The organism is Sphingomicrobium nitratireducens, from assembly GCF_026157035.1.
Classification (GTDB): domain Bacteria; phylum Pseudomonadota; class Alphaproteobacteria; order Sphingomonadales; family Sphingomonadaceae; genus Sphingomicrobium; species Sphingomicrobium nitratireducens.
The window spans coordinates 57,672-160,000 of sequence record NZ_JANJZA010000001.1 but is presented as its reverse complement, the minus strand read 5'-3'; the positions used below and the strand labels follow the sequence as shown (position 1 = coordinate 160,000).

The 102,329-nt window shown below is 67.2% G+C and carries 100 protein-coding genes, 2 tRNA genes and 2 rRNA genes (2 of these 104 cut by a window edge); 45 read left to right on the top strand and 59 right to left on the bottom strand.

Annotation, left to right across the window (positions count from 1 at the left end):
- The 6 genes from NNY25_RS00765 to katG form a co-directional block, all read left to right on the top strand.
- Positions 1 to 1,263: ribosomal RNA gene (locus NNY25_RS00765) — 23S ribosomal RNA — on the top strand; it begins 1,528 nt to the left of the window's first position.
- A gap of 102 nt (positions 1,264 to 1,365) precedes the next feature.
- Positions 1,366 to 1,480: ribosomal RNA gene (gene rrf / locus NNY25_RS00760) — 5S ribosomal RNA — on the top strand.
- A gap of 180 nt (positions 1,481 to 1,660) precedes the next feature.
- Positions 1,661 to 1,737 (top strand) — tRNA-Met (locus NNY25_RS00755).
- 480 nt (positions 1,738 to 2,217) lie between these two features.
- Positions 2,218 to 10,506, top strand: coding sequence for an Ig-like domain-containing protein (locus NNY25_RS00750; RefSeq protein ID WP_265569453.1), 8,289 nt, complete (start codon positions 2,218 to 2,220; stop codon positions 10,504 to 10,506).
- 75 nt (positions 10,507 to 10,581) lie between these two features.
- Complete coding sequence (locus tag NNY25_RS00745) at positions 10,582 to 11,010, top strand: VOC family protein (RefSeq protein WP_265569452.1); 429 nt, start codon at positions 10,582 to 10,584, stop codon at positions 11,008 to 11,010.
- Between the two features lie 140 nt (positions 11,011 to 11,150).
- Positions 11,151 to 13,343 carry a catalase/peroxidase HPI gene (gene katG, locus NNY25_RS00740; protein WP_265569451.1) on the top strand — a complete coding sequence of 731 codons (2,193 nt, stop codon included), beginning with the start codon at positions 11,151 to 11,153 and terminating at the stop codon, positions 13,341 to 13,343.
- 56 nt (positions 13,344 to 13,399) lie between these two features.
- On the opposite strand, the gene NNY25_RS00735 is transcribed toward katG, so the two are convergent.
- Genes NNY25_RS00735 through ccoN form a run of 11 tightly spaced genes read right to left on the bottom strand, consistent with a single transcriptional unit; the run spans position 13,400 to position 23,394 of the window.
- Positions 13,400 to 14,083 carry a Crp/Fnr family transcriptional regulator gene (locus NNY25_RS00735; protein ID WP_265569450.1) on the bottom strand — a complete coding sequence of 228 codons (684 nt, stop codon included), beginning with the start codon at positions 14,081 to 14,083 and terminating at the stop codon, positions 13,400 to 13,402.
- A gap of 15 nt (positions 14,084 to 14,098) precedes the next feature.
- Complete coding sequence (locus NNY25_RS00730) at positions 14,099 to 14,344, bottom strand: hypothetical protein (RefSeq protein WP_265569449.1); 246 nt, start codon at positions 14,342 to 14,344, stop codon at positions 14,099 to 14,101.
- A complete protein-coding gene (hemN, locus tag NNY25_RS00725; protein ID WP_265569448.1) occupies positions 14,334 to 15,653 on the bottom strand; it encodes an oxygen-independent coproporphyrinogen III oxidase in 1,320 nt (439 codons plus the stop codon). Before hemN ends, NNY25_RS00730 begins: the two co-directional genes overlap by 11 nt.
- Before the next feature lie 44 nt (positions 15,654 to 15,697).
- Complete coding sequence (ccoS, locus tag NNY25_RS00720) at positions 15,698 to 15,859, bottom strand: cbb3-type cytochrome oxidase assembly protein CcoS (protein ID WP_265569447.1); 162 nt, start codon at positions 15,857 to 15,859, stop codon at positions 15,698 to 15,700.
- A complete protein-coding gene (locus NNY25_RS00715) occupies positions 15,856 to 17,979 on the bottom strand; it encodes a heavy metal translocating P-type ATPase (protein ID WP_265569446.1) in 2,124 nt (707 codons plus the stop codon). Before NNY25_RS00715 ends, ccoS begins: the two co-directional genes overlap by 4 nt.
- The gene (locus tag NNY25_RS00710) at positions 17,976 to 18,425 is read right to left on the bottom strand and encodes a FixH family protein (RefSeq protein WP_265569445.1); all 450 of its coding nucleotides are present in this window, start codon (positions 18,423 to 18,425) and stop codon (positions 17,976 to 17,978) included. The genes NNY25_RS00715 and NNY25_RS00710 overlap by 4 nt, the downstream gene beginning before the upstream one ends.
- Entirely contained in the window at positions 18,422 to 19,903 is a 1,482-nt protein-coding gene (ccoG, locus tag NNY25_RS00705; RefSeq protein WP_265569444.1) for a cytochrome c oxidase accessory protein CcoG, read from the bottom strand. The genes NNY25_RS00710 and ccoG overlap by 4 nt, the downstream gene beginning before the upstream one ends.
- Positions 19,887 to 20,843 carry a cytochrome-c oxidase, cbb3-type subunit III gene (gene ccoP, locus NNY25_RS00700; protein WP_265569443.1) on the bottom strand — a complete coding sequence of 319 codons (957 nt, stop codon included), beginning with the start codon at positions 20,841 to 20,843 and terminating at the stop codon, positions 19,887 to 19,889. Before ccoP ends, ccoG begins: the two co-directional genes overlap by 17 nt.
- Positions 20,836 to 21,006 carry a cbb3-type cytochrome c oxidase subunit 3 gene (locus NNY25_RS00695; RefSeq protein WP_265569442.1) on the bottom strand — a complete coding sequence of 57 codons (171 nt, stop codon included), beginning with the start codon at positions 21,004 to 21,006 and terminating at the stop codon, positions 20,836 to 20,838. Before NNY25_RS00695 ends, ccoP begins: the two co-directional genes overlap by 8 nt.
- Entirely contained in the window at positions 21,003 to 21,740 is a 738-nt protein-coding gene (gene ccoO, locus NNY25_RS00690; RefSeq protein WP_265569441.1) for a cytochrome-c oxidase, cbb3-type subunit II, read from the bottom strand. The genes NNY25_RS00695 and ccoO overlap by 4 nt, the downstream gene beginning before the upstream one ends.
- 10 nt (positions 21,741 to 21,750) lie before the next feature.
- Complete coding sequence (gene ccoN / locus NNY25_RS00685) at positions 21,751 to 23,394, bottom strand: cytochrome-c oxidase, cbb3-type subunit I (RefSeq protein ID WP_265569440.1); 1,644 nt, start codon at positions 23,392 to 23,394, stop codon at positions 21,751 to 21,753.
- 205 nt (positions 23,395 to 23,599) lie between these two features.
- Between ccoN and NNY25_RS00680 the strand changes: the two genes are divergently transcribed.
- The 3 genes from NNY25_RS00680 to NNY25_RS00670 are packed head-to-tail and all read left to right on the top strand — an operon-like array spanning position 23,600 to position 25,683.
- Positions 23,600 to 23,848, top strand: coding sequence for a hypothetical protein (locus NNY25_RS00680; protein WP_265569439.1), 249 nt, complete (start codon positions 23,600 to 23,602; stop codon positions 23,846 to 23,848).
- Between the two features lie 6 nt (positions 23,849 to 23,854).
- On the top strand, positions 23,855 to 24,982 hold the full coding sequence (locus tag NNY25_RS00675; RefSeq protein ID WP_265569438.1) for a YcaO-like family protein: 1,128 nt from the start codon (positions 23,855 to 23,857) through the stop codon (positions 24,980 to 24,982).
- Entirely contained in the window at positions 24,979 to 25,683 is a 705-nt protein-coding gene (locus NNY25_RS00670) for a TfuA-like protein (RefSeq protein ID WP_265569437.1), read from the top strand. Before NNY25_RS00675 ends, NNY25_RS00670 begins: the two co-directional genes overlap by 4 nt.
- On the opposite strand, the gene NNY25_RS00665 is transcribed toward NNY25_RS00670, so the two are convergent.
- Complete coding sequence (locus NNY25_RS00665; protein WP_265569436.1) at positions 25,667 to 27,229, bottom strand: winged helix-turn-helix domain-containing protein; 1,563 nt, start codon at positions 27,227 to 27,229, stop codon at positions 25,667 to 25,669. The two genes, NNY25_RS00670 and NNY25_RS00665, sit on opposite strands and share 17 nt — an antisense overlap.
- Before the next feature lie 397 nt (positions 27,230 to 27,626).
- Here NNY25_RS00665 and NNY25_RS00660 point away from each other — a divergent pair, with 397 nt between their 5' ends.
- Positions 27,627 to 28,232 (top strand): GNAT family N-acetyltransferase, encoded by a 606-nt coding sequence (locus NNY25_RS00660; RefSeq protein WP_265569435.1) that lies wholly within the window; start codon positions 27,627 to 27,629, stop codon positions 28,230 to 28,232.
- Positions 28,233 to 28,416: 184 nt separating this feature from the next.
- Here the strand turns inward: NNY25_RS00660 and acs are convergent, their stop codons facing one another.
- Positions 28,417 to 30,306 (bottom strand): acetate--CoA ligase, encoded by a 1,890-nt coding sequence (gene acs, locus NNY25_RS00655; protein WP_265569434.1) that lies wholly within the window; start codon positions 30,304 to 30,306, stop codon positions 28,417 to 28,419.
- Between the two features lie 140 nt (positions 30,307 to 30,446).
- On the opposite strand from acs, the gene NNY25_RS00650 reads away from it, so the two are divergent.
- Positions 30,447 to 31,946: an alanine/glycine:cation symporter family protein gene (locus NNY25_RS00650; protein WP_265569433.1), complete on the top strand. Its 1,500-nt coding sequence runs from the start codon at positions 30,447 to 30,449 to the stop codon at positions 31,944 to 31,946.
- A 64-nt stretch (positions 31,947 to 32,010) separates the two neighbouring features.
- On the opposite strand, the gene NNY25_RS00645 is transcribed toward NNY25_RS00650, so the two are convergent.
- Positions 32,011 to 32,889 (bottom strand): arginase family protein, encoded by an 879-nt coding sequence (locus NNY25_RS00645; RefSeq protein WP_265569432.1) that lies wholly within the window; start codon positions 32,887 to 32,889, stop codon positions 32,011 to 32,013.
- Positions 32,890 to 32,930: 41 nt separating this feature from the next.
- Here NNY25_RS00645 and hutI point away from each other — a divergent pair, with 41 nt between their 5' ends.
- Genes hutI through hutH form a run of 3 tightly spaced genes read left to right on the top strand, consistent with a single transcriptional unit; the run spans position 32,931 to position 37,317 of the window.
- Complete coding sequence (hutI, locus tag NNY25_RS00640) at positions 32,931 to 34,136, top strand: imidazolonepropionase (RefSeq protein WP_265569431.1); 1,206 nt, start codon at positions 32,931 to 32,933, stop codon at positions 34,134 to 34,136.
- 23 nt (positions 34,137 to 34,159) lie between these two features.
- Positions 34,160 to 35,824: a urocanate hydratase gene (gene hutU, locus NNY25_RS00635; protein ID WP_265569430.1), complete on the top strand. Its 1,665-nt coding sequence runs from the start codon at positions 34,160 to 34,162 to the stop codon at positions 35,822 to 35,824.
- A 2-nt stretch (positions 35,825 to 35,826) separates the two neighbouring features.
- Positions 35,827 to 37,317, top strand: coding sequence for a histidine ammonia-lyase (gene hutH, locus NNY25_RS00630; protein WP_265569429.1), 1,491 nt, complete (start codon positions 35,827 to 35,829; stop codon positions 37,315 to 37,317).
- Positions 37,318 to 37,336: 19 nt separating this feature from the next.
- Here hutH and NNY25_RS00625 read toward each other — a convergent pair whose 3' ends face one another.
- The 7 genes from NNY25_RS00625 to serS all read right to left on the bottom strand — a co-directional run bounded on the left by NNY25_RS00625 (position 37,337) and on the right by serS (position 46,335).
- Positions 37,337 to 37,741, bottom strand: coding sequence for a hypothetical protein (locus NNY25_RS00625; RefSeq protein WP_265569428.1), 405 nt, complete (start codon positions 37,739 to 37,741; stop codon positions 37,337 to 37,339).
- Positions 37,742 to 37,869: 128 nt separating this feature from the next.
- Positions 37,870 to 38,274, bottom strand: coding sequence for a DUF2147 domain-containing protein (locus NNY25_RS00620; RefSeq protein WP_265569427.1), 405 nt, complete (start codon positions 38,272 to 38,274; stop codon positions 37,870 to 37,872).
- A gap of 60 nt (positions 38,275 to 38,334) precedes the next feature.
- On the bottom strand, positions 38,335 to 41,727 hold the full coding sequence (locus NNY25_RS00615) for an error-prone DNA polymerase (RefSeq protein ID WP_265569426.1): 3,393 nt from the start codon (positions 41,725 to 41,727) through the stop codon (positions 38,335 to 38,337).
- A gap of 4 nt (positions 41,728 to 41,731) precedes the next feature.
- The gene (locus tag NNY25_RS00610; protein ID WP_265569425.1) at positions 41,732 to 43,336 is read right to left on the bottom strand and encodes a DUF6504 family protein; all 1,605 of its coding nucleotides are present in this window, start codon (positions 43,334 to 43,336) and stop codon (positions 41,732 to 41,734) included.
- On the bottom strand, positions 43,248 to 44,045 hold the full coding sequence (locus tag NNY25_RS00605) for an ImuA family protein (protein WP_265569424.1): 798 nt from the start codon (positions 44,043 to 44,045) through the stop codon (positions 43,248 to 43,250). The genes NNY25_RS00610 and NNY25_RS00605 overlap by 89 nt, the downstream gene beginning before the upstream one ends.
- A gap of 109 nt (positions 44,046 to 44,154) precedes the next feature.
- Positions 44,155 to 44,946: an esterase/lipase family protein gene (locus tag NNY25_RS00600; protein ID WP_265569423.1), complete on the bottom strand. Its 792-nt coding sequence runs from the start codon at positions 44,944 to 44,946 to the stop codon at positions 44,155 to 44,157.
- A 129-nt stretch (positions 44,947 to 45,075) separates the two neighbouring features.
- Positions 45,076 to 46,335, bottom strand: a complete 1,260-nt coding sequence (gene serS, locus NNY25_RS00595) for a serine--tRNA ligase (protein ID WP_265569422.1) — start codon at positions 46,333 to 46,335, stop codon at positions 45,076 to 45,078.
- Here serS and NNY25_RS00590 point away from each other — a divergent pair.
- The 5 genes from NNY25_RS00590 (at position 46,316) to crcB (ending at position 49,690) form a co-directional block, all read left to right on the top strand.
- Positions 46,316 to 46,846, top strand: a complete 531-nt coding sequence (locus NNY25_RS00590) for a hypothetical protein (protein ID WP_265569421.1) — start codon at positions 46,316 to 46,318, stop codon at positions 46,844 to 46,846. The genes serS and NNY25_RS00590 overlap by 20 nt on opposite strands.
- A 3-nt stretch (positions 46,847 to 46,849) precedes the next feature.
- Entirely contained in the window at positions 46,850 to 47,302 is a 453-nt protein-coding gene (locus tag NNY25_RS00585) for a hypothetical protein (protein WP_265569420.1), read from the top strand.
- 187 nt (positions 47,303 to 47,489) lie between these two features.
- A complete protein-coding gene (locus NNY25_RS00580; RefSeq protein ID WP_265569419.1) occupies positions 47,490 to 48,320 on the top strand; it encodes an alpha/beta hydrolase family protein in 831 nt (276 codons plus the stop codon).
- A 66-nt stretch (positions 48,321 to 48,386) separates the two neighbouring features.
- Positions 48,387 to 49,331 (top strand): DUF808 domain-containing protein, encoded by a 945-nt coding sequence (locus NNY25_RS00575; protein WP_265569418.1) that lies wholly within the window; start codon positions 48,387 to 48,389, stop codon positions 49,329 to 49,331.
- The gene (gene crcB / locus NNY25_RS00570) at positions 49,328 to 49,690 is read left to right on the top strand and encodes a fluoride efflux transporter CrcB (protein ID WP_265569417.1); all 363 of its coding nucleotides are present in this window, start codon (positions 49,328 to 49,330) and stop codon (positions 49,688 to 49,690) included. The genes NNY25_RS00575 and crcB overlap by 4 nt, the downstream gene beginning before the upstream one ends.
- Here the strand turns inward: crcB and NNY25_RS00565 are convergent.
- The 3 genes from NNY25_RS00565 to NNY25_RS00555 all read right to left on the bottom strand — a co-directional run bounded on the left by NNY25_RS00565 (position 49,687) and on the right by NNY25_RS00555 (position 51,485).
- Positions 49,687 to 50,193, bottom strand: a complete 507-nt coding sequence (locus NNY25_RS00565) for a flavin reductase family protein (protein ID WP_265569416.1) — start codon at positions 50,191 to 50,193, stop codon at positions 49,687 to 49,689. The two genes, crcB and NNY25_RS00565, sit on opposite strands and share 4 nt — an antisense overlap.
- Before the next feature lie 26 nt (positions 50,194 to 50,219).
- Positions 50,220 to 50,993 (bottom strand): phenylalanine 4-monooxygenase, encoded by a 774-nt coding sequence (locus NNY25_RS00560; RefSeq protein ID WP_265569415.1) that lies wholly within the window; start codon positions 50,991 to 50,993, stop codon positions 50,220 to 50,222.
- 243 nt (positions 50,994 to 51,236) lie between these two features.
- Positions 51,237 to 51,485: a 4a-hydroxytetrahydrobiopterin dehydratase gene (locus NNY25_RS00555; RefSeq protein WP_265569414.1), complete on the bottom strand. Its 249-nt coding sequence runs from the start codon at positions 51,483 to 51,485 to the stop codon at positions 51,237 to 51,239.
- A 92-nt stretch (positions 51,486 to 51,577) separates the two neighbouring features.
- Here NNY25_RS00555 and pcaF point away from each other — a divergent pair, with 92 nt between their 5' ends.
- Both pcaF and paaD read left to right on the top strand, forming a co-directional pair.
- Positions 51,578 to 52,780 (top strand): 3-oxoadipyl-CoA thiolase, encoded by a 1,203-nt coding sequence (pcaF, locus tag NNY25_RS00550; protein WP_265569412.1) that lies wholly within the window; start codon positions 51,578 to 51,580, stop codon positions 52,778 to 52,780.
- Positions 52,780 to 53,217, top strand: a complete 438-nt coding sequence (gene paaD / locus NNY25_RS00545; protein ID WP_265569411.1) for a 1,2-phenylacetyl-CoA epoxidase subunit PaaD — start codon at positions 52,780 to 52,782, stop codon at positions 53,215 to 53,217. Before pcaF ends, paaD begins: the two co-directional genes overlap by 1 nt.
- Here paaD and NNY25_RS00540 read toward each other — a convergent pair.
- The 5 genes from NNY25_RS00540 to NNY25_RS00520 are packed head-to-tail and all read right to left on the bottom strand — an operon-like array spanning position 53,211 to position 58,501.
- Complete coding sequence (locus tag NNY25_RS00540) at positions 53,211 to 53,666, bottom strand: hypothetical protein (protein WP_265569410.1); 456 nt, start codon at positions 53,664 to 53,666, stop codon at positions 53,211 to 53,213. The genes paaD and NNY25_RS00540 overlap by 7 nt on opposite strands.
- Before the next feature lies 1 nt (position 53,667).
- Positions 53,668 to 54,669: a chorismate synthase gene (locus tag NNY25_RS00535; protein ID WP_265569409.1), complete on the bottom strand. Its 1,002-nt coding sequence runs from the start codon at positions 54,667 to 54,669 to the stop codon at positions 53,668 to 53,670.
- Positions 54,666 to 55,970, bottom strand: a complete 1,305-nt coding sequence (gene aroA / locus NNY25_RS00530) for a 3-phosphoshikimate 1-carboxyvinyltransferase (protein ID WP_265569408.1) — start codon at positions 55,968 to 55,970, stop codon at positions 54,666 to 54,668. The genes NNY25_RS00535 and aroA overlap by 4 nt, the downstream gene beginning before the upstream one ends.
- Positions 55,967 to 57,163, bottom strand: a complete 1,197-nt coding sequence (locus NNY25_RS00525; protein ID WP_265569407.1) for a 3-deoxy-7-phosphoheptulonate synthase — start codon at positions 57,161 to 57,163, stop codon at positions 55,967 to 55,969. The genes aroA and NNY25_RS00525 overlap by 4 nt, the downstream gene beginning before the upstream one ends.
- Before the next feature lie 39 nt (positions 57,164 to 57,202).
- Positions 57,203 to 58,501, bottom strand: a complete 1,299-nt coding sequence (locus tag NNY25_RS00520) for a sugar MFS transporter (protein ID WP_265569406.1) — start codon at positions 58,499 to 58,501, stop codon at positions 57,203 to 57,205.
- A gap of 95 nt (positions 58,502 to 58,596) precedes the next feature.
- Between NNY25_RS00520 and NNY25_RS00515 the strand changes: the two genes are divergently transcribed.
- Entirely contained in the window at positions 58,597 to 59,502 is a 906-nt protein-coding gene (locus tag NNY25_RS00515) for a haloalkane dehalogenase (protein ID WP_265569405.1), read from the top strand.
- Here NNY25_RS00515 and NNY25_RS00510 read toward each other — a convergent pair.
- The 3 genes from NNY25_RS00510 to NNY25_RS00500 form a co-directional block, all read right to left on the bottom strand.
- Positions 59,499 to 59,981, bottom strand: coding sequence for an anthrone oxygenase family protein (locus NNY25_RS00510; protein ID WP_265569404.1), 483 nt, complete (start codon positions 59,979 to 59,981; stop codon positions 59,499 to 59,501). The two genes, NNY25_RS00515 and NNY25_RS00510, sit on opposite strands and share 4 nt — an antisense overlap.
- A gap of 94 nt (positions 59,982 to 60,075) precedes the next feature.
- Entirely contained in the window at positions 60,076 to 60,600 is a 525-nt protein-coding gene (locus NNY25_RS00505; RefSeq protein ID WP_265569403.1) for a DUF2721 domain-containing protein, read from the bottom strand.
- 47 nt (positions 60,601 to 60,647) lie between these two features.
- Positions 60,648 to 62,609: a winged helix-turn-helix domain-containing protein gene (locus tag NNY25_RS00500; protein WP_265569402.1), complete on the bottom strand. Its 1,962-nt coding sequence runs from the start codon at positions 62,607 to 62,609 to the stop codon at positions 60,648 to 60,650.
- 132 nt (positions 62,610 to 62,741) lie between these two features.
- On the opposite strand from NNY25_RS00500, the gene NNY25_RS00495 reads away from it, so the two are divergent.
- The 3 genes from NNY25_RS00495 (at position 62,742) to NNY25_RS00485 (ending at position 67,997) form a co-directional block, all read left to right on the top strand.
- Positions 62,742 to 63,884 carry a hypothetical protein gene (locus NNY25_RS00495; protein ID WP_265569401.1) on the top strand — a complete coding sequence of 381 codons (1,143 nt, stop codon included), beginning with the start codon at positions 62,742 to 62,744 and terminating at the stop codon, positions 63,882 to 63,884.
- A 120-nt stretch (positions 63,885 to 64,004) separates the two neighbouring features.
- Positions 64,005 to 66,923 carry a TolB-like translocation protein gene (locus NNY25_RS00490; RefSeq protein ID WP_265569400.1) on the top strand — a complete coding sequence of 973 codons (2,919 nt, stop codon included), beginning with the start codon at positions 64,005 to 64,007 and terminating at the stop codon, positions 66,921 to 66,923.
- A 27-nt stretch (positions 66,924 to 66,950) separates the two neighbouring features.
- The gene (locus tag NNY25_RS00485) at positions 66,951 to 67,997 is read left to right on the top strand and encodes a PrsW family glutamic-type intramembrane protease (protein WP_265569399.1); all 1,047 of its coding nucleotides are present in this window, start codon (positions 66,951 to 66,953) and stop codon (positions 67,995 to 67,997) included.
- 101 nt (positions 67,998 to 68,098) lie between these two features.
- On the opposite strand, the gene NNY25_RS00480 is transcribed toward NNY25_RS00485, so the two are convergent.
- Positions 68,099 to 68,821 (bottom strand): IS6 family transposase, encoded by a 723-nt coding sequence (locus NNY25_RS00480; RefSeq protein ID WP_265569398.1) that lies wholly within the window; start codon positions 68,819 to 68,821, stop codon positions 68,099 to 68,101.
- Between the two features lie 408 nt (positions 68,822 to 69,229).
- Here NNY25_RS00480 and NNY25_RS00475 point away from each other — a divergent pair, with 408 nt between their 5' ends.
- On the top strand, positions 69,230 to 69,481 hold the full coding sequence (locus NNY25_RS00475) for a hypothetical protein (protein WP_265569397.1): 252 nt from the start codon (positions 69,230 to 69,232) through the stop codon (positions 69,479 to 69,481).
- On the opposite strand, the gene NNY25_RS00470 is transcribed toward NNY25_RS00475, so the two are convergent.
- Both NNY25_RS00470 and NNY25_RS00465 read right to left on the bottom strand, forming a co-directional pair.
- Positions 69,478 to 69,714 (bottom strand): hypothetical protein, encoded by a 237-nt coding sequence (locus NNY25_RS00470; protein ID WP_265569396.1) that lies wholly within the window; start codon positions 69,712 to 69,714, stop codon positions 69,478 to 69,480. The two genes, NNY25_RS00475 and NNY25_RS00470, sit on opposite strands and share 4 nt — an antisense overlap.
- Positions 69,715 to 69,753: 39 nt before the next feature.
- Positions 69,754 to 70,182, bottom strand: a complete 429-nt coding sequence (locus NNY25_RS00465) for a PA2169 family four-helix-bundle protein (RefSeq protein ID WP_265569395.1) — start codon at positions 70,180 to 70,182, stop codon at positions 69,754 to 69,756.
- A 260-nt stretch (positions 70,183 to 70,442) separates the two neighbouring features.
- Between NNY25_RS00465 and NNY25_RS00460 the strand changes: the two genes are divergently transcribed.
- Positions 70,443 to 70,916, top strand: a complete 474-nt coding sequence (locus tag NNY25_RS00460) for an Hsp20 family protein (protein ID WP_265569394.1) — start codon at positions 70,443 to 70,445, stop codon at positions 70,914 to 70,916.
- 47 nt (positions 70,917 to 70,963) lie between these two features.
- On the opposite strand, the gene NNY25_RS00455 is transcribed toward NNY25_RS00460, so the two are convergent.
- The 5 genes from NNY25_RS00455 to NNY25_RS00435 form a co-directional block, all read right to left on the bottom strand.
- Positions 70,964 to 71,155 carry a hypothetical protein gene (locus tag NNY25_RS00455; RefSeq protein WP_265569393.1) on the bottom strand — a complete coding sequence of 64 codons (192 nt, stop codon included), beginning with the start codon at positions 71,153 to 71,155 and terminating at the stop codon, positions 70,964 to 70,966.
- A gap of 165 nt (positions 71,156 to 71,320) precedes the next feature.
- Positions 71,321 to 71,551 carry a hypothetical protein gene (locus tag NNY25_RS00450; protein WP_265569392.1) on the bottom strand — a complete coding sequence of 77 codons (231 nt, stop codon included), beginning with the start codon at positions 71,549 to 71,551 and terminating at the stop codon, positions 71,321 to 71,323.
- Positions 71,548 to 72,165, bottom strand: a complete 618-nt coding sequence (locus NNY25_RS00445; protein ID WP_265569391.1) for a hypothetical protein — start codon at positions 72,163 to 72,165, stop codon at positions 71,548 to 71,550. Before NNY25_RS00445 ends, NNY25_RS00450 begins: the two co-directional genes overlap by 4 nt.
- A 139-nt stretch (positions 72,166 to 72,304) precedes the next feature.
- Positions 72,305 to 72,395: transfer RNA gene (locus NNY25_RS00440), tRNA-Ser, on the bottom strand.
- A 15-nt stretch (positions 72,396 to 72,410) separates the two neighbouring features.
- Positions 72,411 to 73,337 (bottom strand): alpha/beta fold hydrolase, encoded by a 927-nt coding sequence (locus NNY25_RS00435; protein WP_265569390.1) that lies wholly within the window; start codon positions 73,335 to 73,337, stop codon positions 72,411 to 72,413.
- Positions 73,338 to 73,424: 87 nt separating this feature from the next.
- Between NNY25_RS00435 and NNY25_RS00430 the strand changes: the two genes are divergently transcribed.
- From NNY25_RS00430 to NNY25_RS00420, 3 genes are read left to right on the top strand one after another with little or no spacing between them, the layout of a single operon-like run.
- Positions 73,425 to 73,826, top strand: coding sequence for a metallopeptidase family protein (locus tag NNY25_RS00430; protein WP_265569389.1), 402 nt, complete (start codon positions 73,425 to 73,427; stop codon positions 73,824 to 73,826).
- Positions 73,823 to 74,383: a heme ABC exporter ATP-binding protein CcmA gene (gene ccmA, locus NNY25_RS00425; RefSeq protein ID WP_265569388.1), complete on the top strand. Its 561-nt coding sequence runs from the start codon at positions 73,823 to 73,825 to the stop codon at positions 74,381 to 74,383. The genes NNY25_RS00430 and ccmA overlap by 4 nt, the downstream gene beginning before the upstream one ends.
- Complete coding sequence (locus NNY25_RS00420) at positions 74,380 to 75,018, top strand: heme exporter protein CcmB (protein WP_265569387.1); 639 nt, start codon at positions 74,380 to 74,382, stop codon at positions 75,016 to 75,018. The genes ccmA and NNY25_RS00420 overlap by 4 nt, the downstream gene beginning before the upstream one ends.
- Here the strand turns inward: NNY25_RS00420 and NNY25_RS00415 are convergent.
- The 7 genes from NNY25_RS00415 to NNY25_RS00385 are packed head-to-tail and all read right to left on the bottom strand — an operon-like array spanning position 75,015 to position 79,310.
- Positions 75,015 to 75,887: a class I SAM-dependent rRNA methyltransferase gene (locus NNY25_RS00415; RefSeq protein WP_265569386.1), complete on the bottom strand. Its 873-nt coding sequence runs from the start codon at positions 75,885 to 75,887 to the stop codon at positions 75,015 to 75,017. The two genes, NNY25_RS00420 and NNY25_RS00415, sit on opposite strands and share 4 nt — an antisense overlap.
- Entirely contained in the window at positions 75,884 to 76,459 is a 576-nt protein-coding gene (locus tag NNY25_RS00410; protein WP_265569385.1) for an SURF1 family protein, read from the bottom strand. Before NNY25_RS00410 ends, NNY25_RS00415 begins: the two co-directional genes overlap by 4 nt.
- The gene (locus tag NNY25_RS00405; RefSeq protein ID WP_265569384.1) at positions 76,456 to 76,842 is read right to left on the bottom strand and encodes a DUF983 domain-containing protein; all 387 of its coding nucleotides are present in this window, start codon (positions 76,840 to 76,842) and stop codon (positions 76,456 to 76,458) included. The genes NNY25_RS00410 and NNY25_RS00405 overlap by 4 nt, the downstream gene beginning before the upstream one ends.
- Before the next feature lie 7 nt (positions 76,843 to 76,849).
- Positions 76,850 to 77,680 carry a cytochrome c oxidase subunit 3 gene (locus tag NNY25_RS00400; RefSeq protein ID WP_265569383.1) on the bottom strand — a complete coding sequence of 277 codons (831 nt, stop codon included), beginning with the start codon at positions 77,678 to 77,680 and terminating at the stop codon, positions 76,850 to 76,852.
- A 48-nt stretch (positions 77,681 to 77,728) separates the two neighbouring features.
- Positions 77,729 to 78,262, bottom strand: a complete 534-nt coding sequence (locus NNY25_RS00395; protein WP_265569382.1) for a cytochrome c oxidase assembly protein — start codon at positions 78,260 to 78,262, stop codon at positions 77,729 to 77,731.
- Entirely contained in the window at positions 78,259 to 78,390 is a 132-nt protein-coding gene (locus NNY25_RS00390) for a hypothetical protein (protein WP_265569381.1), read from the bottom strand. Before NNY25_RS00390 ends, NNY25_RS00395 begins: the two co-directional genes overlap by 4 nt.
- Entirely contained in the window at positions 78,387 to 79,310 is a 924-nt protein-coding gene (locus NNY25_RS00385) for a heme o synthase (protein WP_420854296.1), read from the bottom strand. Before NNY25_RS00385 ends, NNY25_RS00390 begins: the two co-directional genes overlap by 4 nt.
- An 80-nt stretch (positions 79,311 to 79,390) precedes the next feature.
- On the opposite strand from NNY25_RS00385, the gene NNY25_RS00380 reads away from it, so the two are divergent.
- Positions 79,391 to 80,008, top strand: coding sequence for a peptidylprolyl isomerase (locus tag NNY25_RS00380; protein WP_265569380.1), 618 nt, complete (start codon positions 79,391 to 79,393; stop codon positions 80,006 to 80,008).
- 14 nt (positions 80,009 to 80,022) lie between these two features.
- Here the strand turns inward: NNY25_RS00380 and NNY25_RS00375 are convergent, their stop codons facing one another.
- From NNY25_RS00375 to coxB, 3 genes are all read right to left on the bottom strand, one after another.
- The gene (locus NNY25_RS00375) at positions 80,023 to 80,562 is read right to left on the bottom strand and encodes a hypothetical protein (protein WP_265569379.1); all 540 of its coding nucleotides are present in this window, start codon (positions 80,560 to 80,562) and stop codon (positions 80,023 to 80,025) included.
- 177 nt (positions 80,563 to 80,739) lie between these two features.
- Positions 80,740 to 82,416 carry a cytochrome c oxidase subunit I gene (gene ctaD, locus NNY25_RS00370; protein ID WP_265569378.1) on the bottom strand — a complete coding sequence of 559 codons (1,677 nt, stop codon included), beginning with the start codon at positions 82,414 to 82,416 and terminating at the stop codon, positions 80,740 to 80,742.
- Positions 82,417 to 82,436: 20 nt separating this feature from the next.
- Complete coding sequence (gene coxB / locus NNY25_RS00365) at positions 82,437 to 83,543, bottom strand: cytochrome c oxidase subunit II (protein ID WP_265569377.1); 1,107 nt, start codon at positions 83,541 to 83,543, stop codon at positions 82,437 to 82,439.
- 135 nt (positions 83,544 to 83,678) lie between these two features.
- Here coxB and pyrE point away from each other — a divergent pair, with 135 nt between their 5' ends.
- From pyrE to NNY25_RS00340, 5 genes are read left to right on the top strand one after another with little or no spacing between them, the layout of a single operon-like run.
- Positions 83,679 to 84,263 carry an orotate phosphoribosyltransferase gene (pyrE, locus tag NNY25_RS00360; RefSeq protein ID WP_265569376.1) on the top strand — a complete coding sequence of 195 codons (585 nt, stop codon included), beginning with the start codon at positions 83,679 to 83,681 and terminating at the stop codon, positions 84,261 to 84,263.
- On the top strand, positions 84,260 to 85,003 hold the full coding sequence (locus NNY25_RS00355) for a pyridoxine 5'-phosphate synthase (protein ID WP_265569375.1): 744 nt from the start codon (positions 84,260 to 84,262) through the stop codon (positions 85,001 to 85,003). The genes pyrE and NNY25_RS00355 overlap by 4 nt, the downstream gene beginning before the upstream one ends.
- Positions 85,000 to 85,401, top strand: a complete 402-nt coding sequence (gene acpS / locus NNY25_RS00350) for a holo-ACP synthase (protein ID WP_265569374.1) — start codon at positions 85,000 to 85,002, stop codon at positions 85,399 to 85,401. The genes NNY25_RS00355 and acpS overlap by 4 nt, the downstream gene beginning before the upstream one ends.
- Before the next feature lie 11 nt (positions 85,402 to 85,412).
- The gene (lepB, locus tag NNY25_RS00345) at positions 85,413 to 86,324 is read left to right on the top strand and encodes a signal peptidase I (RefSeq protein ID WP_265569373.1); all 912 of its coding nucleotides are present in this window, start codon (positions 85,413 to 85,415) and stop codon (positions 86,322 to 86,324) included.
- A 27-nt stretch (positions 86,325 to 86,351) separates the two neighbouring features.
- Entirely contained in the window at positions 86,352 to 87,425 is a 1,074-nt protein-coding gene (locus NNY25_RS00340; RefSeq protein ID WP_265569372.1) for an AI-2E family transporter, read from the top strand.
- Here the strand turns inward: NNY25_RS00340 and NNY25_RS00335 are convergent, their stop codons facing one another.
- Positions 87,426 to 87,947, bottom strand: a complete 522-nt coding sequence (locus NNY25_RS00335; RefSeq protein WP_265569371.1) for an FKBP-type peptidyl-prolyl cis-trans isomerase — start codon at positions 87,945 to 87,947, stop codon at positions 87,426 to 87,428.
- A 39-nt stretch (positions 87,948 to 87,986) separates the two neighbouring features.
- Complete coding sequence (rpsU, locus tag NNY25_RS00330; RefSeq protein ID WP_265569370.1) at positions 87,987 to 88,193, bottom strand: 30S ribosomal protein S21; 207 nt, start codon at positions 88,191 to 88,193, stop codon at positions 87,987 to 87,989.
- 302 nt (positions 88,194 to 88,495) lie between these two features.
- Between rpsU and NNY25_RS00325 the strand changes: the two genes are divergently transcribed.
- Positions 88,496 to 89,140, top strand: a complete 645-nt coding sequence (locus NNY25_RS00325) for a murein L,D-transpeptidase catalytic domain family protein (RefSeq protein WP_265569369.1) — start codon at positions 88,496 to 88,498, stop codon at positions 89,138 to 89,140.
- Positions 89,141 to 89,216: 76 nt separating this feature from the next.
- Here NNY25_RS00325 and NNY25_RS00320 read toward each other — a convergent pair whose 3' ends face one another.
- Positions 89,217 to 90,599 carry a L,D-transpeptidase family protein gene (locus tag NNY25_RS00320; RefSeq protein ID WP_265569368.1) on the bottom strand — a complete coding sequence of 461 codons (1,383 nt, stop codon included), beginning with the start codon at positions 90,597 to 90,599 and terminating at the stop codon, positions 89,217 to 89,219.
- 167 nt (positions 90,600 to 90,766) lie between these two features.
- Here NNY25_RS00320 and NNY25_RS00315 point away from each other — a divergent pair, with 167 nt between their 5' ends.
- Both NNY25_RS00315 and NNY25_RS00310 read left to right on the top strand, forming a co-directional pair.
- Positions 90,767 to 91,075, top strand: a complete 309-nt coding sequence (locus tag NNY25_RS00315) for a PilZ domain-containing protein (RefSeq protein ID WP_265569367.1) — start codon at positions 90,767 to 90,769, stop codon at positions 91,073 to 91,075.
- Positions 91,076 to 91,080: 5 nt separating this feature from the next.
- Positions 91,081 to 91,404, top strand: coding sequence for a PilZ domain-containing protein (locus NNY25_RS00310; protein WP_265569366.1), 324 nt, complete (start codon positions 91,081 to 91,083; stop codon positions 91,402 to 91,404).
- A gap of 4 nt (positions 91,405 to 91,408) precedes the next feature.
- Here the strand turns inward: NNY25_RS00310 and NNY25_RS00305 are convergent, their stop codons facing one another.
- Positions 91,409 to 92,038, bottom strand: coding sequence for an arylesterase (locus NNY25_RS00305; RefSeq protein WP_265569365.1), 630 nt, complete (start codon positions 92,036 to 92,038; stop codon positions 91,409 to 91,411).
- A gap of 53 nt (positions 92,039 to 92,091) precedes the next feature.
- Between NNY25_RS00305 and NNY25_RS00300 the strand changes: the two genes are divergently transcribed.
- The 3 genes from NNY25_RS00300 (at position 92,092) to NNY25_RS00290 (ending at position 95,563) form a co-directional block, all read left to right on the top strand.
- On the top strand, positions 92,092 to 92,757 hold the full coding sequence (locus NNY25_RS00300) for an ABC transporter ATP-binding protein (protein WP_265569364.1): 666 nt from the start codon (positions 92,092 to 92,094) through the stop codon (positions 92,755 to 92,757).
- Complete coding sequence (locus NNY25_RS00295; RefSeq protein ID WP_265569363.1) at positions 92,754 to 95,231, top strand: ABC transporter permease; 2,478 nt, start codon at positions 92,754 to 92,756, stop codon at positions 95,229 to 95,231. Before NNY25_RS00300 ends, NNY25_RS00295 begins: the two co-directional genes overlap by 4 nt.
- A 71-nt stretch (positions 95,232 to 95,302) precedes the next feature.
- Positions 95,303 to 95,563, top strand: a complete 261-nt coding sequence (locus NNY25_RS00290; protein ID WP_265569362.1) for a hypothetical protein — start codon at positions 95,303 to 95,305, stop codon at positions 95,561 to 95,563.
- Here the strand turns inward: NNY25_RS00290 and NNY25_RS00285 are convergent.
- Positions 95,560 to 96,447: a peptidylprolyl isomerase gene (locus NNY25_RS00285; RefSeq protein ID WP_265569361.1), complete on the bottom strand. Its 888-nt coding sequence runs from the start codon at positions 96,445 to 96,447 to the stop codon at positions 95,560 to 95,562. The two genes, NNY25_RS00290 and NNY25_RS00285, sit on opposite strands and share 4 nt — an antisense overlap.
- 80 nt (positions 96,448 to 96,527) lie before the next feature.
- Between NNY25_RS00285 and purT the strand changes: the two genes are divergently transcribed.
- From purT to NNY25_RS00270, 3 genes are read left to right on the top strand one after another with little or no spacing between them, the layout of a single operon-like run.
- Entirely contained in the window at positions 96,528 to 97,703 is a 1,176-nt protein-coding gene (gene purT, locus NNY25_RS00280) for a formate-dependent phosphoribosylglycinamide formyltransferase (RefSeq protein ID WP_265569360.1), read from the top strand.
- Positions 97,704 to 97,734: 31 nt separating this feature from the next.
- Complete coding sequence (locus NNY25_RS00275; protein WP_265569359.1) at positions 97,735 to 97,902, top strand: hypothetical protein; 168 nt, start codon at positions 97,735 to 97,737, stop codon at positions 97,900 to 97,902.
- Complete coding sequence (locus NNY25_RS00270) at positions 97,884 to 98,291, top strand: hypothetical protein (RefSeq protein WP_265569358.1); 408 nt, start codon at positions 97,884 to 97,886, stop codon at positions 98,289 to 98,291. Before NNY25_RS00275 ends, NNY25_RS00270 begins: the two co-directional genes overlap by 19 nt.
- 1 nt (position 98,292) lies before the next feature.
- Here the strand turns inward: NNY25_RS00270 and NNY25_RS00265 are convergent, their stop codons facing one another.
- The 4 genes from NNY25_RS00265 to NNY25_RS00250 all read right to left on the bottom strand — a co-directional run.
- Complete coding sequence (locus tag NNY25_RS00265) at positions 98,293 to 98,556, bottom strand: hypothetical protein (protein ID WP_265569357.1); 264 nt, start codon at positions 98,554 to 98,556, stop codon at positions 98,293 to 98,295.
- 50 nt (positions 98,557 to 98,606) lie between these two features.
- The gene (locus NNY25_RS00260; RefSeq protein WP_265569356.1) at positions 98,607 to 99,029 is read right to left on the bottom strand and encodes a lasso peptide biosynthesis B2 protein; all 423 of its coding nucleotides are present in this window, start codon (positions 99,027 to 99,029) and stop codon (positions 98,607 to 98,609) included.
- Complete coding sequence (locus NNY25_RS00255; RefSeq protein ID WP_265569355.1) at positions 99,026 to 100,810, bottom strand: asparagine synthase-related protein; 1,785 nt, start codon at positions 100,808 to 100,810, stop codon at positions 99,026 to 99,028. The genes NNY25_RS00260 and NNY25_RS00255 overlap by 4 nt, the downstream gene beginning before the upstream one ends.
- Positions 100,811 to 100,932: 122 nt before the next feature.
- Positions 100,933 to 102,329, bottom strand: the 3' portion of a protein-coding gene (locus tag NNY25_RS00250; RefSeq protein WP_265569354.1) for an ATP-binding cassette domain-containing protein. The gene runs 253 nt beyond the window's last position; only the last 1,397 of its 1,650 coding nucleotides appear in the window; the start codon falls outside the window, past its right edge; its stop codon occupies positions 100,933 to 100,935.

Below are 102,329 nucleotides of genomic sequence, written 5' to 3'. Positions count from 1 at the left end.
CCGTACCCGAAACCGACACAGGTGGGCAGGTAGAGTATACCAAGGCGCTTGAGAGAAGGGTGTTGAAGGAACTCGGCAAATTGCCTCCGTACCTTCGGAAGAAGGAGGCCCCGCGTTAAGGCAACTTTTCGCGGGGGGCACAGGCCAGGGGGTAGCGACTGTTTAGCAAAAACACAGGGCTCTGCTAAGTCGGCTTCAAGACGACGTATAGGGTCTGACGCCTGCCCGGTGCTTGAAGGTTAAAAGGAGGAGTGCAAGCTCCGAATTGAAGCCCAAGTAAACGGCGGCCGTAACTATAACGGTCCTAAGGTAGCGAAATTCCTTGTCGGGTAAGTTCCGACCTGCACGAATGGCGTAACGACTTCCCCACTGTCTCCAACACCTGCTCAGCGAAATTGAATTCTCCGTGAAGATGCGGAGTACCCGCGGTTAGACGGAAAGACCCCGTGCACCTTTACTGCAGCTTCAGAGTGGCTGTGGGAAACATTTGTGTAGGATAGGTGGGAGGCTTTGAACTTTCGGCGCCAGCTGGAAGGGAGCCATTGGTGAAATACCACCCTGATGTTTTCTACAGTCTAACCTCGTACCGTTATCCGGTACAGGGACCCTCTGTGGCGGGTAGTTTGACTGGGGCGGTCGCCTCCTAAAGAGTAACGGAGGCGCGCGATGGTAGGCTCAGGACGGTTGGAAACCGTCTGCAAGAGTGCAATGGCATAAGCCTGCCTGACTGCGAGACTGACAAGTCGAGCAGAGACGAAAGTCGGTCATAGTGATCCGGTGGTCCCTCGTGGAAGGGCCATCGCTCAACGGATAAAAGGTACGCCGGGGATAACAGGCTGATAACCCCCAAGAGCTCATATCGACGGGGTTGTTTGGCACCTCGATGTCGGCTCATCACATCCTGGGGCTGGAGCAGGTCCCAAGGGTTTGGCTGTTCGCCAATTAAAGTGGTACGTGAGCTGGGTTCAGAACGTCGCGAGACAGTTTGGTCCCTATCTGCCGTGGGCGTCGATATTTGAAAGGAGTTGCCCCTAGTACGAGAGGACCGGGGTGAACATGCCTCTGGTGGACCTGTCATCGTGCCAACGGTGCAGCAGGGTAGCTATGCATGGACGGGATAACCGCTGAAAGCATCTAAGCGGGAAGCCTCCCTTAAGATAAGATATCATCGAGCCGTGGAAGACCACCACGTTGATAGGCCGGGTGTGGAAGCGCAGTAATGCGTGGAGCTAACCGGTCCTAATTGCTCTGTTCGCGCTTGATGGATCCCACCATCATCGACAGTCCTTGAACGGGCTCGTCGAATTGCGATCGCTCACTAGATCATCAATCGATTTCTGGAATTTCGACACGACGGTCCCATAGCTTGGTGACCATGGCGTCCGTGACCCACCCGATCCCATCCCGAACTCGGCCGTGAAACCGGACTGCGCCGATGGTACTAATGCCTAAGCATTGGAAGAGTAGGTCGTCGCCAGGCTTTGCGACCGCCGTGTTGAAGGGTCCCGCGAAAGTAGTACTTTCGCGGGTGCCTAAAACCCATTCACAATGACAACGAAGCCGCTGCCGGTAACCCCGAGCGGCGGCTTTCGTGTCTATAGGCCGAGCGCCAGATCAGCCCGCATGAAGCGTGCCGATTTGACGGCTCAGCTGATGGTGCCGCGGGGTGGAGCAGTCCGGTAGCTCGTCAGGCTCATAACCTGAAGGTCGTAGGTTCAAATCCTACCCCCGCAACCAATCAAGAACCCCGCCCCGTGCGGGGTTTTTTATTGGCTGTGGCGGGATTGGGGCTTGAACCTCGTTCAGCCGGAGCCGCGAAGCGGCGGAGACCGACGGGCGCAGCCCGTAAATCCTACCCCCGCAACCAACCAACAACCCGCACTCGTGGCGGGTTTTTTTTGTGCCTGCCATCCGCCAAAAGCACCCACCCGGAGTGTGCCGGAATGGGGCGGTGAGATCGCCGATCGCCCGGTGCTGGAGAGGTCCTGTCTCCAAGTCGCTACAATTGCACGTTAAAATTTTCGACATAACCAATTTTAGTGATGGACTACCGTCCGCCGTCCGCTAGCGGTCGATTCATGTAGCCACCGGGGGGTGGTTGTTGCGTTTGGCGTGATTCGGGGGCGGGATCTTCGAATACCGAGAGGGACTGTGGGCATGGTGCCTCGGTGTTCCTCGTCTGCGCAGCGGCCGCGACCCGCAACTTGCGAGTGCGTAATGTCCAAGCGTCTTTCCCTCCTCCTCCTTGCCACCAGCGCGATGACCGCGCCGACCGCCGCGCAGGCGGGGACAGTGACGTCCGGACCGGCGACGATCTCGCTGGCGCAGGACGGCGACTGCGGGCTTGGGAGCTCGGTATCGGTGTTCCGTGTGAGCGCCCCCACCCGGGCGTCGTATCCCTGGGCGCTTTTCGGGGAGTGGAGCGGCAACCGGATCGTGTTCCGGCAAAACGTGAGCCCGTATGGGACCGCCGTTACCGCAAAATCCGGCAATTCCCCTGCCGATCTCGCCATTCCCACGCTGGGATTCGCTAGTCTCGCGGCAGTCTACGCCTGGGTGTCGTACGCCGATACTGCCCTTTCTAGCTCTTCCGTCAGCTACGACACGGCCCATTTCGATCCTTCGCAAGTCGATCCGTCCTGTCCGGGCTATGGGAACCTCGGACCCGCCCCCGTCATCGACGTGACGCCGGCGGGAGCCCTTCCCAACGACGGCGTGATCCAGATCACCACCAACGAGCGGCTCGTCGGGCTCGAGGCGTCGGACCTGTTGCTGACCGGCGGGACGGTGACCGGCCTTGTCCAGAACGACACGCTCGGCCACAGCTTCAGTGTCACCATTGCGCCCAGCGCGAGCACGGTCCAGCTGACCCTGCCGGCAGGCGCGGCCAAGGACGTCACCGGCAACAACAGTCCGCAGGTGACGCGCACCTACAGCGCGACCGTTGCCGACACGACTCCGCCGTTGGGCTATACTGTCAGTTTCGACGATGCGGTGTTGAATGCCGGCGAGATCGGCGCAGCCAGCTTTACCATTGCGGGCGCCGAAGTGGGCTCGTCTTACGATTACGCGATTTTCTCCACCGGAGGCGGCATTTCGGTTACCGGCAGCGGCACCGTAACGGCCGCAACCCAGACCGTGGGTGGCATCGATCTGAATTCCCTTGGCAATGGCACACTCACGCTCTCGCTGACCCTTACCGACGCGGCGGGCAATGCGGGCAGCGCCGTCACGGCGAATGCCACGCTCGATAGAACGCCGCCGTCGGGCTATTCGGCCAGCTTCCCCGACACCTATGTCAACGCGAGCGAAGCGACCAGCACCAGCTTCGTGATGGCGGGCGCTGAAGTCGGCGCGACCTACAGCTATTCGTTCACGACGCTCAATACCTATACCGCGAGCACGGGCTCGCTGCCCGGTTCGGCGGGGGCCACCGTTACCGGAAGCGGCACGGTCACCGCGGCCGACCAGACGGTCGGGGGGATCGACATCTCCTCGCTCGGCGACGGGCAGTTGCGCGTCGTGCTGACCTTGACCGATGCCGCGGGCAACGTGGGCGAGGCGGTCTATAGCGGCGGCGCGCCAGCCTTCAAGGATGCGACCCCGCCCGCATCGACGGCATATTTCCCGTACGAATATTACAACAGCGCCAACATTGGTTATCTCCAGCCGGGCATTTTGGAGGCGACCGTCGGCCTGAATTATAGCTATTCGCTTACCAGCACCGGCGGTGGAACCCCGCAGAGCGGATCGGGTACACTGACCAACGCAATGATGTCGGGAAGCAGTGCTCTCTTACCGGGCGTCAATGTCGCAGCCATGGCAGACGGCACGCTGACGCTTGAGATACAGGCGACCGACGCGGCGGGCAACGGGCCGATCACTTCTGTTGCGACTACCATCAAAGATACGGTTGCCCCGACCCCGTCGGTGCAGTGGACCAAGACCCAATATAACGCCGACGATGTCGCGACGGCGGGACTGCGGTTCACCAACGTGGAGGCGGGCGATACCTACAATTGGAGGATCAACGGTACGGCCGTGTCCGGCACCGGCACCTTCTCTTCGTCGGACGAGGTCGTCTACATCGACCTGACCGGCTTTGCCGATGGCGACATATGGGTGACGTCGTCCGTCACCGACCCGCAGTTCAACAAGAGCGCCGATATCGCGCGTCCGACCCAGAAGGACACGGTCGGCCCGGCGCCGACGGTGGCTTTCCCCTCGTCGACGATTGCATGGGAAAGCCGCGATGCGGTGACGCTGACGGCGCCGTTCAACTGCGAGGTCAATCGCGGGTGCAATTACGAGTTGTCGATCACCTCGACAGGCGGCGGGACTCCGGTCACCGCAACCGGCTTCAAGTTTTGGAACGACAGCAACAGCGACATCGGGCCGCTCGACCTGTCGGGTCTCGGCGCGGGTACGCTGACGGCGACGCTCAAGGTCACCGATACCGAAGGCAATCACACGACGGTCGAGACGACCGCGACGCTGGCGGGCGATGCGGTTGCGCCAAGCGGCTATTCGGCCGCCTTCGACAAGGCGGTCTTCAACGCGGCCGACGCCGCGAGTGCCAGCGTCACCATGGCGGGCGCCGAGGTCGGCGCGACCTACGCCTATTCGATCACCTCGAACGGCGGCGGCACGCCGGTGACGGGGGGCGGCACCGTCTCGGCGGCGGGCGAGCAGATCACCGGGCTCGACCTCACCGGGCTGGGCGACGGCACGGTCACGTTCGAGCTGGTGCTGACCGACGCGGCCGGTAATGCCGGCACGGCGGCCACGGCGATGGCGCAAAAGGACGCCACCGCTCCATCGGGCTATGACGGCGGCTTTCCGTCCTACATCAACGCGACCAATGTCACGGCGGGCGGGATCGTGGTCATCAGCACTGACGATGTCGGCGCTCAGATCGACTGGTCGGTTGCAAGCTCGGGCGGCGGTACGCCGCTGACCGGCGTGGGCGTGCGGAGCGGTGCCACCACGACCCTGACGGGGATCGACTTCTCGTCGCTGCCCGACGGCGAACTGACGCTCTCGCTGCGCCTCACTGACCTTGCGGGGAACGTCGGCCCGACCGTCGTTGCCACGTCGCGCGGCTACAAGGACATCATCGCGCCGCTCGCCTCGCTCGATATCCCGGTTCATGCGGGCAATCAGGTTTCGGCCCAGCTCAACGTGGATGCCGGGCAGCTGGTTTATGTGAACTACAGGGTGACGTCTTCGGTCCACGGGACGTTGGCGAATGTCGTCAACCAGGCTTTCACCGACACTAACCCCTTCTCGACGGATCTCGTCGTCGACGTCACCGGCAAGCAGCAGGGAACGCTAACCTTCAACGTCGATGTGTGGGACGAGCACGGCAATCATGCCAGCTTCCTGTCGCAGAGCTACACCTTCGACGAGGTCGCGCCGAGTGGTTATGCGGTGAGCTTCGTCGATCCGCTCATTTCCGCCGCCGAGGCCGGCTACGCCGGCTTCAACCTGACCGGTGCCGAAGTCGGGGCGACCTATGCGTGGACGATTAGCTCGTCGGGCGGCGGGTCGATCTCGGGGGGAGGCCCCGTCACGTCGGCGAGCCAGCTGTTCGAAGGGATCGATCTCAACTCCCTCGGAGAGGGCGAGCTGACGCTGTCGCTGACGCTGACCGACGCTGCCGGCAACGCCGGCACTGCCGCGACCGCCATGGGCACGCTCGACCGGACGCTGTGGCCGGCAAGCTATACGCCGGTCCCGATCGATGGTGGCAACGTGACGGCGTATACGCTTGCGCTATCGGGGCTGGAGATTGGCGCGACCTATCGCGTCAGCGTGCGCAACCAGGCGGACGGCACCCTGACGGACGGAAGCGATTTCGTCGCGACCGCGACCGAGATGGCCTCGCCGGCGCTGGACACCAGCGCCGTTAGCGACGGCGCGGTCTGGGCCATAGTCAGTGTGACCGATGCGGCGGGCAACGGCGTCAGCACATATGCGCCCACGACAAAGGACGTCGGCGCCCCCGCCGGCTATGCGGTTACGCTCGGCGCGGACAGCTACGACGAAGCGACCCTCTCCAGCGCAAGCTTCGAGATGACCGGTGCCGAAGTCGGCGCGAGCTTCGCCTACGAGATCAGCAGCTCGGGCGGCGGCACGCCGGTGACCGGCAGCGGCAGCGTCACCTCGACCACCCAGACGGTCGGCGGGATCGACCTGTCGGGCCTGGCCGACGGCACGCTGACCATCGCGCTCGCGCTGACCGACGCCGCGGGCAACGAGGGCCTTGCCGTCACCGACACCGCGACGCTCCAGCGCGACACGACCGCGCCGGCAGGCTACGCGATCGCCTTCGCCGACACGCTGCTCAACGCGAGCGAGGTGGGCAGTGTCACGCTCAACCTCACCGGCGCGGAAATCGGCGCCGACTTCGCCTTCGAGATCACCAGCGCGGGCGGCGGCACACCGGTCACCGGCACCGGGACCGTGGCCTCGGCGAGCCAGGCGATTACCGGGCTCGACCTCACCGACCTCGGTGACGGGACGCTCAGCGTGTCGATCGTGCTGACCGACGATGCGGGCAATGCGGGCGTCGAGGCGACCGGCAATGCGACCAAGGACACGCTCGCGCCATCGGGATACCGGTTCGGCGACATGTCGGGCATCATCAACGGCGCCAATGTCGCTGCCTACCCCGTGGAAATCGTGTTTGGCGCCGACGCGGGCGGGCTGACGGCCGAGGTCGAGATGATCTCGGCGTTCGGGGGCACGGCGAGCGCGACCTATCCCGTTTCCGGCGGCTTCGACGTCACGCCGTTCGATGCGAGTGCGCTCGCCGACGGCGCGGCGACACTGCGCTTCCGCCTGACCGATGCCGCCGGCAATGTCGGCGAGTGGGCTTCGTTCGAGCTCACCAAGGACACCGTGGCCCCGGTCTTCGGCGCGTCGGGCCTTGCCGTCTCGGCGGGCGTCCTGGGCGGGACGCTGACCCTCGACGACCTCTACAGTGGTGAAATCAGCTACAGCGTCACCTCGTCGGGCGGTGGCGCGCCGGTCACCGGCATCCTGCCGATGTCGGTCAGCCAGTCGCTGTCGATCGACGTGTCGCTGCTGCCCAGCGGCACCTTCACGCTGGCTCTCGAGGCGACCGACGCGGCGTTCAACAAGGGCACTGCCTCGTTCGAAGTCGAGGGCGATACCGCCGCGCCCGCCGGCTATGCAATCGCTTTCGCGGATCCCCTGATCGGCGATGCGGAAGCGGGCAATGTGGCGCTCGACCTCAACGGGCTGGAAGTGGGGGCGGACTATCTCGTCACCATCATCAGCGCGGGCGGCGGATCGCCGGTGACCCGTTCGGGCACCGTCACCGCGACCAGCGACACGCTGGTCGGGTTCGGTCTCGCCGGCCTCGGCGACGGCATGCTGACGGTCAAGCTGGTGCTGACCGATGCGGCAGGCAACGTCGGCAGCGAAGCGAGCGGCACGGCGATGAAGGACACGGCGGCGCCGGTCGTCACCGCGGGCGGCTTCGACACCGATCCGGTCACCGCGGCCAACGCGGGCGCTGCCAGCCTCTCCTTCTCGGGCGGCACGAGCGGCGACACCTACCAGGTCGCGATCGTCTCGGACGGCGGCGGCAGCAAGATGCTGTCGGGCACGCTTTCCGGCTCGACGACGACGCTGTCCGGGATCGACCTCACCGGGCTGGGCGACGGCACGCTGACCGCGACCGTCACGCTCGCCGATGCGGCGGGCAATGCGGCGACGCCGTTCGACTTCGACGTGCTCAAGGACACGCTCGCACCGTCGGGCTACGGCTTCGGACCGCTGGATCCGGTGGCGACCGCCAACGCGAGCGCCTATGCGCTTCCGCTCCAGGGGCTCGAGGTCGGGGCGACGCTTCACTATCTCGTCACCAGCGATGGAGGCGGCAGCACGTCGGGCTCGTTCGTCGCGGCGGCGGCGAGCGACTCCCTGTCGCTCGACCTCACCGGCCTCGGTGACGGGGCGATCACCGCGAAGATCTGGCAGGTCGACGCCGCAGGCAACACCGGTGCCCAAGCGAGCGTCTCGACCACCAAGGACAGCGCGGCGCCCAGCGGCTACGGCGCGGCGTTCGACCAGGCGGCGATCACTGCCGCCAACGCGTCGGCGGGCAGCTTCACCTTCTCGCTGGCCGAGGTGGGAAGCGACTTCGTCTATTCGATCACCTCGTCGACTGGCGGCACGCCAGTCAGCGGCAGCGGCACGATCGTTGCTGCCGACCAGCAGGTTGCCGGCCTCGACCTGACAGGGCTGGGCGATGGCACGCTGACCCTTTCGGTGACGCTCACCGACACGCTCGGCAACGCCGGGAGCCCGCAGACGGCCACGGTGACCAAGGACACCGCGGCGCCTTCGGGGCACACGGTGGCGAGCGTCTACCCGGTCATTTCGCAGGCGAACGCGGCGGCGATGGAAGTCGCGATCACCGGCGGCGAGGACGGGGCCGGATACGAGCTCGAGATCTCCTCGACCGGCGGTCCGGTCGTGGTGACTCGCACCGGGACGCTGTCGGGCGCCGACGTGATCCTTGCGGGCAACGACGTGAGCGGCCTCGCCGACGGTACGCTGACCCTGTCGCTGACGATCATCGACGAGGTCGGCAATCGTAGCGCCGCGGCGACCGCCACGGTCGTCAAGGACACGGCGCAGGCGACGGGCTTCTTCACCGTCCCGCTCGAGGCCGGCATTGCGGCGTTCGACGTCGCGGTGCAGTTCTCCGAGGAAGTGACGGGGCTCGCCGCGTCCGACTTCGTAGTCGCCAACGCTACCGCGAGCCTGGCTGGCAGCGGGGCGGCTTACGTGCTGACGCTCACCCCGAGCGGATCGGGCGACGTCACGCTCGAATTGCCGGCCGGAACCGCGCGCGATCTTGCGGGCAACCCGGTGGCGGGCATCGCGATGGTCTCGATCGGGATCGATGCGGTCGTGCCCGAACCGGTCGTCGGCACCGCGCCGGCGTCGGTCAACGGGCCGTTCAAGCTGCCTATCTCGTTCGGCGAAGCGGTCACCGGGCTCGAGGCGAGCGACTTCATCGTCGAGAATGCGACGATCGAGTTGACCGGCGGGCCGGCCGACTGGATCCTGATCGTCACGCCGACCGGCGAGGGCGATATTTCGATCCGCCTCCCCGAAGGAGCCGCCACCGATGCGGCCGGCAACCCGACCAAGGCCTTTGCGGCCGACATCGCGGTGGCGTTCGACGATGTCGCGCCGACCGTCACGCTGAGCGCCGAGCCGGGCCGGATCATCGGTCCGTTCGACCTCTCGATCGCCTTCTCGGAAGACGTGTCGGGTCTCGAGCTGGGCGACTTCCTGCTCGACAATGCGACCCTGTCGAACCTGCGCGAGGTCGATGCGGCCCACTATCTCGTTACCGTCAAGCCGACGGCGATGGGCAGCTTCAGCGTCGCGGTTGCGGCGGGCGCGGTTGTCGACGAAGCCGGGAACGAGAACGAGGCCTCGGACGCGTTCGAAGGCCAGTTCATCGACGAGGACAAGGTCCGCAAGGAGACCGTCGAGAAGGTCAGCACCTTCATGGCGCGCCGCGCCGACCAGATCATGGCGGCAGATCCCGACCTCGGCGCGTTCCTGCGCGACGGGGACGCGGCGGGCTCGCTCCAGGCCTCGGGCAACGGCGGCAACGTGCGGCTTGCCTATAACGGGCACTTCAGCCTTGCCGATCTTGGCGTGAAGTTGGGCGGCGACACGGCCAAGCGCCTCACGCTGTGGCTCCAGGGAAGCCTGGTCCATGTCGATGGGAGTGGGGACAATAGCGACATGTTCATCGGATACGCCGGGGCACATTACCGCCTGTCCAAGGACGCGGTGGTCGGCGTGATGGGGCAGGTCGACCAGGCCTCGCAGGACATCGAGACGCAGGCCGTCGCGCTCGACGGGTCGGGCTGGATGGTCGGTCCCTATTTCGCCGCGCGCGTCGGCAAGGGAGTGACCTTCGACGGGCGCGCCGCGTGGGGCGGTTCGGACAATGGCATCGTGTTCGAAAGCCATCCGGCGGGCGAAGCCTTCCAGACCCACCGCAGCCTCTACCGCATCGGCGTCAGCGGCGACCTCGACCTGTCGTCGTCGTGGACGCTGCGCCCGCAGGCGCGCCTGCTGCGCTACCGCGAGACGAGCGACCCCTACACCGACACGCTGGGCGTCGCGATTCCCGAGGTCGGCGTCGAGATCGGGCGCCTCGCGTTCGGCCCGCAGATCGAGCGCCGGTTCGCGCCGGCCGAGGGCAGCTGGGGCTTCGCGCCGCGGCTGGGAATCGACGGGCTGTGGGACTTCAGCTCCAAGCGCTGGGCGGACGGCGTGCCGGGCATCGGCCAGTCGACCGACGACTTCCGTGCGCGGATCAAGGTTGGCGGCACGCTGGGCACGCGTGACCTGGGGCTCGACTTCGATGCCTTCTACGACGGCATCGGCGCGTCGTCGTTCGACGCCTATGGCGTCTCGCTGCGACTGCGCAAGTCGATGTGATCGAAGGCGGGGCGGACTCTTGAGTCCGCCCCGTCCCTACTTGGCAGCGCGCCCCTCGCGGCCTAGCGATGGGCAATGCGTCCGCCCTTCCATCTCGCCTTCCCCGTCGACGACCTCGAGGCGGCGCGGCAATTCTACGGCGGCCTGCTCGGGTGCCGCGAAGGGCGCAGCAGCGACCGCTGGATCGACTTCGACCTGCACGGTCACCAGATCGTCGCGCACCTCGCGCCGCGCGACTCGGCAAGGGCGCACAACCCGGTCGACGGGCACGATGTCCCGGTGCCGCATTTCGGACTGGTGCTCGACCCGGCCGCATGGCGCGACCTGGCCGACCGGTTGCGCGCCGGGGGCGCCGAGTTCGTGATCGAGCCGCACACCCGCTTTGCCGGCCAGGCGGGCGAACAATCGACCTTCTTCCTCTACGACCCGTCCGGAAATGCGCTGGAATTCAAGGCTTTTGCCGATCCCGCGCAGTTGTTCGCGACCGACCGAAGCGGGCAATGAAATCGATTTTGCCCGCTATTGCGTGCTGCACAAATCGAAGCAGTCGATTGAACAGATGAAATCAGCTTGTTGGACTCGGCGCCTGGTGCGGGTTCATTCCATGCTCGCAATTTTCTCTTACGGATCTCGAGGAGCGCGACATGGACAAGAAGACTGGCGATGGTTTCAGCGGTTGCCCGATGCACCAGGACGGGGTGATGCGATCGCTCCTCGGCCGCACCAACCGGGACTGGTGGCCCGACCAGCTCCAGCTCGAGATCCTGACGACGCAAGGCAAGTCGGCCAACCCGCTCGGCGAGGACTTCGACTATGCCGAGGCATTCAAGAGCCTCGACTACGACGCGCTCAAGAAGGACCTTACCGCGCTGATGACCGACAGCCAGCCCTGGTGGCCGGCCGATTACGGGCATTACGGGCCGTTCTTCATCCGCATGGCGTGGCACGCGGCGGGGACCTACCGCACCGGTGACGGGCGCGGCGGCGCGTCGAGCGGCCAGCAGCGCTTTGCCCCGCTCAACTCGTGGCCCGACAACGGCAACCTCGACAAGGCGCGGCGCCTGCTGTGGCCGATCAAGAAGAAATACGGCAACAAGATCAGCTGGGCCGACCTGTTCGTGCTGACCGGCAATGTCGCGATCGAGAGCATGGGCGGACCGGTGTTCGGTTTCGGCGGCGGCCGCGCCGACGTCTTCGAACCCGAGATGGTCTACTGGGGCAGCGAGGAGCAGTGGGTCAACGAGGGCGTCGCCACGCGGATCATTCCCGACGAGGGCAAGGCGCTCGAAAACCCGCTTGCGGCGATCCAGATGGGCCTCATCTACGTCAATCCCGAGGGCCCCGGCGGCAATCCCAACGACTGGGAAGGCATGGCGCGCGATATGAAGGAAACCTTCGCGCGCATGGCCATGAACGACGAGGAGACGGTCGCGCTGACAGCCGGCGGCCACGCCTTCGGCAAGGCGCACGGCGCCAAGCCCGCCGATACTTTCGGCGGATCGCCCGAAAGCGAGCATCTCCAGCTGATGGGCTTCGGCTGGCTGACCGATCCCGAGGAGATCGGCAAGGGCCACATCACGACGAGCGGCATCGAGGGTGCGTGGACGCCCAACCCGACGCAATGGGGCAACGACTATTTCCGCCTGCTGTTCAAGTATGAATACGAGCTGGTGCAGTCGCCCGCGGGCGCCAACCAGTGGCAGCCGATCGACCCGGACCCCGAGGACATGGCGCCCGATGCGCGCGACCCGTCCAAGAAGGTCCCGACGATGATGACGACCGCGGACATGGCCCTGAAGCGCGACCCCGACTATCGCAAGATTTCGGAGCGTTTCCGCGACGACCAGGCCGCGCTCGACGACGCGTTCGCGCGCGCCTGGTTCAAGCTGACCCACCGCGACATGGGCCCCAAGGTCCGTTACCTCGGCCCGGAAGTGCCGGCGGAAGACCTCATCTGGCAGGACCCGGTGCCGAAGGGCTCGATGCCCTCGGACGGCGCGGTGTCGGCGTTCAAGGACAAGATCCTCTCGTCGGGCCTTTCGGTCAGCGAACTGGTCAAGGCGGCGTGGGCGTCGGCTTCGACCTATCGCAAGTCGGACCATCGCGGCGGCGCCAACGGCGCGCGCGTGCGGCTTGCCCCGCAGAAGGACTGGGCGGTCAACGATCCGGACGAGCTGGCGAAGGTCCTCTCGAAGATCGACGAATTGCGCGGGGACCTGTCGATGGCCGATGCGATCGTGCTGGCCGGGACGGCGGCGGTCGAAAAGGCCGCGCGAGATGCCGGGCACGATGTCGACGTGCCGTTCACCGGCGGTCGCGGCGATGCGAGCGAGGCGCAGACCGACGCCCATAGCTTCGAACCGCTCGAGCCGTTTGCCGACGGTTTCCGCAACTACTTGAAGACCAAGGCGAGCGTGAAGACAGAGGACATGCTGGTCGACCGCGCCGAGAACATGAACCTGACGATCCCCGAGATGACGGTGCTGATCGGCGGGCTGCGCGTGCTCGGCGCCAACACCGGCAATGCAAAGCACGGCGTCCTTACCGATCGTTGCGGCCAGCTCACCAACGACTTCTTCGTCAACCTGCTCGAGATGGGCACGGTGTGGGAAGTGGTCGACGAGAGCGGTGACGAGGAATTTGTCGGCAAGTGCCGCATCCATGGCAGCGAGAAGTGGCGCGCGACGCGCACCGACCTCGTGTTCGGCTCCAACTCGCAGCTGCGGGCGGTGGCCGAGGTCTATGCCGAGGACGGGCACGAGAAGAAGTTCGTCGACGACTTCGTCGCGGCCTGGGTCAAGGTGATGAACGCCGACCGTTTCGATCTCCACACCTGACACGCGACGCGAGTGTGGAAGCGAGGAGGGGGCGCCGAGCGATCGGCGTCCCCTTTTTATTCGTCGAGCGCGCGCAGCGTCTCGCGGTCGAGCAGGGTGACGCGGCGCGAGCCGCGCGGGGCGTCGATCAGCCCCTCTTCGCGCATCTCGGTCATCTGGCGGCTGACCGTCTCGATGGTGAGGCCGAGATAGTCGGCCATTTCGCCGCGCGCGATGGGCAGTTCGATCTCGCTGCCGCCCTGCGCTTCGGCGATGTCGAGCAGGAAGCCCGCGATCTTGCCCTTGGCACTCTTGCGGCCGAGCGTGAGCTGGCGCTGGCGCGCTTCCTCGAGGCTTCTCATCGTGCGCTCGAGCAAGGCGCGTTCGAGCCTGGGCCGCTTGTCGAGCACGCGCTCGAAGGCGACGCGTGAGAAGATGCACAGGTCGGTTTCGGTCAGCGCCTCGGTGGTGAGCGCGCTGGTCTCGGTGAAGGGGTTGCCGACGAAATCGCCCGCGAACAGCAGTCCGACGGTCTGCTCGCGCCCTTCGGCGGTCGCGGCCTGCACCTTCAGGGCGCCGGTGACAATGTTGGCGCACAGCGCATTGTCGTCGCCCGCCCAGGTGACGACGCCGCCCGCGGGGATCGTCTTGCGCCGCCCGATGCGGCTCAGTGCGACAAGTTCCGCGTCGCAAAGCGAGGCGCATAGCGCCGTGTCGCGCACGAGGCAGTCCTGGCAGCGTACGGGAAGCGGCTCGTCCATAAGCCGCCTTTGCCACTACGGCGCGGCGCTGTCATCCCCCTCTTCCACCACGTTTTTCTTCCTGAGGCAGCAGGCGTGACAGCCGGTCATGGGGCCGTCGTCGCCCTGTTCCGGCTGGTGTCCCTTGTGCATGGGCCCATGATGGCCGCGCACCGGCATGGCCCGATGCGCCATCGCCGGTCCCGTTCCCAACATCGAGAATGGCATCAGCGCCATGCCGAGCGAGGCGGCTGCAGCGGGGAACAGCGCTCTAGACGGCACTGGAAAACCGCCTTGCCGAGACCTGCCGGTGCGGATCCATCGTCGCGGCCATGGCGCGCGCATAGGGCCAGCCCGCCTCGGCAATGCGCCACTCGCCGCCGTGACGTTCGAGCAGGCCGCGCTCGAAGAAGGGCGCGAGGCGGTCCGCGATCTCGGTCGCATCGGGGAGGGCTGCGATCTTGACCGCGCCGTCGCACAGGAAGCGTTCGATCGCGCGGCCGCGCAGCCGCTCGAGCGGGCCGAGCGTGACGCCGCGCGTCGCCGGCAGCATGCCGCTCGCGACGCGCATCGCCCATCGCCCGTTATTCTTCTCGTTCTGGACCAGCGCGTTCGCGAAGCGACTGATCGAACTGGCGCCCATCCCGATCAGCGTGTCGCACGGATCGTCGGTATAGCCCTGGAAGTTGCGCCGCAGCCTCCCCATGCGCGCCGCCTCGGCAAGCGGGTCGGCGGGCAACGCGAAATGGTCGAAGCCGACCGCCTGCCAGCCCTGCCCGACCATGATCGCGCGCGCCGCCTCGGCCATGGCGAAGCGTTCCCCGGGGCGCGCGAGCGCGTTACCGTCGATGCGGCGCTGGCGCGGGATGAGGTCGGGGACGTGGGCATAGCCGAAGATCGCCATGCGGTCGGGGGCGAGGGCGAGCGCCTGCTCGATGCTGCGCGCAAGGAGCGTCTCGTCCTGGCCGGGAAGTCCATACATCAGGTCGAAGTTGAGGCTGTCGACGCCCGCATCGCGCAGCAGGTGGACCGCGCGCGCGACCGTCTCGAACGACTGCTCGCGGCCGATCGCGCGTTGGATCTCTGGGTCGAAGGTCTGAACGCCGAGGCTGGCGCGGCGTACCCCGGCGCGGGCCAGCGCGGCGGCGAATTCGGCGGTGAAGTTGCGCGGGTCGATCTCGACCGACCAGCTCGCCTTGTCGCCGCCCAGCGCGTCGAGCAAGCGGGTCGAGAGGCGGTCGAAATCGGCGGGCCGAACCGCGTTGGGGCTGCCTCCGCCAAAGGCGACGCGGACCACGCGCCCGCGCCCTTCGAGCCGCGCCGCGACAAGGTCGATTTCTTCCCCGAGCCGGTCGAGATAGGCGGCAAGGCGCGCGCGGCGGTTGGCCGCGCCGGTATTGCAGCCGCAGTAGAAGCAGATCTTCTCGCAGAAGGGGATGTGGAGGTAGAGCGACAGCGGCTCGTGTTCGCCGACCGCGGCGAGGCCGTCGGCCTGCGCCTTTCCGCCGACCGCGTCGGTGAATTCGGCAGCGGTCGGGTAGCTCGTGTAGCGCGGCACCGCGCGTGCGAGGAGGTCGGCATGATAGGTCATGCTGCCGCTCTTCCCGACTATGGGCGCTCCTGCCTTGACCCGCGTCAAACGGTCGGCGGCAGCTCGTCGTCCTCGTCGATGAGGATGCGCATCGAGGCGCCATCGAGATCCTCGAACTGGCCGTGCTTCATCGCCCAGAAGAAGGCAGCAAGGCCGAGAAGGCCGAGCCCGAGCGCGATCGGGATGAGGGTGGCGAGAACGGTCACTTTGCCGCCCGCGCAAGGCGCAGCGAATTGGCGACGACGATCAGGCTCGATCCCGACATGGCGATGGCGGCGACCAGCGGGGTGACCTTGCCCATCAGCGCAAGCGGGACGGCGACGATGTTGTACGTGATCGCCATGCCGAAATTCTGACGGATGACCTTCATCGTGCGCCTTGCGGCGCGGACCGCGCGCGGGACGGGCGAGAGGCTTTCGCCGAAGAAGAGATAGTCGGCGGCAGTCTGCCCGACGTCGCTGGCCGACGAGGGGGCCATCGAGACGTGCGCGCGTTTGAGCGCGGGGCCGTCGTTGAGCCCGTCGCCGACCATCAGCAGTTTGCGGCCGTCGGCTTCGGCCTGCTCGATCCGCGCGGCCTTTTCCTCGGGGGAGACGCGTGCGCGGCCTTCGATCCCGACCGCGTTGGCCACCGCGGCGACCGCAGCTTCGTGGTCGCCAGACACCATGGAGGCGGGAAGGCCGAGCGCTTCCAGCTCTGCCACTGCGGCGGCGGCATCGGGGCGGAGGTGATCGTCGAACAGGATGATCGAGGCCTCGCCGCCGACCGGTCCGAAGGCGGCGAGCGCCTTGGTCGCGTGGTCGGGGGCCTCGGTGCCGACCCAGTCGGGGCGGCCGAAGCGCCACCTGGTACCCTCGACGCTGGCCTCGATGCCGAGGCCCGGTTGCTCGGCCAGGCCGTCGACGTCGGCCTGCGCCGTTCCCTCGAGCGCGCAGGTGACCGCGCGGCTGAGCGGGTGGCGGCTGGCGCCAGCGAGCGCGGCGAGCACCGCGCGCCGTTCGGGCGAGGTGGGGAGGCCCTCGGCGTCGATCCGCCCGAGCGTGATGGTGCCGGTCTTGTCGAACAGCACCTCGTCGGCTTCGGCGAGCCGTTCGAGCGCGCTGCCTTCGCGCACCAGGATCCCGGCCTTCATCAGCGCGTTGGCGGCAACCACCTGCGCCACCGGGACGGCGAGGCCGAGCGCGCAGGGGCAGGTGATGATGAGCACCGCGATCGCGATCAGCATCGACTGGTGCCAGCCAACACCTGCGATCATCCAGCCGACGAATGCGGCAAGCGCGAGCGTGTGAACCGCGGGCGCGTAGAGGCGCGCGGCGCGGTCGGCGATGCGGACATAGTCCGAGCGGCTCTCGCTGGCGCGCTCCATCAGCTTGGCGATCTCGCTGATTGCGCTGGCCTCGGCAGGGGCAGTGACCTCCATCGTCACGGGCGCGGCGAGGTTGACCGTGCCCGCGAGCAATTCTGCGCCCGCGTCGACTGTCTCGGGCAGGCTTTCGCCGGTCACTAGCGAGCGGTCGACCTCGCTATGGCCTTCGACCAGGGTGCCGTCGGCGGGGATGCGCTCTCCCGCCGCGACCAGCACTCGGTCGCCGGGCAGCAGCATGGCGACCGGGCGCCGGACCTGCTGACCGTTTTCGATCACGGTCGCCTCGCGCGGGAGCCGCTTCATCAGCGCGGTCACCGCGCCCTCGGCCCGCGCGCGCATCATCGAATCCGCGACCCGGCCCGCAAGCAGGAAGAAGAGCAGCATGACCGCGCCGTCGAAATAGGCGTGCGCGCCGCCAGTGACCGTCTCGTAAAGGCTCATCGCGGTGGCGAGGATCACGCCGATCGAGATCGGCACGTCCATGTTGGTGCGGCGGTTCCTCAGTGCGGCGAGCGCGCTCCGGAAGAAAGGCTGGCCCGAATAGAGGACGGTCGGGATGGCGATGATCGCCGAGAGCCAGTGGAACAGTTCCCTGGTGATGCCGCCCGCGCCGGACCAGACCGAGACCGAGAGCAGCATGATGTTCATGGTCGCAAAGCCCGCGACCGCGAAGGATTTCAGGAGGGCTTTGGTCTCCGCGCTCTTGGCGCTTTCGACCTCCTCGCCGGCATAAGGGTGCGCATCGAAGCCGACGCCTTTGAACGCCTCGATGATGATCGCTTCGTCGAGGCCGGGGACATGGTCGACCCGGACGCGGCGCGCCGACAGGTTGACGCGCGCGGCCTCGATCCCCGGCGTTTCGGGCAGGCCGCGCTCGATCCGCGCGATACAGGCCGCGCAGCGCATGCCCTCGACTGCATAAAGCGACTGGACGGGGCCGGGCGGATGGGGGGCGGTCATCCCACCAATATAGGATGAATGAAGCGCGCTTCATCCCCATCCGCCGAGACGCGCAAGTGAACCTGCCAACGGCCCTCCGGGAGCCGCTCGGCGCTTCGCCACTGGCCGGGCGCGGTCTGGATCAGGGTCAGCGGCTGGTCGAGCGCTTCGCGCAGGCGGTGCCGTGCGACCGCTTCGACGGTCGCGCTGTCCGCGCCTTCGAGCCCGACGAGAACATGGCCGTCGGCGCCGAGGCCCGCATGGCTGGTCCAGCCGAGTGCGTCCTGGCGTCGGCTTGCCGCGATCCAGTCGTTGTAGTTCTGGCTTGCGACATAGCTGTTCTTGACCACCAGCCCGCCGAAATGGTCGACCGCTCGCGTCGCCATGTAGACGTTGACCGCGATGACGATGCCGAAGAAGAGGACGAGCACGCCCAGCATGTGACGGCCGGTAAAGCGGTGGGTCATGGGCGGTCTCCCGGGCGGTTGAAGAAGGTCTCGGCGATCGCTTCGCCGCCTTCGTCGTCGGCGGCGCGCGTGGTGAACAGGATGCGCTCCTTGTCCTCGCCCGTGGCGGGCGCGGCGACATAGACGGTGCGGCGAAGGACGGCGTCGGCGGGAACGTCGAGGGTCAGGGTCGCGCCCGCATCCTCGCGCGGCATGCGGTCGTCCCACATCTCGTAATCCTCGAGCCCCTGCAATGCGACGGTGAAGCGGCGCGGACGCGCCTGCATGTTGCGCAGCTTGAGCGTGTAGCCGTTGCGCACGTCGCCGTCGGACAGGGTGATGTAGAGCGGGTTGCGCGTCTGGCCCGCGTCGAGTTCGATCCGGCTGCGGTTGCCGAGCGCGAACAGCATGGCGAGCCCGATCGCGCCCCACACCGCGAAATAGACAAGCGTGCGCGGGCGCAGCAGCCGCTCGAGCGGCGGGCGCGGATGCTTGCCCTCGACCGCGAGCTTCTCGTCCTCGACCGTGGTGTAGCCGATCAATTTCTCCGGGCGGTCGATGCGGCGCATCACCTCGTCGCACGCATCGATGCACAGGCCGCAGGTGATGCAGCCGATCTGCGGGCCTTCGCGAATATCGACCCCGGTCGGACACACCGCGACGCAGGCGAGGCAGTCGATGCAGTCGCCCTGCGGCATCAGTTCGGCGGCGTCGTCGACCTGTTTCGCGGCGCGCTTGACGCCGCGCGTGCGCGGCTCGCCCCGCCAATATTTGTAGGTCACCAGCAGCGACTTGTCGTCCATCAGCGCGGTCTGGATCCGCGGCCAGGGGCACATGTAGATGCACACCTGTTCGCGCAGGAATCCGCCGAAAATGAAGGTGGTGGCGGTGAGGATGCCGACGGTCGCGTAGGCGACGCCCGCCGCTTCGCCGGTGACGAAGTCGCGCGCGAGCGTGGGTGCGTCGGCGAAGTAGAAGATCCATGCGCCGCCGGTGGCCATCGCGACCAGCAGCCACAACGTCCATTTGGTCAACCGCTTGGCGAGTTTCTTCGCGCCCCACGGTTCGGCGTCGAGCTTGAACTGGTCGCGCCGACCGCCGTCGACCAGCCGCTCGATATGCATGAACAGGTCGGTCCACACGGTCTGCGGGCAGGCATAGCCGCACCATGCGCGCCCGACTGCGGAGGTGACGAGGAACAGGCCCAGCGCGGCCATAATGAGGAGGCCCGCGACGTAGTAGAATTCATGCGGCCAGATCTCGATCTGGAACATGAAGAAGCGGCGGCCCTCGATATCGACCAGCACCGCCTGGTCGGGCGCGTGCGGACCGCGGTCCCAGCGCAGCCACGGGGTGACATAGTAGATCGCCAGCGTGACCGCCATGATCGCCCACTTGAAGCGGCGGAACGGGCCGTCGACTTCGCGCGGGAAGACCTTCTTACGCGCTTCGAAGAAGCGGTTGACCTCGTGGTCGGTAAGGTCAGCGAGGCTGGACATTCTGCTCCACCGGATCGGGCGTCTTGCCCGCCGCGTCAGCAGCTTCCGCGGAATCGTCCTCGGGAACGAATTCCTCGCCGCCGCCCAGCGAGTGGACGTAGGCGGCGAGCATCTTGACCGTCACCGGGTCGAGCCGGTTCGACCAGCTCGGCATGATGCCGTAGCGCGCATTCGACACCGTCTCGACCAGGCTCGCGCGGTCGCCGCCATAGAGCCAGATTGCATCGGTGAGGTTGGGCGCGCCCTGCGTGCGGTCGCCCTTGCCGGCGGGGCCGTGGCAGGCAGCGCAATTGGTTTCGAACAATGCCGCGCCGCGCCGCGCAGAGGCATCGGCTTTTCGCGCACCCGCAATGACCTGGACATGGCTAACCACGTCCTCGATCTCGGTGCGCGTGAGGAGGCCGTCGCGCCCGAAGGCGGGCATCTGGCTCATCCGCGTCGCGTCGTTGCCGGGTTCGCGGATGCCGTGTTCGAGCGTGGTGTGAATCGCCTTCAGGTCGCCACCCCACAGCCAGTCATCGTCGTTGAGATTGGGATAGCCGGTCGACCCGGCCGCGCCCGCGCCGTGGCACTGGACGCAATTGACCTTGAAGGCCGCGCGCCCGCCCTCGACCGCAGCGGCGAGCAGGCGGCTGTCCTCGGGAAGTCGCTCGATCGGGATCTGCGCGATGGCCAGTGTCAGCGGGGCCTTTTCCTCGGCAGCGGCGTCCATTTCGGCGGCCAATTGCTCGCGGCTCGACCAGCCGAGCGCGCCCTTCGTCGCCTGTTCGATCATCGGCCAGGCTGGGTAGAAGACGGTGTAGCCGATCCCCCAGATGATGGTCGCGTAGAGCGTCCACAGCCACCAGCGCGGCATCGGCGTATCGAGCTCCTCGATCCCGTCCCACTCGTGCCCGACGGTCTGCGTGCCGGTCGGTTCGTCGATGCGCTGCTCAGCCATCGGCCTGGTCCTTCTGTTCTTCGGTGAGGATGCTGGTGGCGGCGCGCCGGTTGGCGTGCTTGCTGCCCGGGCGGAAGGCCCAGCCGACGAAGCCGAGATAGAGGAGGAGCATGGCCAGCAGGAACCAGCTGTCGGCGAAATGGCGGAGCGTCTCGTAGCTCATTGCGCGAGCTCCTGCGCTTCGACCTTCGAGAAATCGACCTGCGTGCCGAGCTGCTGGAGATAGGCGACGAGCGCGTCCATCTCGGACACCCTCTTGGGGTTGCCGTCATAGTCGCGCGCCTCGGCGCCGGGGTAGCGGGACTCGAGCCCGGTCACGTCGCCCTCGCCGGTCGCCTGGACGCGCATGTCGTCCTCGGCGGCCGCGATCGCTTCGTCGTCATAGGGCACGCCGACCGCGGCGAGCGCGGCGAGATTGTCGCCGAACCCGTCGATGCGAAGGTCGCGATCCTTGAGGAAGCGATATTGCGGCATCACCGATTCCGGGACGACCGACTGCGGGTCTTCAAGGTGCTGGACGTGCCATTCGTCCGAGTAGCGTCCGCCGACCCGCGCGAGGTCGGGGCCGGTGCGCTTGGAGCCCCACTGGAACGGGTGGTCGTACATGCTCTCGGCGGCGAGGCTATAATGGCCGTAGCGTTCGACCTCGTCACGGAACGGGCGGATCATCTGGCTGTGGCAGGTGTAGCAGCCTTCGCGAATGTAGATGTCGCGGCCGGCCTGCTCGAGCGGCGCGAGCGGGCGCACCCCCTCGACCCGTTCGATCGTGCTGTCGATCCAGAAGAGGGGCGCGATCTCGACCAGCCCGCCGATCGCCACGGTGACCAGGCTGGCCGCCGCGAGGAGCGTGACGTTCTTCTCGAGCTTCTTGTGCTTGTTGACGATGCTCTGGCGCATGGCTCGATCCTCAGGCCTTGGCGGGTTGCGGGAGGGGGCGGTCGGCGGCCGCGTCGTAGGGGGCGTCGGTCATCGGCGCCTCGTCGCGCAGGCGTCCCTTGATGGTCATCCAGATGTTGAAGACCATCACGAGCGCGCCGCTGAAGTAGATGAGGCCGCCGGCGAGCCGCATGACGTAATAGGGGTTCATCGCGGCGACGACGTCGGCGAAGGCGTAGACGAGGAAGCCGTCGTCTCCATATTCGCGCCACATCAGGCCCTGGGTGATGCCCGCCACCCACATCGAGGCGGCGTAGATGGCGATGCCCAGGATCGCGAGCCAGAAGTGCCAGTTGACCATCCGCAGCGAATAGAGGCGCGTCCGGCCCCACAGGCGCGGAACGAGGAAATAGAGGCACGAGAAGGTGATCAGCCCGTTCCAGCCGAGCGCGCCCGAATGGACGTGGCCGATGGTCCAGTCGGTGTAGTGCGAGAGCGAGTTGACCGCCTTGATCGACAGCATCGGGCCCTCGAAGGTGCTCATGCCGTAAAAGGCGAGGGCTGCGACCATCATGCGGATGATGGGGTCGGTGCGCACCTTGTCCCACGCGCCGTTCAAGGTCATCAGCCCGTTGATCATGCCGCCCCAGCTGGGCATCCACAGCATCACCGAGAAGACCATGCCGAGCGTCTGCGCCCAGTCGGGCAGCGCGGTGTAGTGGAGGTGGTGCGGGCCCGCCCAGATGTAGAGGAAGATCAGGCTCCAGAAGTGCACGATCGACAGGCGGTAGCTGTAGACCGGGCGCTCGGCCTGCTTGGGCACGAAATAGTACATCATCGCAAGGAAGCCCGCGGTGAGGAAGAAGCCGACCGCGTTATGCCCGTACCACCACTGGGTGAGCGCGTCCTGGACGCCCGCGAACAGCGAATAGCTGCGCGTGCCGACGAGGCTGACGGGCATGGCGAGATTGTTGACCACGTGGAGCATCGCCACCGTCAGGATGAAGGCGAGATAGAACCAGTTGGCGACGTAGATATGGGGTTCTTTGCGCTTGATGATCGTCGCGACGAACACGACGAGATAGGCGACCCACACGATGGTCAGCCACAGGTCGACGTACCATTCGGGCTCGGCATATTCCTTCGACTGGGTGATGCCGAGGACGTAGCCGGTCGCGGCCAACACGATGAATAGCTGGTAGCCCCAGAACACGAAGCGCGCGAGGCCGGGCAGCGCGAGGCGCGCGCGGCAGGTGCGCTGGACGACGTAGAAGCTGGTGGTGATGAGCGCGGTGCCGCCGAACGCGAAGATGACCGCGCTGGTGTGCAGCGGGCGCAGGCGGCCGAAGGTGGTGTATTCGATGCCGAGGTTGAGCACCGGCCAGGCGAGCTGCGCGGCGATGACGATCCCGACGAGGAATCCGACCACGCCCCAGAAGCTGGTGAGGATTACCCCGATGCGGATGAGCTGGTCGTCGTAGCGGCTTTCGAGGTCGCGGGCGCTGGGGCGCAGCAGGCCGATCTGGTTGGCGCTGGCGAGCGCGGCAACGATGCCGGCAGCGGCGAAGACCATCATGTGGAAGCCGAACAGCCCGTCGCGCGCGAACAGCGCGACGAGGATCGCCGCGATCGCCGCGACGAGCCAGCCGAAGCTGCGCGTAAATGCCGTGTCCATGCCGAGTCCCTTCCCGCGGAGAATTGATTGCGCAACGGACTAGGCGGACGCGCGGCAAAGCGGTTTGATCGACGTCAAACGGGCCGTTCTCCAGAGAGAGAAGTCCCGCAAAAAGGTGATTTTTCGCTGATGCCGCTTACAGCGTTAACAAACTCTGTTATAAGGCGCGCTTCGCGACGAAAGGGACCACGCGATGGAGGGCGATATGCCGAAGAAAACCAACAGGTTCATCATCAAGGAAGGTGATACCTATTACGTCACGACCAAGCTTCTGGTCTACGATCAGAAGGCGGCCGGCGGCGATCCGGACAAGATCGCCGGCTATGACAAGATCAAGGACGCCTATAACCAGGGCAACAAGGAGTCCGCCGAGGCGGAGGCCGGAGCCTTCGAGGTGCGCGAGGTCTCGGATGCCAAGGTTCTCGGCCCCATCAACACCGGCGACTGGCCCTAAGGCCAGTTGATCGGGCCGCCCGACACCAGCCGGGCGGCCCCGCCCGACACGCTTCTTGCCGCCGCGCGGCGCGCGGCGGTGGAAGCGGGCGTCACGCGGCTGGCCGACGTGACCCGGCTCGATTGTATCGGCCTTCCTGTCTGGCAGGCGGTGAGGCCGATGAGCCGCGCGCTTTCGGTCCACCAGGGCAAGGGCGCGACCCATGCCGCCGCGCAGATCGGCGCGCTCCTCGAAGGCGTCGAGAGCGATGCAGCCGAACGGTTCGAGGGCGAGGGCCCGACCGCCGCCTGGAACGACCTCGATCCGGTCACGCGCCCCGCCGATCTTACCGGGCTCGCCCGCGATCCCGACGCGCCGCCATCGCCTGATCGACCCTATCGCTGGGCAAAGGCCGAGCGACTGGGCAGCGGCGAGGCATTTCTTCCGTTCGACACGGTCTCGCTCGACTTCACGCGCGGCTTCCCGACCGATTTCGAGCGCGCCAGCGCCGGGGTCGCGACCGGCACCACGCGAGACGAGGCGATCCGCGTCGGCCTGTCCGAACTGGTCGAGCGCGACGCGCGTGCCGCCTTTACCCGCGCCGACGATTTCTTCCGGCTCGAACAGGAAATCACGCTGTCGAGCATCGCGTTCGACTGGTTCGGCGCACTGCGCGAGCGGCTGGAGCAGGCGGGCGCGAGCCTGCGCGTCTTCCACTTTCCCTCGCTGACCGGAACGCCGGTGATCGCGTGCACGCTCGCCGACCAAGGCAAGGGCGTGCTCGCCTATGCCTCGTTGCTCGGCCACGCGGCGCATGCCGATCCCGAGCAGGCGCTGTTCCAGGCACTGGCCGAGGCGCTGCAGGGCCGCGCCACCTATATCGCGGGCGCGCGCGACGACCTCTTGCCCGAGCATTACGAGAAAGCGGTGCGCGCGGGCTTCCTCCTTGCGCCGCCGCCCGCGTCCAATGTCGACGGCAAGCCGTTCGGCGCGATCCCGCCAGGGCCCGATGACTGGCAGGCCCTGTCCGACCGGCTGGCGCAGCGCGGGTTCGCGGATCAGTTCGTCGTCCCGCTGCGCGATGCGCATGGCTTTACGACAGTGCGCGTGACGGTGCCGGGGCTGGGGACGCTCAGGAAGGGGAGGCGGCCTTGATCGTCTTTGCCGGTCCCTCGCTGCCGCCCGACTCGCGTCCCGAGAATCCAGCGTTCGAGTGGCGACCGCCGGCGCGCGCGGGCGACTTTGCAGCTCTGTTGGACGATCCGCCCGGCCTCGTCTGCTTGATCGACGGGCTCTTCGACAGCGTGCCCGCGCCCTTCCACAAGGAAATCCTCGGCCTGATGGCCAAGGGCACGCGGGTGATCGGCGCCTCGAGCATGGGCGCGCTACGCGCCGTCGAACTGGCTCCGTTCGGCATGGTCGGGGTCGGCGCGATCTACCGGGCCTATGCGAACGGACTACTGACCGGCGACGACGAGGTCGCGCTCGTCCACGGCGACGCGCGGATCGGGTGGAAGGCGGTGAGCGTGCCGATGGTGGAAGTGCGTGCAACGTTGGTGGAAGCCGTGCGGTCGGGAGCCGTGACGGCCGGGCAGGCTCGCGCGCTGCGGACGTGCTGGCACGACATCTTCTACGTCGATCGCGACTGGCCGCAGATGCGCACGGAAGCGGCAGGCCTGGCGGATGCCGCGACGCTTGCGCGGATCGAGGCGCTGCACGTGCCGCTGAAACAGCGCGACGCGCTCGCCTGTCTCGATGTCGCACTCGGCGGCGAGCTTCCGGCTCCCGCCACGCACGCGCCGCCCGAGACCCTCTTCTACAAGGGCCTCCTCGACGGGGTCAGTCGATTTCGCTGATCGCTTCCTGCGCGGCGTCGATCAGCACCTTGCCCGCGCCGTTCTTGAACGGGTGGTGATCCTCGAACCAGGCGAAGATGCGCTCGTTGCCGGGCCGCTCGTCGCGGTGCCAGTTCTCGTGCACGCGCCGCTTCCAGGCCGCCATGCGGTCGGCGCCTTCGTCCTTGTCGAAGCGCAGGCGGCACAGCGCGGCGTAAAGTTGCGACCAGATCGAGGCGATCGCGATGCGGCGGAAATTGCGGTCGGCATTGTCCCAGTCGCCCTCGAGCAGGCACAGGCGCCCGAGATCCTCGTGGCTGGGATCGTCGGCGAACGGCTGGATGCCCTTGGACTGTTCGATCAGCCGGTGCGCGGCGTCGAAGTCGCCCAGATAGACCTTGCCCGCCGCGACCTCGTTGAGGCGCGAGGGATTGAATGGATTGCGCTCGAACGCATAGTCGAAACAGCCCTCGGCCTGGTCGAACTCGCGATTGTAGAGGTGGCAGAAGCCGAGCACAGTGTAGGCGTGGACGTGACTGCGGTCGGCGGCCAGCCCCGACTTGGCGAGCGACAGCGCGCGCTGGCGCTGCTCCGGCCCGCTCCAGCCCAGCGCGTTGTAGCCGAGGTCGATATTGTAGAGCCGCACCAGCGGCGGATAGGCGAGCGCGAAGCTCGGCTGCTCGTCGATGATCGCTTCGAGCTTGGCCATCGACTGGCGCGCATCGTGCGCACTGTGCGCCTCGAACGACTGGCGCTTGGCCTTCAGGTAACGGTCGAACAGCGTGTCGCCTGCCTGATCGAGCCCGAGCGAGAGATCCTGGTCGAGCGCGGGGAGCGCGGCGCCTACGATGCGGCGCACGATCGTCTCGACGCCCATCTGCATGCCGGTATCGGCCAGCTTGACGGTTTCCGCCCACACGATGCGCCCGTCGCCGAGCCGCTTGCAGCGCGCGACGATCTTCACGCCCTCGCCGTCGGGCAGGAAAGTCGCGTCGAGCTTGTAGTCGCGCCCGTGGCGATCGCGCGGGGGAATCGTGTCGAGCTGTTCGGCGACCACTTCGATCTCGCGGAAGCGCGACAGGCCGAGCAGCACTTCCTCGCGGATCGCGTCGGCGGCGAACGGGTGGTCCTGCTGGACGACCTCGTCCTTGAAACGCCCGACGATGACGCGCGGCGGATTGCCGGCCGGGTTCTCGAAGGCGGACGCGGACATCATCGGGTCGGGGCGGAAGCCCGCGGGCACGTTCTCGACCGGGGCGAGCAGGCGGTAGCCGCGCCCGTAGACGCTCTCGACATAGGTCGGGGTCTTGGAATCGTCGCCTAATGCATTGCGCAATTCGCGGATGGTCGTGGTCAGCGCCGATTCCGACACCGCCATCCCGTCCCACACCGTCTCGAACAGCGCGTCCTTGGTCAGCAGCTTGCCGTCGCGCTCCGCCAGCGCGAGCAGCACGCAATAGGCCTTGTTGCCGAGCTTGACCGGCCCGTGCGGCCCGTACAGCCGCTCGTCGTTCCGGTCGATCACGAACTCGCCGATCTTGAGGTCTTCCGCGTCGCGCGTTGCCATATACTCCGAGCACCCTTGGGGCCGCGGCCCCCTCGGCACGCCCCACCCGATCCCCTTTTAGGCCCGAAAACGGCTCTGTGAAAAGATTCTGAGTCAGAATCTTTCCAGACCCTCGTCAGGATCAAATCCGCCGGGGGGCGTATCCCTGATCTTGCCAAGGCGATGACCCGCACAAGCGAAAAACCGCCGAGGCGAAAAGGGAGACGCAAGATGTTTAAGAACGTGACCGCATTGATCCTGGCGCTCTGCGTGACGCTGAGCGCGTTCGGCGGAACCGTCGTGTTGTTCGACAACTCGGCCCAGGCGCAGGAGGCTCGCCTTGCTTAAGGAAAAGACCTGCGGACGGTCCGCGTTCACCAATGAAGGGCCGTCCGCGGCGCCTCTGGGTCTCACCTCGATGGCTGCCGATCCGCGCCTTTCCGCGATGATCGCCCATTCGAACATGCGTTCGCTGACCAAGGACCTCGCCAAGGACCTGATGTTCGCCGAATGCTATATCGAGACCGAACGGCTCGTGCTGCGTCCGCTGCATCTCGACGATTACGACGATTATGCGATGATGCTGAGCGATCCCGACGCCTTCACCTATTCCGAGCGCGGTCCGATGACCAGCGACGAGATCTTCACCCGCCTGCTGCGCCATGTCGGCCACTGGGTGCTCCTCGACCACGGCCTGTTCGCGGTGTTCGAGAAGGATAGCGGCCGCTTCGTCGGCGAAGTCGGCTTCGGCGATTTCCGCCGCCAGCTCGGCGACCGCTTCGACGCGCATCCCGAGGCCTGCTGGACGATCGCCCGCCCCTACCAGGGTCGCGGCTACGCCAGCGAGGCGGCGCGGGCGGCGCTGGACTTCGTGACCGAGCGGACCGGAAGCCGCCGCACGGTGTGCCTGGTCCACCACAAGAATGACGCTTCGATCCACATTGCGACGAAGCTCGGGTTCCACCCGTTCGACGAACGGGTGTACCGCGGATATCGGGCGATGCTGTTCTCGCGCGATATCTAGCAAACAGGGGGCCGCGGGTCGGGGAGGTTGTTGCTTCCTCTCCTCCCGCGGCATCGGTGGCCGGGGCTGCGTACCATCCCCGGTCACCGAAATTGCCGGGGATGCGTATCACGCCTCGGTCAGTTTCAGTTCGGGCGGGGGATGCGTATCGTGCCCCCGCCCATTTTTTTGGCGATCGGGCGCCCTACCGGTTCCGCCGCCCCTCGATCAGCGCGTCGACCACGCCCGGATCGGCCAGCGTCGAGACATCCCCCAGGTTCGAAAACTCGTTCTCCGCGATCTTGCGCAGGATGCGGCGCATGATCTTGCCCGAGCGCGTCTTGGGTAGTGCGGGGGTGAAATGGAGGTGGTCGGGGGTGGCGATCGGCCCGATCTCGCCGCGCACTTGGCGGCGCAGCTCGGCCTCAAGCGCCTCGTTTGCCGCCTCGCCCGCCTTGAGCGTGACGTAGCAGTAGATGCCCTGCCCCTTGATGTCGTGCGGGTAGCCGACGACGGCGGCTTCCGCGACGCGCGGGTGGAGCACCAGTGCGCTTTCGATCTCGGCGGTGCCCATGCGGTGGCCCGACACGTTGAGCACGTCGTCGACCCGGCCGGTGATCCAGTAGTAGCCGTCGGTGTCGCGGCGGCACCCGTCGCCGGTGAAATACTTGCCCCGATAGGTCGAGAAATAGGTCGCGACGAACCGCTCGTGATCGCCGTAGACGGTGCGCGCCTGCCCCGGCCACGAGCGGGTGATGCAGAGGTTGCCCTCCGCCTCGCCCTCGAGCGTGCCGCCCTCCTGGTCGACCAGTTCGGGCGCGACCCCGACCATCGGCAGACCGGCCGCGCCGGGCTTCGCCTCGATTCCGGGTAGCGTGGTGATCATGACTCCGCCCGTTTCGGTCTGCCACCACGTGTCGACCACCGGGCAGCGGCCGTCGCCGACGACGTCGTGATACCAGCGCCACGCCTCGGGATTGATCGGTTCGCCGACCGTGCCGAGCAGGCGCAAGCTCTTGCGCGAGCGGCTGGTGACCGGCCCGTCACCCTCGCGCATCAGCGCACGGATCGCGGTCGGCGCAGTGTAGAAGATGGTCACGCCATACTTGTCGACGACGTCCCAGAAACGCCCCGCATCAGGATAGTTGGGAACGCCCTCGAACATCACCTGCGTGGCGCCGTTGAGGAGCGGCCCGTAGACGATATAGCTGTGTCCGGTGATCCAGCCGATGTCCGCGGTGCACCAGAAGATGTCGTCCTCGCGGTGACCGAACACGTCGGCGAAGGTCAGCGCGGCCCAGACGCCGTAGCCGCCCGTGGTGTGGACGACCCCCTTGGGCTTTCCGGTCGAACCCGACGTGTAGAGGATGAAAAGCGGGTCCTCGGCGGCCATCTCTTCGCACGGGCAGTCGGCATCGCTCGCCTTTTCATGCAGCCAGTGGTCGCGGCCATCGGTCCAGTCGACGTCCTCGCCCGTATGGCGCACGACCAGCACCGCCTCGACATCGACGCCGGGTTTCGCGAGCGCGGCATCGACATTGGCCTTGAGCGGCACCGTCTTGCCGCCGCGCAGGCCTGCATCGGCGGTCACCACGAAGCGGCTGGCACAGTCGACCAGCCTTCCGGCGAGCGCCTCTGGCGAAAAGCCGCCGAACACGACCGAGTGGACCGCACCGATCCGCGCGCAGGCGAGCATCGCGGCGGCGCCTTCGGGGACCATAGGCATGTAGATGGTGACGCGCTCGCCCTTGGTGACGCCGATCGCCTTCAGGGCGTTGGCCATCCGCACGACCTCGCGGTGGAGGTCGGCGTAGGTCAGCGCGCGCGCTTCGTCTTCGGGATCGTCGGGTTCGAAATGGACCGCGACACTGTCGCCGCGACCCGCTTCCAGGTGGCGGTCGAGCGCGTTGTAGCAGAGGTTGAGCCTGCCATCCTCGAACCATCGGATGTCGACCGGATCGAACGACCAGTCGCCCGCCCTGCTCGGCCTGCGCGCCCAGTCGAGCCTCGAGGCCTCCCCGAGCCAGAACCGGTCGCTGTCGTCGAGCGATCGGCGATATCGCTCGTCCCGTTCGGTCCGGATGGCGCGGCTCATATCGGTCTCCCTGTGTTGGCGGCATCAGCCTGACAGGCCGCGTGCAGGCTGTCAGCCCTCCATCTCGTGCCTTGCCTCGCGCCCTCCACGCGTTATCGTGCCCATCAAGTCCATTCGCGCGCTGGGGGAGGCGCAACTTCATGACCATGATCGACCAAGTCACCAACGTCAGCGACTTCATCTGGGGCGGCACATGGCAGGGCGAGGAAGTGATCCCGTTCCCGCCGATGGTGATCGTCCTTTTGGGCATCGGCCTGTGGATGATGATCGGCCTGCGCTTCTACCCGATCCTCGGGCTGGGGTCGGCCTTCAAGGGGCTGTTCAAGGGGCGCAAGGGGTCGGGTTCGGGAGAGATTTCTCCGTTCGCGGCGCTCTCGACCGCGCTGTCCGGGCAGGTCGGCACGGGCAATCTCGCCGGCGTCGCCACCGCGATCGCGCTGGGCGGGCCGGGCGCTATCTTCTGGATGTGGGTGACCGCGCTGATCGGCATGGCGCTCGCCTTCGCCGAAGGCAGCCTCGCCATCCGCTACCGTTCGCAGAACGCGGCGGGGACGTATCGCGGCGGCCCGATGACCTACATCCTGATGGGGCTCGGGCCGAAATGGACCTGGCTTGCCATCCTGTTCTGCGTCGGAACATTGTTCTCGGCGCTGGTCACCGGCAACGGCATCCAGGCCAACAGCATCGCCGACAGCATGGGCGAACTGTTCGGCGTCGAGGAATGGCTGTCGGGCGCGGTCGTCGCGATCGCGGTATTCATCGTCATCATCGGCGGCATCAAGTCGATCGGCGCGGTGGCGGAGAAGATCGTGCCGTTCATGGCCGCGGCCTACCTGATCATGGCGCTGCTCGCGATCCTGCTCGATATTCGCGACATCCCCGAGACGTTCGGGCGCATCTTCGGCGGGGCCTTCTCGACCCAGTCGGCCGCCGGCGGCTTCCTTGGCGCGGCGATCATCATGGCAGTGCGCGCGGGCGTAGCACGCGGCCTGTTCTCGAACGAGGCCGGCCAGGGCTCGACCCCGATCGCGCACGCCGTCGCGCAGACCGACGATCCCGCCCAGCAGGGCCGCATGGCGATGCTCGGCACGTTTATCGACACGATCGTCATCTGCACCATGACCGCGCTCGTCATCCTTACCGTCGAAGGTGACTTCGTCGGCAATGGCGAAGCGGTGAAGCATGCCTGGCAGTCCGACCTTCGCGGCTTCGCGATGACCTCGGGCGCGTTCGCGGCGGCCTTTCCGCTGCCGGTCGCGGGGATCCCGATCGGGACGCTGATCGCTTCGGTTGCCTTGATCCTGTTCGTGTTCACGACGCTGCTGACGTGGAGCTATTACGGCGAGCGGGCGCTGACCTTCGTCTACGACCGCATCCCGGGCGCAACCCATCGCGGCGAAAAGACGCTGCACGTGCTGTGGCGGCTCCTGTGGTGTTTCGTCATCTATGTCGGCGCGAGCCAGGACCTGACGCTGATCTGGCGCCTGGGCGACATTTCCAACGCGGCGATGGCGCTTCCCAACCTGGTCGCGCTGGCGGCGCTGTCGGGCGTGGTGTTCGCGCTCGCCCGCGGCGAGAAGGATGCCGGCAGGACCTATGCGATCAAGAAGATCGACGGGCTCGACGAAGACGACGACTGAGGCGGTCGTCTTCGTCACCAGAGGGGCGGCGTCCGAAGAGGCGCCGCCCTTTTCGTTCAGGGGGTCAGCGCGCTTCGAAGCCAGACAGGATTTCGGCGAGCCAGCGACCTGCGACGAGGCTAGAAAGGTCGGTCGCATCGAGCGGCGGGTCCCACTCGGTGAGGTCGATCAGCTTCACGCGTGGCTCGGCCGCCAGCAGGCGCGCGGCGCGGAAGAAGTCGGCGGCCTGCATCCCCGCGGGGCGCGCGCCGGGAGCGCCCGGGAATTGCGACCGGTCGATCACGTCGATGTCGCAGTCGATCATGACCGCCTCGCAGTGGGCGACATGGGCGAGCGCGATCGACACGGCCTGGTCGATGCCGTGCGCATTGATGTCGGCGAGCGTGACGACGCGGTTGCCCGCCGCGAGCGCGTCGGCATGCATGGCCTGGCTGTTGGCGAAGGGGGCAAGCCCGACCTGCGCGATGTTCTTCCCCGGCAGCCCGTCCTCGAGCAGCGCGCGCACGGGGTTGCCGTTGCGCAAGCCCATGCCGGTCTCGCGCATGTCGAAATGCGCATCGAGCGTGATCAGGCCGATCTTCTCGAGCGGGAGGCCGAGCGCGTGGAGGCCAGGCCGGGTGACCGCGTTGTTGCCGCCGACGAGCAGCGTGAGGTCGTGCTTGGCGACACACGTCTCGACCGCGCCGCGGATCGGGTCGGTCGCTTCCTCGATGGTAAGCCCCGCGATGGCGACGTCGCCATGATCGGCGATCCGGCTGGAGAGCTCGACGCTTTCGTCGATGTCGTAGCGACCGATGCGCGGCAGCACCTTGCGCAGCGCGGCGGGCGCGAGGTCGCAGCGGCCGGGCGTCACCGAGCCTGCGGAAAGGGGCGCGCCGACGAGGCCGATCGGCGCGTCGTCGGTCGGAGAAACGATGAGGTCGTTCAAGTTGGGCCAGCTCATGGGTTGACGAATAGCAGGGCCAGCGCGCATCGCCATCCTCCATGTGGGATCGCCTCATCACCGACTGCCATGTCGCCACCATGGTCCCCGCGCCGGGCGATCCCCTGGGGATCATCCGCAACGCGGCGATCGGGATCGACGGCGGCAGGATCGTGCGGGTCGCACCGCGGACCGAGTTGGCGGGCTTTCGCGCGCGCGAAGTCACGGCGCTCGACGGCGCCTGGGTGACGCCGGGCCTGGTCGATTGCCACACGCATCTCGTTTTCGGAGGCACCCGCGCGGACGAGCATGCGATGCGCCGCGCAGGCGCGACCTACGAGGAAATTGCCCAGAGCGGCGGCGGGATCGTCTCTACGGTCGGCAAGACGCGCGCGGCGAGCGAGGACGACTTGCTCGCCTCGGCGAAGCGGCGGCTCGAGGCGCTCGGCAAGGGCGGAGTGACGACCATCGAGGTCAAGTCGGGCTACGGACTCGACGTCGAGACCGAGTTGAAGATGTTGCGCGTGGCCAAGGCGCTCGACGGGCACGCGGGCGTGCGCGTGGTGCCGACGCTGCTGGCGTTGCACGCGCTGCCCAAGGACGTGGACCGCGCCGAATTCGTCGAACGGATGACGGGCGAGCTGATCCCGAAGGTGGCTGCCGAGGGGCTCGCGACGATGGTCGACGCCTATTGCGAGCGGATCGCCTTCACCACCGCCGAAATCGAGAAACTGTTCACCGCGGCGCGCGCCAACGGGCTGATGCTGCGCCTCCATGCCGAGCAATTGTCGAACAGCGAGGGCGCGGCGCTGGCGGCCAAGTACAAGGCGCTGTCGGCCGACCATCTCGAGCATCTCGACGCCAGGGGCGCCAAGGCGATGGCCGAGGCGGGGACGGTCGCGGTGCTGCTTCCCGGCGCTTTCTATGCCTTGAAGGAAGAGAAGCTGCCGCCGGTCGAACTGCTGCGCGACCATGGAGTGCCGATCGCCATCGCGACCGACTGCAATCCGGGTACCAGCCCGCTGCTCAATCCCCAGCTGGCGATGAACATGGCGTGCACCCTGTTCGGGTTGAGCCCCGAGGAAGCGATCCTCGGCATGACCGCCAATGGCGCGCGCGCGCTCGGGCTGGGCAACACGGTGGGCAGCCTCGCGCCGGGCCGAGCGGCGGACCTGTGCGCATGGGGGATCGAAACCCTGTCCGAGCTCGGCTACTGGATCGGCCTGCCCGGCCCCGACCGGCGGATCGCTGCCGGACGGGACGTTTGAAATCGACGAAACGGAAGAACGAGATGAGCGACCCACGGCGCGACAATAGCCGCATCATCCGCGCGCGGCGCGGCGACGAGATCAAGGCGAAGAGCTGGCTGACCGAAGCCGCGGTGCGCATGCTGCAGAACAATCTCGACCCCGAAGTGGCCGAGGACCCGCAGTCGCTCGTCGTCTATGGCGGCATCGGCCGCGCGGCGCGCAACTGGGCGGCCTACGACAAGATCGTCGAGACGCTGGAGCGGCTCGAGGAGACCGAGACGCTGCTGGTCCAGTCGGGCAAGCCGGTCGGCGTGTTCCCGACCCACAAGGACGCCCCGCGCGTGCTCATCGCCAACTCGAACCTCGTACCCAAGTGGGCCAATTGGGAGCATTTCAACGCGCTCGATGCCAAGGGCCTCATGATGTACGGCCAGATGACCGCGGGTAGCTGGATCTACATCGGCAGCCAGGGGATCGTGCAGGGCACCTACGAGACCTTCGCCGAGATGGGGCGCCAGCATTTCGGCGGCGACCTTTCGGGCAAGTGGATCCTCACCGCGGGCCTCGGCGGCATGGGCGGCGCGCAGCCGCTCGCGGCGGTCATGGCGGGCGCGCACTGCATCGCCATCGAATGCCAGGAAAGCCGCATCGAGAAGCGGCTCGAGACGCGCTATCTGGACTATCGCGCCGACAGTATCGAGGAAGCGCTCGAGATCATCGGCAAGGCCGACCGCCCGGTCAGCGTCGGCGTGCTCGGCAACGCCGCCGAAATCCTCCCCGACATGGTCGAAAAGGGCATCCGTCCCGACGCGGTGACCGACCAGACGTCGGCGCACGATCCCGCCAACGGGTATTGCCCGGCTGGCTGGAGCGTCGCGAAATGGCAGGACATGCGCGAGAAGGATCCCGCGACCGTCGCTGCCGAGGCGAGGAAGTCGATGGCGCTTCACGTCAAGGCGATGCTCGCTTTCCATGAGATGGGCATCCCGACCTTCGACTATGGCAACAATATCCGCCAGGAAGCCTTCGACGAGGGCGTGAAGAACGCGTTCGATTTCCCGGGGTTCGTGCCGGCCTATGTGCGCCCGCTCTTCTGCCGCGGCATCGGACCGTTCCGCTGGGCCGCGCTGTCGGGCGATCCCGAAGACATTGCCAGAACCGATGCCAAGGTGAAGGAGCTGATCCCCGACGATCCCCATCTCCACCGCTGGCTCGACATGGCAGCCGAACGCATCGCCTTCCAGGGCCTGCCCGCACGCATCTGCTGGGTCGGGCTGGGACAACGACACCGCCTGGGCCTCGCCTTCAACGAGATGGTCAGGAACGGGGAATTGAAGGCCCCCGTCGTCATCGGGCGCGACCATCTCGATTCAGGCTCGGTCGCGAGCCCCAATCGAGAGACGGAAAGCATGATGGACGGCAGCGATGCCGTGTCGGACTGGCCGCTTCTCAACGCGCTGCTCAACACGGCGGGCGGCGCAACCTGGGTTTCGCTGCACCATGGCGGCGGCGTGGGCATGGGCTATTCGCAGCATAGCGGCGTGGTGATCGTAGCCGACGGCAGCGAGGACGCCGATGCGCGACTGAAGCGCGTGCTCTGGAACGACCCCGGCACCGGCGTGATGCGCCATGCGGATGCGGGCTACGAGATCGCCAGGGATTGCGCGCGCGAACAGGGCCTCGACCTGCCCATGCTGGAGGCCTGACAATGAAGCTCGACCCGACGGCCATCACCCTCGAAACCCTTCGCGCCGTGTGGGACGGCGCGCCCTGCAGCCTCGACGAAGCCTCGATGGAGCGGATCGCGGCGGCGGCCGAGACGGTGTCGCGCATCGTCGAGAGCGGCGAGACGGTCTACGGCGTCAACACCGGCTTCGGCCTTCTCGCGCAGGAACGGATCGCGCCCGACCGGCTGGCCGAATTGCAGCGCAACCTCATTCTCTCGCATAGCTGCGGGCTGGGCGAGCCGCTCGACGCGCGCGTCACGCGGTTGATGATCGTCCTCAAGCTGCTCGGCCTCGGGCGCGGCCATTCGGGGGTTCGGCCGCTGGTGATCGAGGCGCTGCAGGCGCTGCTCGACCATGACGCGATGCCGGTCGTTCCGAGCCAGGGGAGCGTCGGGGCATCGGGCGATCTCGCCCCGCTTGCGCACATGACCGCCGCGCTGCTCGGCGAGGGCTGGGTCGTGCTCGCGGGCGAGAAGATGCCCGCGCGCGAGGCACTGGCGAAAATCGGCCTCGACCCCATCGAACTCGGCCCCAAGGAGGGGCTGGCGATGATCAACGGCACGCAGGCCTCGACCGCGATCGCGCTCGACGCCCTGTTCAAGGCCGAACGCGTGTTCGCCGCCGCCGTGGCCGCAGGCGCGCTGTCGGTCGATGCTCTCAAGGGGAGCGCCAAGCCGTTCGACCCCCGCGTGTCCGATGTGCGCGGCCAACCGGGCCAGATCGCAGTCGCCAAATTGCTGCGCGACTGGCTCGAGGGCAGCGAGATCATCGAGAGCCATCACCGCTGCGGCAAGGTGCAGGACCCCTACAGTTTCCGCTGCCAGCCGCAGGTCATGGGGGCGAGCCTCGACCTCCTCACCCACGCCGCCAACACGCTCGAGATCGAGGCGGGGGCGGTGACCGACAATCCCGTCCTGTTTTCAGACGAGGATGGCGACGTCGCCATTTCCGGCGGCAACTTCCACGCCCAGCCGGTCGCCTTTGCCGCCGACATGATCGCGATGGCGCTGTGCGAGGTGGGCAGTCTTTCGGAGCGCCGCACCAGCGTGCTGGTCGACCCCAAGATGAGCGGGCTGCCGGCCTTCCTGATCGAGGACGGCGGCGTCAATTCGGGGCTGATGATCCCGCAGGTGACGGCCGCCGCGCTGACCAGCGAGAACAAGACGCTCGCCCACCCTGCCAGCGTCGATTCGATCCCGACCTCGGCGGGGCAGGAGGACCATGTCTCGATGGCCCCGATCGCGGCGCGCAAGGCGGCGATGATCGCGAAGAACGCTGCCGGTATTGTCGCGGTCGAGCTGATCGCGGCGGCGCAGGGTGTCGACTATCACGCGCCGCTCAAGACCTCGCCGAAACTGCAGGCGCTCCACGCCAAGGTGCGCGCACTCTCGCCCTATCTGATCAGCGACCGCTACTGGGCCGACGAGATGGAAGCGCTGCAGCAGGCGGTGCTGGCGGGGGACATCGCCTGAGCGGTCCCCCGCTCCGCGCCTACTTCTTGACCATCTCCAGATAGGCCTGCGCGGTCACAGGGCCGATCGTGAAGGTATCGGTGTGGCCCGTGATGTGCTGGCGAAGTTCGAGCCCGCCGCGCATGCCGTTGACGCCCGCCGCCGTCGTGGCCTTGGCGACGGCCTCGTCCTGTGCCTCGGTCAGGACTGGGGCGACCACCACATAGTCCCAGCTGTCGCCGTCGGTGTGGACGTAGAGTTGGCTCGCCGGCACGCCGGCTGACGCCGAGATGGCTTCCTGGCGGGCCAGCCATTGCAGGAAGGCTTCCTGGTGGCCCGGCGCGACGTGGTAGATCGAGACGATGGATTCAGGCGGATCGGCGGCAATCGCGGGCGTGGCGAAAGCGAACGCGGCGGCCGCCGCGAGAACGGTGATCGGTTTCATGTCATTCCCCTGCTAGGCCCGTGGGCCAGGACGCCCGGTCGTTCGGCCGGGCGACTGCTCCGTCGATTATGCGACTCCGGCGGGGGACAGCCGCGCGGAAATAGCAGTTTTGTGGGGAAAGGGACAGGTCAGCGCGACGTGCGGATCCATTCGCGCTCGCGGCAGACGATTCCGAGCAGGGCGCACCCCCTGACCGACAGGCGGTCGGGGCTGACCATCGTGATCTCGCCGCTGACGCGGATATCGCGATCGGGGGCGAACAGGCGGCCCCTATAGGTGCCCGGTGCGTCGCCGGGGCGGATGTTGGTGAGGATGCGTGCGCCCATCAGCTTGGTGCGGCTGCCCTTCCAGGCCTTGGATTGCTGGCTCTCGCTCGCATCGGTGACGACGCCGCACAGCGCTTCGCCGCACGGGCGAATCTCGATTTCCATCGACTTCTTGCGCCAGCGCCCCTCGAGCGGATCGGGGGTCGCGGCGGCGAGCGACGGGGTCAGGGCCACGAGAGTAGCCAGCAAGGCGAGACGCAACTTCATTCGTGTAGCGTTAACACTGCGCTGATGGCGCTGACGTGAACATATTGTGGCGAAAACCGGTCAGTGGAAGTCGCGGCTCTTGGGCAGGCAATGGACGTTGCGCGGGTGGATGCCCGAGACCTGCGGCCGCCACGACCCGCCGCCGTCGCCGCGCCCCTGCGTGACGGGGATCATGTCGTCGGACAGGTGGCGCAAGAGGTGGGTGTCGTCCTCGAGCCGTGCCGCGATCAGGTGGACGACCGCCTCGTCATGCTGGACGATGCCGGTGACGCGCATCAGCCGCGACCCCATGACAATCTTGCGCTGGGCCTCGAAGACGTCGGGCCACACGACGAGGTTGGCGACCCCGCTTTCGTCCTCGAGGGTGATGAAGCAAACCCCCTTGGCGCTGCCCGGGCGCTGGCGGATGAGGACGAGGCCGGCAAGGCTCACGCGGCGGCCGTAGCGCAGGCCGCGCAGCTCGTCGGCGCGCACGCAGCCCATCGCGGCATAATGATCGCGTAGGAAATACATCGGGTGCGCCTTCAAGGAGAGGCGCGTGGTCTGGTAGTCGTTCACCACCTGCTCGGACAGGCGCATCGCGGGCAGGCGCACCTGTTCGAGCTCCCAGCCCTCGTCGCGCGCGTCGGCGGCGGCGAACAAGGGCAGGTCGGGCGCACCCTTCAACGCGCGCGCGTCCCACAAGGCGGCGCGGCGATCCTTCTTCATCGAGCGGAAGGCGTCGGCCTCGGCCAGCCGCTCGATCGCCGCGACCCCGGCGCCCGAGCGCGCGCGCACTTCCTCGATGTCGCGATAGGGCAGCTGCCCGCGCGCCGCGACGATGCGCGTGGCGGCATCGAGGCGCAGGCCGTCGACCATGCGCAGGCCGAGCCGCAGCGCCATGCGCGGGCTGGGCGGGGGCAGGCTGTCGGGGGCCCATGCCTGCGCGGGAAGCGCGGTCGAGCCCCAGCTGCGCCGCTGCGCGACCGGCGGCGCGTCGGTCGGCTCGAGCGTACAGTCCCAGTGCGAATGGTTGACGTCGATGGGGCGGACCTCGACCCCGTGTTCCTTGGCGTCGCGCACGATCTGCGCGGGGGCGTAAAAGCCCATCGGCTGGGAGTTCAATAGCGCGGCGGCGAAGGCGGCGGGGTAGCGCCACTTGAGCCAGCTGGAGATGTAGACGAGGTGCGCGAAGCTCGCCGCGTGGCTTTCGGGAAATCCATATTCGCCAAAGCCGCGGATCTGGTGGAAGCAGCGCTCGGCAAAGTCCTGGTCGTAGCCACGCTCCACCATCCGCCCGACCATCTTGTCCTGGAGGAGGTCGATCGTGCCGCGCGAGCGGAAGGTCGCCATCGCCTTCCTCAACTGGTTGGCCTCGGCGCTGGAGAACTTGGCCGCATCGAGCGCGATCTTCATCGCCTGTTCCTGGAAGACGGGGACGCCGAGCGTGCGCTTCAAGATGCGTTCGAGCTCGTCGGGCGGGCCGTGCTCGGGCCCGGGGCAGGGATAGAGCACCGGCTCCTTGCCGCTGCGACGCTTCAGGTAGGGATGGACCATGTCGCCCTGGATCGGGCCCGGGCGCACGATCGCGACCTCGATGACGAGGTCGTAGAATTCGCGCGGGCGAAGGCGCGGGAGCATGTTCATCTGCGCGCGGCTCTCGACCTGGAAGACGCCGAGACTGTCGCCTTCGCACAGCATGTCGTAGACGCCGGGCTCCTCGCGCGGGACGGTGGCGAGGCTCCAGCGCTCGCCATGGTGCGCCTCGATGAGGTCGAACGCCTTGCGGCAACAGGTCAGCATGCCCAAGGCGAGCACGTCGATCTTGAGGATGCCCAGTTCCTCGATGTCGTCCTTGTCCCATTCGATGAAGCTGCGGTCGGCCATGGCGCCATTGCCCACGGGCACGGTCTCGATCAGCGGCTTTTCGGTGAGGATGAAGCCGCCGACATGCTGCGACAGGTGGCGCGGCATGCCGATCAGCTGCTCGGCGAGACGGATGACGCGGCGAAGATGCGGGTCGTTGAAGTCGAGCCCCGCCTCGGTAACCCGCTCCTCCTTCACCTCGGCCTCCATCGAGCCCCAGAAGTTGGAGGCGATGGCGGCGGTGACGTCTTCGCTGAGGCCCATCACCTTGCCGACCTCGCGCACCGCCATGCGCGGGCGATAATGGACGACGGTGGCCGCGATCCCGGCGCGGGTGCGGCCGTATTTCTGATAGATGTGCTGGATCACCTCCTCGCGCCGCTCGTGCTCGAAATCGACGTCGATGTCGGGGGGCTCCTTGCGCTCCTCGGAGATGAAGCGCTCGAACAAGAGGTCGGTGGTCGACGGGTCGACGCTGGTGATGCCGAGGCAGTAGCAGACCGCGCTGTTGGCGGCGCTGCCGCGCCCCTGGCACAGGATCGGCGGGTCGAGCGAGCGGGCGAAGGCGACGATGTCGTGGACGGTGAGGAAGTAGCGCGCGAAGTCGAGTTTCTCGATGAGGGCAAGCTCGTGGCGCAGCTGCCGGACAATGGTCGCGGGGGTGCCTTGGGGCCAGCGGCGGCTGGCGCCCTTCCAGGTGAGATGGTCGAGATGCTGCTGCGGGGTACGGCCGTCCGGGCAGGTCTCCTGCGGATATTCGTATTTCAATTCGTCGAGGCTGAAGCGAATCGCGTCGGCGAAGCTGCGGGTGGCGGCGATGGCGTGGGGCCAGCGCTCGAACAGGCGCGCCATCTCGTCGGGCGATTTCAGGTGGCGCTCGGCATTGGCGTGAAGCCGCCAGCCCGCAGTCTCGAGCGTCACCTTGTGGCGGATGCAGGTCATCACGTCCTGCAGCGGGCGGCGTTCGGGGGCGTGATAGTGGACGTCGTTGGTGGCGAGCAGCGTCAGGCCGTGGGCGCGTGCCATGCGGTCGAGACGCTCGATCCGCGCGAGATCGTCGCCGCGATAGAGGTGGGTGGCGGCGAGGTGGCCGAGACTGTCCCCGAGCGCGTTGGCGAGCGCGGGCAGTTCGGTTTCGAACGCGGCGAGGTCGGGGCCGGGCCAGGCGATGAAGGCGATGTCGTCGCGGCGTGCGGCGATCTCGGCGAGGCGGATATCGCACTCGCCCTTGTCGCAGCGCATCTTGGCCTCGCTCAGCATGCGCGAGAGGTTGCCGTAGCCCGAACGGGTCAGCGGGTAGGCGAGCAGTTCGGGCGCGTCGACGGGATCGAGGCGGCAGCCGATCAGCGGGCGCATGCCCGCAGCCTTGGCGGCACTGTGGATACGCACCACGCCCGCAAGGCTGTTGCGGTCGGCAACCCCGATCGCGTCCATGCCCTTCTCGAGCGCGCCGAGCACCAGCTCGATCGCGTCCGAGGCGCCTTCGAGGAAGGAGAATGGGGTGGTGACGCCGAGTTCGACGAAGGACGCGCGCGCCAGCGTCGGCGGCGGGGTGCCGTCGTCCAGCAGCAGGCGGCGCTTGGAGAAGCTGTGCGACGTGTCGGGCATGGGCTCAGCCGAACAGGCCGTGGAGGTACCAGGTCGGATCGCCCCCGCGCCCGTCGCCGTAGAGGCCGTCGCGGTAGATCCAGTAGCGGCGGCCCTGCCTGTCCTCGACGCGGTAATAGTCGCGCAGGCGTGCGGTGGAACGTTCGCGCCACCATTCGGGGGCGATCCGCTCGGGCCCCTCGACGCGGGCGATGTCGTGAACCGCACGGCGCCACACGAAGCGGCGCGGCAGGCCCTCGGGCGTGGCGTAGATTACCGCGATCGCCTCGGGCGTGTCGAGCAGCCGTTCGGGGCGCAGCGCCCGGGGCGGGGCGGGCTCGGTCTCGCTTTCGTCGGCCAGCGCCTGGCGCCAGCCGCTGGCGCGCTCGGGCTTGTGGCTGGCGTGCCCTTGCGGGCGGGTGACGGCGTGCGCGCCGAGCCTGGCCGCGAGGCGGTCGGTCAGGCGGCCGATCGCGACCGCGGGGGGCGGGCCGCCGTCCAATGCGTCCTGCGCGGGATCGAGCGGCTCGGCCCACTCGGCCGCAAGCGCGACCGCGTCGATCCCGAAGCCCGGGTCGAGCGCGCCGGCCTTCTCGGCGAGCAGGCGGTGAAGGTGGGCGGGATCGCGCGTCGGGAAGGCGGTCGCGGCCTCGAGCCGGTGGAGGCTGCCGTCGACGCGGTAGGCGGTCAGTACCAGCCGGCGCGCGCCGAGGCGGTGCCGTTCGAGCTGGCGCGCAAGGTCGGGGACGAGGAGGTCGAGCGCCTGTGGGCCGGCGGCGGGGTCGGTGACCGGCTCGGCGAAGCGTTGGAGCGCGCGCGGCGGGGTCTCGATCCGCGCAGGCGCGAGCGGTTCGGCGCGGCGGCCGAGCGCGCGATCGAGCGCGTCGAGGGGGTTGTCCTTTTCGCGAAAGCGGCGCGCGAGGCTGCGGCGCGGCACGCCCGCGAGCGCTCCGATCGTCTTGAGGCCCAGCCGTTCGAGCGTGCGGGTGACCTCGGATGGAAGGCGCAGCGCGGCGACCGGGAGCGGGGCGAGCAGGGCGGCGAGGCGGCCCTGCTCGCTGCGGCGTTCGAGCTTGTTGCGGGGCGGGGGTGCCAAGTCCAAAATTCCCCGCCCCGCATCCCCAGCGGGGGATCCGTATCTTGCCAACGCCCACGCGGCGCCGGGCGTCGGCGCGATGGCGACGCGTGCGGTGAGGCCGAGCGTCGCGAAGCGCGTCTCGATATCGTCCAGCAGCGGCCGCTCGCCCCCGAACAGGTGCGCGACCCCGCTCGCATCGAGGCGCAGCGCGTCGGCGCCGTCGATCTCGACATGCGGACTCCAGCGGGTCGCCCAGCGCGCCAGCCGTTCGAGGAGCACGGTGTCGCCGCCATGGTCGCACGGCACCGCTTCCAGCGCGGGATCGAGCGCGCGCGCGTCGGTGAGGCGCTGGCCGGGGCGCGCGCCCGCGGCGGCCGCGGCGTCGGTGACCGCGTGGACGAGGAGGCCGTGCGCGCCCTCGCGGGTGAGGGCGAGGCGGCGGCCTTCGGGGTCGATAAAGTCCTCATCCTGCCTGCGCGCGCGCTCGATCTTCGCCCAGCGTTCGATCGACAGGCGCGGCAGCCAGATCGAGACGATCCGCGTCACGCTCATCGCTCACCACCCAGCGCCCGGGCGGGATTCCACGCGCGCGGAAGAGTTCGGCCGCCCAGGCAGGTGCGCCCGGGGCCCTGGGATTGAACGGGTTGGCGAGGCTGGGAGCGCTTTCCATGCGCCAGCGCAAGCGCGCGCCCGACAGGTCGGCCGCGCCCGCGCCCAGCCGGACGAGGAAGCAGGGCACGCCGTGCGTCTCCGCCGCGAAGGCGAGGCGGCGCGTGGCGGTGAAGTCGAGCGCCTGCGGGGCGCCCCACAATTCCCCGACGACGGCGGCAAGCGCATTGCATCTCAGCCCCTCCTCCATCGCCCACAGCGCGGCGCGGGCATCGCGCGCCTCGACATGGACGAGCTCGCAGCGAAGGCCCGGCGGATGGAGGCGGCCCGCCTCGAGGATCGCCATGCGCTCCTGCACCCACAGCAGCGGGCCGGACGGGGCAAGCGCGGCGAGGAGGCCGGTCCAGCCGGCATCGCGCGGATGGACCGAAAACCACTCGCTGAGGGTCGGACCGGCCGGGGCGGGAAGGTCAAGGGCCGCCCCGGCCGGTTGTCCTTGCGGACATTCTCCCGGGCGGGCTGCGGACGCAGGGACACGCGTTCCCGAAGCGCCGCCCGGAAGGAGGGAAGGCCATGACCGACCGCCCGCGCCGATGCGTCGTGCATCGCCCACGGCGCGGTCGTCGGCCGCAAGGATCGTCCTTGTCGCCACACGACTCGCATCGTTCTTGTTCTAGTTTTGTTCTTGTCGCTCGACTGCCCGATTCGAGTCAAGCGGGCGACTCGCGCAGGCCTGCGCATTTCACGAGAAGGTCAGGAAATCAGTGCTTTTTGGGGCGGGTGCCGTGGATCGGGCAGGCGCCTTCATGCTCCTCGACGAAGCTGCGCACGTGCTGCGTCACCTGGCTGAGCGCGGGGCGCCACAGGACGACGCCGATGTGATGGGTGTCGAGCTCGATCGCGCGATCGACCTCGTGCTCGTCGCCGCGGGCGGCGTGCGGCGCGACGATCCCGTCCGAGCGGCACCAGAAGGACAGGCACGGCACCGGCGGCTTGCCTTCGCCGGGCGGGAACGGCGGTTCGTTGACGTCGTGGCCCGCGACCCGCTCGTACAGCGCGGAGACGTTGTTGTTGGTCTTGAGGTCGCCCGAAAAAGGCGAGGCGAGCGTCACCACCGCGCGCACCTTGTCGGGGCGGTGATGCGCGAGCGCGCGGGCGTAGAGGCCGCCGAGGCTCCACCCGAGGACCAGCGCCTTGCCGTCTCCCGCGACCTCGTGGAGGCGCGCATCGAGCAGGTCGAGCGTGTCGGCGCGCGCGCCCATGTTGGTGCCGAGCCCCCACGGATGGGCGCGCCAGCCCGAGCGGGCGAACGCGCGGCGCAATTCCATGGTCGAGCGGTCGTTGGCGAGAAATCCGGGGATGACCAGGATGGGCGGGCCGCCTTCGGGGCCGCGCGGCTCGAGATGGCCGAGCCGGGCGAGCATGCGCGGCAGCTGCCAGGCGAAGAGGCGCGCGCGGTGCCAGCTGGAGGGAGCGACGTGATCGAGGTCGAGCTGGATCCCCCGGTCGGGACCGACCGGCGCGGATCGTTCGACGTTACGCACCCAGAACATATTCCCGATATGGGTATGGATTGCGGCGGCGACAAGGCGGGGGCGTGGCGATTTCCATCACCGGGGCGACGCCTTGTGATTGAGAAAGTTCCGGATTTTCCGGAGCCGCGCGGCGGGTCGCGGGGCCGGCTAGAGCGTGTCGCCGCCCATCAGCTGCGCGATCGCAGGCGGCAGTTTGACGCTTCCGTCTTCCTGCTGGTGGTTTTCGAGGAACGGCACGAGGATGCGCGGGGAGGCGAGCGCGGTGTTGTTGAGCGTATGCGCGAACACGACCTTGCCCTCGCTATTGCGGTATCGAAGGTTGGCGCGGCGCGCCTGCCAGTCGTGCAGCGTCGAACAGCTGTGCGTCTCGCGATACTTGTCGAGGCTGGGCACCCAGCTCTCGATATCGTTCATGCGATACTTGCCCAGCCCCATGTCGCCGGTCGACGTCTCGATGACCTGGTAGGGGATTTCCATCTTGGTGAGCAGGTTCTCGGCCGCCGCAAGCAATTTGGCGTGCCAATCGGCGCTCACTGCTTCGTCCGCCTCGCAGATGACATATTGCTCGACCTTGACGAACTGGTGGACGCGCAGGAGGCCGCGCACGTCGCGCCCCGCGCTGCCCGCCTCGCGGCGGAAGCAGGGCGAATAGCCCGCGTAAAGGATCGGCAGCTGGTCGGCCTCGAGGATCTCGCCCGAGTGGAGCCCGGTCAATGCGACCTCGGCGGTCCCGGCAAGGAACAGGTCGTCCTTCTCGAGTTCGTAGGTTTCCTCGCGGTGTCCCGGGAACTGGCCCTGGCGGATGAAGGCGTCCTCGCGCGCGATCGCGGGGACGGTGATCGGATCGAAGCCGTTGCCCATGATCTCCTCGAGCGCCCACGCCATCAATTTCTGTTCGAGCAGCGCGAGGCGGCCCTTGAGGCAGTAGGTGCGGCTGCCCGAGACCTGGGTGATACGCGACAGGTCGGCCCAGCCATTCATCTCGATCAGCTCGACATGGTCGCGCGGCTTGAAGTCGAATTGCGGGACGGTGCCTTCGGTACGGATGACGACGTTCGAATTCTCGTCGGGACCGACCGGCGCGCCCGCGTAGGGGATGTTGGGCAGCTGGAGCATCATCGCCTGGAGCGCGGCCTGCTTGTCGGCCATCGCCGCTTCGAGTTCGCCCGCCTTCTTGCCCGCTTCCTTGGCCTTCCTGCCCAGCTCGGCCTTCTCCTCGGGAGCGGCGTCCTTGAACATGCCCGAGATGCGGTTGCGCTCGGCGCGCAGCTGGTCGACCTCGGTCTTGGCGCCGCGCAGTTCGGCATCGAGCGCGAGCAATGCGTCGAGATCGAGCTCGACCCCCTTGGCGTCGAGGGCGTTGCGGACGGCGGGCCGGTTGGCCTTGATGAAATCCATCGATAGCATGCGCCGCTCCCTGCGGGATTGGGCGCCCGCTTTCAAGGGCTTGCGCGAGCGCAATTTGACTCTTCGCGCTCAAAAGCTCACCTTTTCGTCAGTGAGTAGGGAGAAGATGGTGCGTTTTACCGTCATGTCCGCAACGATCACGTTCGCCGTCGGTCTAGCTGTCCCGCAGGAAGGTCTGGCGCAACACGCGCCGCCAGTCGCCACGGCCCCTCAGCCCACTCCCAAGGTGAAGTTGCCATCGCCTGTTCGTCCCGAACATGTGCAAGACCTGATCAAGGCACTCCCCAGGCAAGCGCCCGATCAAACGCCGCCTTCCATTCGCATAAGAACTCCCGAAGTCGTGGCGATCGGGCAGCCTGACGCGTCTCCCAGCCACGGTGCCGGAGGCATTCGCGTCACGACTGCTCCACTTGTCGCGCGTGGGCAGGCCGAACGCGATGGGTCGAGTTCCAAGCCGATCCGCAAGACGACGCCGACCATCATCGCCATCGGTGCAAAGACAGGAGGTTAGCCCATGACCATCATTCGCTTCGTTTCGATTGTTGTCGCTGCCTTCATTGCCGTCCCGATGCCCGCGCAGGCCGCGGATTTCATTTTTGACGTGCCCGTCCGTATCGAAAACATGACCTGGCTCAACCGGATCCGTGTCGAGTGCTACGTGTCCAGTCAGATGACACCGTATGGACCGCCATACACGTCCCTCTCGCACTTGATCGGTCGGGCATATGTCGATCAGCCGATTACCAATGGAAATTTCGAAGGAACCCTGACGATCAAAGTCGACAATCGTAGCGACTATCAAAATTCGGAGGCAGCGGGGTACATCTGCTCCATGGGTGGCGAAGGCCGGGCACCAAACGGTAGCCGGATCGCTTTCAATGTCGGCGGTTTTTCCGAAAGCTACGAACGTGTTTCAGGGGCTGCGCCGATCGAACTGACGAACATGGTGTACGACACGCTGCCCTAAACGCGAGCCGTCGACCGCGGTCGAAGTCGCGATCTTCTCATTAGTTGCGCTTGTCGCATCGGCGGTGATGGATTGATGAAATCCATGGACGGCATGCGCCGCTCCCTCGCGCATAATGGCGGGGGTTGGCAAGGGAGCAGTAGCGGCTATTGGAAGCTGCACCCCAAATTGTCCGGAGCCTCGTTTCGTGCCTGCCCTGCGTTTGCTGATCCTCGCGTTCGCTTCTCTCTTCGTTTCGCAGCCCGCACTGGCGGCGCCCGATCGCACCGACACGGTGGCGGTCGAGGACCGTGCGCTCGACCTTCTCGTATGGGATGCCCAGGGGGAAACGCCTGCCGGAATCATCCTGTTCGGCCATGGGCACGGGGCGGATCCGGCGCGCTATGAGGCGCTGCTCGAACACTGGGCGGGGCAGGGCTACACCGTCTACGCGCCCGTCAATGTCGACAGCCGGGTCCACCCGCAGCGCGACGCGTTCACCATGCAGACCGGTTTCATCGCGCGGGTCACCGACCTCCAGGCCGCGCGCGCGATGATTGCCGAGCGGCACCCGGGCGTGCCGGTGGTGCTGGCGGGGCATAGTTTCGGGAGTTTCCTGTCGCTGCTCGGCGGCGGAGGGAAGACCAAGGCGATGCCCGCGCTCGACGGGCCGCCGGTCGCGGGCGTGCTCGCTTTCTCCACTGCGGGGCGCTTGCCGCCGCTGCTCGACGCCGACGCCTATGCCGGGCTCGACGGGCCGCTGTTGCTGGTGACGGGGACGCAGGACGTGGTGCCGGGTTTCGTTGCCGACTGGCGCGATCACCGCATGGCCTTCGACGGATCGCCCGCCGGAGACAAGACGTTGCTGGTCGTCGAGGGCGGGGCGCACGACCTCGTCCGCATGACTGGCGAGGCGGCACCGACCGTGAAGACCTGGGCCGACCTGTTTCTCGCCGCCACGCTCAAGAAGGATGTCCAGGCGGCCTCGCTCTACGGCATCCTCGGCAGCGGGGCGCGGGTGAAGGTGGAGCGACGCTGACGGCACGATTTGGCACGCGACGCGTCTTGTCCTAGGCCTAGCCCGCGCAACAACAGGGGAATTCGCTTGCCTTCAGGATTGACTGCCCTTCTCGACGATGTCGCCGCGATCGCGCGGCTTGCATCAGCTTCGGTCGACGACGTCGCTGCCGCCGCAGGACGCGCAGGCACGAAGACTGCAGGCGTCGTCATCGACGATGCCGCGGTGACGCCCAAGTACATGATGGGCCTGAGCCCGGCGCGCGAACTGCCGATCATCGGCAAGATCACGCTGGGCTCGCTGCGCAACAAGCTCGTCTTCCTGCTCCCCATCGCGCTGTTGCTCAGTCGCTTCGCGCCGTGGGCGATCACGCCGATCCTGATGATGGGCGGCACCTATCTCGCCTTCGAGGCGGTCGAGAAGATCCTCGAGGCGATCAGCCACGATCCGCATGCCGAAGAGACGTTGATGGAGGCCGACACGCCCGAGGAACTCGAGGCGCGGCAGGTCAAGGGCGCGATCCGTACCGATTTCATCCTGTCGGCCGAGATCATGGCGATCGCCTTGAGCCAGATCCCCGATTACGTGTGGTGGCAGCAGGGCCTCGCGCTGGCGCTGGTCGCGGTGGCGGTGACGGTCGGTGTCTACGGGACTGTCGCGATTATCGTGAAGCTCGACGATATCGGGCTTCACCTCGCGCGCGAGCATGACGGATTGATCGCGCGCTTCGGCGAAGGACTGGTCCGTTTCGTGCCCAAGCTTCTCAAGTCGCTCAGCGTCATCGGCACTGCCGCGATGCTGTGGGTCGGGGGCGGCATCCTCGTCCATGGCCTCGAGGATCTCCACTTCCTGACCGTCATCCCCGAGCGGCTTCATCATGTCGCGCACGCATGGTCGGGCGGACAGGGCTGGCTCGAATGGCTGATCAACGCGCTGGGCGCCTCGGCCGTGGGCGCGATCGTCGGCTTCGTCGCGGTGCGAATCCACCACCGCATCATGGGCCCCTACCACGCGCCGGGCGGCGGGGAGTGACCCATGCGCTGATCGTCTTTTTCGGCGGCGGGCTGGGCGCGGTGCTGCGCTGGCTGGTCGGCAAGTGGACGCTTGCCTGGTTCGGGCTGGGCTTTCCGATCGGCACGCTCGCGGTCAACGTCGTCGGCAGCCTCGTCATCGGGCTGGCGATCGGCGCGCTCGAAGGCGTCGGGCAGCCTGCCAAGCTGTTTTTCGTGACCGGGCTCCTGGGCGGGTTCACGACCTTTTCGGCCTTCAGCCTCGATGCGCTGACCCTGTGGCAGCGCGGGCAGGCGGGGACCGCCTTCGCCTATGTCGCGGCGACGCTGCTGCTCTCGCTCGGCGCCTGTTTCGCAGGGTTCTGGCTCTCGCGGCCCTAGTCGAAATGGAGGCGGCGATAGCGGCCGCGGAAATAGAGGAGCGGGTCGAGCCCGGCCTCGAAGGTCGCCTTCTTCACTTTACCGACGAGGATGAAATGGTCGCCCGCGTCGTGCATCGCGTGGCGGGCACATTCGAACACGGATAGCGAATCCATCAGCACCGGCGCGCCGAACTCGCCTTCCTCCCAGTCGGTCTGGCCGAAGCGGTCCTCGACGCGGGTCGAGAAGGTGATCGAGGCGGGACGCTGCTCGGTCTGGAGCACATTGACCGCGAAATGCTCGGCGCTCGACAGCGGCGATGCGCTGGCCGCCGCCTTGGCAACACACACGAGCAGCAGCGGCGGGTCGAGCGAGACGCTGGTGAAGCTGTTGGCGGTGAGCCCGACCGGCTGGCCGTCACCGTCGATGCAGGTGACCACCGTCACGCCGGTCGCGAAACAGCCGAGCGCATCGCGCAGGGTGCGCGGATCGGAGCCGGTGCGATATTCGGGTTTGGCCGCCATGCGCTAGCGCCATAGCGGCCATCCCGTCAGCTTCCAAGCGCCTGCAGTTTCGCGAGGGTCAGCCCCTCGAGCGCGGCGGTCGCTTCCTCGAGCGAACCCGACACGAAGTAGAGCGGCTGGAAGCAGTCCGAGCGGTAGGCGGTCGCCGCCGCCGCCTCGACTTCGAAGCGCGGCCGCGGCACGTCGGCTTCGAGCGCATGCACCGCTTCGCCGAAGCTCGAGGCGAGGCCGGCGCCGAGGATGCGGGTCTTGCCGCGCTCCTCGGCCAGCCCGAACTCGACCGTGTGCCAGTAAAGGCGGGCGATGGTCTCGCCGTGTCCGCTGGCGCAGGCCGCGACGCCGAGCCGCCCGAGCGCTTCCATCAGCCGCGCGACCGGCTGGTAGGCGAGCAGCGGCACGTGGCCGAAGATGTCGTGGAAGCAGTCGGGTTCCTCGAGATAGTCGAGCTGGTCCCCGTCGCGGATGAAGTTTCCGACCGGGAAGACCCGTTCGGACAGCATCGCGAAGAAGTCGGCATCGGGGACGATCCCCGCCACCGGCACCAGCCGCCAGCCGCTGATCAGGTCGAGCCGCCCCGACAGCATCTTGAGCTTCGGGATCATCGGCGCCTGCATGTCGAGGCGCTTCAAGCCGGTGAAGAAGGGCGAGACGATGCGATCCTCGAGCAAGGCGACCTGGCGATCGTAGAGGCGGTTCCAGGTGTCGTGGTCGCGCATAGTGTAGCGGCCCCAGCCCTCGGGCACGACATGGCGCTGCCATCCGCTCTGGGCGGGTGCTGCGGCGACCTTGGACTGGAACATCACGCTTCTCCTTCTTGGCACAACAAAAAAACCCGCCAGGCGGAGGGCCGGGCGGGCGGTGGAATGGGTTGGTTCTAGCTTGCTAGTCTAACGCGTCTCCACCGCCCGGATTTTCCACGTACGGCGATACATCGGCGCGGCGTAGGCGGCCGAGATGGCGGTACGGAGAAGAGCGGTCGAAACGTTCATTGCACTGCACAATATGCGAAAACGCGGATGACGCAAGCCTGAATGTCGGCTGGCCTACGCTTTGGCGAGCGCGTCGATCTCGTGCGCGAGCCTGATGTCGCGCTCGGTGATGCCGCCCGCATCGTGGCTGGTGAGGCGGAAGTCTACCCGGTTCCACACGCTGGTGAATTCGGGGTGGTGGTCCATCTTTTCCGCGACCATCGCGACGCGGGTGAGGAAGGCGAAGGCCTCCGAGAAATCGGCGAAGGTGAAGCTGCGCGTGAGGGCGCCGTCTTCCTCGGTCCAGTGGGCGGGCTTATTCATGGAATGGAGCCTATCGCGCCTGCCGCCGGGTTGAAAAGGCCCGTCATTCAGCGCAACAGGCGCGCGAGACCTTTTCCCGCCAAGGAGCGATGATGAGAGACGCCTTTATCTGCGACGCGATCCGTACCCCGATCGGCCGGTTCGGGGGCGCGCTGTCCCAGGTGCGCGCCGACGACCTGGCCGCAGTGCCGCTCGCCGCGCTGCGCCAGCGCAACGAGGGCGTCGACTGGTCGATGCTCGACGACGTGATCATGGGCTGCGCCAACCAGGCGGGCGAGGACAATCGCAACGTGGCGCGCATGGCGGCCCTGCTGGCGGGGCTGGGCGAAAGCGCACCGGGCACGACGGTCAACCGGCTGTGCGGGTCGGGGCTCGATTGCGTCGCGATGGCGGCGCGCGCGATCAAGGCGGGCGAGGCGGACCTGATCGTCGCGGGCGGGGTCGAGAGCATGACCCGCGCGCCGTTCGTGATGCCCAAGGCCGACAGCGCCTTTTCGCGCAACAATACGGTCTACGACACGACCATCGGCTGGCGCTTCGTCAACAAAAGGATGCAGGCCGAATACGGGATCGATTCGATGCCCGAGACGGCCGAGAACGTCGCCGAGGAATATGGCATCAGTCGCGAGGACCAGGACAAGATGGCGCACGAAAGCCAGGTGCGCGCGGCGCGGGCGCAGGAGAACGGACGGCTCGCGGCCGAGATCGTCGCGGTGTCGATCCCGCAGCGCAGGGGCGATCCGATCGTCGTCGACAAGGACGAGCATCCGCGCCTGTCGAGCCTCGAGGTGTTGGCGGGACTGCGGCCGATCGTGAAGCCCGACGGGACCGTGACCGCCGGCAACGCGTCGGGGGTCAACGACGGGGCGGCGGCGTTGATCGTCGCGTCGGAGGAGGCGGTCAAACGCCACGGGCTGACCCCGCGCGCCCGCGTGCTGGGCGGTGCGGTGGCCGGCGTTCCGCCGCGCATCATGGGCATCGGCCCCGCGCCCGCCTCGGCCAAATTGATGGAGCGGCTGGGGCTGCACATCGACGATTTCGCGGTCGTCGAATTGAACGAGGCGTTCGCGGCGCAGGGGCTTGCCGTGCTACGCGAACTCGGCCTGCCCGACGACGCCGAGCACGTGAACCCCAATGGCGGCGCGATCGCGCTCGGCCACCCGCTCGGCATGTCGGGCGCGCGGCTGGCGCTGACCGCGACCGAGGAGCTGGCGCGGCGCGGGGGCGGCAAGGCGCTCGCGACCATGTGCATCGGGGTGGGCCAGGGCATCGCGCTCGCGATCGAGGGCGTGTGATGGACGAGGCCGGCATCCTCAAGGTGCTGGCCGAGGTGCCGGACCCCGAGATCCCGGTGGTCTCGGTGCTCGACCTGGGTATCGTGCGCGGGATCGAAGAAGGCGTGGTGGTAATCACGCCGACCTATTCCGGCTGCCCCGCGACGGTGGCGATCGAGCAGTCGATCCGCGCCGCGCTCGATGCGGCGGGCTATCGCGATGTCGTCATCGACACGCGGCTGTTCCCGCCCTGGTCGACCGACATGATCAGCGAGGAAGGCAAGGCCAAGCTCAAGGCCTACGGCATCGCTCCGCCCGACCCGGCCAGGGATGTCGAGTGCCCACGATGTGGTTCTTTGGATACAAAGGAAATTAGCCGTTTCGGTTCAACGCCGTGCAAGGCGCAGTGGCAGTGCAATGCCTGCCTCGAACCGTTCGACCGCTTCAAGTGTCACTGAGCGGGCGCGGGCGCTTCCTCGCACAGCTTGCCACTGCGCACGCAATATTCGGCGCGCACTGCCTGCTTGAAATCGATCTCGCCTGCGATCTCCATCGTGCGCGCGGCGATCGAGCCGCTGGCCGCACGCAACCGCATCGCGGGGCCGGTCCTCGCGAAGGTGACGAGAACGCGCATGTCGTCCTTCGAGAGGATCTCGGCATGGGCGCGCGCGTCCGCGTCGAGCATGGCGTCTCGGTTGGCGAGATACGTCTCGTGCGCGACTGCGCGCAGTTCGGCGCGTTCGGCGTCGTCAAGCTCTGGATGCTCGGCGACCAGCGCCTCGGTCTCGGCCATTTCCATGATCGGCATCATCGTGCCGAGGGTGGACAGTTCGGAAAGTTCGCGGCCGAGTGCGAGCGCCTCGGCATCGGGTTCGGCGGCCAACAGGGCCATCAACGTCAACAGCATCTCATCTCCCGGTCTGGGCGCGGTGAAGCAGTTTCTGGTCGGCCAGCACCAGCGCCATCATCGCCTCGACCACTGGCGCACCGCGTAGCGCAACGCACGGGTCGTGCCGGCCACTCGTCGACGCCTCCGCTGCCTTGCCATCGGGGGTGACCGAGGCGACGGGCGAACGGATCGAACTGGTCGGCTTGAAGGCGACGCGGACGATAAGCGGCTGGCCGGTCGAGATGCCGCCCGCCGTGCCGCCTGCATGGTTGCTGGCAAATTCTATGCCGTTCGAGCCCGGGGTCATCGCGTCGCGCGCGTCGCTGCCCTTCATCCGCGCGGCGGCGAAGCCCGCGCCGATCTCGACGCCCTTGGTCGCGGGGATGGAGAGCATCGCGCCGGCGAGCGCGGCATCGAGCTTAGCATAGACGGGCGCGCCCCAGCCGGCCGGCACGCCGGTCGCGGCGCATTCGACGATGCCGCCCAGGCTGTCGCCCTCGCGGCGCGCGTCGTCGAGCATCGTGTCCCAGCGTGATGCGTCGGTCTCACCGCCCATCTCGACGAGGCGCGCCTCGATCGTGACCTCGGGGATGACGAGCCGCGCGACCGCGCCGCCGGACACGCGCATCGCGGTCTCGCGCGCCGAGGCACGACCGCCGCCGCGCGGGTCGCGGTGGCCGTATTTGGCATCGTAAGCTTGGTCGGCATGGCCCGGGCGGTAGGGCGCGTCTTCCGGATAATCCTTCGGCCGCGCATCGACATTGTCGATCGTCATCGCGATCGGCGTGCCGGTGGTGCGGCCCTCGTAGACCCCGGAGAAGATGCGGACCGTGTCGGGCTCCTGGCGCGGCGAGACGTTGGGGCCGGTGCCCGGGCGGCGCGCGTCGAGGAAGCGCTGGACGTGCGCCTCGTCGAGGGCGAGCCCCGGGGGGCAGCCGTCGATCATGCAGCCGATGGCGGGACCGTGGCTCTCGCCCCAGGTCGACAGGCGGAACAGGTGGCCGAAACTGTTGACGCTCATGCGGGCTCCTCGATGGTGGCGCCGAGCGCGCGCATCGTCTCGACGAAGGCCGGAAAGCTGGTCGCGATACCGCTGCCGTCGTCGATGGTGACGGGGTTGTCGGCGGCCAGGCCCAGGACGAGGAAACCCATCGCGATGCGGTGGTCGCCCGCGGTCGCGACCGTGCCGCCGCCGCGCACGCGATGCCGCCCGAGGATGCGCAAGGCATCGCCGGTGGGAAACACGCTGACGCCGTTGGCGGCGAGGCCTGCGGCGACCGCGCCGAGCCGGTCGCTTTCCTTGACGCGCAGTTCGCCGAGGCCTTCGAGCAGGGTCTCGCCCTCGGCGAAAGCGGCGCAGATGGCGAGCAGCGGGAGCTCGTCGATGGTCGCGGCGACATGGTCGGGGCCCCATTCGATCGGGGTCAGGCGGCGGTGTCGCACGGTCACGTCGGCAACCGGTTCGCCCGACTGCAGTCGCTCGTTGTCGAGCCGCACGTCGGCGCCCATCGCGTCCAATGCCTCGAGGAAGCCGGTGCGGGTCGCGTTGACGCAGATGCCCGGCGTGGTGACCTCGCCTCCTTCGACGACGGCAGCCGCCGCCCAAAGGAAGGCCGCGCTGCTGGGATCGCCGGGGATGGTAATGTCGGTCGGGGTCAGCGAGCGCCGTTCACCGAGCGAGACCGCCATGCCTTTGACTACTTCCTCGATTGCGCCCTCGACCCCGAACTGGGCGAGCATCACCTCGGTATGATCGCGGCTCGAAAAAGGTTCGACCACGCGCACCGGGCCGCCGCTGCGCAGTCCTGCGAGGAGGATCGCCGACTTGACCTGCGCGGACGGAATGCGGCCTTCATGGTCGATCCCGCCAAGCCGCGCGCCGTGGACGGTGATCGGGAGCGTGTCGCCGCCCTCGAAACGCGCGCCCATGCGCGACAGGGGCTCGGTCACCCGCTTCATCGGACGCGCCGACAGCGAGGCGTCGCCGGTCAGCGTGGCGGCAAGGCCGTCGACCCCGGCGCAGGCGCCCATCAGGAGGCGCGCGGTGGTGCCGCTATTGCCGCAGTCGATGGGCGCGTCGGGCGAGGTCCAGACACGGCCCGTGACTTGCAGCGCGTCACCGTCCTCGACGATATTCGCGCCCAACGCTTCGACCGCGGCGCGGGTCCGCGCGACGTCTTCATTGTCGGCGAGGCCGGTGAGGCGGCTTTCGCCTTCGGCCATGGCGGCAAGGATCAGCGCGCGGTGGCTGACCGACTTGTCGCCGGGCAGCGTGGCGGTGCCGCCGAACCCAGGCGAGGGCGAGGCGACGAGGCGGCTCACAGCAGGGCCGCGACGGTTTCGGCGAGCGCGACGGCCTGGCGGGCGTTCAACCGCGGATCGCAGCTGGTGCGGTAGGCGCGGCCCATTTCCTCGACCGTCTCGGGCCCGCCGCCGCCGAGGCACTCGGTGACGTCCTCGGCGCTCATTTCAAGGTGGAGGCCGCCGGCATGGATGCCCTCGGCGCGCGCGATGGCGATGAAGCTGGCGATTTCCGACACGATGGCGGCGTAGCGGCGCAGCTTGCGCTCGCCCGCTTTCTCGGTGTTGCCGTGCATCGGGTCGACCGTCCACGCGCCCTTGAGCCCGGCCGCCTTGGTGGCGCGCATCAGGGCGGGCAGTTGCTCGCGGACCTGGCTGGCGCCGAAGCGGGCGATGAAGACGAGCTTGCCCGCGCGGTTGGCGGGATCGAGCTTCTCGGCGAGCGCGAGGAGTTGGTCGGGTTCGAGACCCGGGCCGCACTTGATGCCGACGACATTCTCGATGCCCGACAGATAGTCGACATGCGCGCCGTCGAGCGCGTTGGTGCGATAGCCGAGCCACAGCATATGGCCCGAGGTCGCCCACCAGCGCCCGGCCTCGTCGCGGCGGGTGAGCGCTTCCTCGTAGGGAAGCAGGAGACCTTCATGGCTGGTAAAGACGGGATCGCGCCCGGCGCGCGCGGCGGCCAGCGTGGCGGCGGTGCCGACCGACTGGAGGTGCGCGCGCATCATCCGCTCGGGGTCGGGTCGGCGGTCGTGCGCGGAAAAGCCGAACCCGTTGATGATGTCGCCGCGATAGGCGGGCAGCTCGACGCTGCCGCGTTTCTCGATCGGGGCCGAGCGGGGCTTGGCGAACTGGCCGCCGATGCGCGCGACATGGACCAGCGGGACGTCGAGCGATGGTGCGATGGCGGCGTCCATCCGGTCGAACAGGGCAGACAGGCTGGCGACACGCTCGGCGATCGCGTCGTCGAAATTCTCGGCGCAGTCGCCGCCCTGGAGCAGGAACGCCTCGCCGCGCGCGACCTCGGCCATGGCCTCGCGAAGCGCCGCGCACTCGGCGGGATCGACGATCGCAGCGGCGGCGGCGAGCCGCGCCTCGACCGAAGCGAGCGCATCGTCATCGGTATAGGCCGGCTGCTGGTCCGCGCGGTGCGTACGCCACGAGGACGGGCTCCAGCGCGTCTCGGCGTCGTTGGCGGCAAGCGTCTTCATCGAGCGTGCCCTAGCGCCTTTGCGCGGCCTTGGCGACGGTCAGGCGACTGCCGGGCGCCGCGCGTAGACGCCGAAGCCCGCGATCACCGCGTAGCAGAGCGCGGGCAGCATCAGCGCGGTGGCGAGGCTGCCGGTGACGTCCGCGACGATCCCGAACAGCACCGGAATGACCGCGCCGCCGAAGATGGCGATGTTAATGATGCCCGACCCGTCCGCCGCGCGCGCGCCCAGTTTCTCGCAGGCGAGTGAGAAGATGGTCGGGAACATGATCGAGTTCATCAGGCCGACGGCAAGCAGGCTGTAGCCCGCGATCGCACCGGTCGTGCTTGCGCTGACCAGGATGAGGAGGATCGCGCCTGCCGCGTTGAAGGCGAGGATCTTGCCCGGGCTGAACATGCGCAGGAGGCCCGAACCGATGAAGCGGCCGACCATCGCGCCGCCCCAATAGATGCCGAGCAATTTGCCCGCATCCTGTTCGGCGAGGCCGAGCGTGCGCTCCTGCCCGAGATAGTTGACGAGGAAGGAGCCGATCGCGACCTCCGCGCCGACGTAGAGGAAGATACACAGCGCGCCGTAGCCGAAGCGAGTGCGGCGCAGCAGGTCGAAGCCGGCAATGCCGCTCGACGGCTCGTGCTGCTCGCCTTTCAGGCGGTTGCGGAAGGCGAATACGGCGGCGGCGACCAAGGCGATGGCGACCGCGAGGCCGAGATAGCCCTGCCAGATCGCTTCGGTTTCGGCCTGGCGGTAGGCGGTCAGTTCGGCGCCCTGCAATTCGCTTGCCGAGACGCTGGCGAGACTGCCGAGAATGAGGATCGAGCCGACGATCGGGAAGACGGTCGTGCCGAGCGAGTTGAACGCCTGCGCGAAGGTCAGGCGGCTGTGCGCGGTGCTCGGTGGGCCGAGCAGGCTGATCAACGGGTTGGCGACGACCTGGACGATGACCACCCCGCTCGCCAGCACGAATAGCGCGAACAGGAAGATTCCGTAGGTCGCGGTCTGCGAGGCGGGGATGAATAGGAGGCAGCCGACCATCATGGTCAGCAGCCCCGCGACCGCGCCGCGCATGTAGCCGATTTTCTTGACCAGCTTCGCGCCCGGGATGCCGATCAGGAGATAGGCGGTGAAAAAGCAGAACTGGATCGCGGCGGCCTGCGTGTAGTTGAGCGTGAACAGCTCCTTCAGCTTGGGGATCAGCACGTCGTTGAGGCTGGTGATGCCGCCGAAGATGAAGAACAGCGCGAAGACGAAATAGTTGAGACCCGGCGCGTCGACCGGCGCCTTTTCTTCCCCGATCGGCTGCGGATCGGTGCTGGTGGCGACGTCGGGGGCAAGGGCCATGTTGCTATCCTTCGCTGATTGCTATGCCTGCCTAGACCAGTCGTACGGCGATTGGGAACGGCGATTGCACATCGCACGGCGAGAAGGAGTGGACGATGGAGATCCTGCGTACCCCCGAGGAGCGATTCGAGGGACTGCCCGACTATCCGTTCGCGCCGCACTATCTCGACATCGACGTCGGCGAGGGGCGTAGCGCGCGCCAGCATTATGTCGACGAGGGACCGCGGGACGGGCCTGTCGTGCTGCTGCTTCATGGCGAGCCGAGCTGGTCCTACCTCTATCGCCACATGATCCCGCCGCTTGCCGAGGCGGGATGCCGCGTGGTCGCGCCCGACCTTCTCGGCTTCGGCAAGTCGGACAAGCCGGGCGACATCGCCTTCTACAGCTATGCGCGCCACGCCGACTGGCTGCGGCAGTTTCTCGATGCGCTGGCGCTGCGCGACATCGGGCTGTTCTGCCAGGACTGGGGCGGGTTGTTGGGGCTCAGGCTCGTGGGGCTCGATCCTGCACGGTTCGCCTTCGTGGTGGCGTCGAACACCTTCCTGCCGATCGGCAAGGGAAAGAAGCCGTCCGACGCGTTCCTCGCGTGGCGCGAATTCGCGCGGACCAGCCCCGACTTCCGCATCGGCCCGTTGCTCCAGCGCGCGAGCGTGCGCGATTTGTCGGACGCAGAGGTCGCAGCCTACGACGCGCCCTTCCCGGACGAGGCGCACAAGGCAGGCGCGCGCGCCTTCCCGCAGCTGGTCCCGATCGCCGAGGACGACCCCGGCGCGATCGATAATCTCAAAGCGTGGAAGGGGCTGGCGCGGTTCGACAGGCCGTTCCTGACCCTGTTCACCGACCAGGATCCGATCACGAGGGGCGGAGACGCGTATTTCCGCAAAGCGGTACCGGGAGCCGCGGGGCAGCCGCACCGCATCGTCGAGGGCGGCGGGCATTTCTGCCAGGAGGACGTGCCGGAGGTGTTCGTCGACGCGCTCAGGAAGCTCGCGGGCGTCTAGCGCGCGATCAGTGCCAGGGTGAGCAGCGCGGCGCTGGCGGTGCAGGCAATCGTCCGAATGTGATTGAGCGCGGTCCACTTGCTCATGTAGTGGGACCACATGGCCGGCGCGTCGGTGCCGCTCGCGTCGGTCGCCTCCAGCCGGTTGTTGAGCGGGACGTTCCCCGCTGCCGTGACGATGAACATACCCACCACATAGATCGCGGCGCCCGCCAGCATCTCCGTGGCCCCGGTCGCGGAAAGATCGAGCAGGGCGACGACGACCAGCGCGGCACAGGCGAGGCTGCTCAGGAAGAAAAGCGGCAGGAAGGCGGATTTCAGGATGACGCGGTTGATCGACTGCATCGCGGCCATGCCTCTCGTGCCGTCCAGCGCATCGAGCGAGCGCATCACGAACACCGAAAAGGTGAAATAGACGCCCGCCATGATCCCGGCGGAGATGGCTGCGAACCAGAGCAGGGCGCAGATGATCAAGTCCATGGTCGGTCTCCCGGTCTGAACGCGGAACAGGCGATCGGCACGTTCCAGCATAGCACAGGCCGGGAGGGCCCGGGACCGCACCTCGGCTGGCGGGTCAGTCTTCCGCGGCGACCTCGTCTTCGCGTTCGCGGATCTCGCGCGACAATTTGCGGCGCTCGCGGATCGAACTGGTGGCGAGTTGGGTCTCGCGCAGGAAGAAGAAAAGCGAGCCGAACACCAGGGTCATCGCTCCGATCCACAGGATGGCGACCCACGTTCCGATGGCCGGCTTGATGAAGGCGGACACGAACAGAAGCGCGACGACGACGCAGATGCACAACGCGCCCGCAGTCGCAAGGTTGATCGCGACCTGCGCGAAGTGCTGGCGGCGGTGGAGCGCGGGCAGTTCCTCGACCTCGCGGCTGGGACGCCCTTCTTCCTCGCGCCGCTCGAGCCGCTCGACCCGCTCGACGATCCAGATGAGCCGCGCGTTCATGACGTTGAGGACTGCGGCGATCGCGGCGAGCAGGAAGACGGGCGCGAGGCTCAGCTGGACGATGCCCTGCACACGCGCGGTGCTCGCGGTACGCGCGAGGAGATCGCTGGCAAGCCCGCTGTCGGCGATGAGAAAGTCGATCATGTGGCGCCCCTTCGTTCGCCCCAGCAATGGCACGACGCGTGCCCGCGTCAAGGCGCCGCGGCGCGCCTCGCCTGCGCGAGCCGGTCGGGATAGCCGTGCCGTTGCCAGTAATCGGCGAGCTTGGTCTCGCTCGCGAAGGTCTCGAATTCAGGGCTGGAAAGAAGCGCCGGGTCAAGGTTCGCCCACAGGAGCGGCAGCGCGGCATGGTCCTCGCGCAGAAGATCGAGAGCTTCGCGCCGCCGTCCCGCGAGAAGGAAGGCCATCGCGCGGATGCCGGGGTCGTCGGCCAGCACCGGGTAGGGGCGCAGCGCGCTTTCCGGATCGGCCTTGCGCGTCATGATCCGCGCAAAGGTCGCCGCCGCGCCTTCGGCTTGCGCTTCGGTGATCATCTGGTCGTGCACGAAGGCGGTCGCCATCAGGCTGGCCGCCTTGTCCGCCTCCCCCGACTGGGCGAGCAGCAGCGCGCGGCCGAGATCGGCGGGTCCGTGGCCCATCGACTGCGCTGCGCGGAACTCGCGGTCGGCGTCGGACAGCGCGCCCGAGGCCTGCGCGGCTTGGCCGGCGACCTGCCGGGCGAGCGCGTCGCGCGGATCGGCCCGGATCGCCCGCTCGGCAGTCTCGCGCGCCTTGCGGGCATAGCCGAGGTGGAGCAGCGCTTCGGCTTTGCCGGTCAGCGCCAGCGCATTGTCCGGATCGCGCGCGAGTGCGGTATCGAAGCTCGCGATCGCGTCCTCCCACCGCCCCTGGCTGCAGGCGACCCGTCCGAGCGCGGCGTGCGGTTCGGCCAGCCCGTCGTCGATCGCCAACGCGCGCCGCGCGAACGAGCCGGCGCGGCTGTCGGCGATCTCGGGACGGACGTGGAGGTCGGCGGCGGAAAAGGCATGCGCGCTGGCAAGCGCGGCGAGCGCTTGAGCGAAGTCCGGGTCGGCAGCGACCGCTTCCTCGAACCGCTCGATCGCCCGGGCGAGGTCGGGGCCGCGCTGCGAGAGCGCCCGGCGTCCCTCGCGATAGGCGCGCCACGCCGCGCGGCTTTCGGTTCCCGCGTCGGCCGGCGGGCGGGCAATGCTGCCCTGGACGACGTCCTCGATCGCGGCGACGATCTGTTCGGCCATCCGGTCCTGCGCGGCGAAGGGGTCGCTGTCGTCATTTTCGAAGGTCTGCGCCCAGACCCGGTCGCCGTCCTCGACCGAGATGAGCTGCGCGGTCACGCGAATGCGGTCGTCCTGCCGCCGGACCGAACCGGACAGGAGATGCGACACGCCGAGCCGCCTGCCCAGCTGTTCGAGCTCGGCCTGCGTGGCGGGCACCGTCTCCCCCGAGAGCATCGCGGGAACGCGCAGGTCGGGGAGCGTGGCAAGACGGGCGACGACCCCCTCGGCGAGGCTGTCGGCGAACCCGTCATCCTCGCCCTTGCCGGGAGAGAAGGGCAGCACCGCGACCGCGCTCGCGTCCGTGACGGGGATGCCGCCGACAAGTGACGGGCGCAGGAGGAGCGCGGCGGCCACGATACCGACGACGAGGACGACGGCGATCGGCCACCATCGCCGCTGCGGTGCGGACGCGGTCGCCGGTGCGCGGCGGAGCGTGGGCGCAGGCTCGTCGGGCGTATCGGCCTCGGGTTCGGGATCGACCAGCAGCCGATAGCCGCGGCGGGGAATGGTCTCGATGACCTGGTCCTCGATACCGAGATCGCGGAAGGCCTTGCGCAGGAGCGAGATGGCACGGCTGAGGCTCTCGTCGCCGCCATAATCGACGTGCCAGGTTTCGTGGATCAGCTCGTCGCGCGTCTCGACCTCGCGCGGATGCGCGGCGAGCACGCAGAGGAGGTCCATCATCTTGGGTTCGACGACGACCTTCGCCTCGCCCGCGACCAGCAGGTTGCGCGCGGGCAGGACGCGGACGTCGCCCAGCCGGAACGGGGCGGCGCAGACGGTCGTGTCAGCCTTGGTCTCGATCGGTCCACCTCCCCCATTTCGGTGTCCCTCGATGGAAGACTCGACCTGATCCACGTTAATTGGAAGCCGAATTTTCCAATGCAATCATGGTTTAAGGAATCCATAAGAAATTAACAAGCATCACAAAAGGACTTTGGCGAGCGAACGGCGCAAACCCCTTCCATCAAGTTTGACGGGAGACCAAACATGACCAAGCAGTTCAAGACCTTCGCGATCGCCGGCGGGCTCATTCTGGCCGCAGGCGGCGTGTACACGGTCGTCGACAACATGCCGTACGACTCGAAGGAAGCCGTCGGCACCATCAGCGGCGCCGATCGCTATCGTTCCAACCAGATCAACAGCGAAGACGTCCAGCTGGGCGACGAGCAGATCGCGCAGGTCATGCAGACCGACGCGTTCGAGCTGATGGTCAAGGACCCCGCGTTCCGCGCACTGGCCGCCGATCCCAATTTCGCCGCGCTCGCCGCCAACTCGCGTGCGATCGATGCGATGGCTGCGGCCCCCGAGGCCTTCACCGCCCTTGCGCGTCATCCCGAAGCGTTCGAAGCGATGGCCCGCAACGCCGACGCGTTCCCGGCCGACGCCGCTGCGCGTGCGATGAGCGCGGATGCGTTCAAGGCGCTGGCGATGAACGCCGACGCGTTCAAGGCGCTGGCCCGCAATGCCGACGCGATGGCGGGTCTCGCCCGCAACGCCGAAGGCTTCGCCGCGCTCGCACGTCATCCGGTCGCCTTCCGCGCGATGGCTGCCAATCCGCGTGCGTTCGAAGGCTATGCCAAGAACCCGATGGCGTTCGCCGCCGATGCTGCCAACGCCCGTGCGTTCGACGCCATGGCCCGCAACGCCGACGCGTTCGACGCGCTGGCCCGCGACGCGAGTGCGATGAGCACCCTGGCCCGCAACGCGGACGCCTTCTCGGTGCTCGCCCGCAATGCCGACGCGTTCAGCGCCGATGCGTTCATGCGCGCCTTCGATGCCAATGCCTTCAAGGCGCTGGCGATGAATGCCGACGCGTTCAAGGTGCTGGCCCGCGACGCCAATGCGTTTGCCGGTCTCGCCCGCAGCGCCGATGCGTTCGGTGCGCTGGCCCGCGACGCCGGTGCGATGAGCACGCTCGCGCGTAACGCCGATGCGTTCAAGGCGATGGCCCGCAATGCCGACGCGTTCGGCGTGCTCGCCCGCAATGCCGACGCGTTCAAGGTGCTCGCACGGCATCCCGAGGCGTTCGGCGCGATGGCCCGCGACGCCAACTTCCGCGCACTGGCCCGCGACGCGAACTTCGCCGCGATGGCCCGCAGCGGCCAGCTCGCCGAGGCGATGGCCCGCTAGGACGCCAGACGCGACCGAGGGAAGAAGGGGTCGCCCGAAAGGGCGGCCCCTTTTCATTAACCGCAGTTAGGCGTAGCTTTGCGTTAATAACGGGGGGTGAATATGCGCCGATTGCTTGCAATGGCCCTGGCTACCACCGCGCTCGCAGGCCAGGCCGCAGCGCAGGGCTTCGAGATGGACGAGCAGAGCTCGGAGGATCTCGACCTTCTCTATTTCGATCCGCCGCAGACCTACCTGACGCCGCACGTCACGCGCAGCTTCTACAACAGCTACCAGTTCCAGAAGAAGCTGTTCGACTGGGAGCCGTGGGACGACTCGACCACCGTCCTGCTCAAGGATTTCGGCGACTACGGCAACGCGGCGGCGCGCTCGGCCCCCAACAACGCGCTGATGATCGACGTGGCGCCGCTCTCGCGGACCTTCGAGACGTTCACTGCTTCCGAACGCGTCTACTCGCTTATGAACCACGAGCTCGTCCACGTCGCCACGATGGACGTATGGAACGAGAGCGACGACAAGTGGCGAAAGATCTTCTTCGGCAAGCCGATGCCTGAGCAGGAGCATCCCGAGACGATCCTCTATTCGATCCTCGCCACCCCGCGCGTCAACGTCCCGCGCTGGTATCTCGAGGGCTCGGCGGTGTTCGTCGAGACCTGGATGGCCGGCGGGCTGGGGCGCGCGCAGGGTGCCTACGACGAGATGGTGTTCCGCGCGATGACGCGCGACGACGCCAAGTTCTATTCGGCGCTGGGGCTGGTGTCCGAGGGCACCAAGGTCGACTTCCAGGGCGGGGTGAACGCCTATCTCTACGGCACCCGCTTCATGAACTTCCTCGCCTACACGTACGGCCCCGAGAAGCTGGTCGAGTGGCTGTCGCGCAACGAAGGAAGCAAGGCCTATTACTCGGCGCAGTTCCGTCAGGTGTTCGGCAAGAAGCTGACCGACGTATGGCGCGACTGGATCGCGTTCGAGAAGGACTTCCAGAATGCCAATCTGGAGCGTGTGCGCGAGCATCCGCTGACCGCGACGAGCCCGCTGGTCGATCGCGCGATGGGCTCGGTCAGCCGCGCCTTCTACGATGCGGACCGCGACACGTTGATCGGCGCGTTCCGCTTTCCCGGCACCGTCGCCCACGTCGGCGAAGTCTCGCTGGCCACAGGCGAGGCGACGCGGCTCAAGGACATCAAGGGGCCGATGCTCTACAAGGTGACCTCGCTCGCCTTCGATCCCGATGCCGACAAGCTCTACTACACGAGCGACAACTACGCTTTTCGCGACGTGCGCGAGATCGACCTTGCCACCGGCAGGGAGAGGATGCTGATCAAGGATTCGCGCATCGGCGAGCTGGTGATCAATCCCGCCGACAAGACGATGTGGGGCATCCGGCATCTCAACGGCTATCCGACACTGGTGCGGATGGACCCGCCCTACACCGCTTGGACGCAGGTCCACACCTGGCCCTATGGCGGCGACCTTTCCGATCTCGACATCTCGCCCGACGGCGCCCTTCTCGCGGCGACGGTCGGGCAGGTGACCGGCGACCAGGAACTGCACGTCTACCGCCTCGCCGATCTCGAAGAGGGCACGATCGAGCCGATCGCGACCTACAAGCCCAACCTCGCCATCCCCGAGGGCGCGGCCTTCTCGCCCGACGGCCGCTACGTCTACGGCAACACCTATTTCACCGGCGTCTCGAACATCTTCCGGCTGGAAGTGGCGACCGGCGAGGTGGAATTCGTGTCGAACGCCGAGACCGGTTTCTTCCGCCCGTTGCCGCTGGCGGACGGCTCGCTAATCGTGTTCGAATATACCGGCGCGGGCTTCACCCCGGTGAAGATCGACCCCGTCCCCCTCGAGGAGGTCAGTTCGATCAGCTTCCTCGGCACCGAGATCGTGCGCAAGCACCCGGTGCTCGAGACCTGGGGCGTCGGCTCGCCGACCAAGGTCGACCTCGACAGCCTCGGGATCAGCCAGTCGAAATACCATCCGCGCGAGCGCATCGCGCTCGGCTCGGCCTATCCGGTGACGCTCGGCTACAAGGACGGGGTGGCGGCCGGCTACCACTTCAATTTCGACGACCCGATGCAGTTCAACCAGCTCGACATCACGGTCGGCTATTCGCTCACCGGCGACATCACGGGTGCGGAGAAACTGCACGCCGACGTCCACTTCAAGGGCATCGCCTGGTGGGCGCGCTGGTGGCACAACTATGCCGACTTCTACGATCTGTTCGGCCCGACCAAGCGTGCGCGCAAGGGCGACGCCTTCCTGCTCGGCTATCGCAAGGCGCTGATCTTCGACGAACCGCGCACGCTCGATCTCGAGGCGGAGGTGGGCTTCTACACCGGGCTAGACCGGCTGCCGTCCAACCAGAACGTGTTCACCGACTTCAACGAGATCCTCTCGGGCGCCGCCGAGCTCCATTATTCCAACACGCAAAAATCGCTCGGCGCGGTCGATCACGAGAAGGGCTGGCAGTGGAACGCCGGGCTCAACGTTGACCACGCCTCGAAGATCACCTCGACCAAGTTGTTCGGCGGGATCAATGCGGGAGTCGCGCTGCCTTGGGCCAACAGCTCGCTGTGGACCTACAACGCCGCGGGCGTCGCGATCGGCGACGACGCGAGCCCGCTGTCGAGCTTCTATTTCGGCGGCTTCAAGAACAATTACGTCGACGACCGCGAGGTGCGGCGCTACCGCTCGATGTCGACCCTGCCCGGCTTCGAGATCGACGAGCTGGCGGCGGAAAGCTTCGTCAAGACCACCGCCGAGTTCAACCTGCCGCCGGTGCGTTTCGCCGAGGTCGGCATGCCGAGCCTCTATCTCGGCTATCTCGCGCCATCGCTGTTCGCCAGCGCGCTGTGGGTCGATCCCGGCTCCAAGGACGATTTTCGTGCCTACAGCCTCGGGGCGCAGGTCGATCTCCATTTCACGCTGGCGCACCGCTTGGACATGACGCTCTCGCTGGGCTACGCAAACGGCTTTCGCGAGAGCGGCCCCGACAGCGACGAGATTCTCGTCAGCCTGAAGATCATGTAGGGGCGCTTCGTTGACGGGAGGCTCGGCATGATCCTCGATCTGGCGATCAAGGCGCTCCTGGGCTGCGCGCCGGTGCTGATCTTCCTTGGCGCGCTGACCGCCTTCGACAGCTTCAAGCTGGTGCGCGTGTCGACCGTCGCTACCGTCATGCTGGCGGGCATGGCGGCCTCGTTCATGGCCTATGTCGTCAACACCTTCCTGATGGAAAAATTCGCGATCGACTATGTCACCTACTCGCATTTCGGCGGGCCGGTGGTTGAGGAGATCCTCAAGGTCGCGGTGATCGCCTGGTATATCCGCACCGACCGGGTCGGCTTCGCGTTCGACGCGGCGATCATCGGTTTCGCCGCGGGCACCGGTTTCGCGGTGATCGAGAACCTCTTCTATCTCGGCATCCTGGGCCAGGAGAATGTCGCGCTGTGGACGGTGCGCGGGTTCGGCACCGCGATCATGCACGGCGCGACCGCGATGGTGTTCGCGACGATGAGCCACGGAATGTCGGTGCGCGCCGACAAGGCAGGCTTGCGCGAATTCTTCCCGGGTCTCGCGCTGGCGATTCTGGCGCACGGCCTGTTCAACAACCTGCTCGGCGATCGCCCGATGATGGCGACATTGATCATGATGCTGGCGCTGCCCGCGATGCTCTCGGTGCTCCTGAAGCGCGACGAGAAGTCGATCGACGAATGGATCGCGTTCGACTTCGCCGCGCACGAGCGGATGCTCCACGACCTCAAGCGCGGCAACTATGTCGACGGCAGCCTCGGTCATTTCCTCGACGAGGTGGAAGAGCGCTTCGGCGAATTTGCGAAGAAGGATGTCGAGGAATATCTCGAACTGCACATCAAGCTGGTGCTGGCAGCCGAGCACCTGCTCGAGCGGCACCACAAGGGCGACATGAAACCCCCCGCGTCCGACGTCGAGGAGGAACTGCGGCGCCTCCACGAGATCGAGGGCGAACTGGGCCGCGCGACGCTGCTCGCACTGCGCCCGCACCTCCACTTTACGCGCAAGGAATTGTGGGACATCTACTATCTCGAGCGCGAAGAGAACATGGCGAACCCCCACGCGCATTAAGGGCGCTGACACAATCGACACCGAAATGCGGCGGCGCGGTGCTGTCAGACTAATTCGCACTTTCCTGCAATTGGGCGCACCTCGGTCTTTGACGCGTTAGGTCAGCCCATGAGCTGACGCCACTCGGCCAGGGCGGCTGAGCGGCGCTGCTTGTAGGTGGTGCGGTCGACGAGGTGGCGTTCGGTGTTGAAGTGGTTGTGGACGTTGGCGTGGACGCTGGCGAACATCTGCAGCGACTTCATCTGTCGGAAACGCTGCATCGCCCTCTCCCGTCGTCGAAACGGCAGGTGGCTGTTCTCCACCCGGTTGTTGAGATGGCGACCGACCTCCTGGCGGTCGACATTGCCCAGCTCGCTCATCGCTGCGCTGTAGGAGCGAAGCCCGTCGGTGACGATCGTCTCTGCCCGGCCGTGACGCTTGAGCGTCTTCCTCATGAACCGCAGTGCGGCCTTCTTGTCCCGCTCGACCGTGACATAGCTCTCGAGAACCTCGCCCTCGTGGTCGACGGCACGCCACAAGTAGCGACGCTTGCCGTTCACCTTCACGACCATCTCGTCGAGATGCCACTTCCACTGCTTGAAGCCGCGCATCCGGTTCACCCGCTGGCGGCGGATGTCGCCGGCGAACATCGGTCCGAACCGGTTCCACCAGTAGCGCACAGTCTCATGACAGATGTCGATCCCGCGCTCGAACAGCAGGTCCTCCACGTTCCTGAGGCTCAACGGGTACTTCACGTACATCATCACCGCGAGGCGGATGATCTCGGGGGAGGAATTGAAACGACGAAACGGGCTTGGCGGATTCACTCTCGAACTAGGGCTCATCACCCACTGCTAACAGCCGGTGCGCATCGCTGCCACGTTAGTCTGACAAGACCTGCGTGCGGCCTGAAGCCAGCGCTGGCCGGCGCCCTCGAGGCCTTCCTCAGTCACCTCGACGAATTCGATCTCTCACAGATTACAGCTTCGAAATCCCGGCTGCTTGAGAGACTGCAACACCAGCAAGCTTAACGTTACTGCAATTGGGCCGACAACGGGCCGTCCGCTATTGGCGTCACCATCCATCAAAGGAGCTGTTCAACCAAAGCGACGCATCAATGCCCGCCAACGACCAACGAACCGAAGCGCTCATGGCACCACGGCAACATCGGTGCGTTCTAGGGAAGTTGTTGGCTGAGTGAGTCGGAAGCCTTCAGCATTTCGCCGGTTAAACGCGTAAAGTGGAGTTATAAATTGGAAGGAACTCTGGAGTGGATCGCTTCGATCGGTGCGATCTTCGCGGCGGCGTTAATTGCGTTTGACCTTGGTCGCAGGGCCACAGGATACGCGTTCGTACTTTTCAGTATCGTCTCTGTCTTGTGGATATATTCGGGGCTCACCAGCGACGCCGCGCCCATTGCGGTGATGAACGGCGTGCTGCTACTCATCAATGCGTGGGGCGTGTGGCGCTATCTCTTTAGCGAAGAGCGACCGACAAGTAGCTAGCGTGCATCCTCGAGACGACCATCGACATGGAAGCCGCGCAGGACCTGCGAGAAATCGTAGCTGACGGCGAGCGCAATTTGCATGCTCTCGAAATGAGAGAATATCCGATCCATTTTCGCCAAAGGTGACTCGGCGAAATATGCCATGTCTTCGGTCAGACGGTTGAACGACCCGTAACGTAACGGGCCATCAGAAAGATCGTCGAGGACTATTAGCCGGAAAGGAAAGAGCATGGGTGCTCGATAGCACCCATGCTCAACGCGACGTGGGGATTATTCGTAGGCAATTTCAGCTAGCGAGGCAAACCTCTCGCCTTCCTCGACCTCGGGAAGAACGTCGCGAAGTGTCGACGCCTCGTCGGGATCGAGAGTGTCGCTTTCCAACGCCTTGCGATACTTCGCGCCCAGGTAGGCTTCGCCTTCTTTGACACGCTCGATGGCGCTTTTGTCGCCGCCTTCGATCAACGACGCGACTTCCAACCAAAGCTGGTGAAGGGTCCCGGTGGCCGTGCCCTTGGTGATCAGGTTTTCGCCCTGACGAACAAGTTCGGCGTTGAGGCGAGTGAGGGTTCCCTCGCGACGCTCCAGTCTTTCCTGAAGAACGCTTTTGATCTGCGGATCATCGGCCTTCTCGATGGCGTGGCGGTAGCCTTCGATCGAATCGTACGTGCTATCAACGACGGATTTGAATGCTGAGGTCATGGCGTACTCCTTACTGATGCCTTTTCCGTGCAGCATAACGAGGCAGGTGCGGCTCGGTTTCCGCAGATCTCAATGCTTTCGCCCAAACGCACTGAAGAAGCGATATCTCGTTGATGTGCCTACCTTTTCGGGTCAGCTCAACGTCCTTGAAATCGATTTCAAGATTCCTAGATCTGTGTCGCCAAAAGTAGACGGCGCGGGTTGGACACGCCTCTTTTGGGTGACCTCCCGCATAGTTGCTCAACTAAGGAGGACAGAAGATGCGCAGTGCTTTTGATTTCTCGCCATTCCGTCGTTCGACGGTGGGCTTCGATCGTCTCTTCGACATGCTTGAGACGAATGACCTGGCTGAAACGGGCGAGAAATATCCGCCTTTCGATCTGGTGAAATGCGGCGACGATGAATATCGCATCGATATCGCGATGGCCGGCTTTTCTCGAGATGAACTAGAGATCACCGCCCAGCAGAACCAGCTGATCGTCTCGGGCAGGAAATCCGACGACACGGACGAAACTTACATCCATCGTGGCATCGCTACTCGCGCGTTCGAACGCCGCTTCGGTCTGGCGGACCACGTTCAGGTCAGCGGCGCCGATATGCACGACGGCTTGCTTTCGATCTCGCTCAAACGGGAGATCCCTGAAGCGATGAAGCCGAGAAAGATCGAGATCGGAGAGAGTGCATCGTCTGATCAAGGCGCACTCGAAGATCAGCGAAACACGGTCGACGCGTAGTTGTCGAAGCCGTGGCCTCCCGTGCAACCCTAGCACGGGAGGTTTTTCTATCCCTTCCTCGCGTTCGGAATGCTCTCGCCGCTACTACCTTGTTTCAATTGAGATTCCCGAGTCCGCGCCATTCGTTCATAGTCGTCGGCCAGTGTTGTCAGCCGAGCCCTTTCGACCGGATCGTGCATATCGTCGGCGATATTCCGCGCGATCTTGGCAAGCTTGCGATAATCCAAAACCTTCTTCATTTCGTCCCTCAGCAAACGAGATTTAGTCGCTATCTAGGTGCCTCACGAGCCAGTCAACTAGTGACTCTTCGCGGTGCGCTTCGTCACTAGATCGGCGCACGCGGATGCGGCGGATTCTGGGCCGGTAGCGGACCGTCCGCTTACTTGGTGTCGCAGCAGACATGTCTATTCACCAGGGCATAGGCGAATTAGTGGGACTGCGCCGAGCTCGCGCATCCGGATTTCCAAATTTCCTCTACGGGTTGTGAGCTTTTCTTTTGAGCGCTCGGCCGAAAGATCGATTTTGACACTCTTGCCAGAAGCCTTATCGAGTGCCTCTATCGTGAAGCCAGCTTCGATCGCATCCTCAACGGCCAGCCGCCAAAGCCATTTTTGAGGGACGGTCTGTCGGGTCATCGGCGCGCCGGGATGCCTCTGCTCTTCCACTTGTTTCGCAAAGGGTAGCCTTGCGCGATATAATCCTGCGCCCAGTTCGTCTCCGACACGAATGAGTCGATCGCATCCTTTGCGCGCTCAATCACTCTAAATCTGGGAACACCACCTCGCCGCATGATATCGTACATGAGGCCTTCGACGTAACTAGTTGGGCGCCGAGTTGCCGTACCCGCCTCACGCAATCTGCGCTTGACGCGAGATGCGAAATTCTTGGTTTGCCCCACATAAACAATCAGCGTGTTGAATTGTCCAACATGGTCAAGCGTTGTTGGGTCGTGAATTGCGTAAGTTATCCAACCGGGCTTCTCGCTTTCAAGCTGTGCTCGGGCCAGTTCGCGGTCGATACCAGCGCCTGGTGGATCTGGGCCCTGGTGTTCGGCGGGGCGGTGGCCGGCGTTTCGGTCGCGACGACACAAGAGGAACGCGCGGCGCGCTTCGCCCGGGTCGATCGCGACGGCGACGGGTCGATCGGGCGGATCGAGCTTGCTGCATGGCTCGACGAATCCCTCGGCAAGTCGTCGGTACGTCGCATGCCGCGTCAGCCGCTCGTGCGGCAGGTCGATTTCGGCGCACACTTCGACCGACTGGATGGCGATCGCAGTGGTGGTCTCAGCCTAATCGAGATCGAAGGTGCCGGCGTGAAGGCCGGTCTCGTCGGAAGCCGTTGTGCCCGCAGAAATGCAAAAGGGCCGCCCTTGGAGGCGGCCCTTTTCGTGGCGGAGCGGGTGGGATTCGAACCCACGATACGGGGTTACCGTATACACACTTTCCAGGCGTGCGCCTTCGACCACTCGGCCACCGCTCCGCGCCGAGGGGGGCTTTAGGGGGAAGGGCTTTCCGGTTCAAGGCTCGCGATGCGCTCGTGGTCCATCGCACTGTCATAGACATGCCGCACCGCGTCGAGGACGATGTCGGGATTCTGGTACTGGATCGCGTGGCCCGAGCCCGGAAGGAAGATCATCCGGCTGTCGGGATGATCCATCACCCATTCGGGCAAGCGCGCAAGCTTGTCGCGCAGCTTGGCGTCCCAGTGGATCATGAAGTCATAGGGAGGTTCGAATCCAATATCCTCCGCTTCTTCCGGACCCGGCGGCGTTCGCTTGCCGGAGATCAGCAAGACCGACGGGACGGCCGGCACTTCGCCATAGTCGGGTTCGAGGCCACTGCGGATCATGTCGTCGATCGGGGTGACGTCGGCGCCCGCGTTGGGGAGTTCGCGCGTGGCACTTTTCAGATGGTCGAGTTCCCAATCGAGCGTGGCCTTGTCGAACCCGATCGCTTCCAGCACGCGAACACTGGCCGCGGGCGATTGGCCCGGAGGATCGACATAGACGATCCCGACCACATCGTCGCCAAACGCGCCGGCGTGATAGCGCACGAGGTCGCCGCCCCATGACCAGCCGACGAGGATATAGGGCGGCGCGACGTCGAGCGCTTTCAGTAGCGAGCGAAGGCGGGCGGTGACATGATCGGGCGTGCCTGGCTTGCCGTCCCAGAGCGATTGGCCGATCGGGGAGCGGTCATACTGGATAGTGGGGGCTACATCGGAGACCTTGTCGGGAAGATCACCCCAGCTTTCGAGCGGGGAAAGCGACCCGTTCTCGAAGATCACGACAGGCTGGCCAGGCGCACGGCCCTCAAGACCGATTGTGCGCACGTGCAGGCCATCGACACGCGTCGGTTCGGGGTCGGCGGCAGTGAAGGCCAATAGGAGCGGGGCAAGGAACAACAACAACAAGCGCGGCATGGCGGCCTCCCTATGCCGACCTTGCGATTGGCGGTGCGGCCAGTCAACGCTTGCCCCCAAAGCGTTCGCTCCCCTAAGCCCCGAGCCATGGACGCCCGTTTCGGCAACGCCCCCTCGGCCGAGGAGATGGAAGCGATCGCGCGCGCCGCGATGGAGGGGCTGCCCGAGCCGTTCGCCGCACACCTCAAGGACGTCGTCCTCTTGGTCGAGGAGTTTGCCGACGAGGCGACGCTCGACACGATGGGGATCGAGGACGCGTTCGAGCTGACCGGGATCTACGAGGGCCTGCCGCTCCACGAAAAAAGCGTCGACCAGTCGGGCACGCTGCCGGACCGCGTGCGGCTGTTCCGCCGCCCGATCCTCGATGAATGGGCCGAACGCGGGGACGAAAGCCTCGAACATCTCGTTCGCCACGTCCTGATCCACGAGGTCGGGCACCATTTCGGCCTGTCCGACGAGGACATGCACGCGCTCGAGGAGTTGGCGTGAGCGCGGCGCTGCTGGCGATGGAGGGCGTCGCCTGCCTGCGCGGTGGGCGGCTGCTGTTCGAAGGGCTCGATCTCGCGCTCGCACCGGGCGAGGCAGTGCACGTCATCGGGCCCAACGGGTGCGGCAAGTCGAGCCTGATCCGCCTCGCCGCCGGGCTGCTCGAGCCTGCCGCCGGGACGATCGCGCGGGCCGCGTGCGCGCTGGCCGACGAACGGCTGGCGCTCGACCGCGAGATGCCGCTCGGCAAGGCGCTCGATTTTTGGGCGCCGGACAGGTCGAGAACGAGCGACGCGCTCGAGGCGATGGAACTCGACCTGGCCGCGGTGCCGGTGCGGCTGCTCTCGACCGGGCAGCGGCAGCGCGCAAAGCTTGCCCGCGTGATCGCCAGCGACGCACGGCTGTGGCTGCTCGACGAGCCCGTCAACGGGCTCGATGCGCGCAGCGTCGGCCTGCTCGATGCGGCGATCGGAACACACCGCGAGGCGGGTGGCGCGGTGCTGGCCGCGAGCCACGTGCCGCTCGGCGGCAAGTGGCGGCGGCAGGAGCTGGCGTCTTGATCGGCACGCTAATCCGCCGCGACCTCGGGCGCGCGCTCGTCGCGGGGGCGTGGCTCCCGGTCGCCTTCTTCCTCCTCGTCGTCACGCTGGTGCCGTTCGCGGTTGGGCCCGACGCGCGCATCCTGTCGCGGATCGGGCCGGGGATCGTGTGGGTCGCCGCGCTGCTGGCCGCCTTGCTTCCCGTCGAGCGGCTGATCGGTCCCGACCTTGACGAGGGCGTGCTCGACCAGCTCGCGCTGCGCGGCGTCTCGGAAGAGATGGTGGCAATCGCCAAGATGGTCGCGCATTGGGCCGCCTTCGCGCCGCTGCTGCTTCTCGCCTGCTTCCCGGCGGCGGCCTTGCTTTCGATGGATGGAGAGCAGTTGGGCGCGACCCTGATTGCGCTACTCGTCGGGACGCCCGCGCTGGCCGCGCTGACGGTGGCGGTGGCCTCGCTCACCGCAGGCCTGCCGCGCGCGGCCTCGCTGGCCGGGATGCTGGTGCTGCCGCTGGCGGTGCCGCTGCTGATCTTCGGGGTCGGCGCCAGCAGCGCCGGTGGGGTCGGCGCGCTCAAGCTCGAGGCGGCGGTGGCGCTGCTGCTGGTGGCGGGGAGCCCGTTCGTCGCCGGTGCGGCGATCCGGGCGGCGCGAACTTAGTTGCGCACGTAACGCGCGAAGATCGCGGTCGGGAGCGGCAGCCCGCGCGCTTCCTCGCGAATCGCCATCTCGCCCATCTCGACCCGGCCCGGCAGATGCGCGGTCGCCTGTTTCACCAGTTCGCCGATCGCCAGCGCGCTCATCCGCACCGCGTAAACGGTGAGGATCATGAACCGGCTTTTGTCGTCGAGCAGCTGCGCGCAGTCGCGCACCAACGGCGCAAGGTCATCCTCGAGCTGCCAGCGCTCGCCCTTGGGCCCGCGCCCGAACTTGGGAGGGTCCAGCATGATGCCGTCGTAGCGGCGGCCACGCCGGACCTCGCGCGCGGCGAACTTGCCGGCATCCTCGACCAGCCAGCGGACGGGCTTGTCCTCCATGCCCGACAGCGCGGCGTTGGCGCGTGCGCCCTCGACCGACTTCTTGGACGCATCGACATGGACGCATTCGGCGCCGACATCGGCAAGCTGGAGCGTGCCCACGCCGGTATAGCCGAACAGGTTGAGGAAGGCGGGCGCGTCCACCCCCGAGAGCTGGTCGCGCGCGAAATCCCATTGCGGGGCCATGTCGGGGAAGAAGCCGAGATGGCGGAACGGGGTCAGGCTGGCGTGGAAGCGAACGTTGCCGCGCGAGAGCGGCCAGCTGTCGGGTACCTTGGGGCTGGCGTTCCAGCGGCCGCGCCCTTCCTCGTCGGACGCGGGGACGAATTCAGCGTCGGCCTGCCAATTATCCTGCGAAGGGGCCCACATCGCCTGCGGCTCGGGGCGGATGACGGTGACATCGCCGTAGCGCTCGAGCTTGCGGCCATTGCCGCTGTCGAGCAGCGTGCAGGCGTCCCAGGGCTCGGTGACGAGGGTAAGGAGGTCGCTCATGGCGCCGCTTCCTCGCGGCTGCGGCGGCGAAGCGCAAGCAGGTAGATGACCGCCGCGATCAGCGCGAAGGCGAACCACTGGACCGCGTAGGCGAGGTGGTTGTTGGGCATCGCTTCGGGGCTGGGCGGGGCGCTGGCCTCGAGTCCGGCCTGGCCGTCGCGCGCAACGAGGCGCTGGCCGAACTTCTCGTCGGGACCGATCACGCCCTCGACCGCGCCGCCGGTCCAGTCGGTGCCGGCCTCGGGCTCGCGGCTCCAGCCGATGTCGATCGCAGCGCCCGGGCCTTCCGCGCCGGTGCGGCAGTCGGCGACGTGCGAATAGCCCGACTGGCCATCGGCGTTCTGGCCGGCCTGGTGCCGCCAGTCGATCACTTCGAGGCAGTTGACGCTCGACTTGCGGTAGAGCGGCGGGACGGTGGCGAGCTTCGGATAAGGCACGGGGGGCAGGTCGGCGGCATCCGCGTAGGAGGCGATCAGCCCCTCCTTCCATTCGAGGCGCTGGAGCTGCCAGATGCCGAGCCCGATCATCACCGCGATCGCGCCCGCGACGACGAAGTGGGTAAGAATCCTCATTCCTTGAGCCGTCCCTCGCGCGCGCCGGTGCGATATTCCTGGACCAGCAGTGCGGCCTTGCCGAGACGAAGGCCGCCGAGCGTCAGCCCGATCAGGATCGGCAGCCACACGAGGTGAACGAAGAAGGGCGGGCTGAAACTCAGCTCGAGCCAGATCGCACCGATGGCAATCACCGCGCCGATGATGAGGATGAGAAAGGCCGCGGGGCCGTCGCCGACATTGAACTGGTCATAGTCGAGCTCGCAGGCGCGGCAGCGGGGCGCGAGCTTGACCACACCGTCGAACAGGCTCTTCGCGCCGCAGCGCGGGCACAGGCCCGAAAGCGAAGCGGCGGCGAGGGACGGTTCGCCCTCGCCGCCGCGATTGTCGCTGGTGTCGGTCACCTGCGGCTTAGCCGTGGACCGGCGCGCCCCAGCCGCCCCAGACATAGACCGCGACGAACAGGAACAGCCACACGACGTCGACGAAGTGCCAGTACCAGGCCGCCGCCTCGAAGCCGAAATGCTGCTTGGGGGTGAAGTGGCCCTTGGTCGCGCGGATGTAGCAGATGATCAGGAAGATCGTGCCGACGATGACGTGGAAGCCGTGGAATCCGGTCGCCATGTAGAAGGTCGAGCCGTAGATCGTCCCGCCGTCGAGCTGGCTGAAGGCGAACGGCGCGTGCGCATATTCGTAGGCCTGGATCGAGGTGAAGACGAGGCCCAGCGCGATGGTCGCGAGCAGGCCTTTCTTGAGGCCTTCGCGGTCGCCATGGATCAGCGCGTGGTGCGCCCAGGTGACGGTCGTGCCCGAGCAGAGCAGGATCATCGTGTTGAGGAGCGGGTAGCCGAACGGATCGATCACTTCCTGGCCCGTGGGCGGGAACTGGCCGCCGACCGCGTCGACCGCGCTCGGGAAGAGCGAGGCGTCGAAGAAGGCCCAGAACCAGGCGACGAAGAACATGACTTCGGACGCGATGAACAGGATCATGCCGTAGCGCAGGTGCAGCTGCACCACCGGTGTGTGGTCGCCCGCATGCGCTTCCTTGACGACGTCCATCCACCAGCTGAACATGGTGAAGACGACGCCGAGCAGGCCGGCGAGGAAGACGAACTTCCCGTAGGGGTTGTCGTGCATCCACAAGACGCCGCCGCTGGTCAGAAGGACAGCCGAAATGCTGCCGATCAGGGGCCAGGCGCTGGGCGGGAGGATGTGATAGTCGTGGTTGGTCGTACCGGCCATCGATCAGTTCCTGTTTGTGCGTTCGGGGCGGCTCTAGCGGCTACGCCTTCAATTTTCCACCGGGAAAAACGTGTAGGAGAGGGTGATCTCGTCGATCGTCGCAGTATCGGGGTCGGTCGCGATCGCGGGGTCGACGAAGAAGACGACCGGCATCTCGACCTGTTCGCCGCCCTTCAATTCCTGCTCGGTGAAGCAGAAACACTCGATTTTCGAGAAATATTGCCCGGCCTGCGCGGGCGACACGTTGAACGTCGCGGTCCCCTTGGTGGCGCGCGCGACGAGGTTGGTCGCCTTGTAACGGATCTCGGTCCGCGCGCCCGGCGCGATGCGCACGGGGGCGGGCGCTTCGAAACGCCACGGCAGGCCGCCATTGACGTTGGAATCGAAGCGCACCCCGATCTCGCCCGCGACCGCGCCGGGCGCCTCGTCGGCGACCTGCGTGGTGCCGCCGAATCCCGTTACCTGGCAGAAGACGCGATAGAGCGGCACCGAGGCGAAGGCGACGCCGAGCATGACGAGCGCGAACAGCGCCATGCGCCCCGCGACCCTGCGATTGGCATTGCCCAGCGCGTCCGATGTCACGTGGCGAGCCCCAGCTTGGCGATGGTGATCCCGAACACGAGCACGGCGAATGCGACCAGCAGCAGCGCCATGATGCGGGCCCGATGCTTCTGGCGCTTGCGGATTTCCTGGGTGGTGGGATCGGTCATGGGAGCAGCAGCCTGTCGATGGTGAGCGCCGCGAACAGCGCGAAGAGATAGAGCACCGAAAAGCCGAACAACTGCTTTTCGGGCTTCATGCCGGACGGTTCCTCGGCGCGGTTGGTCGCGACGCGGATGGCGAGGACGAGGAAGATCGCGTTGAGGAGCGCGCTGGTCGCGCCGTAGATCCAGCCGGTCAGGCCGAGCGGCCAGGGCAGGACGGCCGCGGCGGCCATCGGAAGCGTGTAGAGCAGCACCTGGAGGCGCGTATGCTTCAGCCCGGCGACCACCGGCAGCATCGGCACGCCCGCCTTGTCGTAGTCCGAGCGGATGAACAGCGAGAGCGCCCAGAAATGGGGCGGCGTCCACAGAAAGATGATCGCGAACAGCAGCACTGGCAGGAGCGCGAGATGCCCGGTCGCCGCAACCCAGCCGATCATCGGCGGAAAGGCCCCGGCGGCGCCGCCGATGACGATGTTCTGCGCGGTGCGGCGCTTGAGCCATACGGTGTAGACGATCACGTAGAACAGAATCGAGACGGCGAGCCAGAACGCCGCGTGCCAGTTGGTGGCAAAGCCCATCAGCAGCACCGAGAAGAAGCTCAGCCCCACGCCGAAATGGAGCGCCGTCTGCTTGTCCATCCGGCCCGCGGGAAGGGGACGGCCCTGCGTGCGCTTCATCTGCGCGTCGAGGTCGGCTTCGTACCACTGGTTGAGCGCGCCCGCCGCGCCTGCGCCAAGCGCGATGCACAGCACGGCGGTGAAGGCGAGCACGGGGGGCATCGGCATCTTTGCGGCGAGCAGCCCGCACAGCCCGGTGAAGACCACGAGGCTCATCACGCGCGGCTTGGTCAGCGCGAACAGGTCGCGCGGGGACGCCGGGAGAAGCGCAGAATCGATGGTCGTCGAGGGGGCGGGGGCCTGGGTCACGGGAGGCGCCTATAAATGGTTGGGCGCGCGGTGAAAAGCTTCACCTTGGGGCAAGGCTCTTGCCGCTATAGGCTCGGCCCATGACGATCCGAATCACGACGCTTTTCGCGGCCGCCCTGGCCCTGTACGCCCCCGCCTTCGCGCAGGTGGCCGCGCCGCTGCCGGTCGAGACGGCGGAGGCCGAGACCGAGCTGGTCAGGGTGCGGCTGGTGACCACCGCGGGCGACATCGTGCTCGCGCTCGACCGGGGCCGCGCGCCGATCACCACCGCCAACCTCCTCGCTTATATCGACAAGGGTTTTCTCGACGGGCAGAATTTCTACCGCGTGATGCCGTTCGGCGAGGGCGGGATCGTCCAGGGCGGGGTGCGCGACGGCAACAAGCTGCTGCCCCCCATCGCCCACGAACCGACCGGCGAGACGGGCATCCTCCACACGCGCGGCACCGTCTCGATGGCCCATGGCGGTCCGGGGACCGCGCGCAACGACTTCTTCATCCTCACCACCGACATCCCCGGCTTCGACGCCGACGAAGGCAAGCCCGGCTATGCCGCGTTCGGCCATGTGGTCGAGGGCATGGACGTGGTCGAGGCGATCGCGGCGATGCCGGTCGACCCGGACGCGGGCGACGGCGCGCTCAAGGGCCAACTCCTCGCCGAGCCGGTCACCATCGAGCGCGCCGAGCGGGTCGAGGACTAGCCCCGCGCCGCCGATCAGGCGTCGCGCGCCGCGTGGTGGTAGGCCGCTGCCGAGGCGGCGAACAGCAACGTCCACATCGCGGCGATCCGGATCATATACTCTTCCTGCGCGGCGAAGATCACGCCGAGAACGACCACTCCGAGCGCGGCCAGCGCCATCACCAGCCGCATCCGGTCGGCGCGAAAACGCGACGCCACCGCCCCGACCAGCACCGCGCCGAGCAGGCCGAAGAAGGCGAGGCTTCCGGGGGTGTCGGGTTCGCCCACCACGCCGACCGCGAGGTTGGCCCACAGCAGCGTGAACCAGCCGAACAGCCCGACGATCGCGCCGATGATCGCGGACCAGCGGTCGTCGACCCGCAGCATCCGGTCGAACAGGTGCGCAGTCCCGCCGAGCAGCACCGCAGCGATAGCGAAATCGGACAGCGTCCAGTTGACCTCGTCGCTGACCTGCATCCCGACCAGCGGGACCAGCAGAAGTAGTGCCGCGCCCGCATAGGCGAGCATGGAAAGCTTGCGACCGTTGGGCCCGTGCTTGTTCGAAAGGTCGTTCATTGGTGTCGCTCCGTCAGTTTTTCATGCTGCCGGTGTGGGCGAGACCGAAATGAAAGCCATGAGCGGAAGATGAGCAAGTGGTGAAAAGTGGCGTTTCACGGGGGCATCCGCATTTCTCGAACAAGAAAAAGGCCGCCCCACAGGGACGGCCTTTCCTTGTTCTCGGTGCTTCGAAGACTAGTCGATCTTCGGGAGCGTTTCGAACTGGTGGTAGGGCGGCGGGCTCGAGAGGGTCCACTCGAGCGTCGTCGCGCCTTCGCCCCATTCGTTGTCGGGGGCGGGCTTGCCGGCCATCAGCGACCAGATGACGTTCACGAAGAAGATCACCATGCCCGCGGCCATGACTTCGTAGCCCAGCGTCGAGAGCGCGTTCCAGTCGGCATAGGCCGCCGGATAGTCCGGAATGCGGCGCGGCATGCCGTCGAGGCCGAGGAAGTGCTGCGGGAAGAAGATCATGTTCACGCCCGCGAACATGATGAAGAAGTGCAGCTTGCCGAGCAGCTCGTTGTAGCGCTTGCCCGTCATTTTCCCGAACCAGTAGTAGAAGCCCGCGAACAGCGCGAAGACGGCGCCGAGCGAGAGCACGTAGTGGAAGTGCGCGACCACGTAATAGGTGTCGTGCATGTAGTTATCGACACCGCCGTTCGCGAGCACGACGCCGGTGACGCCGCCCACGGTGAACAGGAAGATGAAGCCGATCGCCCACAGCATCGGGGTCTGGAAGCTGATCGAGCCGCCCCACATGGTGGCGATCCACGAGAAGATCTTCACGCCGGTCGGGACCGCGATGATCATCGTCGCGGCGGTGAAGTACATCTTGGTGTCGACGTCCATGCCGGTGGTGAACATGTGGTGCGCCCACACGACGAAGCCGACCACGCCGATCGCGACCATCGCGTAGGCCATGCCGAGATAGCCGAAGACGGGCTTGCGGCTGAAGGTGGCGATGACCTGGCTGACGATGCCGAACGCCGGCAGGATCATGATGTACACTTCGGGGTGGCCGAAGAACCAGAACAGGTGCTGGTAGAGCACCGGATCACCGCCGCCGGCCGCGTCGAAGAAGCTGGTGCCGAAGTTGCGGTCGGTCAGCAGCATGGTGATCGCGCCCGCCAGCACCGGCAGCGCCAGCAGCAGCAGGAAGGCGGTCACCAGCACCGACCAGACGAACAGCGGCATCTTGTGCAGCGTCATGCCCGGAGCGCGCATGTTGAAGATGGTGGTGATGAAGTTGATCGCGCCGAGGATCGAGGCGGCACCGGCAAGGTGCAGCGAGAAGATCGCAAGGTCGACCGAGGGGCCGGTCGAGCCGCTGGTCGACAGCGGCGCGTAGACCGTCCAGCCGGTTCCCGCACCGGTCCCGGTGCCGCCCGACACGAAGGCCGAAGCCATCAGCAGGGTGAAACCCGCGACGGTCAGCCAGAACGAGATGTTGTTCATGCGCGGGAAGGCCATGTCGGGCGCCCCGATCATGAGCGGCACGAACCAGTTGCCGAACCCGCCGATGAGGGCCGGCATGACCATGAAGAAGACCATGATCAGGCCGTGCGCGGTGATCAGCACGTTCCAGTGATGGAGCGCCTGGTCGAAGGTGGCGTCGGCGCCCGCGCCGAACGGCCAGCTTCCGGTCAGGATCTGGATGCCCGGCTCGGCCAGCTCGGCGCGCATGATGCCCGAGATCGCGCCGCCGATGATGCCGGCGCAGATCGCGAAGATCAGGTAGAGCGTGCCGATGTCCTTGTGGTTGGTCGACATGAACCAGCGGGCGAAGAAGCCCGGCTTGTGGTCGGCGTCATGATGCGCGTGCGCGTCGTCGTGCGACTGGAGCGGCAGCGTGTCTGCGGTGGTTGCCATGGTCTCTTTCTCGCTTCCGCTTAGTTGGCCGCAGGGGCTTCGTTGGGCTGGGCTTCGGCCGGCGTTGCGGCCGCCGCTGCGTCCGCGTCCGCGGTGGCGGCGGGTTCGGCGGCAGCTTCGGCTTCGGCGCCCTTCATCGAGCCGCCCTTGCTGGCGACCCAGGCGGCGAATTTCTCTTCCGGAACGACTTCGACCGCGATCGGCATGTAGCCGTGGCGCGCGCCGCACAGTTCGGAGCACATGCCGAAATAGACGCCCGGACGATCGACCTTAACCCAGGTCTCGTTGATGCGGCCGGGGACCGCGTCCATCTTGGTCCAGAAGGCCGGCACCGCGAACGAGTGGATCACGTCATTCGAGGTGACGAGGAATTTGACGACCTTGCCGGCCGGGATGACGACGCGCTCGTCGACCGCCAGCAGCGCGGGGCCATCGGCATCGGTGCGGAAACGTTCGCCTGCAGCGACCTCGTCCTCTTCCTTGAGCAGGTTCGAGACGAGCTCGATCCCGTTGTCCGGATACTCGTAGGTCCAGTACCACTGGTTGCCGATCACCTTGACGGTCACGTCGGCGGGCGGCGGGCTGTATTGCGCCTTGATCAGGGAGATCGACGGCACCGCGATGACCACGAGGATGATGACCGGGACGACCGTCCAGACGACCTCGATCAGCGTGTTGTGGCTGGTGCGGCTCGGCTCGGGATTGGCGCCGCGGCGGAAGCGCAGCATCGCGTAGGCGAGCAGGCCAAGCACGAACACCGAGATGACCACGCACAGGACGAGCAACCAGTTGTCGTGGAAGTCCGCGGCCTGCTGGCCGAGGTCGGTGACCTGCTCCTGGATGCCCTTGCGCCCGTCGGGCACGCCGATCTCGGCTTCGGGAAGCGCGGAATCGAATGCGGTCGCCTCGGTCGAGGTCGCCGCCAGGCCGGCATCGCCGAGGACCGCTTCGGTCTCCGCGATCTCGGTTTCGAGCTCGGTGCGCTCGCCGGCGCCGGCCGGAAGGCCCGTTTCGCTTGCCATCGCTGCCGGTGCCATCGTCATGGCGGCCAGCGCGACTACCCATCCCATCAGTTTCATCGTCACCCCGGTGGTGTAGTTGAACCGCAAGGGCCGCGCGATACGCACGTGAGCCCTATGATTGGCGCGCCTTATAGGGAGGTGCCCCTAGATGCTCAAGCGCTGGTTCGGCCCTTTGTCGACGCTTTCTTTACGACGGCCCTCGCGCGCCCTATGCGAAGCGCGAGAAATGAAAGGAGCGACATGACCCGCGACGAGATTCTGGCGGAATTCCGCGAAGCGGAGGCCTTGCTCGAAGGGCATTTCATTCTTTCCTCGGGGCTGCGCAGCCCGCGCTACCTGCAGTGCGCGCGCGTCCTGATGGACCCCAAGCGCGCCGCACGGCTGGCCGAGGCGCTGGCGGCCGAATTGCCGGAGTCGCTGCGCGAAGCCATCGACGTCGTCGTCTCGCCCGCGATGGGGGGTGTCATCATCGGCCATGAAATGGGCCGCGCGCTGGGCAAGGAGGCGATGTTCCTCGAGCGTCCCGACGGCGTGTTCCATTTCCGCCGCGGATTTGCGCTTCGTCCCGGCGCCAGGGTGCTGATGGTCGAGGACGTGGTCACGACCGGCCTGTCGAGCCGCGAGGCGATCGAGGCGGTGCGCGAGGCGGGCGGCGAGGTGATCGGCGAAGCCGCGCTGGTCGACCGCTCGAACGGCAGCGCGGACCTCGGCGTGCCCTTCACGGCGCTGATCGCGCTCGATGTCCCGACTTACGCGCCTGACGCATTGCCGCCGGAACTCGAGGCGATCGAAGCGATCAAGCCGGGGAGCCGCGCTTCGGCATGACCTCTCGGCTTCGCCTGGGGGTCAATATCGACCACGTGGCGACCGTGCGGAATGCGCGCGGCGGGGATCACCCCGATCCCGTCCGCGCGGCCGAGATCGTGGCAGCCGTGGGCGGCGACGGCATCACCGCACACTTGCGCGAGGACCGCCGCCATATCCGCGACGCCGACCTGCGCCGGATCCAGGACGCGACCGACCTGCCATTGAACCTCGAGATGGCGGCGACCGAGGAGATGCTCGCCATCGCGCTGCGCCACCAGCCTCACGCGGCCTGCATCGTTCCCGAGAAGCGCGAGGAGCGCACCACCGAGGGCGGGCTCGACGCGGCGGGGCAGCACAATCATTTGAAGCCCTTCGTCGACCGGCTGAACGAAGCGGGCATCCGCACCAGCTTGTTCATCGAGGCGAGCGAGCGGCAACTCGATGCCGCGCTCAGGCTCGGCGCGCCCGTGGTCGAATTCCACACGGGCGAATATGCCCACGCCTTCCTCGACGGCGACGGCGAGAAGCTGGCGGCGGAGTTGAAGCGCATCACCGACATGGCCGCGCTCGCCGCCAAGAACGGCATCGAGCCGCATGCGGGGCACGGCCTTACCTACGAGAACGTCCAGCCGATCGCGGCCATCCCGCAGATCGCCGAACTCAATATCGGCCATTACCTCGTCGGCGAGGCGATTTTCGTCGGGCTGGAAAACAGCGTGCGTAGGATGCGCGAGCTGATGGACGAGGCGCGCGGATGATCGTCGGGCTGGGCAGCGACCTGTGCAATATCGAGCGGATCCAGGCCTCGCTCGACCGCTTTGGCGACCGCTTCCTCCAGCGAAGCTTCACCGAGATCGAGCGCGCCAAGGCGCAAAAGCGCCCCTTCACCATGGCCGGCACGCTCGCCAAGCGCTTCGCCGCCAAGGAGGCCTTTTCCAAGGCGGTCGGCACCGGGTTCAAGCGCGGCGTTTACATGAAGGATATCGGCGTGGTGAACGCGCCGTCGGGCGCGCCGACGCTGGCGCTGACCGGCGGCGCGAAGGCGCGGCTTGACGAACTTACCCCGCACGGCCACGCCATCGACATTCACCTGACGCTCACCGACGACCATCCATGGGCGCAGGCCTTCGTTATCCTTTACGCAAGACCGCTTTGACCCAGCCTGCCATGACAAACCCGACGAACAAGCGCCGAAAGCCCTCGCTGCGCGGCGGTGCCAGCGCCCTCTGGTCCGAGACCAAGGCGATGCTGTGGGTGCTCTTGGGCGTGCTGGTCTTTCACAGCTTCGTCGCCAAGCCGTTCTATATTCCCTCGGAATCGATGATGCCGGCGCTGCTCGAGGGCGACCGGCTGGTGGTGAGCAAGTATCCCTACGGATACAGCTACGTCTCGCCGACCATTCCCAACCCGGCCGCGATCGCGCGCAACATCGTGGGCAGCGGGCCGGCCGAGCCGTGGAACATCACGCTGCCGGAAAGCGAAGGCCGCCTGTTCGGCTCGCTGCCGGAGCGCGGCGATATCGTCATCGTCACCCCGCCCGGGCGCAGCGAGGACTATATCAAGCGCGTGATCGGGCTGCCCGGCGACACGATCGCGGTCACCAATGGCCGCCTGGTGATCAATGGCGAGGCGGTCCATGCCGAGCGGCGTCCCGCAGCGATGATCCCGGTCGATGCCAACGCGCCGTGCGGCCTGTTCGAATTTCCCGGGCACCGCGTGCGCGGCAAGGACGGCGCGCTCTACTGCCGCCTGCCGATCATCCGCGAGACGCTTCCCAACGGGGTCAGCTACGACACGATCGATCTCGGCCGCTCGCCCGGCGACGAGTTCGCGCCCGTCACGGTGCCCGAGGGGCACGTCTTCCTGATGGGCGACAATCGCGACAAGTCGTCCGACAGCCGCTTCAGCCTCGAGGAGCGCGGGCTGGGCGGGCCGGTGCCGGTCGCGAATATCGGCGGGCGCGCCGAAATCATTACCTTCTCCCTCGACGGGACGGCGTCGCTCAATCCGGCGACGTGGGGACAAAGCTTGCGCGACGGACGATCCTTCGTCAGCCTGCGCTCCGAGCCTGCAGAGTAGGGCGGAACGAGGAACAAGGGGGCCCCGATGACCGACGAAAGCATGACCCGGGGCCCGACCGAGATCGACGATCCCCGGCTGCGTTTCGAGGTCCGCAAGGCCGCCATCTGGATCGGCATGGTGCTGCTCGCTGCCGGGGTCGTCGTGCTGGCGGGGCCATTGCTCCTGATCGTGGGAGGTCTGGTCTTCGCGGTGCTGCTCGATGGCGGCACGCGTCTCCTGGGTCGCGTGCTTCCGATCGCGCGGGGCTGGCGCCTTGCCATCATCGTGCTGAGCTTCTTCGCCTTCCTCGGCTGGACGTTCTGGTATGCGGGCACCGCGCTCGCGACCCAGTTCACCGACCTTCGCGATACCGTGATCGAACAGGTCAACCGCCTGCTCGAATGGGCCGCCGCGAGCGGTCTGGTACCGGAAGCGAGCTTCTCCAACATCTCGGGGCAGCTGGTCGGTTCGCTCGGCAAGGTGACCAGCCTGCTAGGCACCGCGGTCGGCGCGTTCGCGTCGGGGCTGATGATCCTCGTCATCGGCATCTTCATCGCCGCCGAACCGCGCCTCTACGACCGCGGGGTCGCCTGGATGCTGCCACGGTCCAGCCGCCAGAGCTTCTTCGAAATTTCGGACCGGGTCGGCTATTCGCTGCGCCGCCTGCTCGCGGGTCGCCTCGTGGGCATGGTGTTCGAAGGCGTGTTCACCTACATCATGCTGCTGCTGGGCGGGGTGCCGCTCGCGGCGCTGCTCGGCCTCCTGACGGGCCTGCTCGCCTTCATCCCCAATATCGGCGCGATCATCTCGGGCATCCTGATGGTCGCGGTCGGATTCTCGGCCGGGACGGGCGAGGGGTTGTGGGCGATCTTCGTCTATTTCTTCGTGCAGAATGTCGACGGCTATCTGGTGATCCCGATGATCGCCAAGAAGACGGTCGACCTCGCGCCCGCGCTGGTTCTTGCGATGCAGCTCATCATGGGCGCGCTGTTCGGCTTCCTCGGCCTGCTGCTGGCAGACCCGATCGTCGCCTCGATCAAGGCGGCGCTGGAAGAATATGCGAAGGAAAAGCGCGAGGCCGAGGAAGGCGAAACCGCCCCGCAGGGCGGCAGCGGCTAGCTATTCGGCGGGAGGCGCCTGCGGCGCGGGAGCGCCCTGCTGCTGGCCGAGCATCAGCGCCGCGTCACGCACGATCGATTCAATCGAGACGTCGAATTCGAGGTCCGCGCCCGGCGGGATCGGCGCACCCGGAGGCGGGCTGTCGCCATAGGCCAGCTCGGACGGGATGATGACGCGGTAGCTACCGCCTTCGCGCATCAGCTGGAGCGCTTCGGAAAAGCCCGGCACCACCTGGCTCGGCAGCATCGGGACCGCGCGGCCCCCGCTCGAATCGAAGGTCGTGCCGTCGAGCAGGCGACCCTCGTAGGACACGAAAGCCCCGTCGGTGATCCGGATCGGATCGCCGGTGCCCTCGACCATGGTGCGGATCTTGAGCCCGCTGGCGGTCGTCTCGCCCTTGAGGGGCGAGGTCGCGCACCAGGCGATCGCCACGCCCGCCAGAACGAGCGCGGCAATGGCCAGCCACAGTTTCAGGACCGATCCCTTGGCGATCGGACGAAGAGGTACCTGGCTGACCGACATGAACTGATCCCTGGTCTTGAAGGGACGAAAAAGGGTGGCTTAGCGGCCACCCTCGCGTTCGACGCGCTTGCGCTCGAGCTTACGAGCACGACGGACGGCGGCGGCCTTTTCGCGCGCACGCTTTTCCGACGGCTTCTCGTAGTGACGACGCAGCTTCATTTCGCGATAGACGCCTTCACGCTGCAGCTTCTTTTTCAGCGCGCGCAGCGCCTGGTCGACATTATTGTCGCGAACGATGATCTGCATAAATGCCGTTCAACTCCTTTCGGATGAGGAAATGGGCGCGAATCGGCAACACCCGTTCCTATATGCAAGAATCGCCGCCGAACCCTCTGGCTCGCCGGAAGAGGCGCCCCGTTAGCAGTGACCTCACACAAGTTCAAGGGTTTGGGCCCCTGTTCCGAAAATGAATCGCGGTTACGACGGTTCGAGCCGGCGCTGCGACGAATCGCATCCGTCATCATCCAACGTTAAGCTGTTTGGTGTTAGAAAAACCCTTCATCGGGAGGGGTTTAATGGAATTTGATCGTCGGGGGATGGTGCGTGCAATGGCCGCTGGCGCGGGTGGCGTGATGGTCGCCGGACCCGCCATGGCACAGGCCGATCCGTTCCAGTTCAGGCAGACGCCGCAAGGCTCGATGGTCGCGCCGGGCGGCGCGCCGCTCGTGCGGTCGCCCTCGGGCGTCGACTCCCGTCTCGTCGAACGCGCCCGCGCGGCGCTCGACCGCCACGCCTCGCGCGTGCGCCACCGCGACGCGGTCGGTATCGTCGATTTCTCGAAGCGCTCGGACACGCCGCGTTTTCACCTCGTCAACATGACGACCGGTCAGGTCGAGAGTTTCCTGACCACCCACGGGCGCGGCTCGGATCGCGGCCACACGGGCTATCTGCAGGATTTCTCGAACCGCGTCGGCAGCAACGCGACCTCGCAGGGCGCCTACGTCACCGCCAGCCAGTATCACGGCAAGTACGGCCTCTCGATGAAGCTGCAGGGGCTCGACTTCACCAATTCCAACGCCTTCGCGCGGGCCATCGTGATGCACCCGGCCTGGTACGCGGAAAAGGACATGATCGCCAAGCATGGCAAGCTGGGCCGCTCGGAAGGCTGCTTCGCCTTCGGGAGCCGCGACCACTGGCTGCTGATGAACCGGCTGGGCGACGGGCGACTGATCTACGCCGACAAGCTCGCCTGATCACGATCTTGCCCCCATCGAAAAGGGCCGGCCCCGCGAGGGACCGGCCCTTTTTTCGTGGGCGGGCGCGAGGGGCCTAGAGGCCGCCCTCGATCGCTTCCGCGATGTCGGCCAGGCGCTCCTCGCTCGCCTCGGCGCGGGTCATCGTCCCGGCCTTGTCGTCGAGCGCGGCCAGCACCGGCTTGTCGCGCGAGTAGATGTCCTTGTACTCCACGATCGTCCCGTCGGGCTTCGCCGCCGCGCTCATGTAGACGATGTAGACCGGCAGCGGCTTGACGAAATTGGCCTGCAGGCGCTCGCCCGAATTGACCACCTCGACCGTCTTGTCGGTCGTCCAGTCGCCCCCGTCTTCCTCGAGCAGCATGGTCGCCAGCTTGAGGATGTTCTCGGTGCGGATGCAGCCGTGGCTGTAGGCGCGCGCCTTGGTATCGAACAGGCCGCGCGCATTGGTGTCGTGCAGGTAGATGAGGTGCGGGTTGGTCATCACGAACTTGACCCGCCCGAGAGCGTTCGACGGACCCGGCGGCTGGCGCCAGTAGAGCACGGTGCCGTCGTCGTTCTTGACCGCCTCGTAACCGGCCTTGCCGCGCACTTCGGGTTCGATCGACTTGGGCACGTTCCAGTACGGGTTCCAGATGACGCCGGTGGCCTCCGCCATCAGCTGCGGAGTCGGCGTCTTGACCGCGCCCGCGACCGCACGGTGGCGCGAGCGGGTCTCGCCGTCCTCGACCAGCGCCGCGGTATAGGCCGGGACGTTGACGATGATGTAGCGGTTGCCGAGATCGCGCGGCAGCCAGCGCCAGCGGTCGAGGTTGAGGCGGATCTTGTCGAGCGTCGCGGCATCGGCCTTGTCGGTCGAGGCGAGCGCGTGCTTGAGCGCGGCATATTGGGGGTGCGTCGGCGCGAGCGAGGCGAGCGTGCCCGCGATGTCGTTGGCGGCGAGCGCCTGGACGAGCAGCGGACGCTGCGCGGCGACGTCGAGATCGTGGTCGACGATGTGCCAGTCGCGGCGCGCGTCGCCGCGCGCATGGCCCAGGGCCATGTCGGACGCGACGCGGTAAAAGCGGTCGGTCGCTGCCTTGGCCAGTTCCAGCGGATTGCCCGCCGCAAGCGTCGCGCGAAGGCCGGCCGGGTCGTAGTCGGCGGGCGCAAGGCCTTCCGCGCCGATCGCCTCGATGAAGGAGAGCAGCGCCTCGGCCTGGTGGACTTGCCACATGGGCGGGCCCGGATCGACCGCGACGACGGGGGTCTCGTTGCCCTGCGCATCGGGCGAACCCTCGACGCCGACGACGGCGCCGCGCTTCACTTTTTCGTCAGGGGGAGCCTGGCCGGGTGCGACGTGCGCATCGGCCTGTGCCTGCGGGGCAGGGACCGCCGCTTGCGGGGCCGCGAAAACCGCGCCTGCAGGGAGAATCAGGCCTGCCGTTGCCAGCAGGGTCTTGGAAATGCGCTTTTTCACTGTCGACACCTTGTATCCCGAAAGATTTACCCGCCGGCGCACCGGCACCATGGCTCCCGCATGGCATGGTCAAACCATACACAGGCTGAATAGGGTGAAAAAGTCCCGCCAACCAATAATTAAGCAAGTGTGGCCATAAAGGCATCAGGACCAGGATGGAGGATGGGGTGACTAACAAGTCCCTGCTCGATGGCGGCATGATCCCGCGCACCGTGAAACGCGTGTTCGACCAGCGTATCGAGGTGCGCGAGGAAACGCAGTCGCAGACCGCGGTGCTGACCATTCGCGGCAAGTCCCACGTGGTCCGCCTGTGCAACATCTCCCCCTCCGGCGCGATGGTCGCCTACAGGGGTGTTCCGCACATTGGCGAACAGATTACGCTGCAATTACTCGACCATGGCGAACAAGTCGCCTATGTGCGCTGGGTGCGGGATGGCCGCATCGGGGTGAATTTTGCCGCGCCCCTGTCGGAATAAGCGGCATGGAGATGAATTTTTCGATGATCAAGGCGCGCATTGCCGAAGCCGACAACGTGTCCGACCGTCGCCGTTCCGAGCGGGTATCGATCGAGGTGGACGCGCACGTGCGCGAGATGGGCAACGAGGGGTGCGAAGCCCGCATCCTCAACATTTCCGAACACGGGTTCATGGCCGAAGTCGTCGCGGGCGACTTCGAGGTGGGCACGCGCGTGTGGCTGATCCTGCCGGGTCGCGAACGCGCAAGTGCGGTGGTCAAGTGGACCGCCGGCGGCAAGATGGGCTGCGAATTCGCCGAGCCCGTCAGCCTCGACCAGCTGTCGGCCTGATCTCCTAGCGCCCGAGGGCTTCGAGCACCTGCGGGCGGATCCCGGTCACGATTACCTTGATGCCGGCGAAGGTCGGGTGGATTCCGTCCGCCTGGACCATGCCCGGCACGGCCGTCACCCCTTCCATGAAGAAGGGGTAGAGAGCGACGCCGTGGCGCTTCGCCAGCGCGGGGTAGAGCGCGTCGAACGCGACCACATAGTCGGGGTCGAGATTGGGCGCCGCGCGCATGCCCGCCAACAGGACCGGGATGTCGCGCCGCGCGAGTTCTTCCAGCATCGCGTCGAGATTGGCTTCGGTCAGCGCCGGGTCGACCACGCGCAGCATGTCGTTGCCGCCCAGTTCGAGAACGAGGAGGTCGGGCTTTTCCTCGAGCCCGTCGAGGAACCAGCCGAGCCGCGCGCGCCCGCCGCTGGTCGTCTCGCCCGAGACGCCGCCGTCGACGACGGTCGCGGCTACGCCCTGGCGGCGCAGCGCGTCCTCGAGTTGCGGCGCGAAGCCGAGCCCGGCGGGGAGGTTGTAGCCCGCGGTCAGGCTGTCGCCGAACGCGACGACGACAGGTCGTTCGTCGCTCGCGAGCGCGGGGCTGGCAGAAAACAGGAAGACGGCGAGGGCGAGGCGCGCGAGACAGGTCATGCGGACCTTGTGCCGCCATTGTGCCTTCCCATCAATCACCCTAGCTCTCCCTCATGACCCTGATCGCCATGACCGACATCCGCCTGACCCTCGGCAAGGGGGCGGCGCGTACCGAGATCCTCAAGGGGATAGACCTCACGCTGGACGAAGGCGAGCATCTCGCCATCCTCGGTCCGTCCGGCTCGGGCAAGTCGTCGCTGATGGCGGTGATGGCCGGGCTCGAACGGCCTTCGGGCGGCCGGGTCGAACTGCTCGGGCGCGACCTTGGCGAGCTTGGCGAGGACGCGCTCGCCAAGCTGCGCGGGCGCGAGGTGGGGATCATCCTCCAGTCCTTCCAGTTGCTCCCGACCATGACCGCGCTCGAAAATGTCGCGGTGCCGATGGAGCTTGCCGGCGAACGCGATGCGCGCGATCGCGCGGCCGAGGAACTCGAACGCGTCGGGCTGGGCCACCGGCTCACCCATTACCCCGCGCAACTGTCGGGCGGCGAGCAACAGCGCGTCGCCATCGCCCGCGCCACCGTGCCGCGCCCGCGCCTGCTGCTTGCCGACGAGCCGACCGGCAATCTCGACGGCAAGACCGGCAGCGGGATCATCGACCTGATGTTCGAGCGCGCCGAGGCGGCCGGCTCGGGGCTTGTCGTGATCACCCATGACCCCGCGCTGGCCGAACGCTGCGACCGCATCGTGCGACTGCGCGACGGGAAGGTCGACGGGTGAGCGCGCGCCGCCTTGCCATGCGCGACCTGCGCGGCGGGCTGGGCGGGCTCGGCCTCCTGTTCGCCTGTCTCGCGCTGTCGGTGGCGGGGCTGGCGGCAGTGCTCAGCCTGGTCAGCTCGATGGAGCGTTCGATCGAGGCCAATTCGCGCTCGATCCTGGGCGGCGATCTCCTCTTCTCCGTCGCCAACCGCGAGGCGAGCGAAGACGAACTCGCCGCGATGCGCGAGGCGGGGACGGTCAGCCACATGGTCGAGACGCGCTCGATGCTGGTGAAGCCCGACGGCGGCACGATGCTGGTGGAGATGCGCAGCATCGACGCCAACTGGCCGCTCGCGGGCGACGTCGCGTTCAACGGGACGAGACCGCGCGGTGCAGGCGAGATCGCCGTCGACCCGCTGATCGCCGACCGGCTCGACCTTGAACCGGGCGACAAGGTCCGGCTCGGCTTTGCCGATCTCACCGTCGCCGCGATCATCGCCGACATGCCGCAAGGCGGCGGATTCAACCTCGCCCCGCCCGCGCTGGTGACGCCCGAGGCAATGGACGCGACGCGGCTGATCCAGCCCGGCAGCATTCTCACCCATGAATATCGCCTGCTTCTTCCTGCCGGCACATCGCCTATCGCGGTGCGCGAGGCGTTCGTCGAACGGTTCGCCGACGCGGGCTGGCGCATCCTGTCGCGCGAGGAAGCGGCGGGCGGCGTGCAGCGGTTCGTCGCGATTGCCGGCGACATGCTGCTGCTCGTCGCGATCGCCGCCCTCGGGATCGGGGCGCTCGGCATCGTCAGCGCGGCGCGCGCCTTTGCCGCTAGTCGCCGCCCGACGGTGGCGCGGCTCAAGCTGGTCGGCGCGGCGCGTCCCGTGATCGCGCGGATGCTCGGGTTCGAGCTTGCGCTGGTGGCGCTGGCGGCGCTGGTGCCGGGACTGCTGCTGGGGGCGGCGGCGCCGACCCTGGTCGGGCGCGCGCTCGAGGACCAGCTTCCGATCATGCCCGACCCGGGGCCGCACTGGGACGCGCTGGGCCTTGCCGCCGCGGTCGTCCTCCTCGCCATGGTCGCAGCCTCGTGGCGTCCGCTGGCGCAGGCGCTTGCCACGCGGCCCGCAGTCCTGCTGCGCGACACGCTCGACGAGACGCCGCGTGCGCGCTGGCGCGGCTGGGGCGTGCCGGTCCTCGCCTTCCTGGGCGTGGTCGCGTTGGTCGCGCTGGGCGCCAGCGACCCGATGCTCGCGCTTGCCGCGGTCGGCACCCTGAGCGCGCTCGGCCTGTTTTTCGCGCTGTTCGGCTGGCTGTTACGGCTGGCCGCGCGCGGCTTGCGTCATCGCGGCGGACCCGTCGCGCGCCTTGGGATCGCAGCGCTCGACCGCCCGGGCAACGCCACCGTCAGGCTGACCGTCGCGCTCGGGCTCGGGCTCAGCCTGCTGGTAGCGCTGGCAGGGACGGGACAGAGCCTGCTCCGGGAAATCGACCAGTCGATCCCGGCCCGCGCCCCGGCGGTGTTCCTGCTCGACATTCCCTCCGACGCCGGCTCGACGTTCCGCGAAACGCTGGCCGACGAGCTGCCCGGCGCGACCTACGAACTGGTGCCCTCGTTGCGTGGGCCGGTGGTCGAGGTCAACGGCCAGTCGGTCGACGAGATGGACGAGATTCCCGAGGGAGCGTGGATCCTGCGCGGCGATCGCGGGCTGACCTTCCTTGCCGACCTACCCGACGGAAACGAAGTGGTCGCGGGCCAATGGTGGCCTTCGGATTACGCGGGCGACCCGCTCATCAGCCTGGACGTCGATGCGGCAGAGGCGCTCGGACTCGAGGTGGGCGACACGCTGACCATCGCCATTCTCGGTCGCCCGGTGACCGCCAGGATTGCCTCGCTGAGGACGATCGACTGGCGCAGTTTCGGGTTCAATTTCGCGATCATCTTCGCACCGGGCACGCTCGAGGCGGTCCCGCATACGCAGATGGCGACCGTGACCGACGCCAAGGCGCGCGACACGCGCGGGTTCGAGCGCGCGCTGGTCGGCAAGCTGCCGATGGTCAGCGCGATCCGCGTCAACGACATCGTCGCCGAGGTCCGCTCGATCCTCCTCTCGCTCGATGCGGCGGTCCGCATCGCGACCGTTCTCGCCATTGTGATGGGGGTGGTGGTGCTGGCGGGCGCGGTGGTCGCGACCCGGCGCGAGCGCGCACGCGACCTCGTCCTGCTGCGGCTCGTCGGAGCTAGCCGCGGACAGGTCTCGGCAACGCAGCTGATCGAATTTCTTGCCCTCTCGATCGGCGCGGCGGCGCTCGCCCTGGGAGCCGGCATCCTCGCCAGCTGGGCGGTCATCACGCAGGTCTTCGAGATCGAATTCGCGCCCGACTGGCCGCTGCTGGTGGCGCTCGGACCGGGGGCCGTGATCATCGCGGTAGGCGCCGCTCTGGTCGCGGCGTGGCCCGCCATTTCTGCCCGTCCCGCCGCCGCGCTTCGGACCGTCTGAGCCGTTCCCGCTTCGGGACAGATGCAACCCGAACGGGGTTAATTCGTTCAAAACGGTCGAAAGGACGAGTTATGAAGAGCATCCCGACCCTTGGCGACCTGCAGATGCGGCATGATCCCGCGGCGCGCGGCTACCACGCCGTCTACCGCGAGCATGAAGTCAATCACTGCCCCGGCTGTGGCCGTACTCAGTGGATCATCGGCAGGTTCTCGGCCGAATGCGCCTTCTGCTCGACCGCGCTCCCGCTCGCCGAGGCGAGCATGATGACGCACGCGCGTCCCGCGGTCGTCCAGCACAAGAACGGAACGGGCGAATCCGCCTGGGCGGCCTAGTCCTCGATCTTTCCGACCGGGACCCTCACCGAACAGATATCGGCGCCCGACGTGCCGCGTCCGTAGTGGACGTTGTGGCGCGTGAGGTAGACATATTCCGCAAAGCTCGGCGAGCCTTCGGGCATCATCCGATAGCGCGTGCGCTCGCCCTCGGGCAGGTCGGCCATGACCGTGACGCGGCCGATCGGCACTTGGCGCTGGCCTTCGGCATAGACGCCCATCCGGTCGGTGCCTCGCGGTAGCGCCGAGAGGTTTTCCATGCCGTCGATCACGCGTCCGACTAGCGCATAGTTGCGGTCGAGGCGGCGCGCGGGCGTTCCGATGATCGCGAACAGTTCCGAGCCCGACCCGGTGTCGGGATCCGCGCCCCGCGCGACGCCGACGTAGCCGTAGCAATAAGTCGGCGACACGCTGCCATCGACATGGACCGCGACGGGCCAGCCGTTCTCGAACCCGGCCATCGCCGAGAAACTGTCCGACGAGCCGAGCGGGGTGATGTCGGTTTTCGAGAGGGGCCGCGAGTAGTCGGCGGGCGGGGCCTCGATCGCGCCTTCGGGCAGCGGCTTGTCTTCTTCCTCATAGGCCGGGTTGCCGCCGACGCCCCACTGGGTGACCCAGTTGTCGACCACGCGGTATACGGTCGCGCCGTCCCAGTAGCCGGAGCGCGCGAAGGTGCGCACGTTGGCGACGTGGCTCGGCGCGAACGCGGGCGCGAGCTGGATCACGACGCGCTTGCCGTCCACATCCATCACGACGAGGTCTTCCGGAGAAATTTCCTGCCACGCGCTGTCGGGGGCTTCCATGACCGGATCGGCGGGCGTGCGCGGCGGCGGCGTGTCCTGGACGGCAAGCGAAGCGGCAAGAGCGATGAACGAAAGCGGCATGACGGAAGACCCCCTGTTGATGCTTGGCGCCCACCATGGCGGCTTGCGGGCCGAGCGCAAGGGGGGCTAGGCAACTGGCCATGCATATCGCCACGCTGATGCTGCTCGGGTCGGGCGAACTGGGCCGCGAATTCGCCATTGCCGCCAAGCGCCTCGGCGCGAAGGTGATCGCCTGCGACCGCTACGAAGGCGCGCCCGCAATGCAGGTCGCCGACGCCCACGAGACCTTCTCGATGCTCGACGGGGCCGCGCTGCGCGCCGCGGTCGAGAAGCATCGCCCCAACGTGATCGTGCCCGAGATCGAGGCGATCGACACCGACACCTTGGTCGCACTCGAGGAAGAGGGCTGGCGCGTCGCGCCGACCGCCAATGCCGCGCGCATGACCATGAACCGCGACAATATCCGTAGCCTTGCTGCCGACGAGCTGGGGCTCGAGACGTCGAAATTCCGCTTCGCCGAGAGCGAGGAGGAAGCGGTCGCGGCCGCCGCGCATACCGGCTTTCCGTGCGTGGTGAAGCCCGTCATGTCCTCGTCGGGCAAGGGGCAGAGCACGGCCACGGACGAGGGCGAATTGCGCAAGGCTTGGGCCTATGCGGTCGCCAACATGCGCGGCGACCGTCCACGCGTCATCGTCGAGGAATTCATCCGCTTCGACAGCGAGATCACGCTGCTGACCGTCGCGACGAAGGACGGCGTATTGTTCTGCGATCCCATCGGCCACGTACAGGAAGGTGGCGACTATCGTTCGAGCTGGCAGCCTTCCGCGATCAGCGCGGCGGCGCTGTCGTCGGCGCAGGCGCAGGCCGAGAAGGTCGTCGGCGCGCTCGGCGGGCACGGCATTTTCGGGGTCGAATTCTTCATCGCGGGCGACCGCGCCATCTTTTCCGAACTGTCACCGCGCCCGCACGACACCGGCATGGTCACGCTGATCGGCCAGTCGCCCAACGAGTTCGAACTGCACGTGCGCGCGATCCTCGGCCTGCCCATCCCCGCGATCGTGCGGCCGGCAGGCGGATCGGCGAGCGCGGTCATCCTGGCAAGCGAGGAAAGCACCCACTTCGCGTTCGAGGGACTGGGCGACGCGTTGGCCTTGGGGAGCGCCGGGGCCCCCGTCGACGTGCGCCTGTTCTCCAAGCCCGACACGCGGCCCGGTCGCCGGATGGGGATCGCGCTGGCGCTGGCGCAGAGTGCGGACGAGGCGCGCGCGCTCGCCGAGAAGGCAGCCGCCTGCGTGCGCGTGGTCACCGGCAAGTGAACCAAATGGCCGCTGGCGCATTGCTCTCTCGATGACCCGCGAAGAATTCAGGCACTGCAAGCCCGCCGACCTTCGGGCGATGGCCGCCGATACGGACGACCCGGTGATCCGCGACGCGCTCACCAGTCTCGCCGAATTCGTCGAGCAGGAAGAGTTGTCCAAGCGAGGGAAGATCGAGCGATGGCGCGACTTGCACTAGCGGCGCTGGCGATCGCCGCGCCCTTCGCGCTTTGCGCCTGCGGCGATACGTCCACCACCAACGATACGCCGATCGAGGTGCGCAGCGAGGCGCAGGACAAGTTGTCCGAACTCTCGGCGATGAACCGTGACATCGCGATGCGCCGCGCCATCACCGGCGCGGGTTTCCGCTGCCAGCGCGTGACGCGCTCTGGCTATGTCACCGACTATGAAAACCTGATGATGTGGACCGCCTCGTGCGACGACGGGCGCGACTGGGCGGTGTTCATCGGGGCCGACGACACCGCACAGATTCGCGAATGCAAGGATGTGGTGGAAGCGGGCCTGCCCGCGTGCGAGATCACCGCACACGACAGCACGGCGGAAGTCGCCGAGCCGCCAATCGACTAGATCAGTCGGGGTCGCAGGTGCGGGTGATCTTGATCTCCCCGCTCGCGGTCTTTTCCTTGACCTCGGAGCAGTTGCCCTGGCGACGCTCCTCGCGCCAGCTGCCGTCCGCGTTGACGGTGCGCTTTGCCTTGGGAACGCGCTTGCCGTCGATGATCTCGTAATCGAACCCCTTGGGGGTCGAACGCGCCTGTGCGTAGGCCGACGTCGCGCCCAGCACCGCAAGGCTCGTCACGCCGATCGCCAGAAGGGTCTTCTTCGTCATCATGGCTTGAATCCTCGCATAGGGAGGGTGAACGGTCGATGAAGCGATTGCGTTCAATTTTCCCGGCTTTGCGGCGCTTCTGCATGCGGGAATTGCGCCAGTTCGACGAATTCGCCAGCTTGTTCGCACCCGACGACCGGCACCGTGCCCGAGGTCACCCAGACATGCGCCACCGGTCCTTCGCCGCGCCCCGCCGCGCCGTAGTGAAGCCGCGAGGCAAGCCCGCGGCGCCTCAGCCAGCGCTCGGCGGCCAGGCCTTGCTCGAAGCACAAGGTGCGCCACGGCAGACGGCGGTTCCAGGCCTTGAGCGCACGTTCGAGCATCACCGCGTCGTGGGGTGCGACCTGCGGAAGGTTCGCAGGCGCGTCGCGACCCGACACGATCGCTTCGAACGATCTGAGGCGCAGCGCGAGGCTGGCCGCGACGAGGTCGCCGAACGTCTCGGCGAGGAGCAGGGGGCCGGGACGCTTGCTCATTCCTCGACCCAGCGGACGAAGGCTATCGCGACCAATGCGCGCATCTGATGCGAGGCCGCGACCGAGCCGAAGCTCGTGTCTTCGCGCGGCCATCGCGCGATTCCTTCGCCCAGGGCGTCGAGGTCGATCAGGCGTGGAAGCCAGCGGTGCGCGCGGGCGTAGGCGACGAGCGCGGCGTAGGTATCGCGCTCCGCCTTCATCGCGGCGCGCCAGTTGGCTCCCTGCACCGCGCGAACGTCGCCGCGACGGATGGCGTCGGGAACGCGCTTCGAGAGCATCGCCTTGGCAAGTCGCCGCCGTTCGCTTCCCGTTCGGAAGATGCGGGTCGGCAGGCGCAGCGTGAATTCGACCAGTTCGACATCGGCGAACGGGTCGCGCAGCCGCACGCCATGGCGCGCTTTGTGGGCGCGAAGGATGCTCGCCTGGTCGAGGTCGAGATAAAAGTCCTCGAGCCTGCGCCGGGGCTGCCAGCTGCGATCGGCAGGGTCGTCGACGAACAGGCCGCGCTCGAGGAACGGGGCGAGTGCCTGGTCGGCGAACGCGCCGGGACGCACGAAACGCGGGGTCGAAAGGCGCCAGGCGGCAGCGCCGCCGAGGCGGCGCCGCACCGCGCGCGGCAGGGCTTCGAGCGCATTGCCTCGAATGCCTCCCGCCAGGGCGGCAGCGCCGGACCAGTCGCGATCCGAGATCATCCCGGCAAGCGCCTTGGGCGGGTCCCAGCTGACACCGTAATTGCCACACAGGCCTTCGATCATAACGGCCGCACCGTCCGCCCGCGCGGCTGAAAGCGTCGCGTCGATCCAGCCGAGATTCGATGGGTTGAAGAGCGGGCGTTCGACGTCGTCGAAACATGCCACGGCGAGCGCCAGGCCGCTCGGCGGCGCGCCGGCACGGACGTGCGGGACGCCGGCCGCCGCCGCCGCTTCGGCCGCGAGACGGGTTTCGTCGAACAGCATGGCGGGCGGGCATTCGACCGGCCCGTCGGGCGCGCCGGTGATCGCGACCGAGGGGAGCACGCCGCGCGCTGCCATGCGGTCGAGCAGCAGGTTGCTGTCGAGCCCGGCCGACAGCTGGATCGCGGTGCGCCCGTGCGCCATGCCGCCGATCGCGCGGTCGAGCAGCCGGGTCGCTTCGCCCGCCGCCTCCTCGAGCCCGATCGACAGGCGCGAGAGGTCGGGGCGCCACCAGCGGCGACGTTCGATCCGGTCGGGCGCGCGCGCCTCGATCCACTCGCCCGCAAGCACGCGGTCGACGCCGGCAAAATGGCTGCGCGCGCCGCGCTCGGGGAGGGTGAGGAGGAATTGGGCGAGGCGCACCGGGTCGGCTTCGGGGCGCTCGCCGGCCAGCGCCCGAGCCGAGGGGCCGAAGTGCAATCCGTCGCGGCGTCTCAGGAAAAGCGGTCGGCGTCCGAGGGCATCGCGGGCGATGATCAGGCGCTCGCCGTCCCACAGGGCAATGGCGAATTCGCCGCGCAACGCCGCGAACATCGCACTGCCCCGCCCGCGCCACAACGCCAGGACGAGTGTCGCGTCATCGGTATCGGGAGGAAGGTCCAGTTCGCTCGCGAGCGCGTCGCGGTTGTCGAGGTCGGCATCTAGCCAGCACCAGCGACCGCCCGCGCTGGAGGCGCCGGATGGCGGCGTGGGAGCGTTGCCTGGCTCCCAGCAACCGATGGGCGCGGTCAGCTTTTTCCCTTGGTGGAATTGCCTTCCTGAAAGGGCGATCCCCCGGGCATGCGCGCGTTCTTCGCGTCCATGATGCGCAGGCGCGGCGTCGACCACGGCTTCCTCCGCTGTTCCCGAGCTGACACTGATCCCCTCCGAGCATCGCCGCCTACGCCGGCGCTTGGCTTTTATTAATTCGGAGGGTTGAATCTGTCCATAATGGACTAGGTTTGCGAGATTTAACCCAGTTCGGTGCGACCCCGCTGCAACGCGACGACGCGATCGGCAAGCGCACGGGCTTGGGGGCGATGGCTGACAAAGAGAACCGACAGGTCGGGCGCATAGGCGCGCAGCCTGTCGAGCATTTGCTTTTCGGCGGCCAGATCGAGCGCCGAGGTGGCCTCGTCGAGGATCAGGAGGCGGGGGTGGCGCAAGAGCGCGCGGGCGATCGCGACGCGCTGCCGCTCGCCGCCCGACAGGCGCGCGCCGCCTTCGCCGAGCATCGTGCCGAGCCCGTCGGGAAGGCGCTGGAGCAGCGCTTCGAGGCCGGTGACAGCAGCCGCCTTGCCTGGATCGCCGCCGAGATTGTCGGCGAGGCTGGCCGCGAACAGCACTTCGTCCTGCCCGGCATAGGCGAGGCCTTCGCGCCAGCCGTCGAGCGTCGCGAGGTCGATTGGCTCGCCGTCGAGCCGGATCGTGCCGCCATCGGGAGCGATCAACCCGGCGACGAGATCGACCAGCATCGTCTTGCCCGCCCCCGACACCCCTTCGAGCGCGACCCATTCTCCGCGCGCGAGCGAGAGGTCGAGCGGGCCGAGCGTGAAGCCGTCGTCTGCCTCGTGGGTGACGCGGTCGAAGTCGAGGCGCGACCAGTCGCGCGGGGGCACGGAGCGTGTCGCGGATGGCACCGCACTGCCCGCCTGGGCGGCGATGGGTGCGAAGGCGGGGCCGAATGCGGCCATGCCCTGGAGCGCCTGAACGAGTTGCTGGGCGGGACCGCTCAGCCGCGCGAACAGGACGAGGAGGGGAACGAGGATGGCAAGGTCGAGATCGAGCCACAGCAGGCCTGCGAGGATCAGGACGACCGCGGCGGTCGCGGCGACCAGCGCCATGATGGCACGCGCGCCCGCACGGCCTGCCTCGAGCGCGATTTCTTCGCCCGCGAGACGCTTCGCGCTGGCGGCGTAGCGGTCGAGGAAGCGCAGGACGGCGCCTTCGGCGAGCGCGCTCTTGAGGCTGGCGTAGAGACGGAAACCCTCTTCGCTGCTGTCGGCGGCAGCCTCGCCGAGCGACAGGCCGCGGCGCTGGCCCGCGCGCACCCACGGCCAGGCGAGGAGGATGCCGACCAGCATCAGCCCGCCCGCGACCAGCGTCAGCGCGGGGGAAAGGTAAAGCGCCACGAGGCCCTGCACCGCGATCATCACGGCCACGACTGCAGCCTGAAGCGCGTAGTGGAGCGCGACGATTGCGCGCGGCGTGTCGACCAGCATCCTGCGCTGGAGGCGTGCCTGGCCGAGCCTGCTTGCCAAACGCCAGCCCTGCGCGGCGACGCCCGACAGGAGGCGCAGCTTGAGCCCCTGTTCGTAGGCGGTGACGGCGCGCACGCGCAGCCGGTCTCGCGCGTAGAGGATCGCCG

Excerpts from the sequence above, each read along its gene's own strand:
- NNY25_RS00750 (WP_265569453.1), top strand. The coding sequence starts at position 2,218 with ATGTCCAAGCGTCTTTCCCTCCTCCTCCTTGCCACCAGCGCGATGACC.
- NNY25_RS00745 (WP_265569452.1), top strand. The coding sequence starts at position 10,582 with ATGCGTCCGCCCTTCCATCTCGCCTTCCCCGTCGACGACCTCGAGGCG.
- katG (WP_265569451.1), top strand. The coding sequence starts at position 11,151 with ATGGACAAGAAGACTGGCGATGGTTTCAGCGGTTGCCCGATGCACCAG.
- NNY25_RS00735 (WP_265569450.1), bottom strand. The coding sequence starts at position 14,083 with ATGGACGAGCCGCTTCCCGTACGCTGCCAGGACTGCCTCGTGCGCGAC.
- hemN (WP_265569448.1), bottom strand. The coding sequence starts at position 15,653 with ATGACCTATCATGCCGACCTCCTCGCACGCGCGGTGCCGCGCTACACG.
- NNY25_RS00715 (WP_265569446.1), bottom strand. The coding sequence starts at position 17,979 with ATGACCGCCCCCCATCCGCCCGGCCCCGTCCAGTCGCTTTATGCAGTC.
- NNY25_RS00710 (WP_265569445.1), bottom strand. The coding sequence starts at position 18,425 with ATGACCCACCGCTTTACCGGCCGTCACATGCTGGGCGTGCTCGTCCTC.
- ccoG (WP_265569444.1), bottom strand. The coding sequence starts at position 19,903 with ATGTCCAGCCTCGCTGACCTTACCGACCACGAGGTCAACCGCTTCTTC.
- ccoP (WP_265569443.1), bottom strand. The coding sequence starts at position 20,843 with ATGGCTGAGCAGCGCATCGACGAACCGACCGGCACGCAGACCGTCGGG.
- NNY25_RS00695 (WP_265569442.1), bottom strand. The coding sequence starts at position 21,006 with ATGAGCTACGAGACGCTCCGCCATTTCGCCGACAGCTGGTTCCTGCTG.
- ccoO (WP_265569441.1), bottom strand. The coding sequence starts at position 21,740 with ATGCGCCAGAGCATCGTCAACAAGCACAAGAAGCTCGAGAAGAACGTC.
- ccoN (WP_265569440.1), bottom strand. The coding sequence starts at position 23,394 with ATGGACACGGCATTTACGCGCAGCTTCGGCTGGCTCGTCGCGGCGATC.
- NNY25_RS00680 (WP_265569439.1), top strand. The coding sequence starts at position 23,600 with ATGCCGAAGAAAACCAACAGGTTCATCATCAAGGAAGGTGATACCTAT.
- NNY25_RS00665 (WP_265569436.1), bottom strand. The coding sequence starts at position 27,229 with ATGGCAACGCGCGACGCGGAAGACCTCAAGATCGGCGAGTTCGTGATC.
- NNY25_RS00660 (WP_265569435.1), top strand. The coding sequence starts at position 27,627 with ATGGCTGCCGATCCGCGCCTTTCCGCGATGATCGCCCATTCGAACATG.
- acs (WP_265569434.1), bottom strand. The coding sequence starts at position 30,306 with ATGAGCCGCGCCATCCGGACCGAACGGGACGAGCGATATCGCCGATCG.
- NNY25_RS00650 (WP_265569433.1), top strand. The coding sequence starts at position 30,447 with ATGACCATGATCGACCAAGTCACCAACGTCAGCGACTTCATCTGGGGC.
- NNY25_RS00645 (WP_265569432.1), bottom strand. The coding sequence starts at position 32,889 with ATGAGCTGGCCCAACTTGAACGACCTCATCGTTTCTCCGACCGACGAC.
- hutI (WP_265569431.1), top strand. The coding sequence starts at position 32,931 with ATGTGGGATCGCCTCATCACCGACTGCCATGTCGCCACCATGGTCCCC.
- hutU (WP_265569430.1), top strand. The coding sequence starts at position 34,160 with ATGAGCGACCCACGGCGCGACAATAGCCGCATCATCCGCGCGCGGCGC.
- hutH (WP_265569429.1), top strand. The coding sequence starts at position 35,827 with ATGAAGCTCGACCCGACGGCCATCACCCTCGAAACCCTTCGCGCCGTG.
- NNY25_RS00625 (WP_265569428.1), bottom strand. The coding sequence starts at position 37,741 with ATGAAACCGATCACCGTTCTCGCGGCGGCCGCCGCGTTCGCTTTCGCC.
- NNY25_RS00620 (WP_265569427.1), bottom strand. The coding sequence starts at position 38,274 with ATGAAGTTGCGTCTCGCCTTGCTGGCTACTCTCGTGGCCCTGACCCCG.
- NNY25_RS00615 (WP_265569426.1), bottom strand. The coding sequence starts at position 41,727 with ATGCCCGACACGTCGCACAGCTTCTCCAAGCGCCGCCTGCTGCTGGAC.
- NNY25_RS00610 (WP_265569425.1), bottom strand. The coding sequence starts at position 43,336 with ATGAGCGTGACGCGGATCGTCTCGATCTGGCTGCCGCGCCTGTCGATC.
- NNY25_RS00600 (WP_265569423.1), bottom strand. The coding sequence starts at position 44,946 with ATGTTCTGGGTGCGTAACGTCGAACGATCCGCGCCGGTCGGTCCCGAC.
- NNY25_RS00590 (WP_265569421.1), top strand. The coding sequence starts at position 46,316 with ATGAAATCCATCGATAGCATGCGCCGCTCCCTGCGGGATTGGGCGCCC.
- serS (WP_265569422.1), bottom strand. The coding sequence starts at position 46,335 with ATGCTATCGATGGATTTCATCAAGGCCAACCGGCCCGCCGTCCGCAAC.
- NNY25_RS00585 (WP_265569420.1), top strand. The coding sequence starts at position 46,850 with ATGACCATCATTCGCTTCGTTTCGATTGTTGTCGCTGCCTTCATTGCC.
- NNY25_RS00565 (WP_265569416.1), bottom strand. The coding sequence starts at position 50,193 with ATGGCGGCCAAACCCGAATATCGCACCGGCTCCGATCCGCGCACCCTG.
- NNY25_RS00560 (WP_265569415.1), bottom strand. The coding sequence starts at position 50,993 with ATGTTCCAGTCCAAGGTCGCCGCAGCACCCGCCCAGAGCGGATGGCAG.
- NNY25_RS00555 (WP_265569414.1), bottom strand. The coding sequence starts at position 51,485 with ATGAATAAGCCCGCCCACTGGACCGAGGAAGACGGCGCCCTCACGCGC.
- pcaF (WP_265569412.1), top strand. The coding sequence starts at position 51,578 with ATGAGAGACGCCTTTATCTGCGACGCGATCCGTACCCCGATCGGCCGG.
- paaD (WP_265569411.1), top strand. The coding sequence starts at position 52,780 with ATGGACGAGGCCGGCATCCTCAAGGTGCTGGCCGAGGTGCCGGACCCC.
- NNY25_RS00540 (WP_265569410.1), bottom strand. The coding sequence starts at position 53,666 with ATGCTGTTGACGTTGATGGCCCTGTTGGCCGCCGAACCCGATGCCGAG.
- NNY25_RS00535 (WP_265569409.1), bottom strand. The coding sequence starts at position 54,669 with ATGAGCGTCAACAGTTTCGGCCACCTGTTCCGCCTGTCGACCTGGGGC.
- NNY25_RS00525 (WP_265569407.1), bottom strand. The coding sequence starts at position 57,163 with ATGAAGACGCTTGCCGCCAACGACGCCGAGACGCGCTGGAGCCCGTCC.
- NNY25_RS00520 (WP_265569406.1), bottom strand. The coding sequence starts at position 58,501 with ATGGCCCTTGCCCCCGACGTCGCCACCAGCACCGATCCGCAGCCGATC.
- NNY25_RS00515 (WP_265569405.1), top strand. The coding sequence starts at position 58,597 with ATGGAGATCCTGCGTACCCCCGAGGAGCGATTCGAGGGACTGCCCGAC.
- NNY25_RS00510 (WP_265569404.1), bottom strand. The coding sequence starts at position 59,981 with ATGGACTTGATCATCTGCGCCCTGCTCTGGTTCGCAGCCATCTCCGCC.
- NNY25_RS00505 (WP_265569403.1), bottom strand. The coding sequence starts at position 60,600 with ATGATCGACTTTCTCATCGCCGACAGCGGGCTTGCCAGCGATCTCCTC.
- NNY25_RS00495 (WP_265569401.1), top strand. The coding sequence starts at position 62,742 with ATGACCAAGCAGTTCAAGACCTTCGCGATCGCCGGCGGGCTCATTCTG.
- NNY25_RS00490 (WP_265569400.1), top strand. The coding sequence starts at position 64,005 with ATGGCCCTGGCTACCACCGCGCTCGCAGGCCAGGCCGCAGCGCAGGGC.
- NNY25_RS00485 (WP_265569399.1), top strand. The coding sequence starts at position 66,951 with ATGATCCTCGATCTGGCGATCAAGGCGCTCCTGGGCTGCGCGCCGGTG.
- NNY25_RS00480 (WP_265569398.1), bottom strand. The coding sequence starts at position 68,821 with ATGAGCCCTAGTTCGAGAGTGAATCCGCCAAGCCCGTTTCGTCGTTTC.
- NNY25_RS00470 (WP_265569396.1), bottom strand. The coding sequence starts at position 69,714 with ATGCTCTTTCCTTTCCGGCTAATAGTCCTCGACGATCTTTCTGATGGC.
- NNY25_RS00465 (WP_265569395.1), bottom strand. The coding sequence starts at position 70,182 with ATGACCTCAGCATTCAAATCCGTCGTTGATAGCACGTACGATTCGATC.
- NNY25_RS00460 (WP_265569394.1), top strand. The coding sequence starts at position 70,443 with ATGCGCAGTGCTTTTGATTTCTCGCCATTCCGTCGTTCGACGGTGGGC.
- NNY25_RS00455 (WP_265569393.1), bottom strand. The coding sequence starts at position 71,155 with ATGAAGAAGGTTTTGGATTATCGCAAGCTTGCCAAGATCGCGCGGAAT.
- NNY25_RS00450 (WP_265569392.1), bottom strand. The coding sequence starts at position 71,551 with ATGACCCGACAGACCGTCCCTCAAAAATGGCTTTGGCGGCTGGCCGTT.
- NNY25_RS00435 (WP_265569390.1), bottom strand. The coding sequence starts at position 73,337 with ATGCCGCGCTTGTTGTTGTTGTTCCTTGCCCCGCTCCTATTGGCCTTC.
- NNY25_RS00430 (WP_265569389.1), top strand. The coding sequence starts at position 73,425 with ATGGACGCCCGTTTCGGCAACGCCCCCTCGGCCGAGGAGATGGAAGCG.
- NNY25_RS00415 (WP_265569386.1), bottom strand. The coding sequence starts at position 75,887 with ATGAGCGACCTCCTTACCCTCGTCACCGAGCCCTGGGACGCCTGCACG.
- NNY25_RS00410 (WP_265569385.1), bottom strand. The coding sequence starts at position 76,459 with ATGAGGATTCTTACCCACTTCGTCGTCGCGGGCGCGATCGCGGTGATG.
- NNY25_RS00400 (WP_265569383.1), bottom strand. The coding sequence starts at position 77,680 with ATGGCCGGTACGACCAACCACGACTATCACATCCTCCCGCCCAGCGCC.
- NNY25_RS00390 (WP_265569381.1), bottom strand. The coding sequence starts at position 78,390 with ATGACCGATCCCACCACCCAGGAAATCCGCAAGCGCCAGAAGCATCGG.
- NNY25_RS00380 (WP_265569380.1), top strand. The coding sequence starts at position 79,391 with ATGACGATCCGAATCACGACGCTTTTCGCGGCCGCCCTGGCCCTGTAC.
- NNY25_RS00375 (WP_265569379.1), bottom strand. The coding sequence starts at position 80,562 with ATGAACGACCTTTCGAACAAGCACGGGCCCAACGGTCGCAAGCTTTCC.
- ctaD (WP_265569378.1), bottom strand. The coding sequence starts at position 82,416 with ATGGCAACCACCGCAGACACGCTGCCGCTCCAGTCGCACGACGACGCG.
- pyrE (WP_265569376.1), top strand. The coding sequence starts at position 83,679 with ATGACCCGCGACGAGATTCTGGCGGAATTCCGCGAAGCGGAGGCCTTG.
- NNY25_RS00355 (WP_265569375.1), top strand. The coding sequence starts at position 84,260 with ATGACCTCTCGGCTTCGCCTGGGGGTCAATATCGACCACGTGGCGACC.
- acpS (WP_265569374.1), top strand. The coding sequence starts at position 85,000 with ATGATCGTCGGGCTGGGCAGCGACCTGTGCAATATCGAGCGGATCCAG.
- lepB (WP_265569373.1), top strand. The coding sequence starts at position 85,413 with ATGACAAACCCGACGAACAAGCGCCGAAAGCCCTCGCTGCGCGGCGGT.
- NNY25_RS00340 (WP_265569372.1), top strand. The coding sequence starts at position 86,352 with ATGACCGACGAAAGCATGACCCGGGGCCCGACCGAGATCGACGATCCC.
- NNY25_RS00335 (WP_265569371.1), bottom strand. The coding sequence starts at position 87,947 with ATGTCGGTCAGCCAGGTACCTCTTCGTCCGATCGCCAAGGGATCGGTC.
- rpsU (WP_265569370.1), bottom strand. The coding sequence starts at position 88,193 with ATGCAGATCATCGTTCGCGACAATAATGTCGACCAGGCGCTGCGCGCG.
- NNY25_RS00325 (WP_265569369.1), top strand. The coding sequence starts at position 88,496 with ATGGCCGCTGGCGCGGGTGGCGTGATGGTCGCCGGACCCGCCATGGCA.
- NNY25_RS00310 (WP_265569366.1), top strand. The coding sequence starts at position 91,081 with ATGGAGATGAATTTTTCGATGATCAAGGCGCGCATTGCCGAAGCCGAC.
- NNY25_RS00305 (WP_265569365.1), bottom strand. The coding sequence starts at position 92,038 with ATGACCTGTCTCGCGCGCCTCGCCCTCGCCGTCTTCCTGTTTTCTGCC.
- NNY25_RS00300 (WP_265569364.1), top strand. The coding sequence starts at position 92,092 with ATGACCCTGATCGCCATGACCGACATCCGCCTGACCCTCGGCAAGGGG.
- NNY25_RS00290 (WP_265569362.1), top strand. The coding sequence starts at position 95,303 with ATGAAGAGCATCCCGACCCTTGGCGACCTGCAGATGCGGCATGATCCC.
- NNY25_RS00285 (WP_265569361.1), bottom strand. The coding sequence starts at position 96,447 with ATGCCGCTTTCGTTCATCGCTCTTGCCGCTTCGCTTGCCGTCCAGGAC.
- purT (WP_265569360.1), top strand. The coding sequence starts at position 96,528 with ATGCATATCGCCACGCTGATGCTGCTCGGGTCGGGCGAACTGGGCCGC.
- NNY25_RS00275 (WP_265569359.1), top strand. The coding sequence starts at position 97,735 with ATGACCCGCGAAGAATTCAGGCACTGCAAGCCCGCCGACCTTCGGGCG.
- NNY25_RS00270 (WP_265569358.1), top strand. The coding sequence starts at position 97,884 with ATGGCGCGACTTGCACTAGCGGCGCTGGCGATCGCCGCGCCCTTCGCG.
- NNY25_RS00265 (WP_265569357.1), bottom strand. The coding sequence starts at position 98,556 with ATGATGACGAAGAAGACCCTTCTGGCGATCGGCGTGACGAGCCTTGCG.
- NNY25_RS00260 (WP_265569356.1), bottom strand. The coding sequence starts at position 99,029 with ATGAGCAAGCGTCCCGGCCCCCTGCTCCTCGCCGAGACGTTCGGCGAC.